Genomic DNA, 92,229 nt, shown 5'->3' with positions numbered 1-92,229 from the left:
CTTCGTTAGGCTACTTGCCTCCCGTTGAATTTAAAAAACACTTACCCCTTAATTTTTTTGTTTGAAAATGTGTTGCCATTCCACACTTCATGATTAAAATAATTCGCTAAAACGCATAAGGCGTTTTTCCTCAAATCGCTTTATACGGTTTAACCGTATAATAAAAATTAAACAAACATTTAAGTTTTCGTTTTCACTCTTTCGAATCGTTAAATATTGGCTGTTTATGCCGCATATCAATTCAAAGTTCATATCACGTTTTCGGCTTTTCCACTGGTTTATGGGCAGGTGATTTTTGCTTGATATACCGGTTATCACACAGTTTATCTAAATAAATCAATATAGTATAGTTTTTGTTAAAAAGTTTCAGGAATGCACTACGTTTATGTATAAAAACAATAAAAATCAAATAGATAATTTCAAGCAGATATTCTCTAGTTTGCTGCATCGTTTCATTTTTAAGTAAAGGTAAACCGTAGGTATCAGTCTGTCGTATTTCGCTCAGAGCGGTTTTGTTATCGCGTTTAGCTTGCCGTCTTAATTTATCTTCAATCGATTTTTCGACTTTAACCAGACGTTTAATTCCCTAACTGATCGTTTTATAACGTTCATTTTTACTGGTTAAAGGCACAAAAAGCTTCAATCGTGCTTTCTTTAGCACGCTATAAATGATTTAGCGACTGACCATAAAGTGTTTAGCCAAATTGGTGGCCGTTATTTTTCTTTTTGATATCAGCGTTCTATCGCTTGTCTGTGATAGGGCGTTAGTTTTGTTTTTTTATGGATATTTATTACAGTGTTTCTCAAATTATTGTAAACAACAAGAGAAATTTCTACAGCATATCTAAGGTTTAATCATTTTTGCGATTTTTTTACTTATTATTTATTGTTATTGAGAATAATTCGCATTTTTAAACTAAAAATAACGTTGATATTTTTTAAAATAAGCATATTTAATTTTATACGATTGCTTTTATCAATATTATCGTCATTTTTAGGAAGCATAATGTCATCTTTTACTCTTAATCAATTACCTTTAGGGCACGAGGCGGTGATTACTCGATTGTTACCCGAATCGTTGCCTTTTCGTCGAAAGTTACTGGCTATGGGGATTACACCCGGCTGCAAGGTTTTGGCTGTGCGAATAGCGCCACTTGGTGATCCGATTGAAATTAAAATGCGAGGTTTTTCGCTTTGTTTACGTCGTAAAGAAGCTCAAGCTATTGAAGTGATGGAGGTGAATGCGTGAAGGTAGCGTTAATTGGTAATCCTAACTGTGGTAAAACCACACTGTTTAATTTGTTGACTGGTGCAAAGCAGCGCGTGGGGAATTGGTCGGGAGTAACGGTTGAGCGTAAAACGGGCGTTTTTTCATATCAACATAAGCAATATGAGGTTGTTGATTTACCTGGTACCTATTCGATCGAGCGTGATCCACTTTGCGTGTCGCAAGATGAGCTTATAGCTCGTCAGTTTGTGTTGTCTGAACGTGATAGCATTATTATCAATATTATCGATGCGACGAATTTACAGCGTAGTTTGTATTTAACTTGCCAGCTAATTGACTTACAACTGCCAATGATTGTGGTTTTGAATATGTGCGATGCACTTAAAGCCATGGGGGAACAGGTTAATGTTGATAGGTTATCAACGTTGCTTGGTTGTCCTGTTGTTGCGATATCTTCCAGCAAAAAAATAGGATTGGCAAGCTTTTATCAACATATTGAAAAATTGGCAAACCATCCACAAGTTGCACAACCGTCGATAGATTTACTGGGTGATGAAGTGCAAGCGGTGATTAATCGCTATATTGAAGAACTGCCAAAAGAGAGTGTGGTGCGTCAGTTTAATCGCTGGCAGTTGATGGATGTGTTATTGGATGATTCTTGTGGTAATTTGCCAAAATCGGATCGTAATATACTAGCAAATTGTCGATTATCGCTAGCAACATGGTGTGATAACGAAATCGATGTGGCACTTGCTAGCGCTCGTTATGACACCATTGATACGATTTGTAAAAAAGTGATTGATAAACCGCGTGAGCTCAATAGTCGGTTTTCTGATTGGTTGGATAATGTAACATTAGGGCGTTTGACGGGCGTTCCCTTCTTTTTATTAGCTATGTATGCCATGTTTATGCTGGCAATTAATGTTGGGTCTGTGTTTGTTGATTTTTTTGATGTGCTTTGTGGCTCGATTTTTGTTGATGGCACGGCTGAATTTCTTCATGCTATCAATGCTCCTAATTGGATTACAGCAATTTTAGCCAATGGCGTTGGTCGGGGCATTCAAACAGTTTCGACTTTTATTCCCGTTATTGGTGCAATGTTTTTTGGGTTGTCATTTTTAGAAGACTCTGGCTACTTAGCGCGTGCTGCAATGGTGGTTGATCGTGTCATGCGCTGTGTTGGTTTACCGGGTAAGGCATTTGTACCCATGTTAGTCGGGTTTGGCTGTGGCGTGCCAGCGATTATGGGCACTCGAACGTTAGAAAGTACACGCGATCGTATTATGTCAATTTGTATGATCCCTTTTATGTCTTGTGGGGCAAGGTTACCTGTGTATGCCTTATTTGCGGCAATATTCTTCCCTAAAAATGCGGCTATTGTGGTGTTTGCTTTATATTTATTGGGTATTGCAGTGGCAATGGTAACGGGGTTTGTTCTTAAATTTACATTATTAAAAGGTCCACTTACGCCATTTATTATGGAAATGCCTGTTTATCGTATTCCAACATTGCGTAGTTTATTAAGTTTGACTTGGCAGCGTTTAAAGTCGTTTATTTTTAGATCTGGTAAGGCTATTGTGTTAATGGTGACAGTGTTAAGTGTGCTTAATTCGTGGGGCAGTGATGGTTCGTTTAAGCATGAAAGTTCGCAAGATTCTGTACTTTCTGTTGTCAGTCAAACCATCACACCAGCTTTTGCACCAATGGGAATTAAACACGATAATTGGCCAGCAACAGTGGGAATTTTTACAGGCATTTTTGCTAAAGAATCGGTCATTGCAACTTTGAATTCGCTTTATTCGATGAATGATGATAGTGAACAAGTTAAGCAATGGAATTTGTCACAAGATATTGACGATGCACTAGCCACAATTCCTAAAAATTTGGTTAGTTTGTCTGATGCGGTTTTGGATCCATTAGGGTTTTCAACGGCTTCGCAAGATATTAATTCACTACAGTCTGACTTAGCGGTAGATTCGACAACCGTTTCACAAATGAAATATGCATTTGGCTCATCTTCAGCAGCGATGAGTTATTTGATTTTTATTTTACTTTATACGCCTTGTGCTGCAGCACTAGGTGCCGTGTATCGTGAGGCTGGCTTTAAATGGACTTTGTTTATAGCCATCTGGACTTTTAGTATAGCGTGGTTAATGGCAACCGTTTATTATCAATTTACATTGCTTGGGCATTCGACTGTGGCAGTTTGGTGGTTGTTGGGATGCGGTACATTTATTGTTGTTGCTTTATCGTCCATGCGTGCTTTTGGGCGATATTTATCTTTTAATCAAGGTATAGTGCCTAATTTATCTGACAATAAAAAAGCAACATGCTGTTAGTAAATTTGCTAGGTTAATGTGTAAAACATCATATAGAGGAAAAATACGCAGGTAACGCCTGCGATTTTAATTATAGCCATGTTAATAACATCAATTCGTGATTATGTGCAGTTAAAAGGTCGTGCATCTTTGCAAGATATTGCACGTCATTTCCGCTTACCAGAAAGTGCTGTTACTCAAATGTTGGCTTTTTGGATTAAGAAGGGGACAATAAAGTTAGTAGAGCAAAATCAACCGCTATTTTGCCAAACAAATCAGTGTCATTCTTGTTCAAGTTGTGACTTAAGCCGTAACATTGAATATATTTGGTGCTAATTATTTTACTGTTTCTCATAGACAATCAATACCAATTTTGTTTTGTGATTCAGTTCACATAATTGAGTTTATTTACACAATAAAAAAAGCCGTAATAAATCGTTCAATGAGCGATTTTATTGCGAAAAAGCCTTATGCTAGTTAACCTTATTCATGTTTTTAGCTATTTGTTTATTACTAACTATACGGTTAGATCTTACTAAATGACAAAGTCGTTTTATTATTGAATAAATGTTATTATACTGCCATTGTAATAAAATGCTGTATGAGGACAAATAGTATGAGTCAATTAGATGAGTTTAAAAAACTAACCGTAGTGGTAGCTGATACTGGTGATATCGATTCGATTAAGCAGTTTTCCCCTGAAGATGCAACAACTAACCCTTCTCTTGTTTTAAAAGCAGCACAACTCCCTCAATATCGTTATTTAATTGATTCTGCCGTGCAAACCGCTAAGAAATTAGGTGGTAGCAAAGAAGAACAATTAGTTAATGCATGCGATCAGGTTGCGGTTAATATTGGCGCCGAGATTTTAAAAAGTGTTCCGGGGCGAATTTCGACCGAAGTTGATGCCCGTATGTCTTTTGATAAACAAGGCTGCATTGAAAAGGCTCGTAAAATCATTGCACTTTATAAAGAAAAGGGCATTGATCAGTCTCGAATTTTAATTAAAATCGCATCAACGTGGGAAGGTATTAAAGCAGCAGAAGTGCTTGAACAAGAAGGTATCAATTGTAATTTAACGTTATTGTTTTCGTTCGCTCAGGCTCGTGCATGTGCTGAAGTGAATGCCTTTTTAATTTCTCCTTTTGTTGGTCGCATTTATGATTGGTATCAAGCTAAAAAGCCAATCGATCCTTATGTCGCTGATGAAGACCCTGGTGTTGTTTCAGTTCGTAATATCTTTAACTATTACAAACAACACGGCTATAAAACCATTGTGATGGGGGCAAGCTTCCGTAAAGTCGATCAAATTTTGGCATTAGCAGGGTGTGATAGATTGACAATTTCGCCTAACTTACTGGCCGAAATGCAACAATCAAATGCGCCTGTTGTACAAAAACTCAACCCAAATCAATCTGTGGTGGCTCGTCCTGCCCCTATGACTGAAGCCGAATTTAGATGGCAACATAATAGTGACGCTATGGCTGTTGAAAAACTCGCTGAAGGTATTCGAGCTTTTGCCGTTGACCAAGGCAAATTAGAAGACATGATTAGCGCATTGTTATAATCATATAAAACAATCGGGGAGTATGCTCCCCATTTTTATACTATTTTCTTTCGTTAATTTAAATAACGATTTTGCAAGTGATGTTAACCTTGCAGGTATTAACAAATTTAAACTCAAAATTTTTTGGAGATGATGACATGAATGCAACCACACTATCTCACCGCGAACTGGCGAATGCGATAAGGGCATTAAGCATGGATGGCGTGCAAAAAGCAAAATCAGGCCATCCTGGTGCGCCAATGGGTATGGCGGATATGGCCGAAGTACTTTGGCGTGGCTTTTTAAAACACAATCCAACCAATCCTAAATGGGCTGATCGTGACCGTTTTGTTTTATCAAATGGCCATGCTTCTATGCTGATCTACAGCCTATTGCATTTAACGGGTTATGATGTGACGATTGATGATCTTAAAAATTTCCGTCAGTTGCATTCAAAAACCGCAGGCCATCCTGAATATGGTTATGTGCCAGGTGTCGAAACAACCACAGGTCCACTTGGGCAAGGTATTGCTAATGCTGTAGGTATGGCAATTGCAGAAAGAACATTGGCGGCACAATTTAATAAAGCAGGTCATACTATTGTTGATCACCATACTTATGTGTTTATGGGCGATGGTTGTATGATGGAAGGGATATCGCACGAAGTGTGTTCATTAGCAGGTACGCTAAAGCTAGGTAAACTAATTGCATTCTATGACGATAATGGAATTTCAATCGACGGTGAGGTAGAAGGTTGGTTTACTGATGATACCGCAAAACGTTTTGAATCTTATGGTTGGCATGTTATTCGTGGTATTGATGGACATGACGCTAAAGCCTTAAAACAAGCGATTGAACAAGCGCAAGCAGTAAGTGACAAACCATCACTACTAATGTGTAAAACGGTAATAGGTTTTGGTTCACCAAATAAAGCAGGCAGTCATGAAAGCCACGGCGCACCATTAGGCGATGCCGAAATTGAAGCAACCCGTAAAGCACTAGGTTGGAATCACCCAGCATTTGATATTCCTAAAGATTATTATGATGCTTGGGATGCCAAAGCAAAAGGTAAACAGCGCGAAGATGAATGGAATGCTCGTTTTGACGCTTATGCTAAAGCTTACCCTGATTTAGCTAAAGAATTTAAACGTCGCGTTAATGGTGATCTGCCAGCAGACTGGTCACAAATTGCTAACGATGTGGTCAATAAACTACAAGCAAACCCTGCAACAATAGCTACTCGTAAAGCATCACAAAATTCAATTGAAGCCTTTGCTCCTGCATTACCTGAGTTTTTAGGTGGTTCAGCAGATTTAGCACCAAGTAACTTAACTATGTGGTCAGGCTCTAAAGAAATTTTAGCTAATGCTGATGGTAACTATATCCATTATGGTGTGCGTGAGTTTGGTATGTCAGCAATCATGAACGGTATTGCTTTACATGGTGGATTTATTCCTTATGGTGCAACATTCTTAATGTTTATGGAGTACGCACGCAATGCCGTTCGTATGGCTGCGTTAATGAAAATCCGTTCATTATTTGTCTATACTCATGATTCAATCGGTTTGGGTGAAGACGGACCAACGCATCAACCCGTCGAGCAAATGGCCAGCTTACGGATGACACCAAATGTCAGCACTTGGCGTCCTTGCGACCAAGTCGAGTCAGCAATTGCTTGGCAATATGCGATTGAACGTAAAGATGGTCCGACAGCATTGATCTTCTCAAGACAAAATCTTAAACAACAAGATCGCACAGCTCATCAATTAGCTGATGTATATCGTGGTGGTTATATCTTAAATGATTGTACAGGTACACCTGAATTAATTATTATCGCGACAGGTTCAGAAGTTGAGCTTGCTGTTGAAGCGTATCAACAATTGACACAAGCGGGTAAAAAAGTACGCGTAGTGTCAATGCCATCAACTGATGCATTTGATAAACAAGATCAAGCTTATAAAGAATCAGTATTACCATCATCAGTATCAGCAAGAATTGCAATTGAAGCGGGTATTAGTGATTACTGGTATAAATATGTAGGGCTTAATGGCAAAGTAATTGGTATGACTAGCTTTGGCGAATCAGGTCCAGCTGATCAATTATTCAAAGAATTTGGCTTTACTGTCGAAAATGTTATTGCTCAGGCAAATAGCTTATTAAAATAGCCAATTTTTGAATCAAATAAAGCCATCCATATTGAACTATTGATGGCTTTTTTCGTTATTTGACCAAACATGAGAATGTAATACAAAAGGTAATACTTTGATTATAAAATCAGATATAAAAAGTGTTAGCCGCAATTGAAACACACCTAACACTTATGTTGTGATTGATTTTTTTAATCTAAAATATTTTGTATGAAATTTAGATTAAAAATTTTATTATCGAGAAGCTCGTTTTAAAATTACCGCCGTTGGTTGTTTTTGTATATAGATCATTCTAGCTATTAATAAAAACGCTGCTACAGCAAGTCCTAAAATAATTCCTATCCAAAAACCTGCAGCTCCCATTGGCTCAGTAATAAAATTGGTCAATCCTAGTATGTAACCAACAGGCAATCCCACAACCCAATATGAAATGAGCGTGATAAAAAAGATGCTTTGAGTATCTTTATAACCACGAAGTACATTACTTGCTACAACTTGTAAATAGTCAGATGCTTGATAGATAGCTAATAAGATAATAAGCTGTAAACAAATGGCAATAACGGTTGCTTCACTGGTAAATAGCGTAATTATTGGCGTTTTAAAAATAACTAAAATTAAAGCGACAATAATAGCTAAAGCCAAGGATATAGCCAAACTGATATAGGCGGTTTGCTTAGCTAATTCTGGCTTGTTGTTACCCAGTAAATAACCAACGCGAATGCTAGTTGCCACACCAAGAGATAACGGTATGGCGAAGGTTAAACTGCTGATAGTAAAAATAATTTGGTGAGCAGCAACGGTTATTGGTCCTAGTGGTGCAATTAATAAAGCGATCACCGCAAATAGGCTCATTTCAAAAAAATAAGCTAGTGCAAGCGGTGTACCTAACAGAATCACTTTTTTGATTATTGCAAAATCAATCAACTTGGTGATTGGCGTTTGTCGAATATCGCGTTGGCTTGGGGAAGTTAATGTGTATATGCGAATCAAAATAAACATCAACCAAAATATAATAGATGCAGTAATACCACAACCAACACCACCAAAAGCAGGAAGGCCTAATTTTCCATAAATTAATATGTAGTTTATCGGAATATTGGCAAGCAGGGCAGTAAATATAATGACCATCGCAGGTTTGGTATTAGATAACCCCTCGCATTGATTACGATAAACTAAGAATAATAAAAATGCGGGTACTCCCCACATAATCGCCCGTAAAAATGACACAGCCACCTCAAACATTTCCGGATCAATCGGGTGATCTGCTGAGCTTCTTAAACTGATTATTTTGTCAGAATGATACAAAATTAACATCATAATGACAGATAAAAACAGCGCAATCACCACGCCTTGTCGCGTGTGTCCTGCGACTTGATCCCGTTTAGCTGCGCCATTTAGATTTGAAATAATGGGGGTTAAAACGGTTAGTAATCCTTGACCAAATAAAATTGTTGGTAACCAAATTGAAACTGCAATAGCCACTCCAGACAGGGCGGTTTTACTATAATTTCCTGCCATAATAGTATCGACAAAAGTGATTGCGGTTTGCGATACTTGCGCAATTAGCACCGGAACTGCCAATTTGACCAGATTTTTTACTTCGTGTTTATAATGTTGTTTCATGGTGTTAATTAACGTTTAACCGTTCCCCATAGATCGTACTCATCGGAATGCTCAATGTTAACCTGAACAATATCACCGACTTTGACTTGGTTTTCTTCGTTTAGATAAACAACGCCATCAATTTCTGGGGCATCAGCCATGCTACGACCTATTGCACCTTCTTCATCAACTTCGTCAATAATAACAGCTAAAGTTTTGCCTATTTTAGCTTGTAATTTTTGCGTTGAGATTTTTTGTTGTAATTGCATAAAGCGATCAAAACGTTCTTGTTTGATTGCTTCAGGAATTTGATCGGCAAGTTTATTGGCTTCAGCTCCTTCTATAGGACTGTATGGAAAGCAGCCAACGCGATCTAATTGCGCTTGTGATAAAAAGTCGAGCAGTAATTCAAAATCTTGTTCTGTTTCACCAGGGTAACCAACAATAAAAGTTGAACGTAGCGTAATATCAGGGCATATTTCTCGCCATTTATGGATGCGTTCTAAGGTTCTTTCAATAGTACCGGGTCGTTTCATTGATTTTAAAACTGCAGGGCTTGCATGTTGTAATGGCACATCTAAATAAGGCAAGATTTTACCATCAGCCATTAATGGAATAAGATTATCAACACTAGGGTAAGGGTACACATAATGCAATCTGACCCAAATACCTAAGTTAGCTAATTGTTCGCAAAGGGTTTGGATATCGGTTTTTAATGGTGTCCCATTCCAAAAATTAGTGCGGTTTTTGACATCGATACCATAAGCTGAAGTATCTTGAGCAATAACCAATAATTCTTTAACGCCACTGTCGGCTAGTCGTTTTGCTTCATCTAAAACATTGCCGATTGGTCGGCTAACCATATCACCACGCAAAGAAGGGATAATACAAAAGGTACAGCGATGATTACAGCCTTCCGAAATTTTAAGATAAGCATAATGTTTTGGTGTTAATTTAACCCCTTGACTTGGAACTAAACTAGTAAAAGGATTATATTCGGGTTTAGGGGCATATTTATTCACATGGCTTAAAACTGCTTCATAGCTATGTGGGCCTGATATTTCAAGAACTTTTGGGTGAACAGTTCTAATTTGATCTTCTTTTGCGCCAAGACAACCGGTGACAATGACTTTACCGTTTTCATTCAATGCTTCACCAATCGCTTCGAGCGATTCTTGCACGGCACTGTCAATAAATCCACAAGTATTAACAATAACCAAATCGGCATTGTCATAGCTAGGTACCACTTGATATCCCTGCGTGCGCAGTTCGGTTAAAATTCGTTCAGAATCAACTAAGTTTTTAGGACAGCCAAGGCTCACAAATCCAATTGTAGGGGGTGACATATTCATAGTATTTATAATAGTGTTTTATATTTAATGAGGTAATGTTTGAGAATTCAATAAACTATATTTGTTAATTGTTATTTACAAATCAAAATGAAGTCACCATTTTATCACATTTCATTATAGTTGATACATCGATTTTATAATTTGAAATTTATATTAATAATGTTTTAACGTAGCTGTTAGATGTCAGCAATGACTTAGGATATAACGAGTAAATTTGAATAAAAAGGCTTATTAGTTGAATGTTGTTGAACAACATAAAATAAAGCCTTTATTGCAAATAAAGGCTTTCAAAAAAATAGGAAGATAAACTTATTAACTAAGCTGATCCTATTTTAATGCATTAGTGACTTCGTCTATTTGACGATTTATGCTTTCAGCACCACCACCTGATAGATACCAAAGATCAGGGGTTAAATAAACAACCTGTGTTTTGCTTTTGTTTAATACTTTTTGTGAAAAAAAGTGCTCAGCCATACCTTGATTACCGATTGCTTTGCTACGATCAACAACAAAAATAATATCAGGTTTTACTGATTTAATGTAATTATCATCAATAAAAATTGGTTTTGGCTTACCTATTGCATTATTTGCTGGTGTAACGGTGAGTGGTACCGCTCGTTTAACGTCTAGTACGTCATGAATCAATGCTGCGCTTGAGCTTGAATTGATAAGGATCATCTTTCCATCATTATGAATAGCAACAATAGCCTTTTTAGCACTGGCTTGAGCCAAGGTTTGTGCACTTTGAATTTTTTTATCTAATGCTTGGATGATATTATCTGCTTTGTTTTCAGTTTCTGTCATTTTTGCTAGCACTTGAATATGATTTTTGGTTGATTCAACGTAATTTTTAACATCAACACTTAAATTAATGACAGGGGCAATTTTTGATAAATCTTCAGCCTTACTTGCTTGGCGACCATCAATAATAATCAGATCGGGTTTAGTTTGTTTAATTGCATTAATATCAGGCTCTTTCATATTGCCAGTATCGGCAATCGATGTCTTATTAAATTGTTGTAAGTAAGATGGTGTTACTGATCGTGGAATAGCTGTAACGATCGAACCTTTACCTAATGCATCTAACGTATCTAATGCGCCATAATTCATTACCACCACTTTTTTAGGCGTTTTGGGTACGACTACGGTTTGATTATCCGTCGTTATATTCATGGTTGATGATTGGCATCCGGTTAAGCCTAGCACAATGACGGCAATACTACTCAAAAGTAACTTTTTTTTAGTGTTCATATAGGTTCCCTCATTTTATTTACAAATGATAATCATTATTATTTGTAAAAATAAAAAAGTCCAGTAATAAATAATTTTTAAAGATATTGATAATCATTCTCATATAGTGTAATGTGCTATAGATTTTAAAACAATAAATATCATTATAAATAATGGGGTTATAATAAATGAAAACAAAAAAGAAGTTTAAATTGACAAAACATGTCATCAATACGGGCATTTTGTTGTCATTATCAAGTGCTGCTATAGCGGCTAGCAATTCAGATACTGATACGATGGTTGTGACTGCATCGGGATTTTCTCAGCAAGTAAAAGAAGCGCCAGCGACTATTTCGGTCATCACGCCTAAAGAAATCGAAAATAAACCTTATCGTGATGTGACTGATGCGTTAAAAGATATCCCTGGTGTAAATATTACAGGAGGAGGGGATTCTACTGATATTAGTATTCGCGGGATGGATGCTAAATATACTTTAATATTAGTTGATGGTAAAAAAATTAGCACCCGTGAAACAAGACCAAATAGCGATAACTCAGGTTTTGAACAAGGATGGTTGCCACCATTAACTGCTATTGAGCGTATCGAAGTGGTACGAGGCCCAATGTCATCGTTATATGGTTCTGACGCAATGGGGGGTGTTATCAATATCATCACCAAAAAAGTATCTGATAAATGGCATGGTGGTGTACGTTTAGAATCGGTCATACCATATCGCTCGGCAGAAAAAAACACCTACACAGGCAGTTTTTCAGCTTTAGGCCCATTGATTGATGATATCTTAGGTATCCAACTTTATGGACAGTATTCAAAACGTCACGAAGATGAATTCCTGAGCGGTCATGCAGGGCAAAAATTACGTAGCTTAAATGGTAAATTATCTTTAAATGCCTCTGAAACACAAAAATTTGATCTCGATTTTGGGCGAGCTTTACAAAATAGTAACGCAACTGCAGGTAAAACACGAGATAAATCTAGAAGTGATTTTAATAGGGATAATAGGCGAAATACCTTTGCGCTAACACATAATGGTTTATTTGACGATGTATCAACAACTTCATTTGTTGCTTATGAAGGTAATAATAACCCTAAAAGACAGATGAAAATTCGTAATACTGATGTTGATACCCGCGTGACTATTCCATTTAGTATTAACATGCTGACTTTAGGCGGAAAATATAATTATCAAGAGTTACATGACAAAGGAAATCAACTAAAAACGACATTATCTAAAATTGATCGTTGGAATTATGCATTATTTGGCGAAGATGAGTTACGTATTTTAGAAAATTGGAGTTTAACATTAGGGTTACGTTATAACAAAGATGAAAATTATGGTAGTAACTGGAACCCTAGGGTTTACAGTGTTTGGAATATTGATGATAGCTTCACCTTAAAAGGTGGTTATTCAACCGGTTATGCCACACCACAATTACGTTATGTTGTAACTGACTGGGGTCAAGTAACTGGAGGCGGATATTCAGATGGTGTAATCATTGGAAATCCAAATTTAAAACCTGAAAAATCCGATAATTTTGAAGTTGGTGTTGGTTACACCAATGACTATGGTATTGATGCTTCGGCAACTGCATTTTACACAAAATATAAAGATAAAATTCAATCCTATTATATCTGTGATCGTAAAAGTGGTAGAAAATGTTTGTTGAACGGTTACAGTAGAAAATTTGACTTTATACAAGGCCGTGAGAATGTGGGTAAAGCCGATTTTAAAGGTCTTGAGCTTTCATTCAAAACACCTTTATTTACTGATTTTTTATTAAGTTCTAACTATTCTTGGACCAAAACTGAACAAAAAAGCGGTCAATATAAAGGACGATCTTTAAACCGTACACCTAAACAAAAATTCAACACCCAACTTGATTGGTATGCTTCGCAGCAATGGGATTTATGGGTTAAAATGGCTTATTATGGTATGGAATCATCAAACAACCGTAATGGTACAAAAGTTGAATACCCAGGCTATACTTTCTGGGATATCGGTGCATCTTATCAAGTACATAAACAAGCTAAGGTTTATGCTGGTGTTTATAATTTATTTGATAAAAATGTCTCTAATGAAGATTTTGGTAAAACATTAGAAGGTCGACGTTATTTTGTTGGTACCGAAGTTAATTTCTAATAAAAAAATACATTATTTTAAATTATTATTCTAAGGCAGCTTTAATATAGCTGCTTTTTTTATAAAATTATTCAATTTAATAAATTCAATATATCTGCAGAAAATTCTAGCATAATTTGCGCACGTTACAGTATTTTCTTAAATTACTGTAAACAATGCGATGAATTTCTGTACATACTTTCAATAAAAGTAAGGTATTTATTCTGTTTAAAACTTAGTCGATTAATTGAGTGGCAATTTCATCACTAATTACTAATATGTCGATATAATGTGCATTTAATGCCGCTTTTAAACTATTTATTTTTTCGACGTCACCACTTGCACATATTTTTAGAGGAATTTTTTTAAGATTATCTAATGTGACGCCAATAATTTGATTACAAAATGGTGTCTTTAACTCAGTTCCTTTGTTATCAAAAAAGTGCGATAGAATATCCCCGACAATTTTTTTATTGGCAATCGTTTGGAATAATTCTCCGTAAAAACCATACCAAATAGAGCTTTTAGATATAGCTGGGCAACCGATACTAAATAAAGCTACTGTGATCTTACTCCACCAATTTTCTAGCTCTTTCATGTGCTGAGTTTTCCCTATTTCTATTTTTAATTGTTCGGTATCAACAATAGCAGGATAATCAATTAGTATTGCTTGGCTATTTAATTTGTTCGAAAGGTTATAAGCGATATTATTAACGTGATATTTTGTTTCAATTTTGCCAGACGGCCCACCAATCATGGGGACAACGGTAACATTGTTCAACTTAGTATTGTCATTTTTTAAATTGCTAACAATATAATTAACGGTTCTTCCCCATGAAATGCCAATGACATCGTTATCATGAATATTTTTTATTAATACATTTGCCGCAACATTACAGACAATTTGATTCTTGCTGTCATTATTAATATTTTGATTGACAGGTACAACAATAACTTGTTTTAAATTAAATTTATTAACAATTTTTTCTTCTAATGCAATATTAGGTAGTAAATCGTAATTAATTGAGATAGAAACAATGCCTAGTTCACGTATAACTTTTAGCATTCGACTAATGCTTGATCTGTGTATATTGACGATTTTAGCTATTTCAGATTGAGTTTTATTTTCTTCATAATAGAGTTGAGCTATTTTTATTAATAATTTGTGTTGCTCAAAATCGTAGTTACCAACGTTATTATTGATCATGGCTATTTTATTTTATCAGTCATTGTTATTAAAAATTACTATTTGTTTTTAAGAATATCAAGATGCCATTGATAATAACTCTTATTATGGCATCTTGATGTTGTTAAAGTATATCAAAATTAAGACTCAATATCAGGAAAATCATTTAATACTAAATTTTCGGCTTCTTTTGACCAAATACCATGACTTTTATTTAATATTTTCTTCAATGCTACATCATCAGCACTATCTGTTAGAGATTCTAAACTTTTAAGTCCAAACCGTTTGTGAGTGTAGACTAGTTTTTTTCCACCTTTAATTTTATCTTGTAATTGAGTTATTTCGCAGGCTTGATCAATTCCCATTATATGTGAAACAATCTTAGCAACATCAACCTTTCCTGATTCAATTAGTTTAACAGCTAAGCGCATGTCATCAGTATTTCCTCCTGATGTTCCTACAATATGTGTAAAATTATAATGTACATTATAAAAATTAATTTCGGCTTCAAAATTCTTATCTTGTGGGCCTGCAAAGAAATTTAGACAACCGTCAAATGCCAATAATTGTGATGCTAAATGAATTAACTCTTTTGATGGTAAAAAAATAAAGATATCATCAAAACTATTTTTTGAAGCTTTACTTTTCAATAGAGGCAATTGATCTTCATTATCAGATATATCAACAAATTCAAGTTCAACCCCATTGCGTGATTGGTATAATGTTTTTAGATGTGTTATTTTTTCTTTATTTCGCCCTGTGACAACCACTTTATTCGGTTTGATTGGCCCATTTAAAGCATAGTCTATTGCAAGCATACCCATAGGACCTGTTCCCCCTAATATGAGCAATTCTCCATTAGGTTTTATCCCCATAATATGATCATAACTATTTGGTTTTAAATGATAGTTAGCATTAAAAGCACCAATGATACAGGATAAAGGTTCGATTAAAGCTCCTTCAAAATAAGTTTTTCCATCATAAGGAATTAAACAATCTTGCTTTAATACGTCGTGATTAACTATCATGTAGGTTGCACATCCACCTGTATTAGGATACGAGTAACCAACACAATAAGGGCTATTAGCTAGCTGTAAATTAGCTTGTATGACATATTTTTGCCCTTCTTTAAATTTATGTTGCCAATTTTTACCTACTTGCAAAATATCACCGCAACACTCATGCCCAATAATGATTGGATTGTTTTTTAAATCTGGTGGTGTTTTTTTATGATTTTCTCCTTGATTTACTAGCTTTAGTGAAGACATACACATGCTGTCAACAATAACAGATACCAACACTTCATCGTCAGTGATAGGTGGAAGTTCAAAAGATTCTAATTTAAGATCATTTTTCCCATATAATCTAACGGCTTGAGTTTTCATATATTCCTCTTTAGTAAATTAAATTTGATACAAATTTATACTCAATATTGCTTACCTTGTCATACTGATAGTTGTAAGGAAAAATATTAATAACAACTTTTTTAATTATATTTTTTATGATTTTTATTTGTATTTTAAGCTAGAATACCTAAACCATAGCCGATAATACCTACGGTAAATAATATAAAAATTAAAATAATTGGACTGACCTTTTTTCTAAGTAATTTCATCATTAACAATGTTAAACCTAGCGGTAGTAAACCAGGCACAAGATCGTTGAGTATACCTTGTACTGTCATAATGATTTCATTACCATTTGTATCGGTAGTTTTAGATACCACTAAAGGTACATTTATTGAGGTCCATTTTGTCACCAATACTCCCATAATAAATAAACCAAGAATGGAAGCACCTTCTGTCAGTTTAGGCAAGATACTACCAGAAAGATCTTTAACAATACCGATTCCTTTTGATAACCCATAGGTTAACCCATACCATTTCATGGCAAGTCTAACTAAATTGAACAAAATAAAAAATAATAATGGACCGGCGATATTGCCAGTGAGGGCTAAAGATGCACCAAGTGCTGCAGTAATAGGGCGTAATGTTCCCCATACAAGCGGATCGCCTACGCCAGCTAAAGGCCCCATTAATCCAATTTTGAGGCTATTGATTGTTCCATCATTAATTGGCGCGCCATTTGCTTTTGCTTCTTCCATTGCTATAGTGACACCAAGCACAGGGCCACACATCGCAGGCGTTGTATTAAAAAAGGATAAATGCCTTTTTAATGCTTGGCGTTGTTCATCTTTAGTATGATAAACTCGTTTAATTGTTGGAATCATATCGACACAAAAAGCAAGCGCATGAATACGTTCATAATTAAAAGAAGCTTGTTGAAAATTAGAACGAATAAAGGTGCTAATTACATCTTTTTTTTGAACAGTTTTTAACATATCTTTCATAATAAAATTCCTATAGATTAATCTTCTAACTCATCATCACTGATCACTTGATTGGTATTTGCCATCGAATTTATAAATTTGCCATTGTTTTGTATTACATTGAATTTTGGATTTAATTGAACATAAATAATGGCCATAATTACGCCTAAAATACCGAATGAAAGTAAACTAAAATTTAGATATCCACCTAAGACAAAGCCTAAATAGAAAAATGGTGCCAAGTATTTAACAATCATCATGTTTAATACCATTGCATAACCGACGACAACAATAAATCCCCCCGCCACTGAAAGCCCACCGGTGACAATATCGGGTAGCATATTTAATAAAGCTTGAACGGTGTTTGCATCAACATAAATGGCAACAAGCGTGGCAGGGATTGAAACTCTTAATGCTTGCACAAAAAGCGCACTAAAATGAAGCAGTTCAATTTTTCGAAACTGAACCTTTTCTGCTGCTTTATCTGCTTCATGCTGAAATATTACGGTAATGGTTCTTGCAAAAACAGTTAATATTTGTCCTGCTGCTGCAACAGGAAGAGCTATGGCTATTCCTGTTTGGATATCTTGTTTTCCTACAACAACCAATATTGTCGATATCACACTAGCCAATGCGGAATCTGGAGATTGGGCTGCCCCTATATTCATCCAACCCAATGCTATGAGCTCAAGTGTACCGCCTAAAATGATACCTGTTTTTACGTCACCTAATATTAAGCCTACTACGGTACATGCAATTAATGGACGATGTGTTTGAAATTCATCAAGTACACTTCCCATTCCAGCGATACACGAGAAAATAAAAATGAACATGATTTGAAGTATTGAAATGTCCATGTTTTCCTCCTATTCTTCTTTTGTTGTGTTGGTTAATATGGAAAATTTTGTTAAAGAAGTTTAATAAAATCGACATTTGGATCAGTAATGACGACTTTTAAGCATAAGTTGATGCCCATTTCATGCATTTTTTTGAATGCAGATATATCGTTTTCATCAACAGAAACCGCTTTGGTAATTTGTTTTTTCCCTTCTTTAAATGACATGCCTCCTATGTTGACTTCTTTAATAGGAACACCTGCATTGATTAATCGCAAAACATCGGTTGGATTGGTAAAAAGATAAAAAACAGTGTCAGTGGCATATTTAGGGTTTTTATAGACCGCAGCGGCTTTATCAATACTAATCACCGACACTTTAATTCCAGGAGGTGCTGCTTGTTTAACTAATGTTGAACGTATTTCATCGTTAGCAACCTCATCACTAACAATAATAATTCTTTCTGCTTTGGCTTCTTTTGTCCAAACGGTAGTAACTTGTCCATGAATCAATCTATCGTCAATGCGAACTAAATTTATGATCATTTATAACTCCTCCTCTGTAGAGACATTTTTAGACAACAACTTGAAAGATTTAATAAAATCTAATTTAACTTCATCGAGTTGTTCAAATACGTTTTCAGTGTTGATAAAAGAGAAATCGAGATTTAGTAACTCAAGGCAAAGTGGCATAGATAACCCACTAATTACTTCGATATTACCTAATTGCATAGCTAGAATGGTGGCAGCGTTATAAGGGCTACCTGAGAATATATCAGTGATAATAATGAACTGTTTCGATTCTGATTTGTTAATAATTTTTAGATATTTATCTTTCAGGTTATCGATGCTATCTCCTGGTTCAAAAGTTATCGCATGCAAATTAGTGTATTTTCCTGCAATCATTTCAATGCTATTTTTCATTTCATACGCAAATTTTCCGTGTCCAGCCAAAATAATATTCATTTAACACCTCTCACAAATTCTCTTTGTTAATCACAAATGTTTATTTAAATTTATATTCACATATTCTCAAAGTAAATCACTAATGTGAAAAATTGTGATGTAGATTGGATTTTTTATAAAAATGAGTAGAAAGAAGTTTCTATCTTTAAAAAAATAATGAGATGCAGAAAATGCCAGTGTTGTTTACAGTATTTAAAAAGCTACTTATAACAGCGAAAGACTTGATAAAACTTCAAATAACACAAAACCCTTTGAATAATAAAATAATATTAAATAGGCAATATTATTTTTTATGTAAGCTGTGTACTTACTATCTATGGGAAATTTAAAAAATTGTTTAATTTTCAGATTCTGTTTTTTGTAAAAAATATTCAGGATTCTATACCGTTTGGTGATAAATTGAAATTTTGCAGTATCTATTTGTTAAAACTTACTGCTCAATCGTATTGAGCAAAAATTTACAAAACCGACTTGCTCGCACAAACAAATAGGAAAGCTCAAAGTGTGATACGAACTTTAATGGATGTATAGCATAATCAGTCAACATTTAACTATTAAAAATATAAAAAACAAAATGTTATGTTATTTTCCTGCTTTTATAATACAATCCGCCCACAAAGCCATTTTTGGGAAACATTTTATGAGTTTTTAGCCGATTATTTTAATCATCGAGTATAAATAACTCGCTGTTTTCTTGAAATTAATTTTATTTATATTCAAAATATTTTTAGCTAAAGGGTAGCAAAAATGTTTATAAAAAGTTACACTTTCGCGGATTTTAAAAATCAACTTATCAAATAAGTTAGTAAATATAAGTATAAATATTAGGTTAAATATAATGCAGTATCACATTAGAAAAATTTTTACACCAGTTCCGTTTTTATCTTCAAGATTGCCTTTCAAGTTATCATCAAAAATTCTGTTAAGGTTAATGCCACTGTTACTATTACCATATTCATTGGGGTTACAAGCATTATCAGCCAGTACCATGAATGTTATTCAAGGTACTGAACCGTATTTAACGTTTGATGGGGGAAAAACTAAAGTAACTACAACTGATGGCTTATTAAGTATCATATTATCCGATGGTGCCGCTATCACGCCAACAACTAATGAATCATCACCATCAAACCCGATAGAACTACCGAATGAAAACGATACTTTCGCTAATGTTGAAATGATAATACCCACCTCAACCAACTCAATCAATTTAAATGATTTAATAACGAGTAATAACTATTGGGGAGATGACGATGGCGATGGATTGGATGTCGGTGGTATAACCGCATCAGGAAATGTAACACTGACCATCACAGATAAAAATAACAAAACAGTAAAGCGTAACGATCCGTTAAGTATTTGTAATGCACCTTATAAAGTAGAGTTAAGTAGTTTAGGGGGAAGTTTAAGTACTCGTTACGGTATACCAAACATTAGCACTTTTACAGGAGGTAAGGAAGTTTATTACATCAATCCGAAGGTATTGCCTACTATCTGTTTTGTAAGACCAAGCCTACGATATGGCAGTAAATTTGACAATAATTGGAGAGTAGATTTTGCTGGGCCCGATACTATATGGAATGCAGATAAAGGATTTATCCTACAGTCAACCGGTTCTAAAGCATACGATAGTCATTTTCCGACCACGGGGGCTAATGGATTATATTTTGATTTAGACATAGCAGGCACTGATGCAAGTCAATTAACATGGTCACCAGTCACGGCCGGAGGGATAACTGCTACTATAACAAATGCAACAAGTACTAGTGTGCGCATTACTCTAACCGGCCCCGAAGCAAAAGATCGATGGAATGATGTTATCCCTGCCGGCATTACTGTACCAAATTTACCACAAACGTTTGAGTTAGTAGGAAAAGATAACAGCGGTAATGCTGTATTAAAATATGGATTTCAGTTACAGAAGTGGTTTGTAAATCGAGGCTCTATAATCGATGTTCCTTCAGGGCAAGCAAGTTGGTGCAAGGGTTTGGGCTATCGTCTTCCACAGGTAAAAGACCTAACTAATGCAGTCTGTTCTGGTCCAAATGTAACCCGCCAGTGCCAAGGCTCTGTTGGAGCTACACCTTCCTCGGAGGGTAATCATTATCAGCGTCAAATAGGTGCGGGGTTATTCACTGAGTGGGGCGCTATGGGCAGTTATCCAGGTAGTAATTTCGCTAACGCTGGTTATTTGACGAGTGATGCTACAGATATCCAACGGTTCAATGTATACTCATATAGTGGTGCTGTGCACAGCTACGGAATGAATTTTAAGGACTATGGGGTTTGTGTTACACCTTAATTTTTAATTCTTAGTCCATGTAGAACTTATATTCTTATTGTGGACTATTTATCAAAGAGCGAAGCTTTCTTATAGAAAGCTTCAAGTCGATAAGTTTTGACACTTTTTGTTATTCTACATCACACAAGATCCCAAAATTCCAAACTTGCTAACAAACTTTTTTATCAGAAAATACATTCTTAAAATATTATCTATTTTATTTATAGGCCAATTTTTCTGCTTTTAGGAGCAAATAATTTTACAATTAATTTGTTAAGCCCCATTTTCTTGGCAAAAATTTGGAGTAGAATAAGGCTATTGACTTTTCTAACTCGTCTTACCATTGGTTCTTAAACTGTACCAAAAATAGTAATAAAAACAAAACGCTATTTTATTAACATTTAGTTAAAGCTTAATTAAAACAAAAGTTATACCGATTTTTAGATAAATTGTTATCCGTTGCAAATCAAAAGTATTATTGAACTTTGTATTTGCGCTTGTCGTTCAACATATGATGTTTGGCTTGGAGGAAAAAATGTATTTATTAGAAATGACACCAAAATTTTTATTAGCTTTATTTATTTTACTTATTTATGTGAAATTATCAGGAAAAAGTCAAATTGCACCAATGTCACAGCTTGATCAGGTCGGTAGCATGGTCATTGGTGCGTTAGTTGGGGGGGCATTACTTAGCCCGACAGTATCACCTTGGGAAGCCGCTGGGTTAGTTGCAATTTGGGCGGGTTTGCTTGTTTTAATTCGATTTGTCAAATCTAAAAACTCACGTTTGCGTGACACAATTGATGGTAAACCAATCCAATTAGTTAAAAATGGTCATTTAATAACCGAAAATTTTATTAAAGCAAACTTACCAGTAAGGGATTTTGAAACGTTAGTTAATGTTCAAGGTATTCCTTCATTTGGTGAATTAAAAGAAGTATGGTATGAACTAAATGGCTCTTTAACGGTTATTAAAAAAGGTGAAAAAGATATCGCCTTGCTTATTATCGAAAATGGTGGCATTAGTCATGATAATCTTGAGCAACTTGAGAAAGATGAAGATTGGGTTAAACGCGAGATCAGCAAACAAGGTTACGAAAAAATAGAGGATATTTTTTGTGCTGAATGGTTTGATAATAAATTAATTATTTACCCTTATGATTCGGTTGCCGAAGGTAAAAAATAGTTATTATTTTTTACCTTAAACGTAATATTCTTAAATGGGTGGTTAGTGACCACCCAATTTATAGATACAACCCGCTATTAACGAAGTTGGCTATCTTTACTACCGCGACGATTATATAAGCTAAATGCTTTAGCCGTTTGCTTATCAATTTCTTGCTGACAACTTAAACAGTATTGCACACCTGGTAAGGCTTGCCTTCGTGCTTCGGCAATAAGATCGCCACATTCAACGCAAAAATGTGCGCTTGCTATGCCGTGATGGAGTTGTCGCCTTGCATTTGTAATAGCATCGGTAATGGTACTATCGATTTGTTGATTAACAGCATCGTCAGATGTCCATCCACTAGCCATAATCAATTCCTCTATAATGAAAATAGTTGTTAAACAACATGGTGTTTTTTTATTCTTTTTCAAGTAATATGCTTGCTAGTAGCATGACATTTTAATGTGAATGATAAAACCTGTATTAGGCAATAGGTGGAGCGATATTTAAACATTATAAAATCATAAACTTATAAACTCGTGAGGTTATTATGCAACAATATGAACAAGCAACATTTGCAGGCGGTTGTTTTTGGTGTATGGTAAAACCCTTTGATCAGTATGAGGGGGTGATTAATGTGGTGTCGGGATATACAGGAGGAGATGTTGCTAATCCAACTTATCAGCAAGTTTGTGCCGGTAATACGGGGCATACCGAAGCGATACAAATCACATTTGATCCTAAAATAATTAGTTATAAAAAGCTCCTTGATATCTTTTGGCATCAGATTGATCCTACTGATTCAGAAGGTCAATTTGCTGATAGAGGGGATTCTTATCGTCCTGCTATTTTTTACCATAACGAATTTCAACATAAATTGGCATTAGCATCTAAACAAGCTTTACAAGACAGTGGCCACTTTGATAAGCCAATTAAGGTAGCTATTGAACCAGCATCTACTTTTTATTTGGCTGAAGATTATCATCAAAATTATTACCTTAAACAGCCACAACATTATCAACGATATTACCAATTATCAGGGCGATCTCATTTTTTATCTGAGCATTGGTCAAAAAACAAATAGAAGGATGACTTAATCATGCAAAACTACCCACAATACAGTAGTAAACAAAAATGGATCCATTGGTTAACACTTATGCTGATTGTGTGCACCTATTTATTGGTTTTTTTAAAAGTAACTTTATCACCCTATTTAGGTGGTATGTTTAATATTTATTTATTCCATAAATCATTTGGTGTGCTGATTTTTGGCATAACACTTTGGCGCTTTATTGTCATTAAACAAGATGGTGTGCCTGATGTGTTGCCAAAATCACAAAAACGACAACGAATTTTGTCAAAATCGGTACAAGGTTTTATTTACATTTTACTGATTATTGTGCCACTTTCTGGTTATTTAATGAGTAGTCACCCACTGAATTTTTTTGGTGTTATCTCCATCCCTGCTATTGATATGCCAAATAAAGCTTATCAGTTATTTCATCAAGCCCATCAAGTCAGTGCCTATTTATTGATAGCTTTACTTATTGTACATATAGCTGGTGCTTTATTTCATTATTTTTGGATTAAAGATAAAGTATTACAGTCAATGTTAAAATGTGATTGATCAGCATAAATAAAACAAACAACATGAAATAACAAAAGGTGACTTATGGATAATACAATGAAAGAAAAAGCGCTGTCAGTATTAACACCTATGCAATATCATATTACGCAACGAAATGGCACTGAACCCCCCTTTGATAACCAATTTTATGACAATCACAGGGAAGGTATCTATGTTGATATCGTATCGGGAGAACCACTATTTACTTCATTAGATAAATTTGATTCAGGCTGTGGTTGGCCAAGTTTTTCAAAACCGATAGAAAAGGCCAACATCGTTGAAAAAAAAGATACTAGCTTTGGTATGCGCCGTACCGAGGTGCGATCGGCTGGTGCTGATTCACATCTTGGTCATGTGTTTAATGATGGTCCTAAAGAGCTTGGCGGATTACGCTATTGCATCAATTCGGCCGCGTTACGATTTATTCCGAAAGATGAACTTGAAGATGCTGGGTATGGACAGTATTTAAAGTTATTTGATAAATCATAAATAAAACCGAATCATCCAATCCTCAAATAAAAATCCTATCATCTCAACAAAGATGATAGGATTGATAAAAACACCGTTAGCTTAGCTTTTCGTTTGAATTTAGTTTGTTTGAACTTAGTTTTTTCGCTTAAATAAAATATAACTAATTAATAAAAACACAAAACTTGTGATAAGCGATCCAATCAATGGGTAAATGCCCATTACAATGCTGACTTGGGCAAACAAATTATCGGCAATATAAAACAAGAAACCAAAGCTAATGCCAATAACTACACGAATCCCCATCGACACACTGCGCAGTGGACCAAAAATAAACGATAGGGCTAACAACATCATCACCGCCACTGAAACAGGCTTAATAAGCTTTTTCCAAAACAGTAAATCGTAATATTTGGTATCTTGCCCTGAGCTTTTTAGATATTGTGAATATTGATAAAGCCCAGAGGCTGACAACGAATCAGGATCAAATGCAACAATGCTGAGTTTGTCGGGTGTAATATTGGTTTGCCAAGGAATAGAGACCATATTGATACCTACCACTTTATTGGGGTTTGTTAGGTCATTTTTTTCTATTTGTGACAAAGTCCAAGCGTTATTTTCATAAACACCATAAGCGGCGTGGGTAATGGACTGTAATTTATTTTGATCGACCGAATAGATATACACATTTGAAATTGAATTATCGTTATTTACATGGCCAATAAAAATATAATCATTCCCATCTTTTGCCCAAAGACTGCCTTGCTCAACCATTAGCGAATTACCGTACAGTTTTTCAGAACGCATATTACGCGCAGTTTGTTCACTTACAGGGGCAACCCATTCGCCAATTGCCATAGTAACCAATACTAGCGGTATTGCCGTTTTCATTACAGCAAAGGCAATTTTAAAACGGCTAAAGCCTGAGGTTTCCATCACGGTTAGTTCACTGTGTGACGCGAGTATTCCCAAGCCAATCAAAGCACCTAATAATGCCGCCATTGGGAAGAACACTTCTAAATCTTTTGGCACCATCAACAGGGTATAAATACCGACAGAAAACGCATCATAATCCACTTTGATTTTTCGAAGCTGATCAATAAAACGGATAATTCCTGATAAGCTGATCAACAAAAAAAGACTAACACCAATGGTGCTTAAAATAGTTTTACCTATGTAACGGTCTAAAATCGAAAACACGCATATCTCCTTAAGATGCCGCATATTTCAAGCGAAGTTTGCGCATAAATAGGCTATCCCAATAATTTAGTATTAAAGCTAATAAAAAATACCCAACGTTCAAAACGTAAAACCAAAAATCAGGATCTAACCGACCTTTACCTGCATTAGCTTTAATCGAACTGGCTGATAAAAAGTAAACCAAATAAAGCAACAAAGCAGGAAAAACTTGTGCAAGACGCCCTTGACGAGGATTAGACACACTCAATGGAATAACCAAAAACGCCATCAATGGCACGGAAATAATTAGTGTTAATCGCCAATAAAATTCGGCATTGGCTTTAGGTGTATCCATATCGGCAAGCGCTTGTAACCCTAACTGCTGAACATCAATTTTATCGGTATCTTCATTCGTATCTAGTGCTTTAGGTTTGATAATGCCTAAATAATTATGAAAATTAGAAATCCGAAAATCTTGAAGTTGTGCTGTTCCTTCGTAGCGATTAGCATCTTCAAGAGTAATGATCTGATTACCCTCATTATCGTGTCCTGTTTTACCTTTATTGGCAATAATAATCGAAGGTCGCTGATTGGTTTTTGGGTTGATTTGAGCGATAAAAACATTTTCTAAATTATTATCATTTACATTACCAATATAAATCATTGAATTGCCATCGGGCGTTTGTTGAAATTGCCCCGCTAACAGTCCCGCTAAGCTTGGATTGATTTTTGCATTGGCAAGCAATTGATCTTGCTTAATACTAGACCAAGGACCAAACCACAATGAATTTAACGTCGTTAATAGGCAAGTTAAAATACAAAGAAACAGCACCACCTGATAAGTTAAACTCTTTTTAACACCACAAGCATGCATTGCCACCATTTCACTGTCAGCATAAAGTCGCCCAAAAGTCACCAGTACGCCAAGAAATAGGCTTAACGGTAAAATCAGATCCGCCATGTTCGACACGCCCAACACCAACAATGGCATAATCAAATCACGAGGGATAGAGCCATCAATTGCATTTGATAAAATTCTAATTAATTTTTGAGAAAAGAAAATCAGCAACAAAATAAATAATATTGCCCCTTGGGTTTTCAATGTCTCTTTAACTAAATATCGACGAATTATCACATTTTACCTATACATGTTGGTACAAAATCTGATTATTATAATCTGATTTGCTAAGTTTTAGTTATCTTTTTGTTGCTATCCCATAATGAACCGATAGAATATTCATTATTCCCATCAACGCATAAATGGAAACATCATGGAATTTCAAATAAAAAACAGCACTATTATAACCAAACAAAAAACAGAGTGTTTAGTTATTTCAATTGATTCAGGAAAAAGCCAGTCAGATATTGTTAAAGATATCGACAACTTAACTAACGGCCTAGTAAGTCAGCTTATCAAGTCAGGCGATATTAGCCATGAATTGGGTAAAACCACGCTATTGTATCAAACTAATAGCGATCTCAAACAAAAACTCCTATTTGTTGGCTGTGGAAAAACCAACGACTTTGGAGTAACGCAAGCCAAAAAAGTGATTCAAGCCGTTATCAAAGAACTGCTTGCCAAAAAGATTAAAAGTATTGCGTGGGACTTGCTAGCTGTCAATCAAAGCAATAGCCTACAAATTGCCAAACAGTTGCCACAAATAGTGAGTGACATAACATATCGGTTTGACGAATTTAAAACCACCAAAACCCCAGCACCAAGCTTAGCAAAAGTGGCATTATTAACGGGTAATAAAAGCAATATTGATGAATTAACTAGCAACTTGTTACAAGGTGAAATTATTGCTAATGCCATTACCGCAACCAAGACTATTGCCAACATGCCATCGAACGTTTGTAATGCAAAATATTTAGCTGAACAAGGCAAACAGCTAGGAAAACTACATACATCGCTCAAAGTCACCTGCCTTGGCGAAAGCGAACTGGCAAAATTAAACATGAATGCCTATTTAGCCGTTGGGCGTGGATCGCAAAACGAATCGATCATGACCATTATTGAATACCAAGGCGCCAAAGATAAAAAAGCCCAACCTTATGTTTTAGTTGGCAAAGGGCTAACGTTTGATTCGGGTGGTATATCTATCAAACCTGCTGCTGGCATGGATGAAATGAAATACGACATGTGTGGTGCAGCAACGGTTTATGGTGTTATGCAAGCCGTTGCTGAACTTAAATTATCGATCAATGTTGTAGGTGTTATGGCAGGTTGTGAAAACATGCCTGACGGTAATAGCTACCGTCCTGGTGATATATTAACTACCATGTCAGGCACTACGGTTGAAGTGATTAACACTGATGCCGAAGGGCGGCTTGTATTGTGTGACGCTTTAACCTATGTTGAGCGTTATAATCCCAAAACCGTTATCGACATAGCTACCTTAACAGGCGCTTGTATTGTGGCGCTTGGTCATCACTATACAGGAGTTATGGGCAACAACGATAAGTTAGTCGCACAATTAGTTAGCGCATCACAAAAAGCGGAAGACAAAGCATGGGCACTGCCGATCGACGATCAATTCCAAGAGCAGATCAAATCGACATGCGCTGATATTGTTAACGCTGGTGGGCGTGATGGTGGCACAATTACTGCTGCGTGTTTCCTGTCTCGTTTTACTGAAAAATATCAATGGGCGCATTTAGATATTGCGGGCACTGCATGGAAATCGGGCGCACAAAAAGGCGCAACAGGGCGTCCTGTTGCTATGTTGATTCAATACTTACTTGATCAATAAATCGAGCCAACATTTATGAAAAAAGTGATCTTCTATCTACTTGAAAACCAAAGAGAAGCCAACGAATCAGGCATGCTATATTATGAAAAACTCGCATGCCAAAAAATCGCCGAAGCATGGCAAGCTAATTTGCGTGTACAAGTTGCTTGTCAAGATCAAGCACAAGCTGAGCGTATCGACGAATATCTATGGCAACTGAGTACCGACAGCTTTGTGCCACATAACTTAGCTGGCGAAGGTATGAAAGGCGGATCACCTGTTGAAATCAGCTGGCCACAAAAACGCAGTAGCGGTAGTAGGCCGCTACTAATTAATTTACAAGAGCAATTTCCTGAATTTGCTAATGTCTATCGTGATATTATTGATTTTGTGCCTGTTGACGAGGATTTAAAAGCGCTAGCTAGAGTAAGGTATAAATATTATAAAGAGGCAGGATTTAATCTTAAAACTATACCTGTTATTTGTGAATAAATTAATAAAATCTTATTGGTAGGAAAATAATTGGTTGTTTACACTTCATGATTAAAATCATCCTCTAAAAACTCATAAGGCATTTTTAATCAGACTTTTAATTTCATAATTAATGTTTTTATAACTGATGGTTTTATAAATGATTGCTTTATAATTGATTGTTTTATAACGTTTATTCTTGCTAGTTAAAGAACGAACAGCTTCAATTAAGCTTTTTTAGCATCATTGTAAATGAACAGACGACTGACAATAAAGCGTTTAGCCAAATCAGCTACAGTTATTTTTTCTTTATAATATAAGCACGCTATTTTTTGCCTGTGATAGGGTATCAATTTTGTTTTTTTATGTTTATTCATTACAGTAGTTTTTTAAATAACATGAGTTACTCCACAAACTACGGTTTCTTAATTTTGTATATCTATTTGTTTAGGTGTTATTATTTACGCTTTGCAGCATTGTTCCTATCGTGTAATATAGACAATATTCTAAAAAATAGAAAGAATTGCGAATATTATGAAATCAATTATAAAATTACTCTCTGTCTTTTTTGTTATATTGGCATTACTAGGATGTGGATTAAAAGGTCCACTTTATCGTCCTATTGAAAATGCAACAACGCAACAAGCCAAATTAACAACAACTGCCTCAATTCAATCTGATTTATTTATTAAAATTGCATAATGGAATAACGTGATGGATTTTTTAAATTATCAACATGATCGCTTATTTGCTAATCAAATAGCGATTGCAGATCTTGCTAAGCAGTATGGCACCCCTTTATATGTCTATTCAGCTGATCATATTCGTGAGCGGTTTTTAGCCTATGAACAGGCTTTGCTTAACACAAAACACTTAATCTGTTACGCCGTTAAAGCCAATAGTAATTTAGCTGTTTTAAGTTTACTGGCAAAATTAGGCGCTGGTTTTGATATTGTTTCACAAGGTGAATTAGAACGAGTATTAAAAGCAGGCGCGGATCCTAAAAAAATCGTTTTTTCTGGCGTTGCTAAATCAATCGTTGAAATTGAGCGTGCGCTTGAGGTTGGTATTAAATGTTTTAATGTTGAATCCGAGGCCGAATTATATCGAATTGATGAAGTTGCTAAAAGATTAGGTAAAATTGCTCCAATTTCATTAAGAATCAACCCAGATGTGGATGCTAAAACACACCCTTATATTTCAACAGGTCTACGCGAAAACAAATTTGGGATTAGCTATCAGTTAGCATTATCGGTTTATCAAAAAGCGCGTGCATTAACAAATATTAATATTGTTGGTATTGATTGTCATATTGGCTCGCAGTTAACGCAATTATCGCCGTTTATTGATGCTACTGATCGTATACTTGCTTTAGTGGACAAACTGCAAGCTGATAATATTACAATTGAACATATTGATCTCGGGGGGGGATTAGGTGTTTGTTATGATAACGAACAACCACCAACTCCAGCGCAACTTGTGAGCGAATTGAAAAATAAATTGGTCAATTACCCCAACATTGAAATTTTGTTTGAACCAGGGCGATCTATTGTAGCTAATTCTGGCATATTAATTACTAAGGTCGAATATACCAAACATCAAGAGGGTAACCATTTTGCAATCGTTGATGCAGGAATGAATAACTTAATTCGACCTGCACTTTACGATGCTTGGATGAATGTCTTACCTGAAAGACAACCAAAATCTGGCGATGAAATTTTTGTATATAATGTCGTTGGTCCGATTTGTGAATCAAGCGATGTTTTGGCTTATCAGCGAGAACTTTCAATTAAGCAAGATGATTTACTTGTTGTCTGTAGCGCAGGCGCTTATGGTTTTAGTATGGCATCAAATTATAATAGTCACCCAAGGCCTGCAGAAGTGATGCTCATTGATGAACAAAAGCACAAATTAATTCGTCAACGTGAAGCCTTTGACGATTTATGGCGTGGTGAGTCGGTTTTATAATATTGATAAATTGTATCGGCAATACTTAATGGTAGTTGTATTTCCGGTTTAAGTGGATACTGGTTAACAGTCAGCGCTAAAAATAAAAAAGTAAACAAATAACAACATTTGACAATAAAAGGTAAATTAACGATGAACTTTTCAAAAATGCATGGGCTTGGAAATGATTTTATGGTTATTGATGCCGTAACGCAAAATGTTCATCTTTCTACTGAAATGATTAAACGCATGGCGGACCGATATACAGGTGTTGGATTTGATCAACTGCTTATTGTTGAGCCACCTTATGTGCCAGATAGCGATTTTCATTATCGTATTTTTAATTCTGATGGCTCCGAGGTTGAGCAATGCGGTAATGGCGCACGCTGTTTTGCTCGTTTTGTCCGTTTAAAAGGACTAAGTCGAAAACGTATATTAAAAGTTAGCACTATGAAAGGCAATATTGTTCTAACTGTTAATGACGATGAAACCGTACGTGTTAATATGGGGGAGCCTATTTTTGACCCCGGTAAAATTCCTTTTAAAGCCATCAAAGAAGAAAAAACCTATATCATTCGTGCGCAAGAACAAACCGTATTATGTGGCGTTGCTTCTATGGGAAATCCTCATTGTGTGATTCAAGTTGAAAATATTCTAACTGCTGAAGTAGCAAAGCTTGGAGCACTATTGGAGCAACATGAACGCTTTCCCAAACGAGCTAATATTGGATTTATGCACATTGTTGATCGCAATAACATTAATTTGCGCGTCTTTGAACGAGGTGTTGGCGAAACACAAGCTTGCGGCACTGGTGCTTGTGCAGCGGTTGCGGTTGGCATCAATCAAGGGTTATTAAACCAAAGCGTTAATGTTAATTTACCGGGTGGTAAATTATTAATTGAATGGCAAGGTAACAATCAACCTCTTTATATGACAGGACCTGCAACACATGTTTATGATGGTTTTATTGCAATTTAACCTTCATATCATCATCGATAAGCCCCGGCATTTGTTGGTTGAATTGATAGAAAATGGCAAAGCTAAAAATGTTTAGAAAAGGCATTGATTTTATTGGGTTTTTCATTTGCGTTTTTAGTGCTTAATTAAAGAAAAAAAGCAATAAAAACATAAAGTAATGTGATAATACAATAATATAATAGACGTTAATTATGGCTGGTAAAAATAAACGAAATTTAAGAGATAAAAAAGCTCGACAACAGCTTTCATCAGTAAAATTAAATGACGAAATTGTGGCTCAATATCTTATTGATAACCCAGATTTTTTTATACGAAATGCTCAGTATGTTCAATTCATGCAAGTACCACACCCAGTGCGGGGAATTATTTCGTTACCGGAATGGAATATGGCTCGTCAGCGTAACAAAATTAATCAGTTAGAGTGTGAAATTTCGTTATTAATGGAGTATGCCAGCGCTAACGAATTGCTGTTTAATCAACTCATGGATTTGCAAATTGAGTTGATTAAAGCGGAGGATCTAAATCAATTGATAGCGTTATTAAACACATGGGCAAAATCGTTAGGGCTTAGCGGTGCTTATTTGTATCTTTTTGACGATAAATGGTTGCTTAATGCACCGTCAAATTACCATCACTTAGCTTTAAATTCATTACAATTTGATTTTATTCGTGTTAGGCACTTACAGTATAACCAGCAATATTTAGGACCATTAAATTCAACTGAACTTGACTTTTTATTACCTAAACATGGTTATGTTGGGTCAGTTGCTTTATCTTTATTGGGACAATTTGGTGATTTAGGTTTGCTAATGTTTACTAGCACTAATCCACAACATTACCAAGCAGGGCAAGGTACATTATTACTTGAAAAAATGAGTGAAATTTTACCCATTTTAATTAGCAGATGGATTATGCGAAAAAAATAAGGATCCTCTTTATGGTACAGCCTAATCAAAACGACAATACTGCATTAACATTACCTGTTGATCAGTTTTTAAGTTATTTAAAGTCAGAACGACAGCTCAGTTTAAATACGCAAATTAATTATCAAAGACAGCTGTATGCCATTATTTCGTTAGCAAAAGAAATAGAACTATCAACATGGCAAGATTTAGATTCGTCAGCGGTAAGGTTATTGATTAGTCGTAGTAAACGTACAGGTTTACAGGCAAGAAGCTTATCATTGAGATTATCGGCATTACGTAGTTTTTGTGATTGGATGGTTAAAAATGAGCTTATTAATGCAAACCCAGCGCGTGGTGTTTTGAATCCTAAATTGGGGCAGCATCTTCCTAAAAATATTGATATTGATGAAATTAATCAACTGCTTGATATTGAATATAATGATCCGCTTTCTGTTCGTGATAGAGCGATGCTTGAAGTCATGTATGGTTCTGGGTTACGCCTTTCTGAATTAGTTGGATTAAATTGCCGTGAATTAAACCTTACTGATGGCGAAATTCGTGTAATGGGTAAGGGTAATAAAGAACGGAAGTTGCCATTAGGCCGAGAGTCAATTAAATGGATTAAACATTGGCTTTCGATGCGCGACTCTTTAGTCCCGCAAGATGATGCGCTATTTATTTCAAAATTGGGTAAACGGATTTCACCGCGTAATGTTGAAAAGCGTTTTTCACAATGGGGGGTTAAACAAGGGTTAAGCAGTCATGTTCATCCCCATAAATTACGCCATTCATTTGCAACTCATATGCTTGAATCAAGTGGTGATTTACGTGCAGTACAAGAGTTGCTTGGTCATGCCGATTTATCAACGACGCAAGTTTATACGCACTTGGATTTTTCACACCTATCAGAAGTTTATGATTCAGCCCATCCACGAGCTAAAAGGAGAAAATAACGATGCACTTTTATCGATCTATTAATACGATTAAAGCATTGACTTTCGATCTCGATGACACGTTATACGATAACAGTATGATTGTTGAAAAAGCGGAAGAAGAAATGGTCAAAATGCTCCAAAATTATGAGCAATTGCATACGCTTACAATATCCAAGTATTTGGCCGAAAAGCACACTGTGCTTTTATCTTATCCTGAAATTTATCACGATGTTAATGTATGGCGATTTCAAACTATCAAATCGCTGTTAAATAAAACTGATATTCCAGTACAAAAATTTGCAGATATTATTGATGAATCAATGACATGCTTTAATTTTTGGCGGCACAAAATGCAAGTCCCACAATCAACACATATGTTATTGACAAAATTAGCCACGAAATACCCTTTGGCAGTAATCACTAATGGAAACGTAGATGTTAATCAAATTGGTTTAGGCGATTATTTTCAATTTTCATTGCGTGGTGGTGAACATGGGCGTTCAAAACCGTTTCCCGAGATTTTTGATTTAGCTTCTGACAAGTTAGCTATTCCATCACAACATATTTTACATGTAGGCGATAATCTATTGACTGATGTTAATGGTGCTATCAATAATGGTTTTTTGGCTTGTTTTATTAATATCTATAAACATGATATTTTTCAACTCGATGATACAAGATGTTTACCTCATATGGAAATAACTCAATTGCTAGAATTGGATAATCTGCTATAATCTTACCTTTACCTGTATAGATGGACAGTAAGCCTATATAAAGATAAATTGTGTTAAGTGTAACGGTGTGTTGCGCTTAATAGTTTTGTTTTTATATTCCTGTTTGACTACAGTCAACCAAATATCTTTAAATATGATAAAAATATTAACATTTTCAACATTAATGCTGGTTAGTGTTTTTGGTTATCAAAATAGGTTTGAATATGATGGAAACTAGTCAATCATTATTAGAAGATCTAAACATCGAACAAAAAAATGCTACTACCACTGATAATCAATATACCATTGTTCTTGCTGGTGCAGGGAGTGGTAAAACTCGAGTTTTAGTTCATCGTATTGCTTGGCTTTGTATTGAAAAGCAATATTCTCCAGGCTCAATTTTTGCGGTTACTTTTACCAATAAAGCTGCAGCTGAAATGCAGGAGCGTATTCAAGCATTAGTTGGGGAAGGTTATTTTAATGGCATGTGGGTGGGCACTTTTCATGGTTTGGCTCATCGCTTATTGCGTATGTTTTCAGAACAGGCTAAATTGCCACCTAATTTTCAACTGATTGATACAGAAGACCAAGTTCGCTTGATTAAGCGAATTTTTCGTGAGCTAAAAATCGACGAAAAACAGTGGTCAGCTAAACAGTGTGCAGCCTTTATTTCTACTCAGAAAGAAAAGGGACATCGTGCCGGTGACATTGTTCCTGAAGATCCCAAACAAGTTATGTGGCAAAAGATTTATCACGACTATCAAGTTATTTGTGATAAGCTTGGTTATCTTGATTTTTCGGAGTTAATTCTAAGAACTTATGAACTCCTTTGCCAAAATCAAGAAGTTTTAAATTATTGTCACCGGCGTTTTTGTAATATTTTAATTGATGAATTTCAAGATACGAACAAGATTCAGTATCGATTGGTAAAAAAACTAGCCGGTAATACTGCTAATGTAATGATTGTCGGTGATGATGATCAATCTATCTATAGTTGGCGTGGAGCGAATGCGGATAATCTTCAATTGTTTATCAATGATTACCCTGAAACTGAAATTATTCGATTAGAACAAAATTACCGTTCAACCAATAATATTTTAGACGCTGCAAATAAGTTGATAGCGCAAAATACCAAGCGATTGGGTAAAAATTTATGGACAGATCGAGGTGATGGTGAACAGATTTTACTTTATATTGGTTATAATGATATTGATGAAGCAAGGTTTGTTACCGGTCAAATTAAAAAGCGTCATCAAGAGGGTGATAATTACTCAAGCTGTGCTATTTTGTACCGCAGTAATGCGCAATCACGTATATTTGAAGATACATTATTACAAGCGGGATTACCTTACCAAATTTATGGTTCAATTCGTTTTTATGAACGCCAAGAAGTTAAATTAGCGCTTGCCTATTTACGACTATTATATGATCACAATAATGATATGGCATTTGAAGCGGTAATTAACACGCCAACTCGTGGAATTGGCACTATTACGTTAGATAGAGTTAGAACCGTCGCCAAGCAATATGCTATTTCATTATGGGATGCCTGTTTAATGCTTATTCAAACTAATGCATTGAGCGAAAGACAATGCTCTGGCTTAAGTCGCTTTTTAGATTTAATGGAATTTATCTTTGATAAAGTGGAATCTCAACCAGTTTATAAGCAACTTGATATGATTATTAAACTATCGGGTATATTACAAATGTACGAACAAGAACCCGGTATTAAAGGACAATCAAGGCTAGAAAATCTTGAAGAATTGGTATCGGCTGCTGAGCAGTTTCATCATTCTAATGAAAATACAATTATTCAAGATAATGAAACGGGTAAAACATTGACTGTTTTAGAATCATTTTTAGCATATACCTCGCTAGAAAGCCGTGATGTGATTAATGAACAAGATTCAATTCAATTAATGACTTTGCATTCAGCAAAAGGGCTTGAATTTGATAATGTATTTATTGTTGGACTAGAAGATGGCGTATTTCCAGATCAACGATCAGCACAAGATCCTGAAAAAATAGAAGAAGAGCGGCGTCTTGCTTATGTCGGTATTACTCGAGCACGTAAACACTTAACATTATCTTTAGCTCAGATAAGGCGTCTATATGGTCGTGAAGAGCGAAATTTACCTTCGCGTTTTTTAAATGAGTTACCCATTGATGTATTAAAAGAAATCAGTCATCAAGGCTTTATCAGACCATCTGATCGAAAAGAATATAATAATTCTTATGATGATTGTAAAAAAATATATCCTAAAAAAGCTCGCCAAAATGATGATGGTTATAGATTAGGTCGTAAAGTGCGACATAGCCGTTTTGGTGAAGGAACTATTGTTAATATTGATGGCGAAGCTGATCATAAACGAGTGCAAATTGCTTTTATTAATGAAGGAATCAAATGGTTAGTAGTTAAATTAGCAAACCTAACTTTATTGTAGACTTTATTAAGTATTGTGCTATTTAACAATTAAACGGGAATTTAACTATAAATTCCCATTTTTATATGTATTATTGATTTGCTTGATCTGTTACTGATTCAGAAAAAATTATATCGAACGACTGATTGGTACGATTACAAAACCAATTATCATTCACATAATCAAAATGATAACCTTGCTTGCGTGTAGCTAACCAAATTTGGAAGAGGGGTTCTTGAGTGTTAACAATGATTTTGCTGTTATTAGGAAAACTAATGGTAATGACATTACCAGTGGTTTCATAGTCCAAATCAATGTCATGCTCATCTGCATAATTATCTAAAAATAGCTCAATTCTATCAAATAATTGCTCGGTCAGGGTATGGAATTGTGTAATATTCATAAAAGTGTAATCATTCTAATAAATCATGGTGTAATATTAGTATAAATGGATATACTCTGCCACAGCAAGGTGGCTAGAGTAAATATAGGGCTATTTTTGTTATTCATTTGCAAGTGGTAAAGAACAGGCAATAACAAGTAACTTATATTGTTTGTTACCTGAAGTTATTGCTACCCAGCGATTTGGTATTTCAATGGTATTGACTAATTTACCGTCACCGAAGTTGTTTTCGATTGTTCTGATTTTACCTTTTGCTAACTCCATTTTGTCGCAATTGGCATAATAATCTATTTTGATTGAATGATAGGGTGTTTCAGTACCATCATTATTTTTTTGTAATAATCCAGGACTGTAATTTGTCACCTCACTAAATACACGAATTTTAGCATTGAAAGGATGAGGTTTAATCGAATGCCTATCTAAAAAAGAATAACTAACGGAATTATCTTCTTTTGATTTAGATGTAGGAATAAATTTCTTACCTACGCGAGGATCTTTTAAGCTCTCTGTTGCTGTATTTGCATGTGCTTTAATGTCAATATTGGTTTTTTCTTCAACTGCATGACTGAATGCTGAAAAAGAAAAGAGAATTAAAAATAAACTAAGTTTTTTCATTAAATATTATCTCCATCTTTTCAAGCCGCTTCTTTAGCGGTTGTTTGTGGTTGAGATTGTTGTACTTGTTTTTGTTTTTCTTTTTCTTTTAGCTTCTTTTCTTTGTAGTGTTTAATTCGTTCTTGACGTTCAGCTTCTTGTTTTTCAATAATTGGTTTTAGATCAGGACGCGTTGTAAGTAGAATTTCTTTATCTAAATCACCTTGGATAGAGCAAAAAATACTGCTTTGATTATTGGTAATAAGCTCTAAATAAAGTCCTTTGTTAACTGTGCCATATTTTGAAATAACACCATCAATAGCATAAGGATCGTCTTGCCATACAGTAGGTTTTAGTTGGCGATCATAAATTTTGGCGTTTGCGATATAAACATTGATATTGTATGGCAACCAATTAATATTATTTAAAGTGTTTTTAACTTCATCTTCAGTGTTATCAAAGATAAAACCCCAGTAAAAAAACTGACCAGAAAAATCGGTTGGAATATAGATATTTTGATAGCCTATAATTTTTAAACCACGATATTCAAGTGTTTTTTTAAACATTACTTTATTTTTGTCGTTTTTTTCAATAGACTCCACAGGAATATAAGTTATATTATCGGAAGTTGTGGCTAAATCGACGTATTGGCTGATTAAGTTTTGATGTTTAGCGAGTTGTTCAAAAAAATGATTATCGCATTGAAGAAATGTATCGATTACTTTATTCGCGTCACTTTGCGTATTATCAATTTGTGCAAAAGAAACACAAGAAAAAAATGAGACATAGATAAACACAGAAAGTTTTTTAAAAAACATGGAGAGTTTCCTTGGCCAATAATTATACTTATTTTTTATAAATTTATTGTAAGTTAACATAAAAGATTATGTCAATTAACATTCTTTGAATCTTCAATAAAAACCATTAAATCACCATTTTTAAAAGATATTGTAACTACATCGCTAATTGCTTTATTTCTTAAACTAATACTGCTACCTAGGGATAGAGTCTGGTCAATCAAAGGGTACTGGAAGCCGGTGATGGTTAATCCTGTTACTTTGGAAAGTGGAATTAATGAAATAATATGATCTTTTACGTTATCGATTTTTTGCTCATATTCGGCAAGAAAAAAACGGCAATAATTATCATAAAAAGTCATTTTATACTGATAGTAATATTTAATTGCGACAGAAATATTCCCCAAAAAATGATCGCTAGCATGGCCACAAGCACCATAAACATCAAATTTTGACACTCCTTTATCGGCTAAAAATAAAATAGCTTTTTCAAAATCAGTTTTATTTTGATCGGGAGTGTGGATGATTTGGGTTTTGGACGGAATTTTGCTATTAGGCTTATAACTATCTAAATCACCAATAATAAAATCGGGTTCAATTGATGATGTGGACAAATAATTATGGTAAGCGCCATCGGTTGCAGCAATATAGGTATAACTATCTATATCATTTGGATAAAATTTAGGTGGTTCACCATTGACAAATAACAGTGCGTTAGTGTGTTGCATCGTCATTTCCTTTTATCTGTTTATAAAGCAAGTGTATAAGCCATAATAATTGCATCTTCTTGTTGACCATCGGTTGTTGGATAATAGTTTTTTCGAACCGTTATTTGGTTAAAACCTAAAGCATGATACAGCTCAATTGCAGGGCTATTTGATTGTCTAACTTCAAGCCAAAGCGTTGAAATTGGGCAGGGTGATTTTATAGTGAGTAACTCTTCTATCAAATGGTTGAGCAAAGCTTTTGCCAGTCCTTGTTTTCTAAAATCGGGATGGATGGCAATATTAAATAGATTAGCTTCATCAAAAGCTTGTTGGCAGATACAAAATCCAACAATTTGTTTATCAACCGTTATTTTAAAATTTAAATAACGATCGCCTTGGTTTGAAAAGAATGTCTGTTTTGACCAAGGAATAGCATGACAAATTTGCTCTAATTCAAAAGCTTTTGTTAAATCATGTTCGGTCAGGGTGGAAATAGTTTTCATATTGACATAATTGTTGCCAAAGTTGGCGTTTTTGTTGTGGTGTTTTGGCAAGCTGATCTAAGCTAGTGGTTTGAATGGTTAATGGATTTTGCCAAGATTCTTCAGGCTTTATATCAATAAACCAAATTACGGTTTTAATATCACTTGCTGGTACAATAAGTTGCGATGGTGTTAATACTAACACCTGATCTTGAGTAAGAGCAATCGCATTTAATATATCTAAATAGATTTTTTGCGTTGGCTGCGCTTTGGCAACAACAATCAAACGGATTTTATCACTGATTTGAGTGGCAATTTCGCCTTTAAAGACATTTGTGTTACGCAAAATATATTGCGTAATATTGCACTGTTTTAGATACCAATCTTGTTGCGTCATTATCGACTTACTGTTTTTTATTAGAGATTAAAGATAGTTAATTGTATAATCAACGCATCAATTTATAAAGGTTTTTCATTGAGGAAATATGTCCACATCCGCTTTTACTCCAGCAAGTCAAGTACTTGAGCGTCATCAAGAATTTTTTCACGATAAAAATGTGATCATTGCTGGTGACATTCAAGACAGTTATCCCGTTATTATGTCAGCAAATCAAGTTAAGATTCATTGTACACAATTTCATACTTATTTACGTTTCAAAAATAGTGCCCGTGGCAAGTGCACCTATTTTTCATTGTTGCCAGAAGCCGAACTATATGTTGGTATGGATACGCTAATTTACTATTGGCCAAAAACAAAAAGCGAAGCACAGTTTCAACTCTCTTATTTATTAAACAATATGCCAAAAGGCAGTGATATTTTTATTATTGGTGAAAATAGAACCGGGGTAAAAAGCGTTGAAGCGTTATTAAATGAATTTGGTACAATTCAAAAAATAGATAGTGCAAGACGTTGTGGCTTATACCATTTTCAAGCTGAAGATCGTTTGGCATTTGATCTTAACGAATGGTGGTTAAGCTACCATTTAACGATCGAAAACCAAGATATCGAAATTAAAAGTTTACCAGGTGTTTTTAGTCAAAAAGGTTTGGATACTGGTAGTGAACTGCTTTTAAATGCATTAATCGAACATTCAGACATTATAAAAGGTAATGTATTAGATGTGGGATGTGGTTCGGGTATTTTGTCCACGGTGCTAGGTAAATTATACCCTGATATTGCACTAACGTTATCCGATGTAAGCAGCGCAGCAATTGCCTCAAGTCAAGCAACATTAAACAGTAATAACGTAAAAGCAACTGTTATGGCGAGTGATGTTTTTTCTAACCTAAATGATAAATATCATTTAATTGTTTCTAACCCACCTTTTCATGACGGCAAACAGACCAATTACACCGCGGTTAACACGCTAATTAAAGAGGCAAAAAAACACCTAAAATTAAATGGTTATTTGTGTATTGTGGCAAATTCATTTTTACCGTATCAAAGTATTTTAGATGAAATATTTAAAAATGTTGAGGTGATTGCACAAACGACTAAATTTAAGGTTTATCTAGCAAGTCATTAATAAGCGCAGTTTGTTTATTTTGTTTTAAAAGAAAATAATAAGTTGCAATACATATCACAAGTTTTAAGAAATAGGGTGATGCTATCGCCCTATATATAAAATTTAAATATTTAAACTGGTTTTACACTATTATTGATATCATATCTGGATTAGCAGAGAACTTCAATTAATGCCTGTATTTCACTATCGGTAAAATCACAGCGTGTAAAGTTTTCATCAAGAAGAATAGGAATAGGATTATTTTGCCCGATTACGGCCAAGACATTACATTTATTTTTAGTCATATCACCTATAATAATTGGTCCACCGCTTGAGTTTTTATTAAAAGTAGCTATACATTTAACATCTGCACCTTGAGCATTTTTTGCCTGATATAAAGCCGTTATTGTTTTACCATAAGATGTTAATTTAATCGGCACAATAGCAGGAGTTAATCTTTGCCCACTGATTTCATTGATAACTTTCATCATTTTATGTGTTCTTAATATAACAACTAGACTCATCCATACAAGCAATATAAACAAAAAAGTAAAAACAGTCGTAATCACAAATTGACTCAGCATATTATCAATAGCTAAATCAATTGTTACTAGTGAAGGATCATCGGCAGAAGCCACAGTTACAACTTGATTATTTCTTTTAATCCCACCGAGGAAATCACGTTTAATAACTTGTCCTGTATTAGTGATAATTTTCATTGAACAATTCTCAACAATAGCTCTTACATGACATTTTACTTCTGTATGATAGTCAACCACAACTGGGTTGTGTGATATTTTATAATCATCAATTAATCCAGGATAATATCTCAGTGCTATAAACATAGCTAACACAAAGAAAATAATTGCCACACATATTCTTCTTATTTGATGCAATGAGCTTTCTTGCTTTAACTTCATAACTTTTAAAGGGCGAGTTGGAAATACTACTACTAATTTATTCATCAATCCCATTTGATCAACTCCTTACTAAAAATAATAGTTTCATGCCTAAAGACTGAAAATTGTGAATTTAAAAGTACTTTCTTTTCATTAAATTAGACTGAATATTATCATAAGATTTACCTTTTTAGGAGTTACTCACATTGTTTACAGTAATATGAAAAACCACTTCAAATCAAATAACCCGAGAAAACTGCTGTTGCCGTGCCATTTTTCGCATATAAATATCAAAGCACATGCAAATGTTGCGTATTAGCAAATGCCCTTTAGGTTGGATTGTAATCACTTGCTCATTAATTGTGACTAAGCCATCTTTTTGCAATGGTTTAAGCAGCTTTAAATCTTCAGCAAAATAATCATCAAATTGAATGTGATATTGCTGTTCAATGGTTTTTTTATCTAAATAAAAATGGCAGATAAGTTGTTTAATTACATCACGGCGAATCTTATCATCTAAACTTAAATTAAATCCTTTCCATAATGCATTACCCAAATTTTCTACTTGGTTTTGATACTGTTTTAGATCTTTTTGATTCTGTGCATAACTATCACCTAATATACTAATAGATGATACTCCAAGTCCAAGTAAATCTGCATCCCCTTGTGTTGTGTAGCCTTGAAAATTACGGTGCAACTTATTTTCTTGTTGGGCAATCGCTAATTCGTCAGTAGGTTTGGCAAAATGATCCATACCGATAAATTGGTAACCAGCATTAGTGAGTTTTTCAATACTGGTTTGTAAAATTTGCAATTTTTGATTGGCATTAGGCAAATCATCATCTTTAATTTTACGTTGTGCTGCAAAACGGCTAGGTAGGTGGGCGTAATTAAAGACACTTAACCGATCGGGAGAAATAGCAATGACTTTATTTAATGTTTCAGTAAAACTGGCAACGGTTTGTTTGGGTAAACCATAAATAAGATCTAAACTAATTGAATGAAAATGGTTTTTACGCGCTTGCTCAATCAGTGCACGAATTAAGTTTTCGTCCTGCTTTCGATTAATTAGGTTTTGTATTTCATCATTAAAATCTTGAATTCCCATACTTAATCGATTAAAGCCAACATGGGCTAAATGATCAATCGTTTCGGGGGTAATTTCACGAGGGTCGATTTCGATTGATAGCTCAGCGTTATTAGCAAAATGAAAGTGTTTTTTTAACGATGCTATTAAACGAGATATCTCATCATTTGTTAAAAATGTTGGTGTACCGCCTCCCCAGTGCATTTGTGTCACTGTGCGATTCTTAAACAATTTTGCGCGTTCGGTAATTTCAATATCTAAAATATCGAGGTATTTGGTAACTTTTTGCGTTTGACGAGTAATGAGTTTATTACATCCACAAAAATAACAAAGTTTATGGCAAAACGGAATGTGCACATAAAGCGATAATGGCTTTGTAGGATAAGCTGTTGCTGCTGATAAAAAATCCTGCTCATTGAAATTTTCATTAAATTCAAGTGCTGTCGGGTAAGAAGTATATCTTGGACCAGAATAGTTATATTTTTCAATTAATGCTTGATCCCATAATTGCGTATTGCTCATCTAATTACTTCCGTTTAAGTCTATATTTGTTGTTATTTTTATGTCGTTTTAATAGTGTTTTTTGCTGAGTTCTAATCTTAGTTTTAATTTTAATGCGATTTGTTTTATTTAAATATAACAATGTACAAATTAATAACCCAAAATATAAACTTAACATAATTAACATTGGCATTATGATTTGCTCGCTTTTAGGTTATCAATTTATTGACTCTAAATTGCGGACAGACATTGAACAGTTAAAATTAAATGTTGTCCGTATTGAAAAACACAATTACAGATTTTTATATTTTATCATTAGTTACGTTTTAACAAACTAACAATATCCTCTTTCTTTTCGTCTTGACCTTCAAACTCATCAAAGTCGTCATCGGTATAACCAAGCTCTTGCATTAACTCGTCGATTCGATTTAATTTACTGTCAAGATAAGCTTGTTGCTCTTTAGTTAGTTGGCTATTTTGTTCGACTAAATCAAGCAACATATCTAATTTGGGATCATTTTCTAATTTTTCTAATTCTTGTTGTGGTGATAAAACCGTTTTACTTGGTTTAGATTGCTTAACAGGTTTTACTCTATTACTAGACTCTTCAACTATCAACGAAATAGGTTTTTTGCTACCAACACGAGGATCCTTTATCACTTTTGACGTGTTTTTATTTTTGTTGGATTCGCCATTATTAAAACGTGATCCGCTCGGCAAGCCTTTATGCTTACGTTTACGCTTCAGTTCACGAGACTCTTCATTAATCTCTTGACGGCTTTTTTTCGCTTTTTGTTTTGATTTATTTTTTAACATATAATTTTGGTTTAATATTAGGGTTACTTATCAATAAAGGTATTTTATCAGTAAGTCTTAAATATAGCTATGATGAAGAAGTCATGTTAATTTAAGATTGTAAAAAAAAGAATTTATGTATAATCTGAGCCCAATAAATTTGTCAGATTGAATTAGAGAACACAATAAAATGAAAAATCATTTAAGCCCTTATATGCAGTTTAATCGCCAAGAATGGGCTAGTTTGCGTAATGCGGTACCTATGACGCTAACGTCGGAAGAGATTACTTCTTTACAAGGTATTAATGAAGACCTGTCAATCGATGAGGTCAGTGAAATTTATTTACCTTTATCAAGATTATTAAATTATTATATCAGTAACAGTTTTAGTCGGCAGGCGGTATTATCTAAATTTTTAGGTAAAAGCCAAAAAATTCCCTACATTATAGGTATAGCAGGTAGTGTTGCGGTGGGTAAAAGTACTACTGCTCGTGTATTGCAAGCATTATTAACTCGCTGGCCTGAACATCGCAAAGTCGCATTGGTGACAACTGATGGCTTTTTATACCCTAATAAATACCTTGAAGATCGTGGCATTATGAATAAAAAAGGGTTCCCACAATCTTATGACATTAAAAAACTTATTAACTTTGTTGCTGATGTCAAATCAGGACAAGATAAAGTCAAAGCGCCAGTTTATTCTCATCTAGTTTATGACATTGTCGAAGGTGAAGAAATTGTTATCGATTGTCCTGATATTTTAATTCTTGAAGGATTAAATGTCTTACAAGGCACCATAAACTATACCCAAGCCAATAACCGTGTTTTTGTGTCTGATTATGTCGATTTTTCAATTTATGTTGATGCTGATTTACCATTGTTACATAATTGGTATGTGAATCGATTCTTAAAATTTAGAGCAGGGGCTTTTAGTGATCCTAACTCTTATTTCAACCATTATTCACAGCTACCAGAACAAGAAGCAGTCAATATTGCTAATCGCCTTTGGCGTGAAATTAACGAATTAAATCTAATTGAAAACATTTTACCAACTAGAGAAAGGGCAAGTTTAATTTTAACTAAAGGTAAAGATCACAAAGTTGATCTGATTCAGTTAAGAAAATAAATTAATAGGAGTTTATATGAAATCAGTAATTCAAGCCGTGGCTAAATTAAGCATGACCACTTTGGTTATTTCATTTTCGTTTGGCGTTTATGCCTCTGACCATGTAGAAAGACTCACCTGTGAAGGCAAAAAACAGGCTATTGAGGTAGAAATTGAACAAGCAAAAAATCACAACAATACCCACAAGGTTGAAGGTCTTCAAAAAAGATTAAAAGATATTAATAATCATTGTTTAAATAATGACTTAGAAGAAAAATATAAGAAAAAAATCCAAGAAAAGACATATAAAGCTGCCAAAAGAACCCAAGAATTGGATCAAGCAAAAACAAAAGGTGATAAACAAAAAATTACCAAGCAACAAATAAAATTAGCTGATGCCGAACAAGAACTTAATGAAGTTAAAGCTGAATTAGCTAAATTTTATAAAGAACTTGAAACAAATAAGCCAACTAATAGCTTAATCCACTGATTCTATAATGACGTTTTGATTATAACTCCCATTACTTATTACTTTCGATGGGGGTTATTTAGTCTTTTGCAGAATATCTTATCCTTACTAGACTTTTTTATTAAAAAATAGTATGGTGTGCGCCTTGTTACGTGGTTCGTGAACCTCCCACGCTAAAAAAACTAAGGAAAACTCATGAGTAAAATTACACTACTAGGCGATCAGTCTGTTCGCTATCCAACGACCTATTGTCCTGAAATACTAGAAACATTCGACAATAAACACCCAAATAACGACTATTTTGTTAAATTCAACTGTCCTGAATTTACCAGTCTTTGCCCAATAACAGCACAACCTGATTTTGCAACGATTTATATTTCGTATGTACCTAATATCAAAATGGTCGAAAGCAAATCGCTAAAACTCTACTTATTTAGCTTCCGCAATCATGGTGATTACCACGAAGATTGCATTAATATCATTATGAAAGATTTGATTAAACTAATGGATCCTAAATATATTGAAGTTTGGGGCAAATTCACACCACGCGGTGGGATCTCAATCGATCCATATGCTAACTATGGTAAAGCTGGCACTAATTGGGAACAAATTGCACTAAACCGTTTAGCTAATCACGATCTTTATCCTGAAAAAGTCGATAATCGCTAATCTATAATTTATCTAAACAGGAACCGTTAATGCAAACTCGCAAAGCACTCGTTATATTTTCGGGCGGGCAAGATTCAACCACTTGCTTGCTACAAGCCATTGCTGATTATGGGCGTGAAAACGTCCAAGCAATCAGCTTTCACTATGGTCAACGCCACGCCATTGAGCTTGAAAAAGCCGAATGGATTGCCAAAGATTTAGGCATAAAGCAAACCGTCATTGATACATCAGTAATTAAACAAACCACTAACAATGCACTTATTGATAACACTCAAGAAATCAAAGCTGCTCAAAATGGCGACTACCCCAACACCTTTGTTGACGGGCGCAATATGCTCTTTTTACTTTTAGCTGGCTGTTATGCCAAGCAACAAGGCATTTGTGACATTATTATTGGCGTTTGTGAAACCGATTTTAGTGGTTATCCAGATTGCCGTGATGTCTTTATTAAATCAATGAATGTATCAATGAATTTAGCCATGGACTATGCGTTTAATCTCATCACGCCACTGATGTATTTAACCAAAGCGCAAACGTGGGAAATGGCTGATAAACTAGGTTATCTTGATTATGTCCAAAAACATACCCATACCTGTTATTACGGTGTTGAAGGAGGATGTGGTAAGTGTCCAAGTTGTTTACTGCGCAATAAGGGCTTACAAGAATATATGGCTCAAGCTAAATAAATTAATTCATCATTGGGTTCTCTCATCCCATTAAAAAGGAAAAAAAATGTACTTAAATGTTCATTCAGAATCGATAGAAAAAAGTTTTACCCGTGAACAAAAGCAAAAAGCCCTTTACTGGTTGGCTTTTTTTCACATATTGGTTATTGCTTCAAGCAATTATTTGGTCCAAATCCCATTCGAAATTTTTGGTTTTCAAACAACTTGGGGGGCATTCACTTTTCCGTTTATCTTTTTAACTACCGATCTGACTATTCGAATTTATGGTGCAAGTTTAGCCAGAAAAATTATTTTTGTGGTAATGATCCCCGCATTGTTATTTTCATACCTGATTTCGGTACTATTTTTTGAAACCCATTGGGTTGGATTATCAGCATTGACGGAATTTAATAGCTTCGTATTTCGAATTGCATTGGCAAGTTTTGCCGCTTATTTAGTTGGTCAACTAATGGATATTACTGTTTTTAACTATTTAAGAAAAAACAGATCATGGTGGGTTGCCCCAACTGCATCGGCAATATTTGGTAATGGTATTGATACTATTGTCTTTTTTGCTATCGCATTTTATCAAAGTAACGATGAATTTATGGCAAATCATTGGATCGAAATTTCGTTAATGGACTATAGTTTTAAAATTCTAATTTGCGGATTATTCTTTTTGCCACTTTATGGTGTCATTCTGAATTTTATCTTAAAAAAGTTAGTCTCAATGCCTAAAAATAGCTAATTATTATAATCAATCTTTTATTTAATTACCTTAATAAATATAAAACTCATTAATTATTTTAGATGAGTTTTATATTTAATTTTGAAAAATCATTTATAAAAATTTAGTTATAGCATTTATTTTTTGTTTTTCAGGAAAAAATAAAATTTTTAACAGATTAAAACTTTCACTCAAAGTTTAAGTAACTTCTTTTTTAACAAATTGTTACAAAAGGATCCCCAAAAAAGCTAGCCAACTATTTTTTTTACGGCTATAATTTAGCTACTCTAAAAAGAGTAGCTTATTAAATAAGCGGTGGTTATAAAAAACAAATAAAACAAAGCATTACTTGACAGGCGGGATATTATGCAGTATCATATTAAACACTAGCACTGGCAAACCTATCTCTTAAATTTATCAAATAACGCAATTAGACCTGTTTTTACTCTTTTCTCATTTATATCTTCGAAATTAGCGCATAAATTACCTCAAATAGCTTTGCTAATATTATTGTCATTTTCATGGCATTTGCAGGCATTAACGGGTAAAAATGGTCGAGTCAGTAATCGTAGTGATGCCATAATACTGCCCCAGTCAAGATGGGGAGAGCTCAAATCTGTAAGACCAACCGATACAGACCCTGAGGACCGTCTGGGGCCTGATTGGAAGAGATATTATGGATTTCTAGTTAAATCAACCAATCCTACATCATACAACCTGAATTTCCCGACAACGGGGGCAAATGGTTTATATTTTGATTTGGTCATAATGGGGGATGCAAATGAATTGGAATGGGGAGAGCCAGTTACACATGGGGGAATCACAGCTACAGTGACGAAACATACAGAATGTGATATTCACTGTGATGTCAACTATCGAGTTACCCTGACAGGCCCAGATGCAAGATCTGAATGGTATAATTCTAATCCTAGCCCAATTGCTAAGCCAAAACTACCACAGGCGAGTTAGTGGGTAGAGATAATGATGGCAATGAGGTAGTCTATGGATTTGTGCTACAAAAGTGGTTTGTCAATCGAGGAAATAAACTGGATAATAACTTTAATCAGGCATCTTGGTGTAATAGTATAGGTTATCGCATGCCTCAGGTCAAGGACCTGACTAATGCGGTCTGTTCTAACCGATGGTCAGGTTGGTGGTGTCGTGGCGCTGTCGCTAGCACACCTTCATCAACTGGTAATTATTTCACTCGTCGAATTGGGATGGGTTTTTTTACGGAGTGGGGTGATATGAGAGGTTATGGCGGAAAGGTAAACTTCTCTGGATACACCCACTATTGGACAAGCGACTATGACTTGAACAGGTATCGCCAGTTTATTGTGAAGTCGAACTTAGGTTCTGTGTATGCCTATGAGCCGAATGAATCATTAAGCGGTCTTTGTGTTTTTCCTTAGTTGTAATAGTATTTAATTCTTAGTCCTTAATTTCAGTGCACGGCAGAAGGGTAATTAATCAAAGAATAAAGTATTAAAATCTATTTAAGAAATTCCCAAAAAACATTGATTTTATTTTTTTTAATTCTCCAAATACGTTCAAACTTTTTTTGCTAAAAGGTCAATTGCGGTGCATAATAGGAGAATAAAATGCAGTCAAAATAAAATTAAAAAACAGCATCACACATAATAATATAAGGTCGAGGTAATAATATGGGATTGGTAAAACATCTAGTTGTATTTAGCCTGCTGTTAGCATTAGCAGGTTGTGATAATAAAGACGTTAAGCAAAACACAAGCGCTGAACTAGCAACAACGCAATTAGAAACAAAAGTTATTGATAATACAGCAGCTGGTGTTAGCAATCCTAGTAATGACAATAATATCGTACAAGATGAATCGCCAAAACCTGCCTTTAACCCTACACCACAATTAATTGAAAAATATCACGATAAAGAGTTAACGGTTGTTGATAGCTCAGAAGTTATTCTTGATGGTTCAAGCACGTTGGTTATTACTTTTTCAGTTCCTTTAAATCCTAATCTTAAATTTTCTAATTTACTACGTTTAGTTGATCGCCAATCAGGTAATGTTGATGGTGCATGGGAATTATCTGACAATGGGTTAGAACTAAGGCACCGTTACCTTGAACCAAATCGTAAGTTAACATTAACAATTGATAAAATGTTATCTGCGATTAACAATACAAAGTTAAAATCAGTTTATCAAAAAGATTTTACTACTCAAGATCGTAAGCCTTTAGTAGGGTTTGCTAATACAGGTTTTTTGTTACCTAGTAAATCAATGAGTGGGTTGCCAGTCATGACCCTTAATGTCAATAAAGTTGATGTTAATTTTTTCAAAATTAAACCGGAAAAATTATCTGATTTTATTGCTGATTATGGTTTTATTAATCAAGTAGCGACTTGGAATTCGAAAGAAATGAGCAAGTATATTGATTTAGTTTATACTTCTCGATTTGACCTCAACCCCAAACGCAATTTGCAAGAAACCGTTTTAATTAATATATCTCAAATTCCTCAATTGCAGCAAGAAGGTGTTTACGTTGCTGTGATGAACCAAGCTGGTAGCTATAATTATTCAAATCCTGCATCGTTATTTACAATCAGTAATATTGGGATTTCTGTGCATAATTATGCAGATGGTAAGTTAGCAGTTATTACCCATGCTCTTGATAATGGAAAGCCTATTGCTAATGTAAATTTATCTGCCTTATGTGCTAGCAGTATACGAGATAGCAATAAAAATTGTTTACCTGTTTCAGCAAAAACCGATGACCAAGGTTATGTTGAAATGACTTTGCCTGAAGATGCAAAATACACTTTAATTACCGCAAGTGATGGTAAGCAAATTTCATTTGTTAATTTAGATCGAAATGCGCTTAATTTAAGTGAATTTAACCTTGCAGGTTCACCTTTTTACCAACAGCAGCTATTTGTCTTTGGACCACGCGATTTATACCGACCAAGAGAAACCGCTTATTTTAATGCATTATTGCGTAATGCTGATGGAAAATTATTACCAGAACAACCCATTATTGTTGATGTTATGTCTCCTGATGGGCAAGTTGCCGAAAATTTTCTTTTACAACCAGAACTCGATTCAAATGGTTTATATCAATGGAAATATGTTATCCCTGCCAATGCGGCAACTGGCAAATGGGCATTTCGTTTTAATTTAGGTGATGATAATTATCGTTACTTTTATTTTCAGGTTGAGGAGTTTTTACCTGAACGAATGGCGATGGAAATTAATGCTTCATCAAATAAACCGATTTTAGCCAGTCAAAGCGTTAACTTTTCAGTTAAAGGTTGGTATTTATATGGTGCACCAGCGTCAAAAAATAATTTAGAAGGTAACGTTTATCTAAGAAAAATAGATTCAATACCTGAACTTGCTGATTATAAAATTGGTGCAGTAACTGATAGTGGAATTGATCGACAACTTGATACTATTGATGAAAAACTTGATAGCAATGGTGTTGCTCAAGTTCATGTTGATAATTCTAATTGGAAAGATTTTAAAACGCCAATCAACATTATTTTGCAAGCCAGTTTACTTGATTCTGGTGGTCGCCCTGTAACGCGTTATGCTAACCAAATTATTTTGCCTGCCACTAAAATGCCTGCTATAAAAGCATTATTTTCTCAATCACCTTATTATGATTGGTCATTAGATCGTTATGTGAGTCGCTTAACAGTTGATGAAAATACAAATGCCGAATTTGAAGTTGCTTATGTGGATGCTGATGGTAAAAAATATGCCGCTAATCACCTAAAAGCACGAATTGTACGTGAACGTCGTAGCTATTATTGGAGTTGGTCTGATGAGGATGGATGGAGACAGAACTACAATTCAAGTGAATTTGTCGCATTTGAACAAAAACTTAATATTAGTGAAAACGGTACAGTCAAAGTAAGTTATCAACCTGATGACTATGGCTCTTATCGTCTTGAAGTTGTTGATACCCAAAATAATATTATGAGTAGTATTCGTTTTTGGAGTGGTTATAATTGGGAAGATAATACTAATGGTACTAATTCAGTTCGTCCCGATCAAGTGAAGTTAAGTATTGATAAAACAGCTTATTCAATTGGTGATATCGCTAAAGTTCATGTACAGGCTCCTGTTGCAGGATCGGGTTATATCTCGCTTGAAACTAATGATGGTATATTGTGGAAGAAAAATATTACCGTTGATGTTAATGGTCTTGATGTTGATATTCCAATTGAAGATTGGGGGCGTCATGATATTTATATTAGTGCGATGATTATTCGTCCATCAACTGATGCCACAGTGCAGACAGTTAAAAGAGCAATTGGTTTGCTTTATCTACCAATTGATACTTCTAATCGACAGCTAAATATTAATATTGAAGCACCTAAAAAGACAGAACCTGAAAAAACGATTCCAATTAAAATCAAGATGGATAAGCAAGCTGTTAAAACAGATCAAAAGGTAACTGTATTGGTATCAGCCGTTGATTCTGGTGTATTAAATATTACCAATTTTGTTACACCAGATCCTTACAGCACTTTTTTAGGTCGAAAACGTTATAATGTTGATCTTTATGATGTATATGGCAAGTTAATAGAGGCATCAGGGCGTAATGTTAATATGAGTTTTGGTGGTGATGCAATGTTAGATTCAGCAGGACCTGGCGGTAAAAAACCAGTTACTGATGTAAAAATTGTTGCACAACAACTTACTACAATCCAATTAAATGATGAAGGTGAAGGTATTGTTGAACTTCCTTTACCTAATTTTAATGGTGAATTACGTTTAATGGCTCAAGCATGGGATGATGAACGCTTTGGTAAAGCTGAACAAACGATGATCGTTGCTGCGCCTGTTGTTGCAGAATTATCTATTCCTCGCTTTTTATCTGGTGGTGATCGTGCAGTTTTAGCTTTAGATATTCATAATTTAACTGAAAAATCGCAAACAATGCAGGTGGATATTAAAACAAGAGGGTTGATTCATCAAGATTCAATTAATTCCATAGCTTTAACTCTTGATAGTCAAAAGAGACAAATTATTCAAGTACCAATAGTTGCCGACTATGGCTATGGACAAGGTTCAGTAACGATCGAAGTCAATGGTATTGTATTAGATGATAATTCTAATTATTTAATAAAACGCGATTGGCAAATTGGCGTTAGACCTGCTTATGCCGCAACGACTAAAAATTATGCGGTTGCTATTAATGGTGGTGAAAGTTGGACTTTACCTCAAGACGCAATGGCCGAGATGATTGATAACACTGTGGATGGTAAACTGATTGTATCAAATGTGCCTCCGCTTAATATTGCGCAATACATTAAATCGCTATTTGCCTATCCATATGGTTGTTTAGAACAAACGATCAGTGGAGTAACACCATCGTTATACGCTAATCAACAGCAATTAGCTAATCTAGGTATTAAAACCGAATCTGATGAAGAACGTCGTGAAAAAGTTCAATTAGGTATTTCACGAATTTTGTCAATGCAACGTAGTAATGGTAGTTTTGGTTTGTGGAGTAATGAAAGTGCTGAAGAATACTGGCTTACTGTTTATGCTACCGACTTTTTATTAAACGCAAAAGAACGTGGTTATAATGTCAACAATGCAGCTCTTGATGCGGCAATGAATCGTATTGGTCAATATATTTATGATTCTAATGCATTTAATAGTTTACAAGGCTATTATGGCAATCATTATGAAACCCAATATACTCAATTTGCAACAAAGGCTTATGCATTAATGGTTTTAGCTAAACAAAATAAAATTAAGCCTGCAATGCGTAATGAAATTAATCATATGTATGAGATAGTGACTAATGGAGATTCAGCAATTGCATCTCCATTGCCGATTATGCATTTGGCATTATCAGCTAAATTGGTTGGTTTTGAGCAAATCTATAATGAACTTATGCTAGAAGTGTTCAGTACTAACTATGATAACCAATATCCTTGGCTAGGTGATTATGGTAGTGAGATTCGTGATAAGGCATTAGTATTATCACTATTAATAGAAAATAAAATTAGTGTTGATAAGCAAGCTGATTATCTATTTAATTTATCAGATACTTTAAATGATACTCGCTATTTTTCAACGCAAGAATTAAATGCATTATTTATTGCAGGTTGGTCATTAGAACAACATAAAGGCGATAATAAATTCAATGTTTTGATTAATGGAAAATTAGTGGATGCAACTGCATCATTATCTCAATCATTTAATTTTGACCACTTGTCTAAAGAGTTAACGATTGCAAACCTAGAAAACGCACAACCGTTATATCTTAAATTTACTGTTACAGGTTATGGTAAAAAAGCACCAGCGCCAACTAGTAATAATAATATTTTAACAATTAATCGTTTTTATTATGATTTGAAAGGTAATCGTATTTCGCCTGAACATTTTAATGTTGGTGACTTAATGGTTGTTGTGCTAGATGTAATAGCAAAACAAAATATTCATGATGCTTTAATTGTTGACTTTTTACCCGCAGGGCTTGAATTGGAAAACCAAAATTTAATGAATAGTAGCGTAAATCTAATGGCAATTCCTGGGTTATCTAACTTGCTAAAAGGTGAAGATAGTAATGATATTAAGTACCAACAATATCGTGATGATAGATATGTTGCAGCAATAGATATTCATAACTATATTGGTTCAAATAAATACCGTAAACGTGTTGCATATTTAGCTAGAGCAGTAACAACAGGAAATTACATGATCCCATATCCATATGTGGAGTCAATGTATCGACCAGAACGGTTTGCAATAGGTCAATCACCAGATGTAATGTCAATTACTGAGCATAAGCTAGCTAATTAATAACTTATGTTGACATAAATTTAATTTTCCGCCAACCGATGGGTGTTGGCGGTTTGTTTATGATTAAAATGTAATTGCCAATCTAAAGCATTAGCGCATCATGAAAAAATTCCTTAGCAAAATTATGATATTTTTACTTTGCTTTATGCTTGGTTTGTTTGCTTGTTTTTTAGTTGCTGATTTTCTTTTTCCGCTATCGGTTAAAAAAAGTAAAACAACGCAAACTATCATAGCACAAGATGAAACACCACTTTGGCGATTTGCTGATGAAAATGGTATTTGGCGTTACCCTGTTAAATTAGACGAAGTTCCAAAATACTATATTGATGCATTATTAAATTATGAAGATCGCTATTTTTACGATCATGTAGGTATTAATCCTATTTCTTTGCTACGAGCTGCTTTTCAAAATATTACCAATAATAGAATTATCTCGGGTGGAAGTACTCTTTCGATGCAAGTTGCCAGACTGCTTGACCATCACGACCGCACTATGCTTGGAAAATTAAAGCAAATATTTAGAACACTACAATTAGAATGGCATTTTAGCAAAGATGAAATTTTAACCTTATATATCAACCATGCCCCTTATGGAGGCACAATAGAAGGGCTTGGAGCAGCCAGTTGGTCATATTTTGGTAAAAAACCTAATAAGTTAACTCGTAGTGAAGCTGTATTACTTGCGGTTTTACCACAAGCACCAAGTCGATTACGCCCAGATAGATATCCTGAACGAGCTAAACAGGCTAGAGATAAAGTATTAGATCGCTTATCTGAAAACCAAGTGTGGTCATCTGATATTATTGAGCAAATTCGTAAAGATGAAATTTGGGTTTATCGACGAAAAGCCCCCCAACTAGCGCCTTTGTTAGCACAGCGATTAAGTCAACAATATCCAGATACTAATATTATTCATTCAACAATTGATTCATCTCTTCAATATGCACTTGAAGATATTGCTGCTAACCGTAAAAATCAATTACCACCAAAAACATCATTGGCGATTTTAATTGTTGATCATACTGACATGTCAGTAAAAGGTTATGTCGGGTCAGCTGATTTCAATGACAATGAACGATTTGGTCAAGTTGATATGATAAGATCACTTCGTTCTCCTGGATCAACATTAAAACCATTTATTTATGCCCTTGCTATTGACGAGGGAATGATTCATTCCGAATCATTACTGCAAGATGTTCCCCGTATCGAGTCTGATTATCGTCCCACAAATTTTGATGAAGATTTTTATGGACCTGTCAGTGCTTCTGAGGCGTTGAGTAAATCGTTAAACTTACCGGCAGTGCAGTTAATTGAATTATATGGACCTAAACGCTTTACAAGTAAGCTTACTAGTGTCGGTTTACCATTAGCATCAGCAGGTAATATGCCAAATATTTCATATATTTTAGGAGGCACTTCACTAAGAATGGATAATCTAGTCAGTGCATATAGCGCGTTTGCTAGACATGGTAAAGTAAGCCCTTTGCGGTTCATACAAGATGAGCCCTTAGTTAGTAAGAGCTTCATTTCTGAAGGTAGTGCGTGGATAACTAAACAAATGTTAATCAATAATAATTTACTTGCTTACAAAACAGGAACTAGCTATGGCTATCGTGATGCGTGGGCAATTGGTGTTAACCCTCGCTATTTAATAGGAATATGGGTAGGTCGTCCTGATGGAACTCCTGTTGTTGGACAATATGGTAGCGTTACTGCTGTGCCAATTTTACAACAAGTTAATGCTTTGTTGCTCAATAAAGAGCGACGACTAAATCGCTCGTTACCTATTTTTAATCAACCTAGTACAGTTACTTCTGAAAAAATTTGTTGGCCATCAGGTCAAGTTTTAGCTGCAACGGATGAAAATTGTCATCGTCAAAAAACAGCATGGATACTTAATAACATGATACCACCAACACTTGATACTTTATCTGTGTTAAATAACAACCTTTATCGTTCGGGGTGGGTAACGATTTGGGTTAATGAACAAGGAGAACGGGTAGCTGCAGATTGTAAAAATGCTCATGAAAAAAAAATTGCCTTATGGCCGATAGCATTAGAAAATTGGCTTTTACCTAAAGAACGTAGGCAAATGTTATTACCACCTATTGATATACGTTGCCCTGCATTTGGTAAGGATGTTTTTGCTTCATTATCTATTGTAGGATTACTTGATAAGCAACTTGTTAGAAGTTTACCTGGACAACAACAAGTAACGATTGATTTAACCCCACAAGGCGATGCTGGCGATAAATGGTGGTTCTTAGATGGTGACCTTATAGCAAAATCAGTTAATGATGAAAAAGTGTCAATTACAGTATCAAAAAAAGGCTTACACTATTTATTATTATTGGATAAAGGTGGGCAGATTGCTCGCATAACATTTACATTAGATTAACGAGAATAAAAATATATGGCTATTGAACGAACATTATCTATTATTAAACCAAATGCAGTTAAAAAGCAGTTGATTGGTGAAATAATCACGCGTATCAACCAAGCAAAACTTAATGTTGTTGCGCTAAAAATGCTTAAATTAACGCCAAAACAAGCAGAAGGCTTTTATGCTGAGCATCAAGGAAAACCGTTTTTTGATAAATTGGTTAATTTTATGACATCAGATCCTATCGTTGTTTTGGTTCTTGAGGGTGAAAATGCGGTTAAACGTTATCGAGACTTAATGGGATCTTCTGATTTGTCTAAAGCGACCGCAGGCACTTTGCGGGCAGATTTTGCTGATAATACAACCGAAAACTCTGTACATGGTTCAGACTCTCTACTTTCGGCAGAAAGAGAAATCGCTTACTTTTTTATAGATAATGAGATAGTAGGGTAATATATATAACTGTAAGTTATAAGCATGTGAGTATTAGTTATTTATTCATTTGATTCTTTGTTGTTAGACTTTAACTGAAAATAAAATAACCTTTAATTAGGGGGAATCAGAATGAAATTGTTGACTAAATCACTAACCGTGGTCGCATTAATAGGTAGTTTGCTAGGCGCCAATTCTGCTTATGCAGATCGCCTTGATGACATTGAAAAACGGGGCGAAATTAAAATAGCCGTGTTTGATAGTAATCCGCCATTTGGATATATTGATGAAAAAACCAATAAAGTTGTTGGTCTTGATGTTGATTATGCAAATGAAATCGGCAAGGCTCTTAATGTTAAAGTTGACCTAGTCCCAACTAATCCTGCTAATCGAATTCCATTATTAACATCTAAAAAAGCTGATTTAATTGTTGCCAATTTTACTGTTACAGATGAAAGAGCAAAAACCGTTGATTTTAGTTTGCCTTATTTTGCAACTGGTCAAAAATTTATAGCAAAAAAAGGTGTATTAAAATCAGCGGATGATTTAAAAAAACTTCGTATTGGTGCCGATAAAGGTACGGTTATGGAAATCACACTGCGTGAAAAATACCCAACAGCAAAAGTGATTTCTTATGATGATACACCATTTGCCTTTGCGGCATTACGCAATGGTGTTGTGCAAGCAATTACTCAAGATGATGCTAAATTAATCGGTTTATTGGCTAATGTGCCTGAAGATCAACGTGCAGCATTTGAAATTTCACCATTTAGTATTACCCAAGAATATCAAGCCGTGGGTATACCAAAAGGCGAAGATCGCTTGAAAGAAAAAGTGAATCAGATTTTATTAACACTTGAAGAAAAGGGTGAAGCAATAACCATTTATAACCGTTGGTTTGGGCCTGATACTACATCGGCAATGCCTCGTGGTGATTTTAAAATAGGTAAAGGTCAGTAAGAGTTATGTTCGAGCAATTACTTGAGCCCCGTTATCTGTGGTGGTTATGGGATGGTTTTTTAGTTACGTTAGCTATCTCATTGCTTACTATTATTTTTTCAACATTATTGGGCTTTTTACTGGTTATTGCTCAACAAAGTAAAATTAAAATTATTCAAATCATCGTAATGGGGTATAACGCAATTTTTCGTTATTCTCCATTATTGCCTCAGCTCTTTTTTTGGTATTTTGGTGTGGGTAATTTATTACCTGCTGAATTTAAATTATGGTTATTTGATGAACCGCAAATTTCGTTGTTCTTTTTTTCACTGAAAATGCCATCGTTTGAGTTTATTATTGGCTTAATTGGATTGACGTGTTATTCAAGTGCGTTTATTGCTGAAGAGTTTAGAGCTGGCATTGCTGGCGTTAGGCAAGGGCAAGAACAAGCGTCATTAGCTTTAGGCTTAACTTGGTGGCAAAGTATGCGATTTGTTATTTTGCCGCAAAGCTTTCGTATTGCCTTTCCTTCTTTAATTGGCCAATATATGAATATCATCAAAAATTCGTCATTAACGATGGCTATTGGTGTGTTAGAGCTTTCTTATGTATCGCGTCAAGTTGAAACCGAATCATTAAAAACCTTTCAAGACTTTGCCATTGCCACTTTATTGTATATTTTGGCAATTATTATTGTTGGCACTTTAGGCAATATTTATCAAGCAAAACGATTACAAATAGGTAAGGTGTAACCACTTATGGAACTTAAAGGTTTAGAAGTTATTTATAATAATTTAAGTTATATGATGTGGGGTAACTTTCCTGGAGGCATTTTTTTAACATTGCTAATGAGCTTTTTGGCCATTTTATTTTCTACCTTTTTGGGTATTTTAGCAGGAATAGGACTGACTGTTTTTAAAGGAGGAATACGTTATTTATTGGTAGGAGTGCTCGGTTTTTTAAGAGCTATACCTGTTATTATGCTTATTTTTTGGACATACTTTCTTTTGCCTGTACTACTCAATATTGATGTGTCCGCTATTGCAACTGTAATTTTTTCTTTATCACTTATTGGTGCTGCTTATATTGGTCATTCAGTTCATGCTGGTATGATTGCGGTCGCTAAAGAACAGTGGCAAGCGGCGTTTTCATTGGGGTTGAATAAAAAGCAAGTCATTTTATTTATCATCTTACCTCAAGCCCTTAAAATGATGTTGCCTTCTTTTGTTAATCAATGGGTTTCACTCATTAAAGATACTTCGTTAGCCTATATTGTTGGAGTGGCGGAATTTATTTTTATTGCAACACAAGTTAATAACCGTAGTATGGTCTATTCAACTGAGATCTTTTTATTTGTGATTGTTGTTTATTTTATTATCTGCGCATCACTGGATTTTGCAGTTTCGATTTTACCAAAATTACGATTATTTTGTTTTAAATAAAATATAGGAAAATGCTAAGTTATTTACATTTCATGATTAAGAGAATTCCCATTCCCCGTAAAAAGCAAGCTTTTTATGTATATGTATTATCATAGTTGCTTAAATGACTGTGAATAATGCAAGTTATTTCTATATTTAACTCAACATAAAATAATTACATGTGATATTTACATGTAATTATTTTATGTTAATATAGACCATATTAATGATTACGTTAAATACCAAGTATCTATGAAAAGGACAAAAGAGCCTAAAAGCTCAGCATTTTATCAACAACAATATAGACAACGCTTACGTGAACAAGGATTTATAAAAAAAGAAATTTGGATTTTGCCGGAAAATACAACTAGATTACTTGAAATTGAAAAACAATTTCGTCTACCAATAATAAATAGCACAAGTGTTAATAAGAAACAGGGAAACAATGAAATGAAAAAAAATGAAGTTTGGTCAATTACCGATCTTTATCAGGCTTTGCATGATTCAGAATTATTCAATCAAGGCTTTGCCAGTGTTGAAATTATCGATGGGGTTGATGCTTGTTTGCATATCACTATGAATAAATATGGCGATCTTCCTTTATTTTTGAGTGTTTCCAATCTGCAAATAATTGTTGAGGCACTACTTTGGCCAGTTGATATTGTTACCCATCCGAGTCAATTTAATGAAGAAGTTCTATGTACTCGAAAACTCTTTCCATTATCCACAATTGCGATAGAAAAAACAGGAGATGGTTCATTAAATTATATTATGTACGGAGCATTGAGTGCCTCTTCGTTATTAAGTAACATTATTTATGAATTAGAAACTTTATCGGATAATGTTATTAAAGCTACCGAAGCTTATGAGCATCATATTAACTTTAACAAATTGAATCAAAATAGATAATAAGAAGGAGATTTATAATGGTTATCTTCAAAAAACTTGTTACAGCACTTCGTGGTGGTGTTAATGAGGCTGGTGAAGCGATTATAGATACGCAAGCTTTACGCATCTTGGATCAAGAAATTCGTGATGCAGATGCTGAATTAAAAGAGGCTAAAGAATCATTAGCAAACATACTTGCTCAGCAAAAGTTAGCAGATAAAGAAGTTGAAAAAACTCAGGCAGAAATTACTGAGTATGAAAATTATGCTATCAAAGCATTAGAAAATAATAATGAAAATTTAGCTTTAGAAGTTGCTGAAAAGCTTTCTGCTCTTGAAACTAAATGTAAAAATCAAAAAGAACAAGCAATATATTTTGCTGAAAATGTAAAAAATTTACGCCAAACAATATCACAAACAGAAATTAATATTCGTAATCTTAAACAACAAGTAGATATTGTAAAAGCTACAGAAAGTGTTCAAAAAGCACAATCTGCAATTGCTCAACGTTACGGTAATTCTACAACAAAATTACAAACAGCCTTAGATTCTTTAGAGCGAATAAAAAAACGACAAGAAAAAACTGCTGCAACTATTGAAGCTAAAAAAGAATTGGCAGTATCTGAAAACCAAGATTCACTTGATAGAAAACTTGAAGAAGCGGGAATCAAATCTAGCAATCAGGATGCTAAAACAATTTTAGCCAGATTAAAAGAAAAACAAGTTAATTAAATTGTTAGATTTTAAATTAAAAAAATATAATAATTAAATATTCATAATAACGATATTTAGAATATGAAGGAAATATAATGGAGTTTTTCTGGGGGATATTTTTTTCTTTTCCCGTTGTTATCTTTAGCGCCTTACTAACACTTTGTGTTCTGTATTGGTTAGTTGCTGCAATTGGTATTTTAAGTATTGATTGCTTAGATATAGCAATTAACTTAGATGATATAGCTGCTGATATGCCCTCTTCAGGGTTTGGTGGTTTATTATTAAAGTTTGGTTTTAATGAAGTGCCAATGACATTAGTTATCACCTCAATTTCTTTTTTCGGATGGGCAATTACTTATTTTTGTTTTCGGCTCTTTATTTTACCTTTACATGATTTTATTTTATTTTATTTTCTTGTTGGGGCATTCGTTTTTGTTATTGCGCTAATTGTCGCTGTTTACCTTACTGCATTTGTCATAAAACCTATACGTCCTATCTTTAAAAAACTAAGTATAACTAATGATTACAAGTCGCTATTGGGACAAATTGTTGAAATACGTTCTAGTATCGTAAATGAAATAAAAGGAGAAGCAATTTATGAAGATGGTGGAGCAGGACTAATTTTACAAGTTAGAGGGAATAAAACGTATCAATTTAAACGTGGAGATAAAGCAGTATTACTGCGATATGATACAACCAATAATTGTTACGAAATCATTAGCATTGAAGAGTTTAACGGATAATTAGAATTAATTTTTTGGAGAATAGTAAATTATGTCTATAAATACTGATACAGTAATATTTTTTCTTATAACAGTAGGAATTATCTTTTTAGTTATAATGGGATTTTTCTTATTATTTAAAGCTTTTTATATTAAGGTTCCTCAAGGTACAGCGCTTATCGTTAATGATATGACCTCAAAACCTAAAGTTCATTTTACAGGTGCTTTAGTTTATCCTGTAATTTATAAAAAAGAATTTATGAAAATTTCATTAATTACTTTTGATGTAGAACGCCGAGGAAAAGATGGTTTAATTTGTAAAGATAATTTGCGAGCAGATATTTGTGTCGCTTTTTATCTTCGTGTTAATGAAACCACTGAAGATGTATTAAAAGTAGCCAAATCTATTGGTGTGGATAGAGCATCAGATCAAAAAGCAGTAAGTTCACTTTTTAGTGCAAAATTTTCAGAAGCGTTAAAAACTGTAGGTAAGCAATTTGAATTAGCCAAGCTATTTGAAGATCGTATGAATTTTCGTGAACGTATTATTGATGTTATCGGAAAGGATCTTAATGGTTATGCGTTAGAAGATGTTGCTATTGATTATTTAGAACAAACTCCAATAAAATCACTTGATCCAGATAATATTTTTGATGCTGAAGGGATAAACAAAATTACTTCTATTACTGCCGTTCATAAAGATGAAACGAACAAACGTGAAAGAGATCTTGAATTAGCATTAAAGAAAAAAGATACCGAAACTATTGAAGCAAAATTAGAACTTGAGCGTCAACAAGCCGATGCTGAAGCTCGCCAAAAACGTGAGATCGAAACAATTCGTGCTCGTGAAAAAGCAGAAACATTAAAGGTACAAGAAGAAGAACGTTTAAAGGCTGAGCAAGCAAGGATTCAGTCTCAACAAGAAATTGAAGTACGTGAAGAAAACCGTTTACGTGAAGTAGAAGTTGCACAACAAAATCGTTTGCGAGCTATTGCTATTGAAGAAGAACGTGTTGAAAGGGCCCGTTCTCTTGAAATCGTTGCCCGTGAACGTGAAGTTGAACTACAACGCATCGAAAAAGATAAAGTACTTGAAGAAGAAAAAAAACATATTGCCAATGTTATTCGAGAGCGTGTTGCTGTTGAAAAAACCGTAGCTGTTGAGGAAGAAAATATCAAGGAAGTGCGTGAAGTATCTAAAGCTGATCGTGAAAAACAAACAACCATTATTGAGGCAGAAGCAAGAGCTGAACAAGAACTAGTTAAGCAAGTAAAGCAAGCAGAAGCAGATGAGCAATCATCTAAACACCGTGCAATTGAAATTAGCACAATGGCACAAGCAGAACTTGAAGCTGCAGCTAAACAAGCTGAAGCAAAAAAACAATTAGCTCAAGGTATTGAAGCAGAAGAAGCTGCAATTGGTTTAGCTGAAGCTAAAGTTCGTAAAGCACGAGCTGAAGCAGAAGAAAAAGAAGGGTTAGTAAAAGCTAATATTACAGCAGAAACCCTACTTGCTGAAGCAAAAGGTAATCAAGAAAAAGGCTTATCAGAAGCCAAGGTCATTGAAGCGAAAGCAATAGCGACCGAAAAACAAGGCCTAACTGAAGCTAAAGTACTTGAAGAAAAGCTATCTGCTCAAGCTCGTGGTGATGAACGAATTGGTTTTGCTAAAGCAGCAGCAACAAAAGAGCAAGGACTTGCTGAAGCACTAGTCATTCGTGAACGCTTAACAGCAGAAGCAAATGGCTTAGTCGAAAAATTCCAAGCGATGGCAACAATGAGCGAACAATCTCAACATCATGAAGAGTTTCGTTTGGCACTTGAAAAAGGCTTTGAACAAGCCATGGCTGCAATTGCTGCTAATAAAGAAATCGCCAGAGAACAAGCCGATGTGCTTGCTGCAGCATTTAGTAAAGCAAATATCGAAATTGTTGGTGGTAACGATAACTTCTTTAATAGCTTTTCTAAGGCAATTAGTGTCGGTAAAGCCATTGAAGGAACTGTGAACCAAAGTCCTGTTTTGCAATCTGCATTACAATCAGTATTATCACGTTTATCAGGTAACAAAAATATTGATTTAAAAGAGACTTTGAAAAGTACTGACTTAAAAGCACTAGCTAAGCAATTTTTACCATCAGATAGCAACCAAGAAAGTGATAGTCAATAATCTTATACTTCTTGATAATTCTTAATTTGAATTATCACTATCAACTGTTTTTAGTAGGTTATACATGCCTACTAAAGACAATAACCTTTCAGTATAATGATCAACGAGTTAAAAATGGCAGAAATAGAACAAGAAAATCAACAACAAACAATACTTGATAAAGCGGTCGCCGAAGGTGGCGCTTATGAAATTCTTCGCAAACGTTTAACATCGCTTGGACAAGATCTTAATCAAAAAACAGAAACACTAAACCAAAAAAGACTTTCTGAATTTGGTAAAAGTGACATGTCAATTATTAGCCGTATTCGAATAAGAACTGAAAATAATTGCATCGCAAGAGATATCGTCCGTTTTGGCGATTGGTTATTGTTTGGATATAACGTTTTTATGGGTTTAAAAAAAGAAACCAAAATTGAAGACGTTTTTTCGCTTTATCAACTAAACGAACGTGACGGTAATTATGAAGCGGATCCTGTTGATCTTTCTAATACCTTTTTAAATATTGATCGTTTTGTTCAAGATTTTAATGAGCTATATACTTATTATAAAAATGCGCAATTATTACAACTTGTAGAGCGGGATGGAAAGTTACTTGCTAGTTTTCAAATTGGTGAACGAGTTAGTGATATTCGCGTTTTTCGTTGGTCTATTTCAAGTGATAAAAAAAACATTAATTATATTGATAATCGTGGTGAGCGTGATATTGCCTTGCCTCCTGCTTATGATTTTGAATGGATCGAAACCACGCGTGAAAATATCGTTAATGGTCGATTCCCACATATCAATATATTAGATGCTGTTTTTGTTGAAACAATTGGCGGTGATTTAACCATAAAATGTGAAAATAATACCAACGATGGCCTAGGTATTTATCACGAAGATGTTATAGATAAAAATCAATCCATTAATGATGCTAAAATAGAGTATGCTAAAGTAGGATCATTAATTCTATTAAAGGTCTTACCTTACCGCGAAGATAAGTGGCGGTATTTAGTTTATAATACATTAACACAATCAGTTCAAAGAATTGACTTTATAGGTCAAGCTTGTATTCAGTTACCAGATGATCATGGCATTATTTTTCCTGGTGGTTACTATTTACAAAATGGTGAGTATAAAACCTTTGATCAATCAATGTCAGGAATGCGTTTTCGACGTATTAGGCGTTCGCCCAATGGTGAAGATGTTTTATACATATTTTATGATCCAACTTCTGGTCGTTTAGCATTATTTAACTACAATATGATTGAACGAAAATTGGATAATCCTATTTTAGGTCATGGTTATGCAGTTTTTGAAGATGGTAGGATGGTCGTTTTTGAGGGTGAAAGCAATGAACCAACTCGAGTCCACCCAATGCAAATTTGGCAAACTCCATTTTATAGTGATGAATTTGCAGCAAAACAACCAACAAATAATAGCTTTTTAGGTAAAATTGGTAATGCTGAGCTAGTTCGAGGGATTTCAGATCTCTATTTTATTGCTCGTGAAATTGATAATCAGTCAGTATCATCACAACTATATAGTAAATTAGCTGAAGATACTAAACGTCTTTTCGATACTTATTTTTGGCTAAATGATGAACAAAATTTACCTTTTCTTCCTATTTTGCGTAATATTTCACAGACAAGTGAATTAGTTCTAGATGAGTATGAAAAAGTTGAAAGCATACGCCGTCAATCAGACAGTGCTATGCGTGAAGCCATTTCGAACCAACAAGATCTGTTAACAAAACTTTATCCTGATAGTTGGAAAGAAACTCAAGAATATGTTGATGCGCTTAATGCAATCAAAATGCAATTAGGTAGCCTTGTCACGTTAAGAACTTACCGTTATATCGATTTAAATCAAATTGATATAATGGAAAATGAATTGAAAGAACGCCAATCTATTGTTTCTTTAGCTACAGCAAAATTTTTAGGTAGTGAACAAGCCTTACAGCCATTCATATTAAAAATTGATGATATTGAAAATGATATTGCTAAAGCAGAATCTGCTGCAAAACTTAGTGAGCCAACAAAAATGACTGATGATATGTCTAATGATTTAGATATGTTATCCCAATTAATGGCATCATTAAAATTTGATGATGTTACATTACAGACTAAAATCATTGAGTCTATCGCTGAAGTTTACGCTAAGCTAAACCAAACAAAAGCAAGAATTAATCAAAAACGAAAAAATCTTGCTAGTGTTGAAATGGTTGCCCAATTTGGTGCCCAATTCAAGCTATTTAGTCAAAGTATCGCCAATGCATTAGGTCTAGCGACAACACCTGAAAAATGTGATGATGAGCTTTCTCGGCTTTTAGTTCAATTAGAAGAGCTCGAAAACCAATTTAGCGAAAGCGAAGAATTTTTAAATGACATATTAACAAAACGCGAAGAGATATTAGAATCATTTGAAACGCACAAACAGGCACTATTAGAAGACCGAGCTAGACGCAGTGAAGCACTGCTTACCGCAGCACAACGAATTTTAGATAGCATCCCAAGAAGAACTGCAAAATTTTCAGATCAAACCGAACTTAATGCTTTCTTTGTAGCGGATCCTTTAGCCCAAAAAATTCGTGAAATTGTCGAAAAATTAAGAGCACTATTTGATAATGTAAAAGCTGATGATATTGAATCCCGTTTTAAAAGTGCACAAGATCAAGCAATACGCTCTTTACGTGATAAATCGGAGATCTTTGAATCAGGTGGAAATGTTATAAAACTCGGTCCAAGACATAAGTTTAGTGTTAATACTCAAGAGCTTGATCTAACCATTGTACCTAAAGAAAACCACCTATATTTACAACTAACGGGTACCGATTATCAAGAAAAAATAGAGCACCCTAAACTAGAAAGTTATAAGCCATTTTGGACTATGTCATTAGAATCCGAATCGCCTACAGTTTATCGTGCAGAATATCTTGCTTATTCAATCATTAATTCAGCATTAAAAAAAGAGCATGAATTAAGTTATGCTGATTTGGTAACCCAATTAAGCCAACCTGAGCTTTTAAGTAAAACAGTTCGCGATTATGCTGCAATACGATACCGCGAAGGTTATGAAAAAGGTATTCATGATCATGACGCTACCAAAATTTTAATAAAACTCATTCCTCTTGGTGAAACGGCAGGATTACTTCGTTATAATCCTTTAGCACGTAGTTTAGCTATGCTTTATTGGCATTATAACCACAAAAATGATATTGCTAAGTTATGGCCTGAACGCGCAAAAACCTGTATGGATATTTATTCACTATTTGGTCATGAAGAAGGTTTAAAAAATCTACGTACAGAAATATCAGAGCAACTAAACTTATTTTTACAAAAATACCCAATACAACATGAACACTATCATATAAAGCAGGCTTCAGAATATTTAAGTTATGTATTAGCTCAAACTCCACAGCAATTTACATTAAGTAAATATAGCCTGACATTGTTTGAGGGATTAAAAACACAGCTAGAGCAATCCCATATGTGGGGGGATTTTAATCAATCGCAAACAAACCTAATAACACGCCTAGCCGACCGTTGGAACTTAATTGAAAGTTGGTTTAAAGGACTATGTACACTACCTCAGTACCAAAAATTTACAGCTTATATTGCTGAAGCTACTATGCAATGTATATTAGATAAAGAAAATAGCATAACAACTACCGTTAGTGAAATTGATCTGGATATTACGGTTAATGATCTATTAGGTGAACATCCAAGCATAAAACAAGGAACATTAAATATAAATCTGGATGACTTTTTTAGTCGTATGCGTAAACAATCACGTGTGATCATTCCTGAATTTCAGCATTACCAAACGCTTCGTCAAGAAGTTTTAGAAGAGCAGCGAAACTATTTACACCTTGAAGAATTTAAAGCAAAACCATTAAGTTCATTTGTACGTAATAAACTCATTAACCAAGTCTATCTACCAATCATTGGTGACAATTTAGCAAAACAAATGGGAACGGTGGGGGAAAGCCGTCGTACTGATTTGATGGGATTATTATTACTCATTTCACCTCCTGGTTATGGTAAAACTACTTTGATGGAATATGTGGCTAATCGTCTGGGATTAATTTTTATGAAAATTAATGGACCAGCATTAGGTCATAGCGTGTTATCTTTTGATCCTGAGCAAGCACCAAATGCGACGGCTCGCCAAGAGCTAGAAAAGCTTAACTTAGCACTTGAGATGGGTAATAACGTTATGCTTTATCTTGATGATATCCAACATACCAACCCTGAATTTTTACAAAAATTTATTTCACTTTGCGATGGTTCTAGGCGTATTGAAGGGGTTTGGAAAGGTAAAACTAAAACGTATGATCTTCGTGGCAAAAAATTCTGTGTCATTATGGCTGGTAATCCTTACACTGAATCAGGTGAAGTTTTTAAAATTCCTGACATGTTAGCTAACCGTGCTGATATTTATAACTTAGGTGAAGTACTAGGCGGCATGGATGAAGTTTTTGCATCAAGCTATATTGAAAACTGTTTAACGTCCAATTCAATTTTATCACCACTTGCATTGCGTGATCTAAATGATCTGTATAAATTTATTGATCATGCGCAAGGTAAGCCATTAAATACAAATGAGCTCAGTTATGCTTATAGCCAAGCTGAAATCAGTGAAATTGTTGCTGTCTTGCGTCATTTATTGAAGGTTCGTGAAGTTGTATTTAAAGTCAATCAACAATATATTATTAGTGCTGCGCAATCTGATAAATATCGAACTGAGCCACCATTTAAATTACAAGGCAGTTATCGAAACATGAATAAACTTGCTGAAAAAATATCTTCAGTAATGAATGATCAAGAGCTCAACCAAATCATTGAAGATCACTATCTTGGTGAAGCACAATTACTCACTAATGGAGCTGAAGAAAATTTACTAAAATTAGCAGAAATTCGTGATGTATTAACCAAAGAGCAAAGTAAGCGATGGCAACAAATTAAAGCCGACTTTATGCGTAACAAAAAGCTTGGAGGTGATGAGGCTAATACTGGTATTCAAATAGTTACACAGCTTGCTGATTTAGTACAAAGTGTACAAGCATTAAAGTTATAAAAAGCTTTCAGTAGGGATTTAAGGTGTCAGCCACGCCTTTGTGCGTCATTTGTCGAGGTTGGCACTTTTACTATTTTGAGTAACATTATGAATTTTAAATGATAATGTAGTTTAATTGTAGGAATTGCTAGCCTTACTTACAGTAATTTGAGAAATTATGGTAATGAATATATATAGAAATAATAATCATTACCGATTTAACTAAACTGTAGATATACAAAATAAAATATATAATAAACAGTTGCGCATTTTGAGTCGTTTTAACATCCACATTAAGGTTAATCATCAATGAAGATATTAATTGTCGAAGATGATAGTTTGCTACAAAAAGGACTATACGATGGCATAACATCAAGTGGTTATGTCTGTGAAATTGCTTCAAATGGTAAACAAGCGGAGGATTATATTCAATTTGGGCAATTTAGTTTAATTATTTTAGATTTAGGCTTACCAGATTGTGATGGGTTAGAATTGTTAATCCGTTGGCGAAAAAATCATATATCAACGCCAGTCTTAATTTTAACTGCCCGTGATACGATAGAAGATAGAGTCGAAGGGTTAGATAATGGTGCTGATGATTATTTAATTAAACCTTTTGCTTTAACCGAATTATTGGCCAGGGTAAGAGCATTAATTCGTCGAGATCAAGGTACGGCAAATAATATTATTAGTTATGGTTCTATTTCGATTGATATTAAACATCAAAACGTAATGCTTAATAATCAAGAAGTCGTATTGACCCCAAAAGAGTTTATTGTATTGTCAAGGTTAATGCTAAAAGCGGGTGAAAAGGTACACCGTGATTTATTACAAAATGATCTTTATGATTGGCAAAGTGATCCAAGTTCGAATGTTTTAGAAGTTTATATTCATGGATTGCGTAATAAATTAGGTAAAAATTTTATTCGTACAGTACGGGGGTATGGTTATCAACTTAATGATGAATGTTGATAAGTCGCTTAATTTAGATTAGACAATTAAACTATGATTTCAAAATCACTTAATGATATACGCCACAGCATTCGTTGGAACCTTTTCTTTACTTTAGGTTTTATTATGTTGTTTTGTCAGATTATTACCGTTCTTTGGTTATGGCATGAAAGTAAAGAACAAATTGATGCTTTGGTTAATTTAACCCTAAGTCAAAATAAAATTGATGAAGTTGTTGAACAAGAAGAGTTAGAAGCTATTTTTGTTTTATTTTGTTCTGCCTTTTCAATGATGCTAGTCACACTATTTTTAGCATACCAAGCTATCAAACGAATCACAAAACCACTCGAAATTCTAGAAAAAGATCTTAATCAACGGACCGAAGAAAATCTAAAACCTATTGAGCCAATCAGTAATATGGGGGAGATTAAATCGATTACATCAGTATTAAATAACCTTTTTGTTCGGTTGAATAATACATTATCTCAAGAACGCCTTTTTACAGCTGATGTAGCGCACGAAATGCGAACACCTTTAGCAGGTATTCGTTTGCATTTAGAATTATTAGAAAATAAACATAAGATTGATTGTCGCGAATTAATTAGTCGTATAGACCGTTTAGTTAATACTGTCGAACAACTATTAATGCTTGCACGAGCTAGTCAAAAATTTACAATTGGTAAATATCAACATATTAATTTTTATAATGATATTATGATCCCCCTGTCTGATGAACTAATAGAATTAACCTCAAAAAAACAGCAAGAACTTGATTGGTATATGGTTAATAAAGATCTTGTTTTTAATGGTGATGCGACTTTGATAAAACTATTAGTGCGTAATTTAGTTGAAAATAGCTATCGTTATAGTCCAAATAACACCAAAATTATGGTAAGTTGTTATCAAGATAAAAAAGACATCGTTATTGTGGTCGAAGATGAAGGCAATGGGATTGATGAATCTAAAAGTGAACAACTGACACAAGCTTTTTTTCGTATGGATCGTAAACATAATGGCATTGGGCTTGGCTTAAGTATTGTTAACCGTATAGCTAAGTTACATCATGGCCTATTTACTTTGAAAAATAGACCTGATATAGCGAAAGGGGCTATTGCACAATTTCGAATTCTTGATTCAGGTCGTCAACTAAATGAGTGATTAATTGGTTGTTGCTATTTTCTTTAATTATTGATATTAAAAAACGTTGCCAAGTTCGTTCAATTTTAGCTTTAGCAAAAAATGGAATGTAATTGGCAATCGGAATTAAGGTTGAGTTACCAATATTATCGATAATAACTAAACGGCTTTTTTCAGCACTTAAGTGTTGAAATAAAATATTTTTGCTTTTTATTGTCATTGTAATAATGCGGTCTTTTAATAAAGCTGATTTTAGCGTTTTTAACGCTAGCACTAAATCATCATAATATTGCTTAGTTAATTTTTTATCAGCGAGGTATTTTTCAAGCGGTATAGCTATTTCACCAGTATAATCTCGGATAAGTTCAAAAACATGACCTTTACCATTACTTGTTGAAACTGGGCCGTAATATTTTGCTAGTGCATCAAATGAAACATTTCGTCTAATTAGATGTTTATAATAGGAAATTTCTCGATTTGTTTCCTCTTCGGCGCCAATATTATAATTTACTTTGATACACTTACTTGGATCATTAGGATGATGATAACATTTTCGGTGCAATCCTCTGCTAATATAATCTTCTTTTGAAAGTTGAATTGTATTGCTCATTTATTCAAATATTTTGTTATTCAATATTATTTTTAGTTTATCAGTAAGCGTTCATTATCGCTATGATTTTTTATTTTTTGCTCTAGCGCTTTCGTATTATTTCTGTATAATATCGCAACCCACGTTACGACAATGTTTTTCCCGACGTTGTTTGCAATTATCAATATTAATATAACCACTCGAAGGGGTAAGTTAATTAGTAGAGATAATAAAAAGTGTAAATAAATCATATGATTTATTAACGTGTGATTAATTAAAAATTGGATAATTACGAATGAGTACTTTTTCAGCTAAACCAGAAACAGTAAAACGCGACTGGTATGTTGTTGATGCAGCAGGTAAAACGTTAGGTCGTTTAGCTACTGAAATCGCAAGCCGTTTGCGTGGTAAACACAAAGCAGAATATACACCACATGTTGATACAGGTGATTATATTATCGTTATCAATGCAGAAAAAGTTGCTGTAACAGGCAAAAAACGCACTGATAAGATCTATTATCGTCATACTGGCTACATCGGTGGACTTAAAGAAGCGACTTTTAAAGAAATGATTGAACGTCATCCTGAACAAGTCATCGAAATTGCTGTAAAAGGCATGTTACCGAAAGGTCCTCTTGGTCGTGCAATGTACCGTAAACTTAAAGTTTATGCTGGTAATGAGCACAATCATGCGGCACAACAACCGCAAGTATTAGATATTTAAGGGGATAAAAGATGGCTGATAATCAATATTACGGTACAGGTCGCCGCAAAAGTTCTGCTGCTCGTGTATTTATCAAACCAGGTAGTGGTAACATTGTTATTAACAAACGTTCATTAGAGCAATACTTTGGTCGTGATACAGCTCGTATGGTTGTTATGCAACCATTAGAGTTAGTTGAAATGACTGACAAACTTGATCTTTACATCACAGTTAAAGGTGGTGGTATTTCAGGTCAAGCTGGTGCGATTCGTCACGGTATTACTCGGGCATTAATGGAGTATGACGAAACTTTACGCTCTGCATTACGTCAAGCAGGTTTTGTTACTCGCGATGCACGTCAAGTTGAACGTAAAAAAGTGGGTCTACGCAAAGCTCGTCGTCGTCCACAATTCAGCAAACGATAGGTGCGACAAGGGTCGTGCTTACCACACCTAACTTATTGATTTTTATCAATATTTTAGGTGGGTACTTAGGGGCAAAAGCCCTAAGTGTCTCTACACAGTATCTAAGTAGGACATTATATATAGTGTCCGAAAGGATACTGTGTATATAACCCTCCAAAGGTACAGTTGGTAATATAATCCAGTTGAGATACCTCAACTATTATAGAGAACTAACTCTCTTTTAACAATTCAATTTAAACACATCTGATAAATTCTGGTACTTTCCAACAGGATGCAATAGATATTATTGTAATCGTAAAAGGAGAGGAGAGAATTCCAATCAGCATATGGTTTAAGCTGAAATTGATGAAGTGTGTGTAGTGATAAGTGCAAAAGCTGTTATTATCATTGTTGAATCAGGATTGTAGTAACATTATACAAGAATGAGAGTTCAATCTGTTATATGGCTAACAGTAGTCTAGGGATAGTGCGAGACTGGTAACGGTCTGGTGCGGAGCTTCCTGACAATGTACCCCCTTGAGGAATAGCAAGGTTGATGCGTACCGTGAGGTAACATTAAGTAATGGCAAGTAGTATGCCATGAGGGGCTAGACTGGGTAGAAAGATGAACGTAAGTGAATAGATGATAAACGTCGTAATGCTGAAAAAGCCAAAACTACTGATAGGCTTTGACCAAAAGGTAATATAGTCGGATATTCCTGTTTATCGTGGGAATACGTCATCAATAAGACTATCGGCGAAAAGTCTACATCTTAACTACTCGTGTGATAATAATGGAACTTGGTAAGCCTGTACGTTTGCCGTCCACAATTCAGCTATCGTATTATATAGAGCGCAAAGATTGAGGTCGGCAGGCAAAGCGTAAGTGATGCTGTTAAGCGTGCAGGTAAGGGAGGTTAGAGAAAGCGAATGATTGACTGTAATGGTCGATATAGGGTATGAAACATGACCCAACTCGAAAGGGTGCAGACTTCTAACTGGTCTTTCGTCGCAAGAGGATAGGCTAATCCTTTGGTGGGTAATTTCCAATGGAATTATTTTAGGCGAGGGATGAGCTAGCGAATGCTGAGCAGTTGTGGATTATCGGGAAAATAGTCCACCTGCGAACACTCGCTAAGCTCAAAACTCAATCATTAACCGTGTTACAAAGTGGTAGATTATTTGATTAACTGAATAACTGCCACCTGTAGCGTGGGTAGTTACGTTGGCGGTTATTCATATCAAATCAAGTATTTCTGCTACTTCTTGTATCAAGAGGTAAGTATGAAAGAGCAAAATCATGATAGCAAAAAAGCAGTTCGTGGTCTAGCTCCAGCGACCTCTGACATGGCGAGACAGTGGCACAGTATAGACTGGGTCAAAGTCATAAGACATGTTAAAGGATTGCAGAGTCGGATTGCGAAAGCGACACTTGAAAGTGATTGGCGCAAGGTTAAACGCTTGCAAAGATTATTGACACGCTCAACTTATGCTAAGCAATTAGCGGTAAGGAGAGTGACTGAAAATCGGGGTAAAAGGACGGCAGGTGTTGACAAGGTAACTTGGAGCACGGCTGAGGCAAAATGGAACGCGATTGCAACGCTCACAAACAAGGGATATAAACCACAACCATTAAGGCGGGTGTATATTCCTAAGTCGGATGGGAAGAAACGCCCTTTGGGTATTCCTACCATAAAAGACAGGGCAATGCAAGCACTCTATCTATTTGCCCTACAGCCTGTCTCGGAAACGACAGCGGACAAAGGCTCGTACGGTTTTCGCATTAACCGCTCAACGGCAGATGCGATAACCCATATTCACACAATATTCTCGCGCAAGGGACGGAAAACGAACCAACCTGCGCAATGGGTATTAGAGGCGGATATCAAGGGCTGTTTTGACCACATTAGCCATGAATGGTTAATTAAGAATATTCCGATGAATAAGCGGATGTTAACAAAGTGGTTAAAATCGGGTGTAGTGGACATGGGACAGGTAAAAGCAACGGAGGCGGGAACACCTCAAGGGGGAATAATCTCGCCGACACTGGCTAACATGGCGTTGGATGGCTTGGAGAAAGAGCTAGCTAATCACTTTGGTGAGAAAGCGAGCAAGAAAATCAGGCAACATAAGACGTACATGGTGAGGTATGCGGATGACTTTGTGATTTCGGGGATTTCAAAGGAATTACTGGAGGAAAAGGTCATCCCTGTGGTTAAGGCATTCCTCAAAGAGAGGGGATTAACACTCTCGGAGAAGAAGACGAAAATAACGCATATCAAGCAGGGTTTTGACTTTTTAGGTTGGAGCGTGAGACAGTTTAACAACAAGCTTATCATCAAGCCGAGCAAAAAGAATGTGAAAGCATTCTATGGCAAGGTGAGAGATAAGATTAAAAAGTTAAGCATGGTTAAACAAGAAGATTTAATAAAGAAACTAAACCCAATGATAAGGGGATGGGCTAACTATCACCGAAGTCAGGCAGCCAGTCAAGCTTATGGGCGAATGGATGCATTAATATGGCGCGCGCTTTGGAATTGGAGCAAAAGAAGACATACAAAAAAGGGTAAACGTTGGATTAAAGAGAAATACTTTAAAACGACGGTAACTCGGGTATGGACCTTTGGCGCGATGATAAAAGACCGCCATGGTATGGATAAATGGGTTGAATTATTGCAATGTAGCAAGACGGCAATCAAACGACATATCAAGGTAAAATCGGATTATAATCCATTTTTACCCGAATGGGAATTATACGGAGAAACATTACACCAGAAGCGGATGTATGAGGAATTCTCACACAGACACAAATGGCAAATGTTGTATAAAACACAAAAAGGTCGTTGTGGTTTATGTCAACTCCCAATCACAAAAGAGACGGGGTGGCATGACCATCATATTATCTACAAAATGCACGGAGGGGCGGATACGCTCAAAAATAGGGTATTACTTCATCCTATTTGCCATAAAAAAGTCCATGCACTGAAATTGGAGGTAGTGAAACTGGCTTACTAAAGTCAATTGAAAGGCTTGAGCTGTATGCGGAGAAATTCGCTCGTACAGTTCTTAGGGGGCGGCGGCACAGTAATGTGTCGTTGCTACCCGACTTAAGTTCAATATTACGAATTTGTTTCAAAAACCCAGGTTTATCTGGGTTTTTTTATTTTAAATTTTTATACTAAAACGCAGGTTTTCCTGAAAGTTTTTTACAAAACTGTATTTTTAATGAAAAGAATGTAAGAAAATTCATTTTTTTTAACAAATTTGTTATTCAATTTGTTAGAATAGTGACTAGTGAGAATTATTTTAATTTTATACATTTGGAGTGAATATGGTTGTTGCTGTTAATAAACGTTCTGTGATGACATTATTTTGTGATACAACAGATATTTACGGGCATCAGATTCGTTTTGTTCTGGCAGAAAAAGGAGTAACTGCTGAGATAGAATTTGTAACGGCGGATAATCTACCTCAGGAATTATTGGATCTTAATCCTTATGGTTCAATTCCAACATTAATTGACCGCGATCTAACGCTATATGAACCACATATTGCGTTAGAGTATCTTGATGAACGTTTTCCTCATCCACCTTTAATGCCCGTTTATCCAATTGTTCGTGCTAATTCACGATTAACAATGTATCGCATTAAAAAAGAGTGGTATAGTGCTTATGAAACAATTATTGGTAACCCTAATAGTGATGAAGCTAAAATAGCACGAAAGAATCTTGTTGATGATTTAGTTTCAATTTCAGTTATGTTTAAAGAAAAAGACTATTTTATGAGTGATGACTTCACATTATGTGATTGTTATTTTGCCCCATTGCTTTGGCGCTTACCATTACTTGGCATTGAATTACCCAAAGTGGCTGAAAAGAATTATTTAGTTTATATGTCACGAATTTTTGAACGTCCTGCTTTTGTTAATTCATTAACCGAAGAAGAAAAAAGAATAAGAACATAATTCACTAAATTTATTTTCATTTACAATAACCTTAAACAAGGTAATCTTAATGGAATTTGAACAAATGTCCCCACGTCGCCCTTATATATTTAGGGCTTTTTATGATTGGATTTTAGATAATGAATTGACGCCTTATATTGTAGTTAATACATCAATATATGGCGTATTAGTACCGCAAGAATTTATCCAAAATAATCAAATAGTATTAAATATTTCCCCGCAGTCAGTTGGGCAATATTTAGCAAATAATGAACAAATCGAGTTTAATGCTCGCTTTTCTGGCGTACCTCAGCATATTGTTGTTCCAATGGCGGCAATTGAAGCAATTTATGCTCGTGAAAATGGTGTCGGTATGGGATTTGAAGACGAGCCTCAATATCAAGCACGGCGTGAGTCTTTATCTCAACAACCTGAACAATCTAAACCCAAATCTAATCCATTTCGAGTTGTTAAATAATTTTTAATATTGTTAATTAATGGTGATTGGTTGTGATGTATAAAATAAAGTCATGGTTGGTTATATTAAAAATAACAAAAAATAGCTGAATGAGTAACGAAATCGAATTAAAATTTGAAATCAATACTGGTGATATTGCCAGTTTAAAATATTATTTAGATCAATGGGCTGATTGTGACGAGGCCGAGTTTTCGGCATCGTTAGCATTATCATCAACAAAACGCAGTGTTAGCAAACAAAACTTGACCAATACTTATTACGATACTAGTGATTATTACTTGCGTAATCATGGTTGTGGGCTGCGTGTAAGAGGGTGTGATGATTATTTAGCAAAACGTTTTGAAATCACATTAAAACGTGACAAAAAATCGATTGCGGGGTTGCATGAGCGTGCTGAATTTAATGTCGATTTGCCAGATTCTGTTCCTGATTTAACCGTATTACCTTACCATGCTCTGCCAAATGACTGTGATATTACTGAGCTACAACGGAATTTACAGCCTTTGTTTACCACTAATTTTGAGCGGCAAGCGTGGTTAATTTCGTTTGCAAGTAGTGAAATTGAGGTTGCGTTAGATCAAGGGCAAATTAGTTCAAATAATCAATCTATCCCCATTAAAGAAGTTGAACTTGAAATCAAGCAAGGCAATAAACACGATTTACTTAATTTTGCTATTGAGCTAAGTCGATTTAATTTACATCTGTTTTCACAAAGCAAAGCTTCTAGAGGGTATCGATTACTGAATAATTTGGCACCTAAAAAGTGCGATTATGCGCTTTCAAGCCAATGTGATTTGCCTAAATTACTCAAGTTTTGGCAACAAAACGAAGAATATGCGTTAGAAGTGAATGATTTAGCATACTACAAGCAAACTTTAAATCAGGTAAATGATCAGTTAACCAATAAACCGCTTTCTAACGAGATAGAGTTTGCTCAATGGCAAGCGGCATTGTTGGTTATTAATTCTGTAAAAGAATTTGCGTTTAGTGAGATAAATACGAAGCTAAAACTAATGTTAATTATTGCAATAAATAAAACTAATATATAAATATAAGAATATAGAGATGAAAAAGTCATTTTTTAAATTACCTTTATTATTAGTTTTATTTTATTGGATATTTAATATTGTTTTTGTTATTACTTACAGTGTTGGATTTGATGAGTATTTTTTTATATCGTCAGATATGACAACCTATCAGATTAGCAGAAAATTTATTAAGCGAATATTACTCAACTTCTTTTTACAGTTGCCTAGTTCACTTGTACTATTTATTACTTCCGTATTGATATTGAACAAATATGCTATTAATCAAATCAATCAAAAAAATATTGTCAATAGTTTATTTATTGTCGCATTAATTACATTAGGCGATATTGTTGGTCGATTGTATTGCTACACCTATATTTATGAGTGTATGCAGTTTGGACGACAATATTTAAATCCCAATATATATTTCTTTTTACTTAATAATATAACTAATTTTTTAAAGATAGCCATAAGTTATTTTTTTATAATATTGTTAACTTACCTTGGCATCAAATTGTTTAATAAAAGTTATACTCATAACGATAATGCATTAACTCAAAAAGAGAGCCAACAACTACATTTAGGTTTATTTATAGTACTTTATAATTGCTGCTTTCTTACTACATTATTTGCGCTAATTTTTTTAGATAAAGATATGTATTACAGTTTTAAAAATATCATTATTAATATAGTTGGTTTAACTGTATTTTTATCAATTGTTAATTTATTCGGTTATTTTTTATTAAGACGATGTTTTACTGGTGTAACAGAAACCTTAGCCTTAAGAAGACTCATTTTTAGTTCAATGGGCATTTTTATATTAAATTGCCTATTATTGAGCGGATTGATAATGTTTAATGTTTTATTAGCACGTTATTTAAACTATTTGAGCAAAATAAGCGAGTTAAAAATAGTAATTATTTGGTTTGTGATGGCAGTAATTTTATTTATTTCAAGCTGTGTATTGGTGAGAATAGCAGTTAAACTACTATTTGGTAAAATGGATAAAAATCATCAAAGTATTTAAGTTTAAATGTAATTATTTATTAGCGATCACTGATTTTTATTCTTGTAAATGAATTCTAAGAGAGCTTGCCTATGTCAGAATTTAACTCGTCGTTTTCTTCTTTGTTTGAGCAACAAAAACAAAAAGTCACCCTTCAACTTAATCAATGCGATTTAACTAAAGTACAAGCTCACCTTGATATCTTGGTACAAAGTGACTTTTTGGTCGATGCGTTTTGTCGATTCCCTAATTGGTTTGCCGACATAATACAAAACCCACCGCAAGCCGATGAACGGCAATTTTATCAATCTTGGCTAGATGCACAATTAACAGATGTGACCGATGAAGCTATTTTTATGAAAACGCTCAGGCTGTTTCGGCATTTTATGCTAGTGCGCCTTGAGTGGTCGCAATTGGCGAAAATAAGTCATGATGAGCAGATTTTATTGCAATTGACCGAATTGGCTGAGGTGATTATTGTTACCGCTCGTAATTGGCTTTATGAGCTTAGTTGCAAAGAGTGGGGAACACCTTGTAATGCTCAAGGCCAGGCGCAGCCACTGCTGATTTTAGGTATGGGTAAATTGGGCGGTGGGGAGCTGAACTTTTCGTCCGATATTGATTTGATTTTTACTTATCCAGAACATGGGCAAACAAAAGGTGGGCGGCGAGAATTAGATAATGCTGTCTTTTTTACTCGATTAGGCCAACGCTTAATTAAAGCACTCGATCAAATTACTGAAGATGGTTTTGTGTATCGGGTGGATATGCGTTTGCGCCCGCTTGGCGATGGGGGGCCTTTAGTTTTGAGCTTTTCTTCTATGGAAGATTATTATCAAGAGCAAGGTCGAGATTGGGAACGCTATGCTATGGTTAAAGCCAAAGTTCTTGGTGATCAACATGCTCCTTATGTAGGCGAACTGTATCAAATGTTGAAGCCTTTTGTTTATCGTCGCTATATTGATTTTAGTGTTTTACAATCATTGCGTAATATGAAAAGCATGATTGAACGTGAAGTGCGTCGCCGTGGTTTAAAAAATAATATCAAGCTTGGTGCTGGCGGGATTCGTGAAATAGAGTTTATTGTACAAGTTTTTCAGCTAATTCGTGGTGGGCGTGTGGTGGGGTTGCAAACTCGTTCGCTATTAAATGCGCTTAATGTGATTGAACAAGAATCGCTACTTGCACCGAATGAAGTATCGTTATTACGAGAAAATTACCTATTTTTACGCCGTTGTGAAAACCTTCTACAAGCTATTGCTGACGAACAGACTCAAACCTTACCAGATAATGCACTGGATCAAGCTCGTTTAGCAACAAGCATGGGCTTTAATCATTGGCATGATTTTGAACAAGCGTTATCAGTACGAATGCAACATAATCGCCAAATTTTTAATGAACTTATTGGCGAAAACGAATCAGAATCTACTTCAACAACCAAGTCTTATAATGACCAATTTGATGATCTTTGGGTGCCAGATCTCCAAATTAGTGATGTCAGCGCAGTGTTACCCAATTATTCAGAAACACAAATCGCACAGATCCATGAAATGCTAATACAATTTCGTGATGATATTGGTAAACGTACAATTGGTGTGCGGGGGCGTGAAATACTCGATCAATTAATGCCACGCTTATTAGAGTCTATCTGTAGTGAAAAGCAACTAACAATCGTGTTATCAAGAGTTTTGCCGTTACTTGTTAATATTGTTAGTCGTACCACTTATTTAGAACTATTACTTGAATATCCAACCGCTTTGAAGCAATTAATTCGTCTATGTAGTGCTTCACCAATGATTAGTGATCAACTTGCTCATTACCCTATATTGTTAGATGAGCTTATTGATATCAATTCGCTTTATCAGACTGTTGCCCCAAATGAATATAAAAGTCAGCTTTATCAATATTTATTGCGTATTGAAATGGATGATGAAGAACAACAACTTGAAGCTTTACGTCAATTTAAACAAATGCAATTACTGCATATTGCCGCAGCCGATGTTGAGCATGTGTTAACGACTATGAAGGTTAGCGATCATCTAACCTATGTGGCCGAATCTTTGTTAGATTTTGTTGTTCAAATGGCATGGAATCAAATGGTTGCTCGCTATGGTAAGCCTGAGCATTTGGCTGATAATTATAAAGGCTTGGCGGTAATTGCTTATGGTAAATTAGGCGGTTGGGAACTGGGTTATGGTTCGGATCTCGATCTGGTTTTTTTACATGATTGTCCGGTTAATAGCGTCACCGATGGTGACAAGCAGATCGATAGCCGTCAATTTTATTTGCGCCTTGTACAACGTATTATTCATTTATTTAATGTGCGTACTAGCTTTGGTATTTTATATGAAGTTGATGTAAGACTTCGTCCTCAAGGCGATGCGGGGCTTCTTGCTTGTAGTTTAGATGCGTTCGAAGATTACCAAATAAATGAAGCTTGGACATGGGAACATCAAGCTTTAGTACGAGCCAGAGCCGTATATGGTGAGACCGAATTAATCGATCGTTTTAATCAAATTCGCCATAATGTACTTTGTAAAAAGCGTGATGAAGTTGTATTAAAAAAAGAAGTGCGTGAAATGCGTGAAAAAATGCGCTCACATTTAGGTAGCACTCAAGATAACTCATTCAATTTAAAAATTGATGAGGGTGGAATTGGTGATATTGAATTTTTATCACAATATTTGGTGCTTAATTATGCTTACCTGCATCCCCAAATGACAAAATGGAGTGATAATGTTCGTATTTTAGAGCTAGCAACAAATTATCAAATTATCGATAGTCACGAAGCACAGCAACTAACGCAAGCTTATATTGATATGCGTAATAAAATCCATCAACTTGCGTTGCAATTATTACCAAGTACGGTGGATAGTGCGCAGTTTAAGCAAGAAACAGAAATAGTTAATCAAAGTTGGCAAAAGTGGCTGAAATAATAGTATTAAAAAACGCCGACTAGAACGGCGTTTTTAATATTTTAACTGGCTTAATTATTTAACTTCTTTCCATAAAATCAAATCTTGATCTTCAAGATCTGAACGATCAAAGCCTACAATCGGTTTGATATCTTCACGGTCAAAAGCGATATCACCGCCATTCACGGCAAGATCACCTTTTTTAATGCCTTTAAAATCAAACAAATTAGTATCACAAAGATGGGATAAGGTAATGTTTTGTGTGGCACGGAACATAGTTTCAATTCGACCAGGGAATTTTTTATCCCATTCATTTAGCATCTCTTTTATTATTTGCCTTTGTAAGTTGGGTTGCGAACCACAAAGGTTACACGGAATTATTGGGAATTGCTTAATTTCGGCATATTTAGCAATGTCCTTTTCTTTACAATAAGCTAGTGGGCGGATAATGATATGTTCGCCCGAATCATTCATTAATTTAGGTGGCATTGCTTTGAGTTTGCCACCATAAAACATGTTTAAAAAGAGCGTTTCTAAAATATCATCACGATGATGTCCAAGGGCTATTTTAGTTGCGCCAAGTTCGGTGGCTGTGCGATATAAAATGCCTCGGCGTAGTCGTGAGCAAAGTGAGCAAGTTGTTTTTCCTTCAGGAATTTTATCTTTGACAATGCCGTAGGTATTTTCTTGCACGATTTTATATTCAATGCCTAACGAATTTAGGTATTCAGGCAATACATGTTCAGGAAATCCCGGTTGTTTTTGATCTAAATTAACCGCTATTAGCTCAAAATGTACTGGTGCGCTGATTTTTAAGTTAATAAGAATATCAAGCAAAGTATAACTATCTTTACCGCCAGACAAGCAAACCATAATACGATCGCCTTCTTCGATCATATTAAAGTCAGCGATTGCCTCGCCAGTTAAGCGACGCAATCGTTTATGTAGTTTATTTTGATTATATGTATTCATCACAATTTTATTGGTTATTCGGCACGGCTCATGTAACGACGTTCAGCAATATGAACTTTAACTTTTTCGTGGTTATCAATATATTCAGGAACCTGAATAACAAGCCCCGTTGACAAGGTGGCCGGCTTAGTTCGTGCACTTGCTGAAGCGCCTTTAATACTTGGTGAGGTTTCAATAATTTCTAGATCAACGGTTTGTGGTAATTCTAATGCAATTACTTCATCATCAGCCATTAACACTTGTATTCCATCCATTCCTCCTTCTGGAATAAATAAGAGTTCTTCTTCAATTTGTTCTTTTTTAAAGATAAATGGTGTGTAGTCCTCGTTATCCATAAACACATATTCGTCACCATCAATATACGAAAAACTAACAGGACGGCGTGATAGTTCAATCGTATCGAGAATGTCATCGCCCTTAAAGCGTTCTTCCACTTTGCCACCATTTTTGACATCGGTAAAACGCATTTTATAAAGCGTGCTAGCTCCCCGTGCGCTTGGGCTTTGTACATCGATGTCTTTAACTAATAATAATTTGCCATTATAAGTAACAGCATCGCCACGTTTTATCTCATTTGCTTTAGCCATAATATTTATTCTTCACAATTAATAAAAAGGTTAAAAAATTAGCTCGCTATTTTACCGCTAACTTGCTATTGTCACCATCAAAATTTATTTGTTATCTTTAAAATAAAAGAAATATCATGACAAATTCCGCAATATGTCGAAAAAACTGTGGTGCTTGCTGTATTGCTCCTTCAATTTCATCGCCTATTCCAGGTATGCCTAAAGGGAAGGCTGCAGGTGTGGCTTGTATTCATTTAGATAATAATTATCAATGCAAATTATTTTTGCACTCATCAAGACCCGCAGTATGTGGTCATTTAAAACCTTGCATTGAAATGTGTGGTAATAATCAAGCGCAAGCATTGAATTATTTAACTCAATTAGAACAGTTAACTAAAGGCTAGATATTGTTTAAATTTAACAAATCAATTCAATTATTAGAATTATTTATCTCGCACGATATTTTTTTTGATAAACTTCTCGCACTTTATTAGAAAATGATAAATATAAATAATTTTAAGTTCGATTTTTGATTATTAATTGCTTTATAAGCATATCAAATAATTGACTAATTTATTATCAATCTTAATCCCTTTAGATAGAAGAAATGATTATGAAAAATAAATTAAAACGAGATTTAAAAGCACGTCATTTAGCAATGATTGCTATTGGCGGCTCAATTGGTACGGGGCTATTTGTTGCATCTGGTGCAACAATTGCACAGGCAGGTCCTGGCGGTGCGTTACTTTCGTACGCCATTATTGGTGTAATGGTATATTTTTTAATGACGAGTTTGGGCGAGCTAGCGGCTTATTTACCTGTTTCAGGCACCTTTGCTACTTATGGCGCACGTTATGTTGATGAAGCTTTTGGTTTTGCAATCGGTTGGAATTATTGGTACAACTGGGCAATTACCGTTGCTGTAGACTTAGTGGCTGCTCAGTTAGTTATCTCTTATTGGTTTAATGCTGGGCCTTACAGTTGGTTATGGAGCTTACTGTTTTTAAGCATTATCTTCTGCTTGAACTATATTTCAGTTAAAGGTTTTGGTGAAGCAGAATTTTGGTTTTCATTAATTAAAGTTGTCACGGTTATTGTTTTTATTGTGGTTGGTTTATTAATGATTATTGGCATTTTTCGAGGCGTCGAAGGAACGGGTTGGGAAAATTGGACTATTGAGAAAGCGCCTTTTGCAGGCGGCTTTTCAGCAATGATTGGTGTGGCAATGGTGGTTGGATTTTCATTTCAAGGCACGGAACTAATTGGTATTGCCGCGGGGGAATCAAAAGATCCAGAAAAAAACATACCAAAAGCTATGCGTCAAGTGTTCTGGCGAATACTACTGTTTTATATCCTTGCGATTTTTGTTATCAGCTTGATTATTCCTTATACTGATCCTAACTTACTGCGTAATAACGAAACCGATATTAGCGTAAGTCCGTTTACCTTAGTATTCCGTAATGCGGGATTATTATCTGCGGCAGCATTTATGAATACAGTTATTTTAACATCGGTATTATCAGCAGGTAACTCAGGGCTCTATGCTTCAACGCGTATGCTCTATGCACTTGCCAAAGAAGGTAAAGCGCCTAAAATTTTTACTCGCTTGTCTTCTTCTGGCGTGCCACGCGTAGCGTTATTGGCAACAACATTTGTAGCGATGCTTTGTTTTTTAACTTCTCTGTACAAAGATCAGGTTGTTTATGTGTGGTTGCTTAATATGTCCGGTATGACGGGATTCATTGCTTGGCTTGGCATTGCTATCAGTCATTATCGTTTTAGAAAGGGCTATATAATGCAAGGTAATAATGTTAATCAATTACCATATTGTTCAAGTTTTTTTCCATTTGGTCCTATTTTTGCTTTTGTATTATGTTTAATTATTACACTTGGGCAAAATTATGAAGCCTTTTTACAAGACACCATTGATTGGAACGGCGTAATAGCAACCTATATTGGTATACCACTATTTTTGATGATATATTTGGGTTACAAAATCGTGAAAAAGACAAAATGGGTTAAATATGAACAGATGGACTTTTCTAAAGAAGACTGATTCATTTGCGTAGTCTAAATTCCCTATCTTTCCGTCGACTTGAGTCGACGGATTTTTTTATTAAAAAAGAGAAAAATAAACCGTTATATAACTTAAACTCGTTTATTTTGATAACGATATTAGCGACTACGGAAGATGATACGTGCTTTAGATAGATCGTAAGGTGTCATTTCAACAGTAACTTTATCGCCTGTTAGAATACGAATATAGTTTTTTCGCATCTTACCAGAAATATGTGCAGTAACGACATGACCATTTTCAAGTTCAACACGAAACATCGTGTTTGGAAGTGTATCAAGTATGGTACCTTGCATTTCAATGTTATCTTCTTTTGCCATTGGGGCCTCTTAATAATAAATACAAATTAAATATATTTAACTGACTCATCTACCTTATCACGCTAAACGCACAATAACAAAACAAGAATGATGCTTTTATATCATCTTACTAGTGTGTTATTTGCTAATTTAGCAAAGTTAAATATAAACACAAAAAAAACTGAATTTAAAATATATAAACACAGCGGCAAAATAATGCCGAAAAAACTGTCAGATGTAAAGTTCTTTCTACTTTTTCTTTGTGCCATAAAGCCCTTGTGTATGAATATACCGCCAAACTTTAGGTGGTAGCAAATTTTTACACCTTGCGACATTGTTGATATTTTGTCTGATTTCTGTAGCCGAAATATCCTCAAGCGGTGTCTGTGCCAAATAGATATAGCCATTTGGTGAATTGTGTAAATCTTTTATATCGTTGGTTTGATGCATATCAATCCATTGTTGCAGTTCAATATTATTGGTATGCTCTGTGTAGCCTGGTCTACGGCAAATGAGCAGATGACAATAATCAAGTAACGTTTGCCATTTATGCCAAGTTGGCAATCCTAGTAGTGAATCTTGCCCCATAATAAATGCTAGCGGTTTTTGGCTACCATTTTTGCATCGCCATGCTTGTAGGGTTTCAACAGTATAAGACGGGCGAGTTGATGCTTCGGATAAAATTTCGCTTACATCTAATAAAAATAAAGGCAAATCTTCAATAGCTAATGATAACATTGCTAAACGCTGCTCAATATTGGCCTCTGGTTGCGGTTTATGTGGGGGAATATGATTAGGCAACAGGCGAATTTGCTTTAAACCAACTTCATTCGCTAATGAAATAGCAGGGCGAAGGTGTCCATAATGGATCGGATCAAAAGTTCCGCCTAATAACGCAGTTAACATTTATCTAAACCCATAATTTGCATGGATAAACTAAATATAGCATCCCATATTTGCACTTGGTTATCATGCTTTAAACTAATTTCGATTTCAGTCAATTTTGCCAGTGAATTAAACAGGCTTGTAATATCACAACGATTTAGATAGTTTGTATAAATCGTTCTTTTATTTTGCCAAACTTTATACTCATCAAAGATTTGTTTGAATGATTTTTGTTGCAAGCCTTTTTTTAAGTTAATCAACAAAATGAGTTCTCGCTGAATAATCCGTAATAAAATTAAAGGTTCAAATTCATTCATTTTTAATTGCTGCAAAATATGAGTTGCTCGCTTAGCTTTATGAGCAACCATTGCATCAGTCCAATGAAAGGGGCTAAATATGGCCGAATCGTTAATATTGTTTTCAACTTGATCATAAGAAATATTTTGCTCTGGATACAACAATTTTAATTGTGCAATAACTTGTGTTAATGCTAGCAAATTCCCTTCATAATAGTAGCAAAGTAACTCAATTGCTTTTGGCTCAATGGTTATTTGTTGTTGCTGCAAATAATTTTTAATCCATTGTGATAATTGCAAGGTATCGGGGGGGGCACAATTAACCACGACTAATTTATCTGATAGCGCTTTATACCAAGTGGTATTTTCTTGTGACTTTGTAATTTTATTGAGCGTAATTATTAGCGCAATATCCGGTGTTAAAACCTCACTTAGCGTATTGAGTTTGGCGCTAATACCTGCATTTAATGCGCCATCACCAAAATCAAGCAAAATCAAAGTTTGGTTAGAAAACAGGTTCATCGCTTGACAACTATCTAAAATAGTTGCCCAGTCAGTTTGATTATCAATCACAAACGTAAGTTGCTCATCAAATCCCGCATGGGCAAAGGCCTTTCGCAACTCAGTTTGGACGTAATTTTGTAAATAAGGATCACTACCTAAAATTAAATAATAGGGTGATCCTAATTTATGGCTAATTTGGTCCGCATTAATTTTAATCATGACAACGTTAATTTACCGCATCAATCGATTTTAATTTACGAATAACTTGTTTAGCAGCTTGTTTAAACATTTCATTTTCAATTAAATCTTGTTCGACTGTTTTTGCTAATGCATCTGATGGATTATCAAAGAAAGTCCTAAATACTCGAACACTAATTGGGTATGTTTGTTGACCTGCAATAACAACTTGTGCTTCAACCGTTAACACTAATTGATATTCGGCCGCTTTACCATCTTGATAAATCGAAATGGTATTACGGCTTAGGTTTTCGCTTAACATCCTTAATGATGGCACTTTTTCAGTTGCATTATTCGTTAGTGTTACTTTGTTATCGTGTAATAGCTCTTTCATTTCACGAGATAGTCGCCCATAAGGATCATAACTTATATAAGACATCGTCTTAAATCGTGCAGGGACTTCTGCCTCATGTTGTAAGTGAAATCCACATCCTGTTAAGGATATTGCCAATAACATCAATAAAGCTAAATACTTTTTCATATCTATAACCGCCTAAATTTAGTTATCAAACAATATTAACCAACAACCAGATTTAACAGCTTGCCAGGAACGTAAATTACTTTACGGATAACAACATCGCTCAAGTATTTTTGAATATTCGGTTCTTGTTTTGCTTGGGACATAACAAAATCTTGATCCGCATTCGCAGGCACTGTAAATTTACCACGGACTTTACCGTTGATTTGCACAACAATAAGTTTTTCGTCCTCAACCATTGCTGCCTCGTCAGCAACAGGCCAAGTGGTGTCATCAATCGATTCGCTATAACCTAAAGCGTGCCACATCACAAAACAAGCGTGTGGCATCATTGGGTAAAGCAAACGAACAATTGCATTTAACGCCTCGTTCATTAGGGCACGATCTTGCTCGGTTTCTTGTGGCGCTTTTTGTAGGCGATTCATAAACTCCATGACAGCGGCAATAGCGGTATTAAACGTTTGGCGACGCCCAATATCATCACTTACTTTCGCAATCGTTTTATGTAATTCACGGCGTAACGCTTTTTGTTCACTATCCAAAGTTGTAACATCGAGTTTAGTCGTTTGACCTTTTTGCGTATGTTCATAAACTAAACGCCACACACGTTTAATAAATCGGTTAGCACCCTCAACGCCAGATTCTTGCCATTCTAATGTCATCTCAGCAGGGGACGCAAACATCATAAATAATCGAACGGTATCGGCACCATATTTTTCAACCATTTCTTGCGGATCAATACCATTATTTTTGGATTTTGACATTTTTGTCATACCGGCATGAACTAGCTCATTGCCATGACTATCGACAGCTTTAGCAATTCGTCCTTTATCATCGCGTTCAATGGTAACTTCAGTTGGCGACACCCAAATACGCTCATTGGTTGGGCTAGTGTAATAAAATGCATCGGCTAACACCATACCTTGGCATAGTAAACGTTTGGCCGGCTCATTTGACGATACCAAACCAAAATCACGCATTAATTTATGGAAAAATCTAAAATAAAGTAAATGCATAATGGCATGTTCAATACCACCTACATACTGGTCGACAGGTAACCAATAGTTTGCTGCTTTTTCGTCTAACATACCTTTATCATAATTTGGACAAGTGTAACGGGCGTAATACCAAGATGACTCCATAAAGGTATCAAAAGTATCCGTTTCACGCAAAGCAGGTTGACCGTTCACGGTTGTTTTTTCCCAATTAGGATCAGCTTTAATTGGACTTGTTATGCCGTTCATTTCAACATCTTCTGGCAAAATAACTGGCAATTGATCTTCTGGTGTTGGCATAGTTGTGCCATCTTCAAGCGTTACCATTGGAATTGGCGCACCCCAATAACGCTGGCGTGAAACGCCCCAATCGCGTAAACGGTAATTTACTTTACGTTGGCCAATGCCTAGTGCAATTAATTTATCGGCAACAGCATTGAAGGCTTGCTCAAAATCAAGACCATCAAACTCGCCTGAATTAAATAATTTTCCGTGCTCAGTATAAGCTTGCTGTGAAAGATCTGGCTCATTGCCGTCTTGCGTTAAAATAACAGGATTAATTGGTAAGTTATATTTTGAAGCAAACTCATAATCACGCTCATCATGCCCTGGTACAGCCATGACAGCACCTGTGCCATATTCAATTAACACAAAGTTAGCGATCCAAACTGGCACTTTTTTATTTGTTAAAGGGTGAATTGCATAAAATCCTGTTGCAATACCTTTCTTTTCCATCGTTGCCATATCTGCCTCGGCGGTTTTGGTATTTTTACATTCAGCAACGAATTCGGCAATTTTAGGATCGTTTTTTGCGGCTAATTGTGCAAGAGGGTGCTCTGCAGCAACTGACACAAAGCTAACACCCATTAATGTATCAGGACGAGTTGTATATACGCGTAACTTATCAGCATAATTTTCAACAGCAAAATCAAACTCAACGCCTTCAGAACGCCCAATCCAGTTACGTTGCATGGTTTTAACTTGCTCAGGCCAACTTTCTAACGAATCTAAATCGTTTAGCAATTCTTCAGCATAGTCTGTGATTTTAATAAACCATTGAGGGATCTCTTTGCGCTCAACTGGCGTGCTACAACGCCAACAGCAACCTTCAACGACCTGTTCGTTAGCAAGAACAGTTTGGTCGTTAGGACACCAGTTAACGGCCGAGGTTTTTTTATACACTAAGCCCTTTTCGTACAACTTAGTAAAGAACCATTGCTCCCACTTATAGTACTCAGAGCGACACGTTGTCACCTCACGATCCCAATCATAACCAAAACCTAATAGTTGTAATTGCTTTTTCATATAAGCAATATTTTCATAGGTCCATTTTGCTGGTGCAGTATTGTTTTTAACTGCAGCTCCTTCAGCAGGTAAACCAAACGCATCCCAACCAATTGGTTGCAGTACATTTTTACCATTTAAACGCTGATAACGTGAAATGGTATCGCCGATAGTATAATTACGCACATGACCAAGATGCAAACGCCCAGAAGGGTAAGGCAGCATCGATAAACAGTAGTATTTTTCTTTAGATGGATCTTCAGTAACGTGAAAGGTTTTATTTTCTTGCCAGTATTTTTGTACAGTGGCTTCAATTTCATCTGGGCGGTATTGTTCTTGCATGACGAGTTAATGTCCTATCTATTATTGCTAATAAAAATATGCTGCTAATTGTATTGTTTATTGACACGTTTTACAAACGATATGTGAAACATGATATTGATCTTTTACCATGATAAATGTAACTAACTTTAAAATAGTAAGGCTAAAAAGTAGACACCCCCCCATAATAAAAGTAATAAAAGTAATAAAAGATTTAATTATGAAATTATGACAAAGCACAAAATCGCTTGTTTTTGGAAGGGCGTTAATTCTGTTTTTTATGGGGATTTATAACAGTAATTTTTCAAATTACTGTAAACAACGCAAGGAATTTCTATAGTCTATTCATTATAAAAAAATAAACCTAAAGATAAATATTAAAATTATTTATAATTTAGGGCGTGTTGTTCTTTCGTGATTATTTTTTAGACGGCATGATATGAGTTATAATAATTCTGCAAAAAACAACCCTAACTCGATTCATCATGCCAAGAACAATGCTAACAGATAAACGGTGGGAAAAGCTACTACAAATAATGAAAAATACCGGCCGAGT

Annotated in this window: 81 protein-coding genes and 1 riboswitch; of the genes, 51 read left to right on the top strand and 30 right to left on the bottom strand. The window is 34.9% G+C overall.

The window, feature by feature from the left end; translation table 11 throughout:
- Nucleotides 1-1,006 precede the first annotated feature (1,006 nt).
- From GQ590_RS06385 to tkt, 5 genes are all read left to right on the top strand, one after another.
- Nucleotides 1,007-1,249, top strand: a complete 243-nt coding sequence (locus GQ590_RS06385; RefSeq protein ID WP_081300229.1) for a FeoA family protein — start codon at nucleotides 1,007-1,009, stop codon at nucleotides 1,247-1,249.
- Nucleotides 1,246-3,567, top strand: a complete 2,322-nt coding sequence (gene feoB, locus GQ590_RS06380) for a Fe(2+) transporter permease subunit FeoB (RefSeq protein WP_160407399.1) — start codon at nucleotides 1,246-1,248, stop codon at nucleotides 3,565-3,567. The genes GQ590_RS06385 and feoB overlap by 4 nt, the downstream gene beginning before the upstream one ends.
- Nucleotides 3,568-3,645: 78 nt before the next feature.
- Nucleotides 3,646-3,882 (top strand): FeoC-like transcriptional regulator, encoded by a 237-nt coding sequence (locus GQ590_RS06375; protein ID WP_065560571.1) that lies wholly within the window; start codon nucleotides 3,646-3,648, stop codon nucleotides 3,880-3,882.
- Between the two features lie 280 nt (nucleotides 3,883-4,162).
- Complete coding sequence (gene tal / locus GQ590_RS06370; protein WP_160407397.1) at nucleotides 4,163-5,113, top strand: transaldolase; 951 nt, start codon at nucleotides 4,163-4,165, stop codon at nucleotides 5,111-5,113.
- Nucleotides 5,114-5,250: 137 nt separating this feature from the next.
- Complete coding sequence (tkt, locus tag GQ590_RS06365; RefSeq protein WP_160407394.1) at nucleotides 5,251-7,257, top strand: transketolase; 2,007 nt, start codon at nucleotides 5,251-5,253, stop codon at nucleotides 7,255-7,257.
- Between the two features lie 216 nt (nucleotides 7,258-7,473).
- Here tkt and GQ590_RS06360 read toward each other — a convergent pair whose 3' ends face one another.
- The 3 genes from GQ590_RS06360 to GQ590_RS06350 form a co-directional block, all read right to left on the bottom strand.
- Nucleotides 7,474-8,862, bottom strand: a complete 1,389-nt coding sequence (locus GQ590_RS06360; protein ID WP_160407392.1) for an MATE family efflux transporter — start codon at nucleotides 8,860-8,862, stop codon at nucleotides 7,474-7,476.
- 8 nt (nucleotides 8,863-8,870) lie between these two features.
- On the bottom strand, nucleotides 8,871-10,187 hold the full coding sequence (rimO, locus tag GQ590_RS06355) for a 30S ribosomal protein S12 methylthiotransferase RimO (RefSeq protein WP_160407389.1): 1,317 nt from the start codon (nucleotides 10,185-10,187) through the stop codon (nucleotides 8,871-8,873).
- Nucleotides 10,188-10,520: 333 nt separating this feature from the next.
- On the bottom strand, nucleotides 10,521-11,444 hold the full coding sequence (locus tag GQ590_RS06350) for a siderophore ABC transporter substrate-binding protein (RefSeq protein WP_160407387.1): 924 nt from the start codon (nucleotides 11,442-11,444) through the stop codon (nucleotides 10,521-10,523).
- Nucleotides 11,445-11,611: 167 nt separating this feature from the next.
- Between GQ590_RS06350 and GQ590_RS06345 the strand changes: the two genes are divergently transcribed.
- A complete protein-coding gene (locus GQ590_RS06345) occupies nucleotides 11,612-13,582 on the top strand; it encodes a TonB-dependent receptor (protein WP_160407384.1) in 1,971 nt (656 codons plus the stop codon).
- 214 nt (nucleotides 13,583-13,796) lie between these two features.
- Here GQ590_RS06345 and GQ590_RS06340 read toward each other — a convergent pair whose 3' ends face one another.
- From GQ590_RS06340 to GQ590_RS06315, 6 genes are all read right to left on the bottom strand, one after another.
- A complete protein-coding gene (locus tag GQ590_RS06340; RefSeq protein WP_160407381.1) occupies nucleotides 13,797-14,768 on the bottom strand; it encodes a sugar-binding transcriptional regulator in 972 nt (323 codons plus the stop codon).
- A gap of 119 nt (nucleotides 14,769-14,887) precedes the next feature.
- On the bottom strand, nucleotides 14,888-16,132 hold the full coding sequence (locus GQ590_RS06335; RefSeq protein ID WP_160407378.1) for a zinc-binding dehydrogenase: 1,245 nt from the start codon (nucleotides 16,130-16,132) through the stop codon (nucleotides 14,888-14,890).
- A 134-nt stretch (nucleotides 16,133-16,266) separates the two neighbouring features.
- Nucleotides 16,267-17,097: a mannose/fructose/sorbose PTS transporter subunit IID gene (locus GQ590_RS06330; RefSeq protein ID WP_160407375.1), complete on the bottom strand. Its 831-nt coding sequence runs from the start codon at nucleotides 17,095-17,097 to the stop codon at nucleotides 16,267-16,269.
- A 17-nt stretch (nucleotides 17,098-17,114) separates the two neighbouring features.
- The gene (locus GQ590_RS06325) at nucleotides 17,115-17,933 is read right to left on the bottom strand and encodes a PTS mannose/fructose/sorbose transporter subunit IIC (protein ID WP_160407372.1); all 819 of its coding nucleotides are present in this window, start codon (nucleotides 17,931-17,933) and stop codon (nucleotides 17,115-17,117) included.
- A gap of 50 nt (nucleotides 17,934-17,983) precedes the next feature.
- Nucleotides 17,984-18,457, bottom strand: a complete 474-nt coding sequence (locus GQ590_RS06320) for a mannose/fructose/sorbose PTS transporter subunit IIB (RefSeq protein ID WP_065637143.1) — start codon at nucleotides 18,455-18,457, stop codon at nucleotides 17,984-17,986.
- Entirely contained in the window at nucleotides 18,458-18,877 is a 420-nt protein-coding gene (locus tag GQ590_RS06315) for a PTS sugar transporter subunit IIA (RefSeq protein WP_160407369.1), read from the bottom strand.
- 931 nt (nucleotides 18,878-19,808) lie between these two features.
- On the opposite strand from GQ590_RS06315, the gene GQ590_RS06310 reads away from it, so the two are divergent.
- Nucleotides 19,809-21,179 (top strand): hypothetical protein, encoded by a 1,371-nt coding sequence (locus tag GQ590_RS06310; RefSeq protein WP_160407366.1) that lies wholly within the window; start codon nucleotides 19,809-19,811, stop codon nucleotides 21,177-21,179.
- Nucleotides 21,180-21,693: 514 nt separating this feature from the next.
- Nucleotides 21,694-22,344 (top strand): DUF421 domain-containing protein, encoded by a 651-nt coding sequence (locus tag GQ590_RS06305; RefSeq protein ID WP_160407363.1) that lies wholly within the window; start codon nucleotides 21,694-21,696, stop codon nucleotides 22,342-22,344.
- Nucleotides 22,345-22,421: 77 nt separating this feature from the next.
- On the opposite strand, the gene GQ590_RS06300 is transcribed toward GQ590_RS06305, so the two are convergent.
- Nucleotides 22,422-22,694 (bottom strand): DksA/TraR family C4-type zinc finger protein, encoded by a 273-nt coding sequence (locus GQ590_RS06300; RefSeq protein ID WP_160407360.1) that lies wholly within the window; start codon nucleotides 22,692-22,694, stop codon nucleotides 22,422-22,424.
- Nucleotides 22,695-22,876: 182 nt separating this feature from the next.
- Between GQ590_RS06300 and msrA the strand changes: the two genes are divergently transcribed.
- Genes msrA through msrB form a run of 3 tightly spaced genes read left to right on the top strand, consistent with a single transcriptional unit; the run spans nucleotide 22,877 to nucleotide 24,442 of the window.
- Complete coding sequence (msrA, locus tag GQ590_RS06295) at nucleotides 22,877-23,410, top strand: peptide-methionine (S)-S-oxide reductase MsrA (RefSeq protein WP_202112902.1); 534 nt, start codon at nucleotides 22,877-22,879, stop codon at nucleotides 23,408-23,410.
- Between the two features lie 15 nt (nucleotides 23,411-23,425).
- Nucleotides 23,426-23,953, top strand: a complete 528-nt coding sequence (locus GQ590_RS06290) for a cytochrome b (RefSeq protein WP_160407357.1) — start codon at nucleotides 23,426-23,428, stop codon at nucleotides 23,951-23,953.
- 57 nt (nucleotides 23,954-24,010) lie between these two features.
- Entirely contained in the window at nucleotides 24,011-24,442 is a 432-nt protein-coding gene (gene msrB / locus GQ590_RS06285) for a peptide-methionine (R)-S-oxide reductase MsrB (protein ID WP_160407405.1), read from the top strand.
- 114 nt (nucleotides 24,443-24,556) lie between these two features.
- Here msrB and lptG read toward each other — a convergent pair whose 3' ends face one another.
- Nucleotides 24,557-25,621 (bottom strand): LPS export ABC transporter permease LptG, encoded by a 1,065-nt coding sequence (gene lptG / locus GQ590_RS06280; protein ID WP_160407354.1) that lies wholly within the window; start codon nucleotides 25,619-25,621, stop codon nucleotides 24,557-24,559.
- Nucleotides 25,622-25,631: 10 nt separating this feature from the next.
- Nucleotides 25,632-26,735 (bottom strand): LPS export ABC transporter permease LptF, encoded by a 1,104-nt coding sequence (gene lptF / locus GQ590_RS06275; protein ID WP_160407351.1) that lies wholly within the window; start codon nucleotides 26,733-26,735, stop codon nucleotides 25,632-25,634.
- A 136-nt stretch (nucleotides 26,736-26,871) separates the two neighbouring features.
- Here lptF and GQ590_RS06270 point away from each other — a divergent pair, with 136 nt between their 5' ends.
- The 9 genes from GQ590_RS06270 to uvrD all read left to right on the top strand — a co-directional run bounded on the left by GQ590_RS06270 (nucleotide 26,872) and on the right by uvrD (nucleotide 36,725).
- On the top strand, nucleotides 26,872-28,353 hold the full coding sequence (locus tag GQ590_RS06270) for a leucyl aminopeptidase (protein ID WP_160407348.1): 1,482 nt from the start codon (nucleotides 26,872-26,874) through the stop codon (nucleotides 28,351-28,353).
- A gap of 15 nt (nucleotides 28,354-28,368) precedes the next feature.
- Nucleotides 28,369-28,824 carry a DNA polymerase III subunit chi gene (locus tag GQ590_RS06265; RefSeq protein ID WP_160407345.1) on the top strand — a complete coding sequence of 152 codons (456 nt, stop codon included), beginning with the start codon at nucleotides 28,369-28,371 and terminating at the stop codon, nucleotides 28,822-28,824.
- A 513-nt stretch (nucleotides 28,825-29,337) separates the two neighbouring features.
- On the top strand, nucleotides 29,338-29,505 hold the full coding sequence (locus GQ590_RS06260) for a lipoprotein (RefSeq protein WP_160407341.1): 168 nt from the start codon (nucleotides 29,338-29,340) through the stop codon (nucleotides 29,503-29,505).
- Between the two features lie 12 nt (nucleotides 29,506-29,517).
- Nucleotides 29,518-30,771 (top strand): diaminopimelate decarboxylase, encoded by a 1,254-nt coding sequence (lysA, locus tag GQ590_RS06255; RefSeq protein WP_160407338.1) that lies wholly within the window; start codon nucleotides 29,518-29,520, stop codon nucleotides 30,769-30,771.
- A gap of 132 nt (nucleotides 30,772-30,903) precedes the next feature.
- The gene (dapF, locus tag GQ590_RS06250; RefSeq protein ID WP_160407335.1) at nucleotides 30,904-31,728 is read left to right on the top strand and encodes a diaminopimelate epimerase; all 825 of its coding nucleotides are present in this window, start codon (nucleotides 30,904-30,906) and stop codon (nucleotides 31,726-31,728) included.
- A gap of 191 nt (nucleotides 31,729-31,919) precedes the next feature.
- Nucleotides 31,920-32,654 carry a DUF484 family protein gene (locus GQ590_RS06245; RefSeq protein WP_160407332.1) on the top strand — a complete coding sequence of 245 codons (735 nt, stop codon included), beginning with the start codon at nucleotides 31,920-31,922 and terminating at the stop codon, nucleotides 32,652-32,654.
- An 11-nt stretch (nucleotides 32,655-32,665) separates the two neighbouring features.
- Complete coding sequence (gene xerC / locus GQ590_RS06240) at nucleotides 32,666-33,586, top strand: tyrosine recombinase XerC (protein ID WP_160407330.1); 921 nt, start codon at nucleotides 32,666-32,668, stop codon at nucleotides 33,584-33,586.
- 2 nt (nucleotides 33,587-33,588) lie between these two features.
- Entirely contained in the window at nucleotides 33,589-34,302 is a 714-nt protein-coding gene (gene yigB, locus GQ590_RS06235) for a 5-amino-6-(5-phospho-D-ribitylamino)uracil phosphatase YigB (RefSeq protein ID WP_160407326.1), read from the top strand.
- Between the two features lie 206 nt (nucleotides 34,303-34,508).
- Nucleotides 34,509-36,725 carry a DNA helicase II gene (uvrD, locus tag GQ590_RS06230; protein WP_160407402.1) on the top strand — a complete coding sequence of 739 codons (2,217 nt, stop codon included), beginning with the start codon at nucleotides 34,509-34,511 and terminating at the stop codon, nucleotides 36,723-36,725.
- Nucleotides 36,726-36,795: 70 nt separating this feature from the next.
- Here uvrD and cyaY read toward each other — a convergent pair whose 3' ends face one another.
- The 6 genes from cyaY to GQ590_RS06200 form a co-directional block, all read right to left on the bottom strand.
- Nucleotides 36,796-37,107 (bottom strand): iron donor protein CyaY, encoded by a 312-nt coding sequence (cyaY, locus tag GQ590_RS06225; protein WP_160407323.1) that lies wholly within the window; start codon nucleotides 37,105-37,107, stop codon nucleotides 36,796-36,798.
- A 99-nt stretch (nucleotides 37,108-37,206) separates the two neighbouring features.
- Nucleotides 37,207-37,722 carry a surface-adhesin E family protein gene (locus GQ590_RS06220; RefSeq protein ID WP_160407320.1) on the bottom strand — a complete coding sequence of 172 codons (516 nt, stop codon included), beginning with the start codon at nucleotides 37,720-37,722 and terminating at the stop codon, nucleotides 37,207-37,209.
- A gap of 20 nt (nucleotides 37,723-37,742) precedes the next feature.
- Nucleotides 37,743-38,519, bottom strand: a complete 777-nt coding sequence (locus GQ590_RS06215) for a hypothetical protein (RefSeq protein WP_160407317.1) — start codon at nucleotides 38,517-38,519, stop codon at nucleotides 37,743-37,745.
- Nucleotides 38,520-38,590: 71 nt separating this feature from the next.
- A complete protein-coding gene (locus GQ590_RS06210; RefSeq protein WP_160407315.1) occupies nucleotides 38,591-39,226 on the bottom strand; it encodes a thiamine diphosphokinase in 636 nt (211 codons plus the stop codon).
- Between the two features lie 20 nt (nucleotides 39,227-39,246).
- Complete coding sequence (gene rimI / locus GQ590_RS06205) at nucleotides 39,247-39,708, bottom strand: ribosomal protein S18-alanine N-acetyltransferase (protein ID WP_160407312.1); 462 nt, start codon at nucleotides 39,706-39,708, stop codon at nucleotides 39,247-39,249.
- Nucleotides 39,677-40,084 carry a DNA polymerase III subunit psi gene (locus GQ590_RS06200; RefSeq protein WP_160407309.1) on the bottom strand — a complete coding sequence of 136 codons (408 nt, stop codon included), beginning with the start codon at nucleotides 40,082-40,084 and terminating at the stop codon, nucleotides 39,677-39,679. The genes rimI and GQ590_RS06200 overlap by 32 nt, the downstream gene beginning before the upstream one ends.
- A gap of 88 nt (nucleotides 40,085-40,172) precedes the next feature.
- Between GQ590_RS06200 and rsmC the strand changes: the two genes are divergently transcribed.
- Complete coding sequence (gene rsmC, locus GQ590_RS06195) at nucleotides 40,173-41,213, top strand: 16S rRNA (guanine(1207)-N(2))-methyltransferase RsmC (protein WP_160407306.1); 1,041 nt, start codon at nucleotides 40,173-40,175, stop codon at nucleotides 41,211-41,213.
- Nucleotides 41,214-41,362: 149 nt separating this feature from the next.
- Here rsmC and GQ590_RS06190 read toward each other — a convergent pair whose 3' ends face one another.
- The 3 genes from GQ590_RS06190 to yihI all read right to left on the bottom strand — a co-directional run bounded on the left by GQ590_RS06190 (nucleotide 41,363) and on the right by yihI (nucleotide 44,495).
- Nucleotides 41,363-42,166 (bottom strand): hypothetical protein, encoded by an 804-nt coding sequence (locus GQ590_RS06190; RefSeq protein WP_160407303.1) that lies wholly within the window; start codon nucleotides 42,164-42,166, stop codon nucleotides 41,363-41,365.
- 163 nt (nucleotides 42,167-42,329) lie between these two features.
- Nucleotides 42,330-43,700: an oxygen-independent coproporphyrinogen III oxidase gene (hemN, locus tag GQ590_RS06185; protein WP_160407300.1), complete on the bottom strand. Its 1,371-nt coding sequence runs from the start codon at nucleotides 43,698-43,700 to the stop codon at nucleotides 42,330-42,332.
- A gap of 294 nt (nucleotides 43,701-43,994) precedes the next feature.
- Nucleotides 43,995-44,495, bottom strand: a complete 501-nt coding sequence (gene yihI, locus GQ590_RS06180; RefSeq protein ID WP_160407296.1) for a Der GTPase-activating protein YihI — start codon at nucleotides 44,493-44,495, stop codon at nucleotides 43,995-43,997.
- Between the two features lie 169 nt (nucleotides 44,496-44,664).
- On the opposite strand from yihI, the gene coaA reads away from it, so the two are divergent.
- From coaA to pmrB, 20 genes are all read left to right on the top strand, one after another.
- Nucleotides 44,665-45,600, top strand: coding sequence for a type I pantothenate kinase (gene coaA / locus GQ590_RS06175; protein WP_160407294.1), 936 nt, complete (start codon nucleotides 44,665-44,667; stop codon nucleotides 45,598-45,600).
- 16 nt (nucleotides 45,601-45,616) lie between these two features.
- Nucleotides 45,617-46,069, top strand: a complete 453-nt coding sequence (locus GQ590_RS06170) for a DUF1090 domain-containing protein (protein ID WP_160407291.1) — start codon at nucleotides 45,617-45,619, stop codon at nucleotides 46,067-46,069.
- Nucleotides 46,070-46,194: 125 nt separating this feature from the next.
- Nucleotides 46,195-46,240: riboswitch (PreQ1 riboswitch) on the top strand.
- Nucleotides 46,241-46,243: 3 nt separating this feature from the next.
- Nucleotides 46,244-46,717 carry a preQ(1) synthase gene (gene queF / locus GQ590_RS06165; RefSeq protein ID WP_160407288.1) on the top strand — a complete coding sequence of 158 codons (474 nt, stop codon included), beginning with the start codon at nucleotides 46,244-46,246 and terminating at the stop codon, nucleotides 46,715-46,717.
- Between the two features lie 29 nt (nucleotides 46,718-46,746).
- Nucleotides 46,747-47,403: a 7-cyano-7-deazaguanine synthase QueC gene (gene queC, locus GQ590_RS06160; RefSeq protein WP_160407285.1), complete on the top strand. Its 657-nt coding sequence runs from the start codon at nucleotides 46,747-46,749 to the stop codon at nucleotides 47,401-47,403.
- A 46-nt stretch (nucleotides 47,404-47,449) separates the two neighbouring features.
- Entirely contained in the window at nucleotides 47,450-48,130 is a 681-nt protein-coding gene (locus tag GQ590_RS06155; protein ID WP_160407282.1) for a 7-cyano-7-deazaguanine/7-aminomethyl-7-deazaguanine transporter, read from the top strand.
- Nucleotides 48,131-48,877: 747 nt separating this feature from the next.
- On the top strand, nucleotides 48,878-49,078 hold the full coding sequence (locus GQ590_RS06150) for a hypothetical protein (RefSeq protein ID WP_160407279.1): 201 nt from the start codon (nucleotides 48,878-48,880) through the stop codon (nucleotides 49,076-49,078).
- Entirely contained in the window at nucleotides 49,078-49,521 is a 444-nt protein-coding gene (locus GQ590_RS06145; RefSeq protein WP_160407276.1) for a hypothetical protein, read from the top strand. The genes GQ590_RS06150 and GQ590_RS06145 overlap by 1 nt, the downstream gene beginning before the upstream one ends.
- A 252-nt stretch (nucleotides 49,522-49,773) precedes the next feature.
- Nucleotides 49,774-54,906, top strand: coding sequence for an alpha-2-macroglobulin (locus GQ590_RS06140; RefSeq protein ID WP_160407273.1), 5,133 nt, complete (start codon nucleotides 49,774-49,776; stop codon nucleotides 54,904-54,906).
- Nucleotides 54,907-55,006: 100 nt separating this feature from the next.
- The gene (gene pbpC, locus GQ590_RS06135; RefSeq protein WP_160407271.1) at nucleotides 55,007-57,304 is read left to right on the top strand and encodes a penicillin-binding protein 1C; all 2,298 of its coding nucleotides are present in this window, start codon (nucleotides 55,007-55,009) and stop codon (nucleotides 57,302-57,304) included.
- 15 nt (nucleotides 57,305-57,319) lie between these two features.
- On the top strand, nucleotides 57,320-57,742 hold the full coding sequence (gene ndk, locus GQ590_RS06130) for a nucleoside-diphosphate kinase (protein WP_160407268.1): 423 nt from the start codon (nucleotides 57,320-57,322) through the stop codon (nucleotides 57,740-57,742).
- 111 nt (nucleotides 57,743-57,853) lie between these two features.
- The gene (locus GQ590_RS06125; RefSeq protein ID WP_160407265.1) at nucleotides 57,854-58,681 is read left to right on the top strand and encodes an ABC transporter substrate-binding protein; all 828 of its coding nucleotides are present in this window, start codon (nucleotides 57,854-57,856) and stop codon (nucleotides 58,679-58,681) included.
- Nucleotides 58,682-58,686: 5 nt separating this feature from the next.
- Nucleotides 58,687-59,412 (top strand): amino acid ABC transporter permease, encoded by a 726-nt coding sequence (locus tag GQ590_RS06120; RefSeq protein ID WP_160407262.1) that lies wholly within the window; start codon nucleotides 58,687-58,689, stop codon nucleotides 59,410-59,412.
- A 6-nt stretch (nucleotides 59,413-59,418) separates the two neighbouring features.
- On the top strand, nucleotides 59,419-60,102 hold the full coding sequence (locus tag GQ590_RS06115) for an amino acid ABC transporter permease (protein WP_160407259.1): 684 nt from the start codon (nucleotides 59,419-59,421) through the stop codon (nucleotides 60,100-60,102).
- 231 nt (nucleotides 60,103-60,333) lie between these two features.
- Nucleotides 60,334-60,990 carry a YjfI family protein gene (locus GQ590_RS06110; RefSeq protein WP_160407256.1) on the top strand — a complete coding sequence of 219 codons (657 nt, stop codon included), beginning with the start codon at nucleotides 60,334-60,336 and terminating at the stop codon, nucleotides 60,988-60,990.
- Between the two features lie 17 nt (nucleotides 60,991-61,007).
- On the top strand, nucleotides 61,008-61,700 hold the full coding sequence (locus GQ590_RS06105) for a PspA/IM30 family protein (protein ID WP_160407253.1): 693 nt from the start codon (nucleotides 61,008-61,010) through the stop codon (nucleotides 61,698-61,700).
- A 77-nt stretch (nucleotides 61,701-61,777) separates the two neighbouring features.
- A complete protein-coding gene (locus GQ590_RS06100) occupies nucleotides 61,778-62,425 on the top strand; it encodes a hypothetical protein (RefSeq protein ID WP_065635544.1) in 648 nt (215 codons plus the stop codon).
- A 31-nt stretch (nucleotides 62,426-62,456) separates the two neighbouring features.
- Entirely contained in the window at nucleotides 62,457-64,571 is a 2,115-nt protein-coding gene (locus tag GQ590_RS06095) for a hypothetical protein (protein ID WP_160407250.1), read from the top strand.
- Nucleotides 64,572-64,685: 114 nt separating this feature from the next.
- A complete protein-coding gene (locus GQ590_RS06090) occupies nucleotides 64,686-69,629 on the top strand; it encodes a DNA repair ATPase (protein ID WP_160407246.1) in 4,944 nt (1,647 codons plus the stop codon).
- 288 nt (nucleotides 69,630-69,917) lie between these two features.
- On the top strand, nucleotides 69,918-70,580 hold the full coding sequence (gene pmrA, locus GQ590_RS06085; protein WP_160407243.1) for a two-component system response regulator PmrA: 663 nt from the start codon (nucleotides 69,918-69,920) through the stop codon (nucleotides 70,578-70,580).
- A gap of 33 nt (nucleotides 70,581-70,613) precedes the next feature.
- Entirely contained in the window at nucleotides 70,614-71,717 is a 1,104-nt protein-coding gene (gene pmrB, locus GQ590_RS06080; protein WP_160407240.1) for a two-component system sensor histidine kinase PmrB, read from the top strand.
- Here the strand turns inward: pmrB and GQ590_RS06075 are convergent.
- Nucleotides 71,668-72,306, bottom strand: a complete 639-nt coding sequence (locus GQ590_RS06075) for a YrbL family protein (RefSeq protein WP_160407237.1) — start codon at nucleotides 72,304-72,306, stop codon at nucleotides 71,668-71,670. The two genes, pmrB and GQ590_RS06075, sit on opposite strands and share 50 nt — an antisense overlap.
- 274 nt (nucleotides 72,307-72,580) lie before the next feature.
- Between GQ590_RS06075 and rplM the strand changes: the two genes are divergently transcribed.
- Both rplM and rpsI read left to right on the top strand, forming a co-directional pair.
- Nucleotides 72,581-73,009 (top strand): 50S ribosomal protein L13, encoded by a 429-nt coding sequence (gene rplM, locus GQ590_RS06070; RefSeq protein WP_065566227.1) that lies wholly within the window; start codon nucleotides 72,581-72,583, stop codon nucleotides 73,007-73,009.
- Nucleotides 73,010-73,020: 11 nt separating this feature from the next.
- Nucleotides 73,021-73,413, top strand: coding sequence for a 30S ribosomal protein S9 (gene rpsI, locus GQ590_RS06065; protein ID WP_034915459.1), 393 nt, complete (start codon nucleotides 73,021-73,023; stop codon nucleotides 73,411-73,413).
- Between the two features lie 587 nt (nucleotides 73,414-74,000).
- On the opposite strand, the gene GQ590_RS12665 is transcribed toward rpsI, so the two are convergent.
- Entirely contained in the window at nucleotides 74,001-74,135 is a 135-nt protein-coding gene (locus tag GQ590_RS12665; RefSeq protein ID WP_255471418.1) for a hypothetical protein, read from the bottom strand.
- Between the two features lie 604 nt (nucleotides 74,136-74,739).
- On the opposite strand from GQ590_RS12665, the gene ltrA reads away from it, so the two are divergent.
- The 6 genes from ltrA to glnE all read left to right on the top strand — a co-directional run bounded on the left by ltrA (nucleotide 74,740) and on the right by glnE (nucleotide 82,783).
- On the top strand, nucleotides 74,740-76,407 hold the full coding sequence (gene ltrA, locus GQ590_RS06060; protein ID WP_202112904.1) for a group II intron reverse transcriptase/maturase: 1,668 nt from the start codon (nucleotides 74,740-74,742) through the stop codon (nucleotides 76,405-76,407).
- 316 nt (nucleotides 76,408-76,723) lie between these two features.
- The gene (locus tag GQ590_RS06055) at nucleotides 76,724-77,356 is read left to right on the top strand and encodes a glutathione S-transferase N-terminal domain-containing protein (RefSeq protein ID WP_160407230.1); all 633 of its coding nucleotides are present in this window, start codon (nucleotides 76,724-76,726) and stop codon (nucleotides 77,354-77,356) included.
- Nucleotides 77,357-77,405: 49 nt separating this feature from the next.
- The gene (locus GQ590_RS06050; protein ID WP_160407227.1) at nucleotides 77,406-77,813 is read left to right on the top strand and encodes a ClpXP protease specificity-enhancing factor; all 408 of its coding nucleotides are present in this window, start codon (nucleotides 77,406-77,408) and stop codon (nucleotides 77,811-77,813) included.
- An 89-nt stretch (nucleotides 77,814-77,902) separates the two neighbouring features.
- The gene (locus GQ590_RS06045; RefSeq protein ID WP_160407224.1) at nucleotides 77,903-78,862 is read left to right on the top strand and encodes an inorganic triphosphatase; all 960 of its coding nucleotides are present in this window, start codon (nucleotides 77,903-77,905) and stop codon (nucleotides 78,860-78,862) included.
- A 16-nt stretch (nucleotides 78,863-78,878) separates the two neighbouring features.
- Nucleotides 78,879-79,868 carry a hypothetical protein gene (locus tag GQ590_RS06040; RefSeq protein ID WP_160407222.1) on the top strand — a complete coding sequence of 330 codons (990 nt, stop codon included), beginning with the start codon at nucleotides 78,879-78,881 and terminating at the stop codon, nucleotides 79,866-79,868.
- A gap of 71 nt (nucleotides 79,869-79,939) precedes the next feature.
- Nucleotides 79,940-82,783, top strand: a complete 2,844-nt coding sequence (gene glnE / locus GQ590_RS06035) for a bifunctional [glutamate--ammonia ligase]-adenylyl-L-tyrosine phosphorylase/[glutamate--ammonia-ligase] adenylyltransferase (RefSeq protein WP_160407218.1) — start codon at nucleotides 79,940-79,942, stop codon at nucleotides 82,781-82,783.
- Between the two features lie 54 nt (nucleotides 82,784-82,837).
- Here the strand turns inward: glnE and ttcA are convergent, their stop codons facing one another.
- Together ttcA and yeiP are read right to left on the bottom strand one after the other, a co-directional pair.
- Nucleotides 82,838-83,734 (bottom strand): tRNA 2-thiocytidine(32) synthetase TtcA, encoded by an 897-nt coding sequence (gene ttcA, locus GQ590_RS06030; RefSeq protein WP_160407215.1) that lies wholly within the window; start codon nucleotides 83,732-83,734, stop codon nucleotides 82,838-82,840.
- A gap of 14 nt (nucleotides 83,735-83,748) precedes the next feature.
- Nucleotides 83,749-84,321: an elongation factor P-like protein YeiP gene (yeiP, locus tag GQ590_RS06025; RefSeq protein WP_160407212.1), complete on the bottom strand. Its 573-nt coding sequence runs from the start codon at nucleotides 84,319-84,321 to the stop codon at nucleotides 83,749-83,751.
- 116 nt (nucleotides 84,322-84,437) lie between these two features.
- Between yeiP and GQ590_RS06020 the strand changes: the two genes are divergently transcribed.
- Nucleotides 84,438-84,704: a YkgJ family cysteine cluster protein gene (locus GQ590_RS06020; protein ID WP_160407209.1), complete on the top strand. Its 267-nt coding sequence runs from the start codon at nucleotides 84,438-84,440 to the stop codon at nucleotides 84,702-84,704.
- Between the two features lie 209 nt (nucleotides 84,705-84,913).
- A complete protein-coding gene (locus tag GQ590_RS06015; protein WP_237397818.1) occupies nucleotides 84,914-86,356 on the top strand; it encodes an amino acid permease in 1,443 nt (480 codons plus the stop codon).
- A gap of 119 nt (nucleotides 86,357-86,475) precedes the next feature.
- Here GQ590_RS06015 and infA read toward each other — a convergent pair whose 3' ends face one another.
- The 5 genes from infA to leuS form a co-directional block, all read right to left on the bottom strand.
- Entirely contained in the window at nucleotides 86,476-86,694 is a 219-nt protein-coding gene (gene infA, locus GQ590_RS06010; protein ID WP_025315083.1) for a translation initiation factor IF-1, read from the bottom strand.
- Nucleotides 86,695-86,922: 228 nt separating this feature from the next.
- Entirely contained in the window at nucleotides 86,923-87,579 is a 657-nt protein-coding gene (nadD, locus tag GQ590_RS06005; protein ID WP_160407202.1) for a nicotinate-nucleotide adenylyltransferase, read from the bottom strand.
- Nucleotides 87,573-88,577 carry a DNA polymerase III subunit delta gene (gene holA / locus GQ590_RS06000; protein ID WP_160407199.1) on the bottom strand — a complete coding sequence of 335 codons (1,005 nt, stop codon included), beginning with the start codon at nucleotides 88,575-88,577 and terminating at the stop codon, nucleotides 87,573-87,575. Before holA ends, nadD begins: the two co-directional genes overlap by 7 nt.
- A gap of 7 nt (nucleotides 88,578-88,584) precedes the next feature.
- Nucleotides 88,585-89,076 carry an LPS assembly lipoprotein LptE gene (lptE, locus tag GQ590_RS05995; protein WP_160407196.1) on the bottom strand — a complete coding sequence of 164 codons (492 nt, stop codon included), beginning with the start codon at nucleotides 89,074-89,076 and terminating at the stop codon, nucleotides 88,585-88,587.
- Nucleotides 89,077-89,111: 35 nt separating this feature from the next.
- A complete protein-coding gene (gene leuS, locus GQ590_RS05990; RefSeq protein ID WP_160407193.1) occupies nucleotides 89,112-91,694 on the bottom strand; it encodes a leucine--tRNA ligase in 2,583 nt (860 codons plus the stop codon).
- Between the last annotated feature and the right edge of the window lie 535 nt (nucleotides 91,695-92,229).

Source organism: Gilliamella sp. Lep-s35, assembly GCF_009795845.1.
Taxonomy (GTDB): Bacteria; Pseudomonadota; Gammaproteobacteria; order Enterobacterales; family Orbaceae; genus Gilliamella.
This window is presented reverse-complemented; position numbering and strand designations above follow the sequence as displayed.

Bases quoted from the DNA above. Each gene is read 5' to 3' on its own strand.
- GQ590_RS06385 (WP_081300229.1), top strand. From the start codon at position 1,007: ATGTCATCTTTTACTCTTAATCAATTACCTTTAGGGCACGAGGCGGTG.
- GQ590_RS06375 (WP_065560571.1), top strand. From the start codon at position 3,646: ATGTTAATAACATCAATTCGTGATTATGTGCAGTTAAAAGGTCGTGCA.
- tal (WP_160407397.1), top strand. From the start codon at position 4,163: ATGAGTCAATTAGATGAGTTTAAAAAACTAACCGTAGTGGTAGCTGAT.
- tkt (WP_160407394.1), top strand. From the start codon at position 5,251: ATGAATGCAACCACACTATCTCACCGCGAACTGGCGAATGCGATAAGG.
- GQ590_RS06360 (WP_160407392.1), bottom strand. From the start codon at position 8,862: ATGAAACAACATTATAAACACGAAGTAAAAAATCTGGTCAAATTGGCA.
- rimO (WP_160407389.1), bottom strand. From the start codon at position 10,187: ATGTCACCCCCTACAATTGGATTTGTGAGCCTTGGCTGTCCTAAAAAC.
- GQ590_RS06350 (WP_160407387.1), bottom strand. From the start codon at position 11,444: ATGAACACTAAAAAAAAGTTACTTTTGAGTAGTATTGCCGTCATTGTG.
- GQ590_RS06345 (WP_160407384.1), top strand. From the start codon at position 11,612: ATGAAAACAAAAAAGAAGTTTAAATTGACAAAACATGTCATCAATACG.
- GQ590_RS06340 (WP_160407381.1), bottom strand. From the start codon at position 14,768: ATGATCAATAATAACGTTGGTAACTACGATTTTGAGCAACACAAATTA.
- GQ590_RS06335 (WP_160407378.1), bottom strand. From the start codon at position 16,132: ATGAAAACTCAAGCCGTTAGATTATATGGGAAAAATGATCTTAAATTA.
- GQ590_RS06330 (WP_160407375.1), bottom strand. From the start codon at position 17,097: ATGAAAGATATGTTAAAAACTGTTCAAAAAAAAGATGTAATTAGCACC.
- GQ590_RS06325 (WP_160407372.1), bottom strand. From the start codon at position 17,933: ATGGACATTTCAATACTTCAAATCATGTTCATTTTTATTTTCTCGTGT.
- GQ590_RS06320 (WP_065637143.1), bottom strand. From the start codon at position 18,457: ATGATCATAAATTTAGTTCGCATTGACGATAGATTGATTCATGGACAA.
- GQ590_RS06315 (WP_160407369.1), bottom strand. From the start codon at position 18,877: ATGAATATTATTTTGGCTGGACACGGAAAATTTGCGTATGAAATGAAA.
- GQ590_RS06310 (WP_160407366.1), top strand. From the start codon at position 19,809: ATGCCACTGTTACTATTACCATATTCATTGGGGTTACAAGCATTATCA.
- GQ590_RS06305 (WP_160407363.1), top strand. From the start codon at position 21,694: ATGTATTTATTAGAAATGACACCAAAATTTTTATTAGCTTTATTTATT.
- GQ590_RS06300 (WP_160407360.1), bottom strand. From the start codon at position 22,694: ATGGCTAGTGGATGGACATCTGACGATGCTGTTAATCAACAAATCGAT.
- msrA (WP_202112902.1), top strand. From the start codon at position 22,877: ATGCAACAATATGAACAAGCAACATTTGCAGGCGGTTGTTTTTGGTGT.
- GQ590_RS06290 (WP_160407357.1), top strand. From the start codon at position 23,426: ATGCAAAACTACCCACAATACAGTAGTAAACAAAAATGGATCCATTGG.
- msrB (WP_160407405.1), top strand. From the start codon at position 24,011: ATGAAAGAAAAAGCGCTGTCAGTATTAACACCTATGCAATATCATATT.
- GQ590_RS06270 (WP_160407348.1), top strand. From the start codon at position 26,872: ATGGAATTTCAAATAAAAAACAGCACTATTATAACCAAACAAAAAACA.
- GQ590_RS06265 (WP_160407345.1), top strand. From the start codon at position 28,369: ATGAAAAAAGTGATCTTCTATCTACTTGAAAACCAAAGAGAAGCCAAC.
- GQ590_RS06260 (WP_160407341.1), top strand. From the start codon at position 29,338: ATGAAATCAATTATAAAATTACTCTCTGTCTTTTTTGTTATATTGGCA.
- lysA (WP_160407338.1), top strand. From the start codon at position 29,518: ATGGATTTTTTAAATTATCAACATGATCGCTTATTTGCTAATCAAATA.
- dapF (WP_160407335.1), top strand. From the start codon at position 30,904: ATGAACTTTTCAAAAATGCATGGGCTTGGAAATGATTTTATGGTTATT.
- GQ590_RS06245 (WP_160407332.1), top strand. From the start codon at position 31,920: ATGGCTGGTAAAAATAAACGAAATTTAAGAGATAAAAAAGCTCGACAA.
- xerC (WP_160407330.1), top strand. From the start codon at position 32,666: ATGGTACAGCCTAATCAAAACGACAATACTGCATTAACATTACCTGTT.
- yigB (WP_160407326.1), top strand. From the start codon at position 33,589: ATGCACTTTTATCGATCTATTAATACGATTAAAGCATTGACTTTCGAT.
- uvrD (WP_160407402.1), top strand. From the start codon at position 34,509: ATGGAAACTAGTCAATCATTATTAGAAGATCTAAACATCGAACAAAAA.
- cyaY (WP_160407323.1), bottom strand. From the start codon at position 37,107: ATGAATATTACACAATTCCATACCCTGACCGAGCAATTATTTGATAGA.
- GQ590_RS06220 (WP_160407320.1), bottom strand. From the start codon at position 37,722: ATGAAAAAACTTAGTTTATTTTTAATTCTCTTTTCTTTTTCAGCATTC.
- GQ590_RS06215 (WP_160407317.1), bottom strand. From the start codon at position 38,519: ATGTTTTTTAAAAAACTTTCTGTGTTTATCTATGTCTCATTTTTTTCT.
- GQ590_RS06210 (WP_160407315.1), bottom strand. From the start codon at position 39,226: ATGCAACACACTAACGCACTGTTATTTGTCAATGGTGAACCACCTAAA.
- rimI (WP_160407312.1), bottom strand. From the start codon at position 39,708: ATGAAAACTATTTCCACCCTGACCGAACATGATTTAACAAAAGCTTTT.
- GQ590_RS06200 (WP_160407309.1), bottom strand. From the start codon at position 40,084: ATGACGCAACAAGATTGGTATCTAAAACAGTGCAATATTACGCAATAT.
- rsmC (WP_160407306.1), top strand. From the start codon at position 40,173: ATGTCCACATCCGCTTTTACTCCAGCAAGTCAAGTACTTGAGCGTCAT.
- GQ590_RS06190 (WP_160407303.1), bottom strand. From the start codon at position 42,166: ATGGGATTGATGAATAAATTAGTAGTAGTATTTCCAACTCGCCCTTTA.
- hemN (WP_160407300.1), bottom strand. From the start codon at position 43,700: ATGAGCAATACGCAATTATGGGATCAAGCATTAATTGAAAAATATAAC.
- yihI (WP_160407296.1), bottom strand. From the start codon at position 44,495: ATGTTAAAAAATAAATCAAAACAAAAAGCGAAAAAAAGCCGTCAAGAG.
- coaA (WP_160407294.1), top strand. From the start codon at position 44,665: ATGAAAAATCATTTAAGCCCTTATATGCAGTTTAATCGCCAAGAATGG.
- GQ590_RS06170 (WP_160407291.1), top strand. From the start codon at position 45,617: ATGAAATCAGTAATTCAAGCCGTGGCTAAATTAAGCATGACCACTTTG.
- queF (WP_160407288.1), top strand. From the start codon at position 46,244: ATGAGTAAAATTACACTACTAGGCGATCAGTCTGTTCGCTATCCAACG.
- queC (WP_160407285.1), top strand. From the start codon at position 46,747: ATGCAAACTCGCAAAGCACTCGTTATATTTTCGGGCGGGCAAGATTCA.
- GQ590_RS06155 (WP_160407282.1), top strand. From the start codon at position 47,450: ATGTACTTAAATGTTCATTCAGAATCGATAGAAAAAAGTTTTACCCGT.
- GQ590_RS06150 (WP_160407279.1), top strand. From the start codon at position 48,878: ATGGGGGATGCAAATGAATTGGAATGGGGAGAGCCAGTTACACATGGG.
- GQ590_RS06140 (WP_160407273.1), top strand. From the start codon at position 49,774: ATGGGATTGGTAAAACATCTAGTTGTATTTAGCCTGCTGTTAGCATTA.
- pbpC (WP_160407271.1), top strand. From the start codon at position 55,007: ATGAAAAAATTCCTTAGCAAAATTATGATATTTTTACTTTGCTTTATG.
- ndk (WP_160407268.1), top strand. From the start codon at position 57,320: ATGGCTATTGAACGAACATTATCTATTATTAAACCAAATGCAGTTAAA.
- GQ590_RS06125 (WP_160407265.1), top strand. From the start codon at position 57,854: ATGAAATTGTTGACTAAATCACTAACCGTGGTCGCATTAATAGGTAGT.
- GQ590_RS06120 (WP_160407262.1), top strand. From the start codon at position 58,687: ATGTTCGAGCAATTACTTGAGCCCCGTTATCTGTGGTGGTTATGGGAT.
- GQ590_RS06115 (WP_160407259.1), top strand. From the start codon at position 59,419: ATGGAACTTAAAGGTTTAGAAGTTATTTATAATAATTTAAGTTATATG.
- GQ590_RS06110 (WP_160407256.1), top strand. From the start codon at position 60,334: ATGAAAAGGACAAAAGAGCCTAAAAGCTCAGCATTTTATCAACAACAA.
- GQ590_RS06105 (WP_160407253.1), top strand. From the start codon at position 61,008: ATGGTTATCTTCAAAAAACTTGTTACAGCACTTCGTGGTGGTGTTAAT.
- GQ590_RS06100 (WP_065635544.1), top strand. From the start codon at position 61,778: ATGGAGTTTTTCTGGGGGATATTTTTTTCTTTTCCCGTTGTTATCTTT.
- GQ590_RS06095 (WP_160407250.1), top strand. From the start codon at position 62,457: ATGTCTATAAATACTGATACAGTAATATTTTTTCTTATAACAGTAGGA.
- GQ590_RS06090 (WP_160407246.1), top strand. From the start codon at position 64,686: ATGGCAGAAATAGAACAAGAAAATCAACAACAAACAATACTTGATAAA.
- pmrA (WP_160407243.1), top strand. From the start codon at position 69,918: ATGAAGATATTAATTGTCGAAGATGATAGTTTGCTACAAAAAGGACTA.
- pmrB (WP_160407240.1), top strand. From the start codon at position 70,614: ATGATTTCAAAATCACTTAATGATATACGCCACAGCATTCGTTGGAAC.
- GQ590_RS06075 (WP_160407237.1), bottom strand. From the start codon at position 72,306: ATGAGCAATACAATTCAACTTTCAAAAGAAGATTATATTAGCAGAGGA.
- rplM (WP_065566227.1), top strand. From the start codon at position 72,581: ATGAGTACTTTTTCAGCTAAACCAGAAACAGTAAAACGCGACTGGTAT.
- rpsI (WP_034915459.1), top strand. From the start codon at position 73,021: ATGGCTGATAATCAATATTACGGTACAGGTCGCCGCAAAAGTTCTGCT.
- GQ590_RS12665 (WP_255471418.1), bottom strand. From the start codon at position 74,135: ATGACGTATTCCCACGATAAACAGGAATATCCGACTATATTACCTTTT.
- ltrA (WP_202112904.1), top strand. From the start codon at position 74,740: ATGGCGAGACAGTGGCACAGTATAGACTGGGTCAAAGTCATAAGACAT.
- GQ590_RS06055 (WP_160407230.1), top strand. From the start codon at position 76,724: ATGGTTGTTGCTGTTAATAAACGTTCTGTGATGACATTATTTTGTGAT.
- GQ590_RS06050 (WP_160407227.1), top strand. From the start codon at position 77,406: ATGGAATTTGAACAAATGTCCCCACGTCGCCCTTATATATTTAGGGCT.
- GQ590_RS06045 (WP_160407224.1), top strand. From the start codon at position 77,903: ATGAGTAACGAAATCGAATTAAAATTTGAAATCAATACTGGTGATATT.
- GQ590_RS06040 (WP_160407222.1), top strand. From the start codon at position 78,879: ATGAAAAAGTCATTTTTTAAATTACCTTTATTATTAGTTTTATTTTAT.
- glnE (WP_160407218.1), top strand. From the start codon at position 79,940: ATGTCAGAATTTAACTCGTCGTTTTCTTCTTTGTTTGAGCAACAAAAA.
- ttcA (WP_160407215.1), bottom strand. From the start codon at position 83,734: ATGAATACATATAATCAAAATAAACTACATAAACGATTGCGTCGCTTA.
- yeiP (WP_160407212.1), bottom strand. From the start codon at position 84,321: ATGGCTAAAGCAAATGAGATAAAACGTGGCGATGCTGTTACTTATAAT.
- GQ590_RS06020 (WP_160407209.1), top strand. From the start codon at position 84,438: ATGACAAATTCCGCAATATGTCGAAAAAACTGTGGTGCTTGCTGTATT.
- GQ590_RS06015 (WP_237397818.1), top strand. From the start codon at position 84,914: ATGAAAAATAAATTAAAACGAGATTTAAAAGCACGTCATTTAGCAATG.
- infA (WP_025315083.1), bottom strand. From the start codon at position 86,694: ATGGCAAAAGAAGATAACATTGAAATGCAAGGTACCATACTTGATACA.
- nadD (WP_160407202.1), bottom strand. From the start codon at position 87,579: ATGTTAACTGCGTTATTAGGCGGAACTTTTGATCCGATCCATTATGGA.
- holA (WP_160407199.1), bottom strand. From the start codon at position 88,577: ATGATTAAAATTAATGCGGACCAAATTAGCCATAAATTAGGATCACCC.
- lptE (WP_160407196.1), bottom strand. From the start codon at position 89,076: ATGAAAAAGTATTTAGCTTTATTGATGTTATTGGCAATATCCTTAACA.
- leuS (WP_160407193.1), bottom strand. From the start codon at position 91,694: ATGCAAGAACAATACCGCCCAGATGAAATTGAAGCCACTGTACAAAAA.